The 115343-nt window shown below is 64.1% G+C and carries 90 protein-coding genes, 1 tRNA gene, 1 pseudogene and 1 riboswitch; of the genes and pseudogenes, 44 read left to right on the forward strand and 48 right to left on the reverse strand.

All coding sequences use genetic code 11. The annotated features are described in order from the left end of the window. Nucleotides 1-619, reverse strand: a pseudogene (locus ACH196_RS09505) (hypothetical protein); the annotation flags it as partial. Nucleotides 620-1518: 899 nt separating this feature from the next. Here ACH196_RS09505 and ACH196_RS09510 point away from each other — a divergent pair. Continuing rightward, nucleotides 1519-4059, forward strand: coding sequence for a ligase-associated DNA damage response DEXH box helicase (locus ACH196_RS09510; protein WP_396646647.1), 2541 nt, complete (start codon nucleotides 1519-1521; stop codon nucleotides 4057-4059). Continuing rightward, a complete protein-coding gene (pdeM, locus tag ACH196_RS09515; RefSeq protein WP_396646648.1) occupies nucleotides 4056-4769 on the forward strand; it encodes a ligase-associated DNA damage response endonuclease PdeM in 714 nt (237 codons plus the stop codon). The genes ACH196_RS09510 and pdeM overlap by 4 nt, the downstream gene beginning before the upstream one ends. An 8-nt stretch (nucleotides 4770-4777) precedes the next feature. Here the strand turns inward: pdeM and ACH196_RS09520 are convergent, their stop codons facing one another. The 4 genes from ACH196_RS09520 to ACH196_RS09535 form a co-directional block, all read right to left on the reverse strand. Further along, a complete protein-coding gene (locus tag ACH196_RS09520) occupies nucleotides 4778-5269 on the reverse strand; it encodes a DUF3429 domain-containing protein (RefSeq protein ID WP_396646649.1) in 492 nt (163 codons plus the stop codon). Beyond that, on the reverse strand, nucleotides 5262-6056 hold the full coding sequence (locus ACH196_RS09525) for a TIGR02186 family protein (RefSeq protein ID WP_396646650.1): 795 nt from the start codon (nucleotides 6054-6056) through the stop codon (nucleotides 5262-5264). The genes ACH196_RS09520 and ACH196_RS09525 overlap by 8 nt, the downstream gene beginning before the upstream one ends. Before the next feature lie 2 nt (nucleotides 6057-6058). Beyond that, a complete protein-coding gene (locus ACH196_RS09530; RefSeq protein WP_396646651.1) occupies nucleotides 6059-6979 on the reverse strand; it encodes a sulfite exporter TauE/SafE family protein in 921 nt (306 codons plus the stop codon). Between the two features lie 178 nt (nucleotides 6980-7157). Continuing rightward, nucleotides 7158-10988, reverse strand: a complete 3831-nt coding sequence (locus ACH196_RS09535; RefSeq protein WP_396646652.1) for a peptidoglycan-binding protein — start codon at nucleotides 10986-10988, stop codon at nucleotides 7158-7160. Between the two features lie 462 nt (nucleotides 10989-11450). On the opposite strand from ACH196_RS09535, the gene ACH196_RS09540 reads away from it, so the two are divergent. From ACH196_RS09540 to ACH196_RS09590, 11 genes are all read left to right on the forward strand, one after another. Then, nucleotides 11451-11915, forward strand: a complete 465-nt coding sequence (locus tag ACH196_RS09540; protein ID WP_396646784.1) for a MerR family DNA-binding transcriptional regulator — start codon at nucleotides 11451-11453, stop codon at nucleotides 11913-11915. A gap of 226 nt (nucleotides 11916-12141) precedes the next feature. Further along, nucleotides 12142-13938: an acyl-CoA dehydrogenase C-terminal domain-containing protein gene (locus tag ACH196_RS09545; protein ID WP_396646653.1), complete on the forward strand. Its 1797-nt coding sequence runs from the start codon at nucleotides 12142-12144 to the stop codon at nucleotides 13936-13938. A 148-nt stretch (nucleotides 13939-14086) separates the two neighbouring features. Next, nucleotides 14087-15193, forward strand: a complete 1107-nt coding sequence (locus tag ACH196_RS09550; RefSeq protein ID WP_396646785.1) for an acyl-CoA dehydrogenase family protein — start codon at nucleotides 14087-14089, stop codon at nucleotides 15191-15193. A gap of 11 nt (nucleotides 15194-15204) precedes the next feature. Next, complete coding sequence (locus tag ACH196_RS09555) at nucleotides 15205-15606, forward strand: DUF4259 domain-containing protein (RefSeq protein ID WP_396646654.1); 402 nt, start codon at nucleotides 15205-15207, stop codon at nucleotides 15604-15606. 77 nt (nucleotides 15607-15683) lie between these two features. Next, nucleotides 15684-16892 carry an acetyl-CoA C-acetyltransferase gene (locus ACH196_RS09560; RefSeq protein WP_396646655.1) on the forward strand — a complete coding sequence of 403 codons (1209 nt, stop codon included), beginning with the start codon at nucleotides 15684-15686 and terminating at the stop codon, nucleotides 16890-16892. Beyond that, nucleotides 16892-17320 (forward strand): YbaY family lipoprotein, encoded by a 429-nt coding sequence (locus tag ACH196_RS09565; protein ID WP_396646656.1) that lies wholly within the window; start codon nucleotides 16892-16894, stop codon nucleotides 17318-17320. The genes ACH196_RS09560 and ACH196_RS09565 overlap by 1 nt, the downstream gene beginning before the upstream one ends. Before the next feature lie 11 nt (nucleotides 17321-17331). Next, nucleotides 17332-19554, forward strand: a complete 2223-nt coding sequence (locus tag ACH196_RS09570; protein ID WP_396646657.1) for a 3-hydroxyacyl-CoA dehydrogenase NAD-binding domain-containing protein — start codon at nucleotides 17332-17334, stop codon at nucleotides 19552-19554. A 10-nt stretch (nucleotides 19555-19564) separates the two neighbouring features. After that, nucleotides 19565-20170, forward strand: a complete 606-nt coding sequence (locus tag ACH196_RS09575; protein ID WP_396646658.1) for a thioesterase family protein — start codon at nucleotides 19565-19567, stop codon at nucleotides 20168-20170. A 125-nt stretch (nucleotides 20171-20295) separates the two neighbouring features. Further along, complete coding sequence (locus ACH196_RS09580; protein WP_396646659.1) at nucleotides 20296-21189, forward strand: sterol desaturase family protein; 894 nt, start codon at nucleotides 20296-20298, stop codon at nucleotides 21187-21189. 148 nt (nucleotides 21190-21337) lie between these two features. Next, the gene (locus ACH196_RS09585) at nucleotides 21338-21988 is read left to right on the forward strand and encodes a helix-turn-helix transcriptional regulator (protein ID WP_396646660.1); all 651 of its coding nucleotides are present in this window, start codon (nucleotides 21338-21340) and stop codon (nucleotides 21986-21988) included. Nucleotide 21989: 1 nt separating this feature from the next. Next, entirely contained in the window at nucleotides 21990-22922 is a 933-nt protein-coding gene (locus tag ACH196_RS09590; RefSeq protein WP_396646661.1) for a thermonuclease family protein, read from the forward strand. Here ACH196_RS09590 and ACH196_RS09595 read toward each other — a convergent pair. Then, nucleotides 22885-24537, reverse strand: a complete 1653-nt coding sequence (locus ACH196_RS09595) for a lysine--tRNA ligase (RefSeq protein ID WP_396646662.1) — start codon at nucleotides 24535-24537, stop codon at nucleotides 22885-22887. The two genes, ACH196_RS09590 and ACH196_RS09595, sit on opposite strands and share 38 nt — an antisense overlap. Before the next feature lie 252 nt (nucleotides 24538-24789). Here ACH196_RS09595 and ACH196_RS09600 point away from each other — a divergent pair, with 252 nt between their 5' ends. Beyond that, nucleotides 24790-25485: a hypothetical protein gene (locus tag ACH196_RS09600; RefSeq protein ID WP_396646663.1), complete on the forward strand. Its 696-nt coding sequence runs from the start codon at nucleotides 24790-24792 to the stop codon at nucleotides 25483-25485. Here the strand turns inward: ACH196_RS09600 and ACH196_RS09605 are convergent, their stop codons facing one another. Further along, a complete protein-coding gene (locus ACH196_RS09605; RefSeq protein ID WP_396646664.1) occupies nucleotides 25486-26574 on the reverse strand; it encodes a 2'-deoxycytidine 5'-triphosphate deaminase in 1089 nt (362 codons plus the stop codon). 72 nt (nucleotides 26575-26646) lie between these two features. Beyond that, nucleotides 26647-26724, forward strand: a riboswitch (SAM riboswitch). Between the two features lie 56 nt (nucleotides 26725-26780). Between ACH196_RS09605 and ACH196_RS09610 the strand changes: the two genes are divergently transcribed. The 3 genes from ACH196_RS09610 to apaG all read left to right on the forward strand — a co-directional run bounded on the left by ACH196_RS09610 (nucleotide 26781) and on the right by apaG (nucleotide 29988). Further along, nucleotides 26781-27974, forward strand: a complete 1194-nt coding sequence (locus tag ACH196_RS09610; RefSeq protein WP_396646665.1) for an O-succinylhomoserine sulfhydrylase — start codon at nucleotides 26781-26783, stop codon at nucleotides 27972-27974. Nucleotides 27975-28066: 92 nt separating this feature from the next. Beyond that, complete coding sequence (locus ACH196_RS09615; protein WP_396646666.1) at nucleotides 28067-29536, forward strand: hypothetical protein; 1470 nt, start codon at nucleotides 28067-28069, stop codon at nucleotides 29534-29536. A 59-nt stretch (nucleotides 29537-29595) separates the two neighbouring features. After that, nucleotides 29596-29988, forward strand: a complete 393-nt coding sequence (gene apaG / locus ACH196_RS09620) for a Co2+/Mg2+ efflux protein ApaG (protein ID WP_396646786.1) — start codon at nucleotides 29596-29598, stop codon at nucleotides 29986-29988. Nucleotides 29989-30096: 108 nt separating this feature from the next. On the opposite strand, the gene ACH196_RS09625 is transcribed toward apaG, so the two are convergent. The 3 genes from ACH196_RS09625 to ACH196_RS09635 all read right to left on the reverse strand — a co-directional run bounded on the left by ACH196_RS09625 (nucleotide 30097) and on the right by ACH196_RS09635 (nucleotide 33311). Beyond that, nucleotides 30097-31083: an Hsp33 family molecular chaperone gene (locus tag ACH196_RS09625; RefSeq protein ID WP_396646667.1), complete on the reverse strand. Its 987-nt coding sequence runs from the start codon at nucleotides 31081-31083 to the stop codon at nucleotides 30097-30099. A gap of 107 nt (nucleotides 31084-31190) precedes the next feature. Continuing rightward, entirely contained in the window at nucleotides 31191-32108 is a 918-nt protein-coding gene (gene argF / locus ACH196_RS09630; RefSeq protein WP_396646668.1) for an ornithine carbamoyltransferase, read from the reverse strand. A 12-nt stretch (nucleotides 32109-32120) separates the two neighbouring features. Next, nucleotides 32121-33311 (reverse strand): aspartate aminotransferase family protein, encoded by a 1191-nt coding sequence (locus ACH196_RS09635; protein WP_396646669.1) that lies wholly within the window; start codon nucleotides 33309-33311, stop codon nucleotides 32121-32123. Between the two features lie 400 nt (nucleotides 33312-33711). Here ACH196_RS09635 and ACH196_RS09640 point away from each other — a divergent pair, with 400 nt between their 5' ends. Beyond that, nucleotides 33712-34227: a GcrA family cell cycle regulator gene (locus ACH196_RS09640; RefSeq protein ID WP_396646670.1), complete on the forward strand. Its 516-nt coding sequence runs from the start codon at nucleotides 33712-33714 to the stop codon at nucleotides 34225-34227. Nucleotides 34228-34307: 80 nt separating this feature from the next. Here ACH196_RS09640 and ACH196_RS09645 read toward each other — a convergent pair whose 3' ends face one another. From ACH196_RS09645 to ACH196_RS09655, 3 genes are all read right to left on the reverse strand, one after another. Next, nucleotides 34308-35063 (reverse strand): MBL fold metallo-hydrolase, encoded by a 756-nt coding sequence (locus ACH196_RS09645; RefSeq protein ID WP_396646671.1) that lies wholly within the window; start codon nucleotides 35061-35063, stop codon nucleotides 34308-34310. A 216-nt stretch (nucleotides 35064-35279) separates the two neighbouring features. Further along, nucleotides 35280-36002, reverse strand: coding sequence for a phosphate signaling complex protein PhoU (gene phoU / locus ACH196_RS09650; protein ID WP_396646787.1), 723 nt, complete (start codon nucleotides 36000-36002; stop codon nucleotides 35280-35282). Nucleotides 36003-36092: 90 nt separating this feature from the next. Next, nucleotides 36093-37361 carry an ATP-binding protein gene (locus ACH196_RS09655; RefSeq protein ID WP_396646672.1) on the reverse strand — a complete coding sequence of 423 codons (1269 nt, stop codon included), beginning with the start codon at nucleotides 37359-37361 and terminating at the stop codon, nucleotides 36093-36095. A 57-nt stretch (nucleotides 37362-37418) separates the two neighbouring features. On the opposite strand from ACH196_RS09655, the gene ppk2 reads away from it, so the two are divergent. Then, nucleotides 37419-38363: a polyphosphate kinase 2 gene (gene ppk2 / locus ACH196_RS09660; RefSeq protein WP_396646673.1), complete on the forward strand. Its 945-nt coding sequence runs from the start codon at nucleotides 37419-37421 to the stop codon at nucleotides 38361-38363. 37 nt (nucleotides 38364-38400) lie between these two features. On the opposite strand, the gene ACH196_RS09665 is transcribed toward ppk2, so the two are convergent. Beyond that, nucleotides 38401-40350, reverse strand: a complete 1950-nt coding sequence (locus tag ACH196_RS09665; protein ID WP_396646674.1) for a glycosyltransferase family 2 protein — start codon at nucleotides 40348-40350, stop codon at nucleotides 38401-38403. Nucleotides 40351-40773: 423 nt separating this feature from the next. Here ACH196_RS09665 and ACH196_RS09670 point away from each other — a divergent pair, with 423 nt between their 5' ends. After that, nucleotides 40774-41616 (forward strand): transporter substrate-binding domain-containing protein, encoded by an 843-nt coding sequence (locus ACH196_RS09670; RefSeq protein ID WP_396646788.1) that lies wholly within the window; start codon nucleotides 40774-40776, stop codon nucleotides 41614-41616. Here ACH196_RS09670 and ACH196_RS09675 read toward each other — a convergent pair. The 3 genes from ACH196_RS09675 to ACH196_RS09685 all read right to left on the reverse strand — a co-directional run bounded on the left by ACH196_RS09675 (nucleotide 41603) and on the right by ACH196_RS09685 (nucleotide 43295). Then, on the reverse strand, nucleotides 41603-41923 hold the full coding sequence (locus ACH196_RS09675; RefSeq protein WP_396646675.1) for a hypothetical protein: 321 nt from the start codon (nucleotides 41921-41923) through the stop codon (nucleotides 41603-41605). The two genes, ACH196_RS09670 and ACH196_RS09675, sit on opposite strands and share 14 nt — an antisense overlap. Before the next feature lie 23 nt (nucleotides 41924-41946). Further along, on the reverse strand, nucleotides 41947-42360 hold the full coding sequence (locus ACH196_RS09680) for a tellurite resistance TerB family protein (RefSeq protein WP_396646676.1): 414 nt from the start codon (nucleotides 42358-42360) through the stop codon (nucleotides 41947-41949). Between the two features lie 149 nt (nucleotides 42361-42509). Next, a complete protein-coding gene (locus ACH196_RS09685; RefSeq protein ID WP_396646677.1) occupies nucleotides 42510-43295 on the reverse strand; it encodes an ion transporter in 786 nt (261 codons plus the stop codon). Between the two features lie 279 nt (nucleotides 43296-43574). On the opposite strand from ACH196_RS09685, the gene ACH196_RS09690 reads away from it, so the two are divergent. Beyond that, nucleotides 43575-43880 (forward strand): DUF1236 domain-containing protein, encoded by a 306-nt coding sequence (locus ACH196_RS09690; RefSeq protein WP_396646678.1) that lies wholly within the window; start codon nucleotides 43575-43577, stop codon nucleotides 43878-43880. Nucleotides 43881-44069: 189 nt separating this feature from the next. Here ACH196_RS09690 and ACH196_RS09695 read toward each other — a convergent pair. Beyond that, nucleotides 44070-44143: transfer RNA gene (locus tag ACH196_RS09695), tRNA-Gly, on the reverse strand. A gap of 125 nt (nucleotides 44144-44268) precedes the next feature. Between ACH196_RS09695 and ACH196_RS09700 the strand changes: the two genes are divergently transcribed. Then, nucleotides 44269-44532, forward strand: coding sequence for a DUF6460 domain-containing protein (locus ACH196_RS09700; protein ID WP_396646679.1), 264 nt, complete (start codon nucleotides 44269-44271; stop codon nucleotides 44530-44532). Between the two features lie 24 nt (nucleotides 44533-44556). Here ACH196_RS09700 and ACH196_RS09705 read toward each other — a convergent pair whose 3' ends face one another. From ACH196_RS09705 to ACH196_RS09715, 3 genes are all read right to left on the reverse strand, one after another. Beyond that, nucleotides 44557-45459: a histone deacetylase gene (locus ACH196_RS09705; RefSeq protein WP_396646680.1), complete on the reverse strand. Its 903-nt coding sequence runs from the start codon at nucleotides 45457-45459 to the stop codon at nucleotides 44557-44559. A 129-nt stretch (nucleotides 45460-45588) separates the two neighbouring features. Beyond that, nucleotides 45589-46680: a quinone-dependent dihydroorotate dehydrogenase gene (locus tag ACH196_RS09710; RefSeq protein ID WP_396646681.1), complete on the reverse strand. Its 1092-nt coding sequence runs from the start codon at nucleotides 46678-46680 to the stop codon at nucleotides 45589-45591. Continuing rightward, nucleotides 46677-47021, reverse strand: a complete 345-nt coding sequence (locus tag ACH196_RS09715) for a DUF952 domain-containing protein (protein WP_396646682.1) — start codon at nucleotides 47019-47021, stop codon at nucleotides 46677-46679. Before ACH196_RS09715 ends, ACH196_RS09710 begins: the two co-directional genes overlap by 4 nt. Before the next feature lie 112 nt (nucleotides 47022-47133). On the opposite strand from ACH196_RS09715, the gene ACH196_RS09720 reads away from it, so the two are divergent. Together ACH196_RS09720 and ACH196_RS09725 are read left to right on the forward strand one after the other, a co-directional pair. Continuing rightward, the gene (locus ACH196_RS09720; RefSeq protein WP_396646683.1) at nucleotides 47134-47565 is read left to right on the forward strand and encodes a hypothetical protein; all 432 of its coding nucleotides are present in this window, start codon (nucleotides 47134-47136) and stop codon (nucleotides 47563-47565) included. 152 nt (nucleotides 47566-47717) lie between these two features. Next, entirely contained in the window at nucleotides 47718-48377 is a 660-nt protein-coding gene (locus ACH196_RS09725; protein ID WP_396646684.1) for a response regulator, read from the forward strand. A 41-nt stretch (nucleotides 48378-48418) separates the two neighbouring features. Here ACH196_RS09725 and ACH196_RS09730 read toward each other — a convergent pair whose 3' ends face one another. Further along, on the reverse strand, nucleotides 48419-51913 hold the full coding sequence (locus ACH196_RS09730; RefSeq protein ID WP_396646685.1) for a NahK/ErcS family hybrid sensor histidine kinase/response regulator: 3495 nt from the start codon (nucleotides 51911-51913) through the stop codon (nucleotides 48419-48421). Nucleotides 51914-52119: 206 nt separating this feature from the next. Here ACH196_RS09730 and mscL point away from each other — a divergent pair, with 206 nt between their 5' ends. Next, nucleotides 52120-52539, forward strand: a complete 420-nt coding sequence (gene mscL, locus ACH196_RS09735; protein WP_396646686.1) for a large conductance mechanosensitive channel protein MscL — start codon at nucleotides 52120-52122, stop codon at nucleotides 52537-52539. 72 nt (nucleotides 52540-52611) lie between these two features. Here mscL and ACH196_RS09740 read toward each other — a convergent pair whose 3' ends face one another. The 8 genes from ACH196_RS09740 to ACH196_RS09775 form a co-directional block, all read right to left on the reverse strand. Continuing rightward, nucleotides 52612-53622, reverse strand: coding sequence for an NAD-dependent epimerase (locus ACH196_RS09740; protein ID WP_396646687.1), 1011 nt, complete (start codon nucleotides 53620-53622; stop codon nucleotides 52612-52614). Nucleotides 53623-53703: 81 nt separating this feature from the next. Beyond that, nucleotides 53704-54690 (reverse strand): UDP-glucose 4-epimerase GalE, encoded by a 987-nt coding sequence (galE, locus tag ACH196_RS09745; RefSeq protein ID WP_396646688.1) that lies wholly within the window; start codon nucleotides 54688-54690, stop codon nucleotides 53704-53706. A gap of 98 nt (nucleotides 54691-54788) precedes the next feature. Then, entirely contained in the window at nucleotides 54789-55694 is a 906-nt protein-coding gene (locus ACH196_RS09750) for a phosphotransferase (RefSeq protein ID WP_396646689.1), read from the reverse strand. Further along, nucleotides 55691-58108: an FAD-dependent oxidoreductase gene (locus ACH196_RS09755; protein ID WP_396646690.1), complete on the reverse strand. Its 2418-nt coding sequence runs from the start codon at nucleotides 58106-58108 to the stop codon at nucleotides 55691-55693. Before ACH196_RS09755 ends, ACH196_RS09750 begins: the two co-directional genes overlap by 4 nt. A 42-nt stretch (nucleotides 58109-58150) precedes the next feature. Further along, on the reverse strand, nucleotides 58151-60604 hold the full coding sequence (locus ACH196_RS09760) for an FAD-dependent oxidoreductase (protein ID WP_396646691.1): 2454 nt from the start codon (nucleotides 60602-60604) through the stop codon (nucleotides 58151-58153). Between the two features lie 52 nt (nucleotides 60605-60656). Continuing rightward, nucleotides 60657-62678 carry an ABC transporter permease gene (locus ACH196_RS09765; protein WP_396646692.1) on the reverse strand — a complete coding sequence of 674 codons (2022 nt, stop codon included), beginning with the start codon at nucleotides 62676-62678 and terminating at the stop codon, nucleotides 60657-60659. Nucleotides 62679-62682: 4 nt separating this feature from the next. Next, entirely contained in the window at nucleotides 62683-63699 is a 1017-nt protein-coding gene (locus ACH196_RS09770; RefSeq protein ID WP_396646693.1) for a glycine betaine/L-proline ABC transporter ATP-binding protein, read from the reverse strand. Nucleotides 63700-63736: 37 nt separating this feature from the next. Next, nucleotides 63737-64711 (reverse strand): ABC transporter substrate-binding protein, encoded by a 975-nt coding sequence (locus tag ACH196_RS09775; RefSeq protein ID WP_396646694.1) that lies wholly within the window; start codon nucleotides 64709-64711, stop codon nucleotides 63737-63739. Between the two features lie 1258 nt (nucleotides 64712-65969). Here ACH196_RS09775 and ACH196_RS09780 point away from each other — a divergent pair. Further along, nucleotides 65970-67934 carry a hypothetical protein gene (locus tag ACH196_RS09780; protein ID WP_396646695.1) on the forward strand — a complete coding sequence of 655 codons (1965 nt, stop codon included), beginning with the start codon at nucleotides 65970-65972 and terminating at the stop codon, nucleotides 67932-67934. A gap of 59 nt (nucleotides 67935-67993) precedes the next feature. Next, the gene (locus ACH196_RS09785) at nucleotides 67994-68692 is read left to right on the forward strand and encodes an ABC transporter ATP-binding protein (RefSeq protein WP_396646696.1); all 699 of its coding nucleotides are present in this window, start codon (nucleotides 67994-67996) and stop codon (nucleotides 68690-68692) included. Between the two features lie 21 nt (nucleotides 68693-68713). Here ACH196_RS09785 and ACH196_RS09790 read toward each other — a convergent pair whose 3' ends face one another. Beyond that, on the reverse strand, nucleotides 68714-70843 hold the full coding sequence (locus ACH196_RS09790) for a capsular polysaccharide biosynthesis protein (RefSeq protein ID WP_396646697.1): 2130 nt from the start codon (nucleotides 70841-70843) through the stop codon (nucleotides 68714-68716). A gap of 18 nt (nucleotides 70844-70861) precedes the next feature. Next, a complete protein-coding gene (locus ACH196_RS09795) occupies nucleotides 70862-73957 on the reverse strand; it encodes a hypothetical protein (protein ID WP_396646698.1) in 3096 nt (1031 codons plus the stop codon). 480 nt (nucleotides 73958-74437) lie between these two features. Between ACH196_RS09795 and pseF the strand changes: the two genes are divergently transcribed. From pseF to pseI, 5 genes are all read left to right on the forward strand, one after another. Beyond that, nucleotides 74438-75136, forward strand: coding sequence for a pseudaminic acid cytidylyltransferase (gene pseF / locus ACH196_RS09800; RefSeq protein ID WP_396646699.1), 699 nt, complete (start codon nucleotides 74438-74440; stop codon nucleotides 75134-75136). Next, nucleotides 75133-76185 carry a PseG/SpsG family protein gene (locus ACH196_RS09805; RefSeq protein WP_396646700.1) on the forward strand — a complete coding sequence of 351 codons (1053 nt, stop codon included), beginning with the start codon at nucleotides 75133-75135 and terminating at the stop codon, nucleotides 76183-76185. Before pseF ends, ACH196_RS09805 begins: the two co-directional genes overlap by 4 nt. Then, on the forward strand, nucleotides 76182-77306 hold the full coding sequence (locus ACH196_RS09810; protein ID WP_396646701.1) for an ATP-grasp domain-containing protein: 1125 nt from the start codon (nucleotides 76182-76184) through the stop codon (nucleotides 77304-77306). The genes ACH196_RS09805 and ACH196_RS09810 overlap by 4 nt, the downstream gene beginning before the upstream one ends. Nucleotides 77307-77389: 83 nt before the next feature. Beyond that, on the forward strand, nucleotides 77390-78304 hold the full coding sequence (locus ACH196_RS09815; protein ID WP_396646702.1) for an NAD-dependent epimerase/dehydratase family protein: 915 nt from the start codon (nucleotides 77390-77392) through the stop codon (nucleotides 78302-78304). A gap of 59 nt (nucleotides 78305-78363) precedes the next feature. Continuing rightward, nucleotides 78364-79425: a pseudaminic acid synthase gene (gene pseI, locus ACH196_RS09820; RefSeq protein ID WP_396646703.1), complete on the forward strand. Its 1062-nt coding sequence runs from the start codon at nucleotides 78364-78366 to the stop codon at nucleotides 79423-79425. Between the two features lie 328 nt (nucleotides 79426-79753). Here the strand turns inward: pseI and ACH196_RS09825 are convergent, their stop codons facing one another. After that, entirely contained in the window at nucleotides 79754-80701 is a 948-nt protein-coding gene (locus tag ACH196_RS09825; protein ID WP_396646704.1) for a hypothetical protein, read from the reverse strand. A gap of 861 nt (nucleotides 80702-81562) precedes the next feature. Further along, a complete protein-coding gene (gene pseB / locus ACH196_RS09830) occupies nucleotides 81563-82585 on the reverse strand; it encodes a UDP-N-acetylglucosamine 4,6-dehydratase (inverting) (protein ID WP_396646705.1) in 1023 nt (340 codons plus the stop codon). A gap of 380 nt (nucleotides 82586-82965) precedes the next feature. Here pseB and pseC point away from each other — a divergent pair, with 380 nt between their 5' ends. After that, the gene (gene pseC, locus ACH196_RS09835; RefSeq protein ID WP_396646706.1) at nucleotides 82966-84162 is read left to right on the forward strand and encodes a UDP-4-amino-4,6-dideoxy-N-acetyl-beta-L-altrosamine transaminase; all 1197 of its coding nucleotides are present in this window, start codon (nucleotides 82966-82968) and stop codon (nucleotides 84160-84162) included. Between the two features lie 85 nt (nucleotides 84163-84247). Then, the gene (locus ACH196_RS09840; protein ID WP_396646707.1) at nucleotides 84248-86197 is read left to right on the forward strand and encodes a hypothetical protein; all 1950 of its coding nucleotides are present in this window, start codon (nucleotides 84248-84250) and stop codon (nucleotides 86195-86197) included. Nucleotides 86198-86380: 183 nt separating this feature from the next. On the opposite strand, the gene ACH196_RS09845 is transcribed toward ACH196_RS09840, so the two are convergent. Then, on the reverse strand, nucleotides 86381-87481 hold the full coding sequence (locus tag ACH196_RS09845; protein WP_396646708.1) for a saccharopine dehydrogenase C-terminal domain-containing protein: 1101 nt from the start codon (nucleotides 87479-87481) through the stop codon (nucleotides 86381-86383). Nucleotides 87482-87606: 125 nt separating this feature from the next. Here ACH196_RS09845 and ACH196_RS09850 point away from each other — a divergent pair, with 125 nt between their 5' ends. After that, a complete protein-coding gene (locus ACH196_RS09850; protein ID WP_396646709.1) occupies nucleotides 87607-88038 on the forward strand; it encodes an Lrp/AsnC family transcriptional regulator in 432 nt (143 codons plus the stop codon). 467 nt (nucleotides 88039-88505) lie between these two features. On the opposite strand, the gene ACH196_RS09855 is transcribed toward ACH196_RS09850, so the two are convergent. The 5 genes from ACH196_RS09855 to ACH196_RS09875 form a co-directional block, all read right to left on the reverse strand. Continuing rightward, complete coding sequence (locus ACH196_RS09855) at nucleotides 88506-89597, reverse strand: PAS domain S-box protein (RefSeq protein ID WP_396646710.1); 1092 nt, start codon at nucleotides 89595-89597, stop codon at nucleotides 88506-88508. A 12-nt stretch (nucleotides 89598-89609) separates the two neighbouring features. Continuing rightward, on the reverse strand, nucleotides 89610-89858 hold the full coding sequence (locus ACH196_RS09860) for a hypothetical protein (protein WP_396646711.1): 249 nt from the start codon (nucleotides 89856-89858) through the stop codon (nucleotides 89610-89612). A 167-nt stretch (nucleotides 89859-90025) separates the two neighbouring features. Next, on the reverse strand, nucleotides 90026-91555 hold the full coding sequence (locus ACH196_RS09865; RefSeq protein ID WP_396646712.1) for a hypothetical protein: 1530 nt from the start codon (nucleotides 91553-91555) through the stop codon (nucleotides 90026-90028). A 72-nt stretch (nucleotides 91556-91627) separates the two neighbouring features. Then, nucleotides 91628-91834: a hypothetical protein gene (locus ACH196_RS09870; protein ID WP_396646713.1), complete on the reverse strand. Its 207-nt coding sequence runs from the start codon at nucleotides 91832-91834 to the stop codon at nucleotides 91628-91630. Between the two features lie 184 nt (nucleotides 91835-92018). Next, complete coding sequence (locus ACH196_RS09875) at nucleotides 92019-94451, reverse strand: beta strand repeat-containing protein (RefSeq protein WP_396646714.1); 2433 nt, start codon at nucleotides 94449-94451, stop codon at nucleotides 92019-92021. 220 nt (nucleotides 94452-94671) lie between these two features. On the opposite strand from ACH196_RS09875, the gene ACH196_RS09880 reads away from it, so the two are divergent. Continuing rightward, on the forward strand, nucleotides 94672-95544 hold the full coding sequence (locus ACH196_RS09880) for a LysR family transcriptional regulator (protein WP_396646789.1): 873 nt from the start codon (nucleotides 94672-94674) through the stop codon (nucleotides 95542-95544). 58 nt (nucleotides 95545-95602) lie between these two features. Here ACH196_RS09880 and ACH196_RS09885 read toward each other — a convergent pair whose 3' ends face one another. Genes ACH196_RS09885 through ACH196_RS09895 form a run of 3 tightly spaced genes read right to left on the reverse strand, consistent with a single transcriptional unit; the run spans nucleotide 95603 to nucleotide 97503 of the window. Then, nucleotides 95603-96142 carry a LytR/AlgR family response regulator transcription factor gene (locus ACH196_RS09885; protein ID WP_396646715.1) on the reverse strand — a complete coding sequence of 180 codons (540 nt, stop codon included), beginning with the start codon at nucleotides 96140-96142 and terminating at the stop codon, nucleotides 95603-95605. Nucleotides 96143-96157: 15 nt separating this feature from the next. After that, the gene (locus ACH196_RS09890; protein ID WP_396646716.1) at nucleotides 96158-96364 is read right to left on the reverse strand and encodes a LytR/AlgR family response regulator transcription factor; all 207 of its coding nucleotides are present in this window, start codon (nucleotides 96362-96364) and stop codon (nucleotides 96158-96160) included. After that, nucleotides 96352-97503, reverse strand: coding sequence for a sensor histidine kinase (locus tag ACH196_RS09895; RefSeq protein ID WP_396646717.1), 1152 nt, complete (start codon nucleotides 97501-97503; stop codon nucleotides 96352-96354). Before ACH196_RS09895 ends, ACH196_RS09890 begins: the two co-directional genes overlap by 13 nt. 316 nt (nucleotides 97504-97819) lie before the next feature. On the opposite strand from ACH196_RS09895, the gene ACH196_RS09900 reads away from it, so the two are divergent. The 6 genes from ACH196_RS09900 to ACH196_RS09925 all read left to right on the forward strand — a co-directional run bounded on the left by ACH196_RS09900 (nucleotide 97820) and on the right by ACH196_RS09925 (nucleotide 103986). Continuing rightward, nucleotides 97820-98104 carry a DUF2218 domain-containing protein gene (locus tag ACH196_RS09900; protein WP_396646718.1) on the forward strand — a complete coding sequence of 95 codons (285 nt, stop codon included), beginning with the start codon at nucleotides 97820-97822 and terminating at the stop codon, nucleotides 98102-98104. A gap of 27 nt (nucleotides 98105-98131) precedes the next feature. After that, nucleotides 98132-99031, forward strand: a complete 900-nt coding sequence (locus ACH196_RS09905; protein ID WP_396646719.1) for a siderophore ABC transporter substrate-binding protein — start codon at nucleotides 98132-98134, stop codon at nucleotides 99029-99031. Beyond that, nucleotides 99031-100011, forward strand: a complete 981-nt coding sequence (locus tag ACH196_RS09910; RefSeq protein WP_396646720.1) for an ABC transporter permease — start codon at nucleotides 99031-99033, stop codon at nucleotides 100009-100011. The genes ACH196_RS09905 and ACH196_RS09910 overlap by 1 nt, the downstream gene beginning before the upstream one ends. Then, the gene (locus ACH196_RS09915) at nucleotides 100004-100978 is read left to right on the forward strand and encodes an iron chelate uptake ABC transporter family permease subunit (RefSeq protein WP_396646721.1); all 975 of its coding nucleotides are present in this window, start codon (nucleotides 100004-100006) and stop codon (nucleotides 100976-100978) included. Before ACH196_RS09910 ends, ACH196_RS09915 begins: the two co-directional genes overlap by 8 nt. Next, entirely contained in the window at nucleotides 100975-101733 is a 759-nt protein-coding gene (locus ACH196_RS09920; protein ID WP_396646722.1) for an ABC transporter ATP-binding protein, read from the forward strand. The genes ACH196_RS09915 and ACH196_RS09920 overlap by 4 nt, the downstream gene beginning before the upstream one ends. Nucleotides 101734-101943: 210 nt before the next feature. Next, the gene (locus tag ACH196_RS09925) at nucleotides 101944-103986 is read left to right on the forward strand and encodes a TonB-dependent receptor domain-containing protein (RefSeq protein ID WP_396646723.1); all 2043 of its coding nucleotides are present in this window, start codon (nucleotides 101944-101946) and stop codon (nucleotides 103984-103986) included. A gap of 88 nt (nucleotides 103987-104074) precedes the next feature. Here ACH196_RS09925 and ACH196_RS09930 read toward each other — a convergent pair whose 3' ends face one another. Genes ACH196_RS09930 through ACH196_RS09950 form a run of 5 tightly spaced genes read right to left on the reverse strand, consistent with a single transcriptional unit; the run spans nucleotide 104075 to nucleotide 111006 of the window. After that, the gene (locus ACH196_RS09930; RefSeq protein ID WP_396646724.1) at nucleotides 104075-104920 is read right to left on the reverse strand and encodes a sugar phosphate isomerase/epimerase family protein; all 846 of its coding nucleotides are present in this window, start codon (nucleotides 104918-104920) and stop codon (nucleotides 104075-104077) included. Then, nucleotides 104917-106257: a DUF6005 family protein gene (locus tag ACH196_RS09935; RefSeq protein WP_396646725.1), complete on the reverse strand. Its 1341-nt coding sequence runs from the start codon at nucleotides 106255-106257 to the stop codon at nucleotides 104917-104919. The genes ACH196_RS09930 and ACH196_RS09935 overlap by 4 nt, the downstream gene beginning before the upstream one ends. Beyond that, complete coding sequence (locus ACH196_RS09940) at nucleotides 106257-107528, reverse strand: AMP-binding protein (protein WP_396646726.1); 1272 nt, start codon at nucleotides 107526-107528, stop codon at nucleotides 106257-106259. The genes ACH196_RS09935 and ACH196_RS09940 overlap by 1 nt, the downstream gene beginning before the upstream one ends. A gap of 12 nt (nucleotides 107529-107540) precedes the next feature. Beyond that, complete coding sequence (locus ACH196_RS09945) at nucleotides 107541-109250, reverse strand: IucA/IucC family protein (protein WP_396646727.1); 1710 nt, start codon at nucleotides 109248-109250, stop codon at nucleotides 107541-107543. Beyond that, nucleotides 109234-111006 (reverse strand): IucA/IucC family protein, encoded by a 1773-nt coding sequence (locus tag ACH196_RS09950; RefSeq protein ID WP_396646728.1) that lies wholly within the window; start codon nucleotides 111004-111006, stop codon nucleotides 109234-109236. The genes ACH196_RS09945 and ACH196_RS09950 overlap by 17 nt, the downstream gene beginning before the upstream one ends. A gap of 398 nt (nucleotides 111007-111404) precedes the next feature. Between ACH196_RS09950 and ACH196_RS09955 the strand changes: the two genes are divergently transcribed. Both ACH196_RS09955 and ACH196_RS09960 read left to right on the forward strand, forming a co-directional pair. Beyond that, on the forward strand, nucleotides 111405-112724 hold the full coding sequence (locus tag ACH196_RS09955) for a calcium-binding protein (RefSeq protein WP_396646729.1): 1320 nt from the start codon (nucleotides 111405-111407) through the stop codon (nucleotides 112722-112724). Between the two features lie 246 nt (nucleotides 112725-112970). Continuing rightward, complete coding sequence (locus ACH196_RS09960) at nucleotides 112971-114815, forward strand: ABC transporter ATP-binding protein/permease (protein ID WP_396646730.1); 1845 nt, start codon at nucleotides 112971-112973, stop codon at nucleotides 114813-114815. Nucleotides 114816-115343: the final 528 nt, after the last annotated feature.

Here is a 115343-nt window from a genome sequence, read left to right on the forward strand (position 1 = left end):
GCTTTGCCGCATTGATCGGATCGTTCTGCGACGGCGGCGGCGGCAGGGGGATGCGTGGCGCATCGTCGTCGATCGACCGGATGCGCGGGGCGGCATGCGCCGGCACATAGTTGCGGCGGATGCGGAACGGATATTTCAGCGCATCGAGCAGCGAAAGGTTTTGTCCACGCGGCCTGGCGGCACGCCGTTCGGCGACTTTCCGTTCGGCTTCATAGCGGGCAAAGTCTTCTCTCGACAGGGTGACGGCAAGGCCGAGGCGGCGCATGGCGGCCACCGTGTCGGAAATTTTTGGTTTTGGCTTTCGCGGACGGAACGGCGGCAGCGTCACCACGATGCCTTGCGCTGTCGCGATGATCAGGCGGCGGGCTGCGGATTCGGCCGGACGCAAGAGCAGAAGAATGGCGCGGTAGAGGTGGCGCGGCAGGCAGAGCGCCGCGGACGGCTTGTTCCTCCCCGTCTTCCCCGCCCGTCCTGGCCTTGGGGCGACAGCGGCTTCCCCGAGCACCAGCGACAGCGGCTTGCCAAAACCCATCTCGGCCATGCCGACGAGCATCAGCAGGATGTGCTTCAGCGCTCCCCGGTATCGCTCGATTGTCGTACTCGCGTCTCCAAACTCCAATGCCGCCTCCTCCGGACAAGGCCGGCATTCAATATGGAACATATAGGGAACAAATACAAGTGTCATAAGAAAATAATCCTTGATGATGACGGAAAGCCGAAGCGGCCATCACTCTGTCAGCGCAACACATTGAAAAGATTTGATTTTCGGAGGCAGCAGCCCGCCTCCCGGCCTGGGCGCGAGGCCGTTCGAAAAGAATGTCATGCTTGCAAAACCAAGCAGAAACAGATGGTTAGCTGCAACCCGTTTGGATTTTTGCGGAACAAGCATGACCAAGGAGGCCGACAAGGCCGGCAAAAGCGGTGATTGGGGCGATCCGTGCCGCCGGGCATCGCGCAATAAGCGGCGACTTCCCTTGTGGCCATCATATTCACGCATCCTGGATTTTAGCTGCGGCTCGCCAGTCATACGGCGCAGCAGATTCCGCACCGGCTTTGTAGCTTTGAGTGCGAGGCGTGGATTCCCGACACTCTTCGCTCGCTCACGAGGTCGGGAATGACGACAATCATGGTTTGCCTCGGCTAATCTCCGACGTTGACGCTTCGCTCAAACGGAAGACATCGACGATTAGCTGAAACGGCCCGTGACTGTCGTCATTCCCGACCTCGTGAGCGAGCGAAGCGAGCGGTGAGTGTCGGGAATCCAGGCCTCGGAGGTGGCGACGCCAGAGCCGGCAAAGAATCGGGTGAGTCGGCCGATCAGCGAGTCATAACCAAAATCCGAGATGTATGACTACGATAGGCCCCGGAGGTCCGAAGGACGCCCGAAGGGCAGGAGTGGGGCTTTCGGGTTATCAGGTAGACCAAGTAAAACTGTTCCCGGAATTGCCGGAGCCATCTGATCTCTTTTTGTTCCAGAATTCGCTTGGCGGCCGGCTGCGCCCGCGCTAGGTCTTTCGCGTGACCGACCAGAGCCGCGTCCTGTCCGCGAATGCCGCCGCGCTGCTGCCCGAACCATTCATAAAATGGTTTTCGCAGCGTGGCTGGTCGCCGCGCGCCCATCAGGTCGAGCTTCTGGCAAAGGCGCAGGCCGGCAATTCCGTACTGTTGATCGCGCCGACCGGGGCCGGCAAGACGCTGGCCGGCTTCCTGCCCGCGCTGGTGGATTTGGCCGTCCGGCCGAAGCGCAAGCCGGGAGAGGCGTTTCGCGGCGTGCATACGCTCTATATCTCGCCGTTGAAAGCGCTGGCCGTCGACATCGAGCGCAATCTAACCAAACCCGTTGCCGAGATGGGGCTGCCGATATCGATGGAGACGCGCACCGGCGACACGCCGGCGCACAAGCGCCAGCGCCAGAAGCTGTCGCCGCCCGATATATTGCTGACCACACCCGAGCAGTTGGCGCTGCTGATCGCATCGCCGGACGCCAAACGGTTTTTCGCCGGCCTGCGCTACGTCGTGCTCGACGAGTTGCATTCGCTGGTCACGTCGAAGCGCGGCCATCTCCTGTCGCTGGGTCTCGCCCGCTTGCGGCGCTATGTGCCTGGCGTCCAGGCGATCGGCCTGTCGGCCACGGTCGCCGAGCCGGACGAATTGCGACGCTGGCTGGTGCCGCAGGGGTCATCCTTCCCCCTTGAGGGGAGTGAGGAGGCGCGAATGGCTGATCTCATCACAGTGTCGGGTGGCGCCAAGCCGGATATTTCCATCCTGGATTCCGAGGAGCGCGTGCCGTGGGCAGGGCATTCCTCGCGTTATGCGATACCGGAAATCTACGACGCCATCAGGAAGCACGGCACGACGCTGCTTTTCGTCAACACGCGCAGCCAGGCGGAAATGCTGTTTTCGGAACTGTGGCGGGTCAATGAGGACACGCTGCCGATCGCGCTGCATCATGGGTCACTCGACGTCAGCCAGCGGCGGCGTGTCGAGAAGGCGATGGAGACGGGGAGCCTGCGCGCCATCGTCGCCACCTCGACGCTCGACCTCGGCATCGACTGGGGCGATGTCGACCTCGTCGTGCATGTCGGCGCGCCGAAAGGCGCCAGCCGGCTCGCCCAGCGCATCGGCCGCGCCAATCACCGGCTCGACGAGCCAAGCAAGGCGATCTTGATACCGGCCAACCGCTTCGAGGTGCTGGAGTGCCGGGCGGCGGTCGAGGCGAACTATCTCGGCGCGCAGGATACGCCGCCGCTGGTGGATGGCGCGCTGGACGTGCTGGCGCAGCACATATTGGGCAGCGCCTGTGCGGAATCCTTCGACGCCACGGAACTGTACGAGGAGGTGAGGGGCGCGGCGCCCTACGCCGCGTTGTCGCGCGAGACCTTCGATCGCGCCGTCGATTTCGTCGCGACCGGCGGCTATGCGCTTCGCACCTATGAACGCTACGCAAAAATCCGGCTGACCAAGGAGGGCAAATGGCGCATCTCGCATCCGCGCTTCGCCCAGCAGTACCGGCTGAATGTCGGCACCATCGTCGAGGCGCCTTATCTGACACTGCGTTATGCCCGCTCGGGCAGGGGCGTTGCGTCGCGCGGCGGGCCGGTGCTGGGAAAAATCGAGGAAGGTTTCCTGGAATCGATCTCGCCGGGCGACACGTTCCTGTTCGCGGGAAAAGTTTTGCGGCTGGAAGGCATCCGCGAGACGGAGGCGTTCGTGTCGAATGCCGTCGGCAATGATCCGCGCATCCCGGTCTATGCCGGCGGAAAATTTCCGCTCTCCACCTACCTCGCCGACCAGGTGCGCGGCATGCTGGCCGATCCCGCGCGCTGGAAGGCGCTGCCGGACCAGGTGTCCGACTGGCTTCGCCTCCAGTCCGAAAAATCGGTGCTGCCGAGGCGCGGCGACCTGTTGGTCGAGACGTTTCCGCGCGGCAACCGGCATTACATGGTCTGTTATCCCTTCGAGGGCCGTCTGGCGCACCAGACGCTCGGCATGCTTTTGACGCGGCGGCTGGACCGCGCCGGTGCCCGGCCGCTGGGTTTCGTCGCCACCGACTATTCGCTGGCGGTGTGGGGGCTGGACGACATGGGCGCGCTGTTCAAAAGCGGAAAACTGCCGTTGTCACAGTTGTTCGACGAGGACATGCTGGGCGACGATCTGGAGGACTGGCTGGCCGACAGCTACCTGTTGAAGCGCATGTTCCGCAATTGCGCGCTGATTTCCGGCCTGATCGAGAAACGCCATCCCGGCCAGGAGAAGAGCGGGCGGCAGGTGACGGTTTCAGCCGACCTGATCTATGATGTGCTGAGGGCGCATGAGCCGGACCACATCCTGCTGCAGGCGACGCGGGCGGACGCCGCGACCGGCCTGCTCGATGTCAGGAGACTGGCGGAGATGCTCTCGCGCATTCCGGGCCGAATCGTGCATAAGAATCTGGACCATATCTCGCCGCTGGCGGTGCCCATCATGCTGGAGATCGGCAAGGAGCGGGTGCCCGGCGAGGCCAACGAGACGCTGCTCGAGGAGGCGTCGCTGGTCGAGGAAGCCATGGGCAACGCATGACCGCAGTACAGCTTTTCAGGGGCAGGGAAGGGGACGGCGCCACCGAGTTCGCCGGCGAAAGCGCTGTCTGCGACTGGCGCGGCGCCCTGTTCTTTCCCGATCTCGCGTTGCTGGCCGTCTCCGACCTGCACCTCGAAAAGGGCTCGTCGGTCGCGCGCCGCGGTTCGCTGGTGCCGCCCTATGACACCGCCGCGACGCTTGCCCGGCTGAAATCGGCGATCGACGAGTTCGCGCCGAAAATCGTCGTCAGCCTCGGCGACAGTTTTCACGATGGCGAAGGCTCCGCCCGCATGCCGGACGTTTTTCGCGATGCGCTGGTCTCGCTGATGGCGGGACGCGACTGGTTCTGGGTAAGCGGCAATCACGATCCCGATCCGCCCAAGGGCGTCGGTGGTGAAAGCGTGCGAGAATTGTCGGTAGGCTCGCTGCTGTTCCGTCACGAGCCATCAAAGGATGCCGGCGAAGGCGAGATCGCGGGGCACCTGCATCCTTGCGCCCGCATCGTCCAGCGCGGCCGCTCCGTGCGCCGCCGCTGCTTCGCCGCCGACGGCAGGCGCATGATCATGCCCGCCTTCGGCAGTTATACGGGCTCGCTCAACGTGCTCGACCGCGCCTTCGCCGGCCTGTTCCGCCGCGACGGGCTGATGGCCTATATGCTGGGCGCCGATCGCACCTATGCCATTGCTGGCAGGATGCTGCGGCCGGGCTGATACGCTTTTCAACTCGTCGACGCGAAGGCGAGCAGCAGCATGGCGACCGCGCCGACCGTCAGGATAATCCGCAGGCGCCCATACCATTCCGGAAGCTTGTTCCTGTGGGTGGCCAGTGCATCCCACGCGCCGAGCGCGGCGAAAGCTACCGCCAGGATGGCGAAGGAGAGCGGCACCGGCACGACCACCGCTATCCAGCCGATGAATGCGGGCGGCAGGGCCAGCCACAACTCGCCCGGTCTCTTGTCCGCGCCTTCGGCCGTAAGTCCTGCGCCCCAGCGGACGCCGCCGAGAAACGACAGCACGACCGCGCTGTAGACGAGCAGCAGCAGGATCGTGCCGCTCCGCCAGGGATGGTCGGGTGCGATGCCGTAGAGCCAGAGCGACAGCACAATGAACGGCGTAAGCCCGAGCCAGCCAGCAACACGGCCGGCGGCCTGGAATGGACCGTCGGCCTCGGCCGCCTGATCCTTCATCTCTTCGGCGGCGTGATTAGTCACGGCGGAACACCAGGCGGCCGAGCCAGCCGGTGACGATCGCCAGCCCGACGGCGCAGATGCCGTAGAACAGGCTGTGGTTGTTGGAAAGCCTGAACAGCATCTGCTCGAAGCCGGACTTGACGATCGCCAGTTGCGCCGACGTTTCCTTGATGAAGACGCCATTGCGGAACAGGAAGGCGCGCGCCTTGTGTGTGCCGACGGGCACGTCCGGCGCGAGCCTGACGGTGGCGCGAAACAGGTTCGACGACAGGAACTGCACGCCGCCGACCCGTTCGTTGAAGAGGCCGACTGCCTCCTTGCGATCGCGCAGCGCCGCCCGGAACCTATCCAGCGTCGCCGGCGGCTGGCCCTCCTCGGCGGGCTGGATATGCAGAAAATCCGGACCGAGCGCCAGACGCTTGTAGGCGATCGGATCGGCGATGTCCTGCGGCGGCCGTGTCGTGGCGATCGAGTAGGATTCTGGCACGTTGACGAAAGTCTCGGACTGCGTGTTGACCCAAATGCCGAGCACCCGTTCCTTTCGCCGCACCGTCACCGGCCGCGCCGGTCCTTCCAGCACGACGATGACGTCGTAGCGGCCCTGGCGGGTGATCGTCGGGTCGGGGTTTTCGAGTGAACCGAAGATGGTCAGGTCGGCGCCTGAGAAGTCGGCGGTGATGCGGATGACGTCGGTCGACAGGCCGATCTGGATGCCTTCCGGCAGCCGGTCCGCGGGCTCCTGCGCCGACGCCGATCCGACGGCGCAGAGGAAGGCAAGGGCGAGGAGGGATGCGCGCGGCCGTGGCATCGTCAGATCCCGGGAGCCAGCGAGTAGATGTTGGGAGGCGGCAGGAACAGGTCGAAGGCAAGGCGGATGGCCACCGCCAGCACCAGCAGCGCCAGCAGCGCCCGCAACTGCTCGCCCCGCAGCTTTTGCCCGGCCTTGGCGCCATACTGGGCGCCGGCGACGCCACCGACCATCAGGATGAAGGCGAGCACCACGTCGACGGTCTGGTTGGTCGAGGCGTGGACGATGGTGGTGTAGGCGGCGACGAAGATGATCTGGAACAGCGAGGTTCCCACCACCACGTTGGTCGGAACCTTCAGCAGGTAGATCAGCGCCGGCACCATGATGAAGCCGCCGCCGACGCCCATGATCGAGGAGAGCAGGCCGATACCGGCCCCTAATCCGAGGATCGGGATGACGCTGACGAACAGTTTCGAGGCGCGGAAGCGCATCTTCAGCGGTAGCCGGTGGATCCAGTTGTGCTGGCCGGGACGCTTCAGCGAAGGCGGGACAGCGCCCCCACGCGAGCGCCTGATCGCATTGACGCTTTCGACCAGCATCAAGCCGCCGACCGTGCCCAGGAACACGACGTAGATCAGCGAGATGATGAGGTCGAGCTGGCCAAGGCTTCTGAGCAGCGAGAAGATATAGATGCCGATCGTCGACCCGAAGATGCCGCCGACAAGCAGCACCGTGCCCAGCTTGAAGTCGAGCGTGCCGCGTTTGACATGGGCAAGCGCTCCCGAGAAGGACGAGGCGATGACCTGGTTTGCGCCGGTCGCGACCGCGATTGCCGGCGGGATGTTGTAGAAGATCAGCAGCGGCGTGATCAGGAAACCGCCGCCGACGCCGAACATGCCCGACAGGAAGCCCACCGCTGCGCCCATGGCGAGCAGGACCAGAACGTTGACCGACATTTCTGCGATCGGGAGATAAATGCCCACCCGGAAACTCGACTGCAAATGCGGTACGGCGAAGCGTGCCGAAAACACCTTCGTGACTAGTAAGCACATGCGCCGACATTGCGGCGAAGTCAAACTTCGCCGCAAAGCCGAAACAAAAATTATCTCAACAGGTTAAATTCGCGCGAGGCGGTGAGTTCGGCCCCGCGGATTCGCAACGCTATTTCTTGGCGAGCAGCGTGCGGACGAGCTTTTCGTCGATCTCGCCGGTAGGCGCCATGTCGTTGTCCTTCTGGAAGGCCATGATGGCGTTCTTGGTCTTTTCGCCCATGACGCCGTCGGCGCCGCCGGCATCGTAGCCGTTCTTGTTGAGGATGCGCTGGATGTTGCCGATCGCCTTCTTCATGTCGATGCCGGCGGATTTCATGTCGACGGCGGCCGTGGTGTCGGGGCTTTCCTGCCAAGATTCGGGAATCTCGACCGAGTTGGTCTCTGGGTCGACCGGCTTGGCCTTCCACAGGTCGACCATGCCGCGCGCCTTCTCCAGTTGCTCGGGCCGCAGCGAGTTGGCGATCTCGTCGCGTTTGGTGGCCGCGTCGCGGTCGCCCGCCTTGGCGGCCAGCGCGAACCATTTGTAGGACTCCTCCAGGCTCTGCGGCATGCCGACGCCTTTCGCAGCCAGGATGCCCAGGTTGAACTGGCTGTCCTTGACGCCGAGGTCGGCCGCACTTGCAAACCAGCGCGCGGCGGACTCGTTGTCGGTGGTGCCATCGGCGCCCATCGCGTAGAGCACGGCAAGATTGTGCATGGCGCTGGCGTTGCCCTGTTCGGCGGCAAGCTGGTACCAGGTCTTGGCCTTGCCGACGTCGCGTTCGACGCCGAGCGCCTTTTCGTAGAGGTTGCCGATGCGGTACTGCGCCGGCGCGAAGCCGAGTTCGGCCGACTTCTCGTACCAGGTGGCCGCCTGCTTCATGTCCGCCTTGACGCCGCGTCCGTCAGCATAGCGCGAAGCAATCTCGAACAGCGCCTTGGCGTCTCCGGCCTCCGCGGCCTCGCGCAGGGCGATCGGCCCGGCATCCGCCGGGATTCCGGCGATGTGGGCCGGCGTCGGTTCTCCGGTCGCGGCTGTGGGTGATGCTTGCGCCGGCGTGGGCTCGGTGGCGGGCGTGGCCGCAGCCGGGGGCGCGGCGGCAACCGGGGCATCGGCCGGGCGGACATCCGCGTCAGCGGGCGCATCCATAGCTTCCTGCGGTTCCTCTATCGGCAGCGCCGCTGTCTCGACGCCCGCAGCCGCCTGCTCGCCATTCCCGCCCGCCGTATCCGGCAGCGCCGGGCTGGCCGCAACGTCGGCGGCCGCGGGCTCGGAAGCCGACGGTTCGAGCGTCTTTTCGCTGCTCGCCGTCTGCATCGGCTGCTCGGCGACGAGCGGAATGGAAGCGGCGACGACCGGTTCGTCGCCAGAGAGATAGGCACTGCCGAGCTGCATGCCAGCCAGGACGACCATGATGGCGGTCGCCGCCAGCAGGATCGGCTTGCGCTGCGTCTTCAGGATCTGGCCGATTTGCGAACCGCGCGAGGCGCGCGGCGTGCCGGCGCCACGCTTGTGCACCTCGGCCTCAGCCGCGGCCGCCTGGGCCGCGCGGCGGGCCGCGGCGATGAAATCCGACTTGGCGGCGTCGGTTTCCGAGGACTTGGCTGTCTGGCCTCGTTCCTCGCGCACCCGCTTCATGATGGCGTTAAGGTCTGGCGCGCCCGACCCCGGCTCGAGAGGCCGGTTGGCGATCTTCGGATCGAGGGGCTCGTCCAGCGCCGGTTCGACCGTCTGTTCGGCGGTCATACTCGGTTCGGCCGGCGGTTCCTTCTTTGCTACGGCCACGGTCTGCTTGCGGCCAAGAGCACGGGTCAGCCCGCCGAGCAGGGAGCGCGCGGTCTTTGCGGCGGGCCTCTTTTCATCAACTTCCCCATCGATTGCCGCGATTGCCGCCTCGGCCGCGGCTTCGGCGGGCGTGCGGGTCGTGGCGGGCGTGATCTTGGCCGGCTTGCTTTCGCTCGGCCGCGACGCGGAAAGCCCGCTATCATTGTGATCAGCATGCAGAGGCGGCGTGCTGCCGAGTTCCATCATCCGGGCCGGCGCCGGGGCCGGTACGGGACGCACTGGGGCGGTTGGCGCGACCTCCGCTGCGTCCATGGCCCCAAGCCTGTCGACGATCTTGATCAGCGTATCGTGGATAGCCTCGAACGTCTTGGCGTTGCGGTCGTCCGAACGCCGCGTCAGCGATTCCAGTGCGCGCAGATCCTCGGCAAGCCCGGTCACCGCGACGGTGTGGTTCTGCGAGCCGTCCAACGTCCTGACGGCATTTTCGGCGGCCTGGCGCGCCGCATCGAGGATGGAATCGCGGCTGCCGGCAATCGCGCGCTCCAACTCGTCGAGCCGCGGGCCGATGTCCTCGAATTCCGGCAATGGCGCGGACGGCCGGTTGAGATGATCGGCGAGCGCAGCCACCTGGCTCTCCAGGCTGCGGATGAGCCGGGGATCGATTCCGGCGAATTTGGCGGCGGAGGCATCGATGCGTTCCGAGATGCTCTCCAGCCGGTCCTCGAGCTGACGGATCGCCTCGCCGCTGCTATCCGCCGGCGTGCTGGCGATCTGGTTGGCGAGATCCGAGAAACGCGCATCGATGACATTCATGACACGCGTCGCGTCGAGCGAGTCGGCAGCGCGCACGTCGATGCGGTCGGCAACCTCGTCAAGTCTCCGCTCCAGATCACGGAACATCAGGTTGCCATGCTCGATGGCGTCCCCCTGACGCCGCTCGATCATCGCCGACAGAACGTCGAAACGCTGGTCGATGCTGTTGAGCATCGCGTCGTGATCGGCTGCCGGCGTCTGGTCGATCTTCTCGGCGACGGCGAAGACCTGCCGCGACAGCCGGTCGATGGCTTCCGCGGGCAGCCCGCCTTGCGCAGCGAGATCGTCCACCCGCTGCGACAGCGTGTTCAGCCGGGTGATGACTTCGGCGGTTGGACGGTCTTCCACGACCTCGTCGATCTGCCGGGCGAGCGCGGAAATGCGTGCCTCGATGCGCTGGAATGGTTCCGGATCGAGATGCGGAACCTGTGCCGCCGCAGTGGAAGCCACGATGGCGCGCGAAATCTCGTCAAGACGCTCCTCGATCAGATGAAAGGTTTCGGGCGCCTGGCTGTCCTGCTGGCGCACGAAATGGTCGATGGCTCCGGCCAGCGTCCGGACCTTTTCCTCGAGCGAACGCAGCGACAGCGATTCGGGCAGGTTGTTGACCGCCTCGCTGATCATCTGCAGTCGGTCGGACAGCGCCGCGATTTCCGGGTCGTGTGCGCTCTGCCGAGCGTCGACGCGGCTTTCGAAAGCCGTCCAGCGGCGGTCGAAATCGTCCCAGCGGCGGTCCGATGACCGGACCGTGTCTTCTCGCGCCAGCGTGTCGAGCGCGCCGCGCACCTGCTCGATGTCGTCGCGAAGCGCATTCATGCCCTTGTCGTCGGTGCGTTCGGAAAGTTCCCGCACGCTGCGCGAGATGCGGTCGAGTTCCGCGGCGAATTCTGATCCGATCGCCGCGCCGCCGGTCGAGGCCATCATGCGGCCGATCTCGGCGCGCAGCGTCTCGAATTCGCGCTGCATGTTCGAAGCCATCTGCTGGCGAAAATCCTCGCGCAGGCTCTTCAACTCGCCGGCGATCCGGCTGGCGGAGGCGACGCCTTCCTCCTGGCCGCGCACCCTGTCCAGGTCGCGGGCCAGCGACTGGTAGGGCGCCGGCGTTTCGGCTCGCCGCGCTGGCGCCGGTTGAGGCGCGCGCGGCGTTTCGCGATAGGGACGGCCGCTCTCGTAGACCGGGGCGGTTCGCGATTGCCTTGCGCTGTCGTCGCGGTCCCGGCCGAAGCCGTCGAGCGCTTCGCGCGAGCGGTCAAGCCGGCTTTCGAGATTGTGGAGTGATTGGGTGATCTGGTCGAGCGTGGTGCCCGGCCTGCGCTCCCGGCCTGCGTTCAGGGTATCGAGATACGACCGTCTGTTGTTCATCGAAACGCCCATTCGCCTGTGCCGGCTGGACCGGCCTGCTCCCACTCTCCTCGGGAAACGAAGCGTTCGGCTGCGATGGAACCAGTCTCCAACGACATGCCCGCTTCGAATGTTCGTGAAGAATTCGCTACAGGATAATCACGAGAGCCCGACATGCGCACATTTCGCCCATCGTGGTAAACAAGATGTTAACCAAGCTTAATTTTGCGCGAAGGAACGCGGGAAAGGGCTCCGCGGCGCCTTTTCTGCGCAAGCGCTAATTCAACCTCTGGGCGCTTGCTACGTAGCGTAAGGGTCTCTATATGCGCGCCTTCACTTACGTTAACGTAAAAGGCGGACCTTGCGGCTCGCCGACGTTTGTCTCAACCTTCGCGAAAGTCGTGACCCCCGAACGGCTTTCGTCTGAACATCCGGTCAGGCCGCGATGTCAGCCGGGGATAGCTGGAAGAAATGATGAAACCAATGAGGGTCGGCGAAGACGCCGGCATGGCATCCGGCGTTTTTCCGGAGATCGAGGATGGCGAAGACGCCCTCTTCAAGATCGGTGAAATGGCCAAGATCTACAGCGTGACGCTGCGCACGCTTCGCTTCTACGAAGACAAGGGGCTGCTGCACCCCAAGCGCGAGGGCAGCACCCGCCTCTACACAAGGCGTGACCGGGCGAGGCTGAAACTCATCCTGCTCGGCCGCAAGATTGGCTTCTCGTTGCGCGACGTGAAGCAGATGATCGACCTCTACGACCCGACCGGTTCCAACGCCAAGCAGTTGCGCCTGACGCTCGACAAGTCCGAGAAGCAGCTCGGCCGCCTGCAGAAGCAGCGTGCCGCGCTGGACGAGGCGATCGAGGAGCTGGGCTCGCTGATGTCCGTGGTGCGGCGCATGCTCACCGAGCGTTCGGTGGCGGTCGCCAATAGCAACGTGAACTGACAGGCCGCCTCGAAGCGCGTCGCGCTTTGACTTTTTGGACGGCATACAATCCTGATGGGCGGCGGATCGAACAGTCCGCCGCCCATCGCATTTTTGGCTTCGGAATCGGCTTTCACGCGATTGACGTTTACGCAAACGTCAATTAGTTTTCTCCCACGATCCGTCCAATACGGCCGTGCGCGCGCAATCCGCCCGATGGCCGACGCCATGCGATCAAGGAGGAAGCATGCCGACCTATAAGGCACCGGTTCAGGATACGCTGTTCGTGCTCAACGAGGTGCTCGGCTACGAGCGCTACTCGAACCTGCCAGGTTTCTCCGACGCCACGCCTGACGTGCTGGAAGCCATTCTCGACGAGGCGGCCAAGCTCGCGGAAAACGTCATGCAGCCGCTCAATCGGGTCGGCGACATGCAGGGCTGCGAGCGTCACGATGACGGCTCGGTGACCACGCCGAAAGGTTTCAAGGACGCATTCGACCAGTACCGCGCCGGCGGCTGGATGGGGCTGGGGGTGCCGTCCGAATTCGGCGGCCAGGGCCTGCCTTATTGCGTCCACTCGGCGGTCGGCGAATACATGATCTCCGCCAACATGGCGCTGATGATGTATGCCGGCCTGACGCAGGGCGCCATCGCCGCGATCCTCGTGCATGGTACTGAAGAACAGAAGCAAAAGTATCTGCCGAAGATGGTCGAGGGGTTGTGGACCGGCACCATGAACCTGACCGAGCCGCATTGCGGCACCGATCTCGGCCTGCTGCGCGCCCGCGCCGCGCCGCAGGCCGATGGCAGCTACAAGATCTCCGGCCAGAAGATTTTCATCTCGGCCGGCGAGCACGATCTGTCGGAAAACATCGTGCATCTGGTGCTCGCCCGCATCGAGGGCGCGCCGCAGGGCGTGAAAGGCATATCGCTGTTCATCGTGCCGAAATTCATCCCCAACGAGGCCGGCAATCCCGGAAAACGCAACGGCGTCTCCTGCGGCTCCATCGAGGAGAAGATGGGCATCCACGGCAACTCCACCTGCGTCATGAACTATGACGAGGCGGCGGGCTGGCTGATCGGCGACGAGAATGCCGGGCTGAAGGCCATGTTCACCATGATGAACGAAGCGCGCCTCGGCGTGGGGCTACAAGGACTGGCCGTCGGCGAGGCCGCCTACCAGAACGCGGTTGCCTATGCGAAGGAGCGGCTGCAAGGCCGTTCGCTGTCCGGCCCGAAGGCAGCGGACAAGCCGGCAGATCCGATCATCGTCCACCCCGACGTACGCCGCAATCTGATGACCATGAAGGCGTTCAACGAGGCCGGCCGGGCTTTCGCGCTGTGGACGGCGATCCGCTCCGACGTCGCCCACCGTTCCGGCGACGACAAGGACAAGCAGGACGCCGACGATGCCCTCGGCCTGATGACGCCGATCGTCAAGGGCGTGCTGACCGACAAGGGTTTTGAGCACGCCGTTGCCGCCCAGCAGGTGTTCGGCGGCCACGGTTATATCGAAGAACACGGCATGAGCCAGTTCGTGCGCGATGCCCGCATCGCCATGATCTATGAGGGTGCCAACGGCATTCAGGCGCTCGACCTCGTCGGCCGCAAGCTTGCCATGAATGGCGGCCGCGCCATCCAGAACTTCTTCAAGGAAGTCGGCGAGTTTTGCGAGGCCGGCCGCTCCGACGAGAAGATGGCGCCGTACACCAAGGCGCTGAAGAAGGGGCTGAACGACCTGCAGGCCGCGACCATGTGGCTGATGCAGAACGCCATGGCGAAACCCGACAATGCGGGTGCGGCCTCAACCGATTACATGCATCTCTTCGGTCTTGTGTCGCTTGGCTATATGTGGGGCCAGATGGCCAAGGCGGCGCAAAACAGGCTGGCAAACGGCGCCGGCGACGCTACATCCTTCTACGAGAACAAGCTCGTCACCGGCCGCTACTTCATGGAACGCGTCATGCCCGAGACCGCGGCCCACCTCGCCCGCATCTCGTCGGGCGCCGACACGATGATGGCGCTGCCGGCCGAGGCGTTCTGATCTGGCATATATCTAAACTCTGTTCATGCTTGAACAGAGTGGCTATAAGAAACAACCGGCGAAGACGCGACGGGAGACGCTCTTGGCGACCGATCCGACCGAAATTCTCGACTTGCCGAAGCCCGCCTGGGCGGCGGACGACGTCGCTATGCTCTACGATATGGCGCGCCGCTTCATGGCGGACGAGATCGCGCCGCGCTACGACGAGTTCGAGAAGAACGAAATGGTCGACCGCGCCTCCTGGGAGAAGGCCGGCGCTGCCGGGCTGCTCTGCGCCTCCATGCCGGAAGAATACGGCGGCTCGGGCGGCAGCTATGCGCATGAGAGCGCCATCATCGAGGCGATCGGGCACGCCGGCGTCGACGGTTTCGGCATCGTTCTGCACAACGCCATCGTCGCGCCCTACATCCTCCAGTACGGCTCGGAGGAGCAGAAGAAGACCTGGTTGCCGAAACTCGCCACCGGCGAATTGATCGGCGCCATCGCCATGACCGAGCCGGGCGCTGGCTCCGACCTCCAGGGCGTCAAGACGCGCGCCGAGAAGGACGGCAACCACTACCGCATCAACGGCTCGAAAACCTTCATCACCAATGGCCAGCACGCCAATCTCGTCATCGTCGTCACCAAGACCGACCCGGCGCAGGGCGCCAAGGGCGTCTCGCTGATCGTTGTCGAGACCGACGGCGCGGAAGGGTTCGAGCGCGGCCGCAACCTCGACAAGATCGGCCTCAAGGCCAACGACACCTCCGAACTGTTCTTCAACGATGTGCGCGTGCCGACCGCCAACCTGCTCGGCCATGAGGAAGGGCAGGGGTTTGTGCAATTGATGCAGCAACTGCCGCAGGAGCGGCTGCTGATCGGCGGTCAGGCCATTGCCATGATCGAGCGGGCGCTGGCCGTCACCATCGACTACGTCAAGGAGCGGAAGGCCTTCGGCAAGCCGATCCTCGATTTCCAGAACACCCAGTTCAAGCTGGCCGAGTTGAAGACCGAGGCGACCATCGGCCGCGTCTTCTACAATGACTGCGTCACCCGCCATGTGGCCGGCGGCCTCGACCCGGCGACCGCTTCGATGGCCAAATACTGGCTGACCGATCTTCAGGGAAAAGTGGTCGACGAATGCCTGCAACTGTTCGGCGGCTATGGCTATATGAACGAATATCCGATCGCCCGCATGTTCCGCGACGCCCGCGTGCAGCGCATCTATGGCGGAACCAACGAGATCATGAAACTGCTGATTGCTCGAAGCCTATAAAGGAACGTGTCGTGGGAGCCTGGGGGTTTAAACCCTTCGAAAATGACGATGCCGCCGACTTCGTCGCGGAGTTCGAGCAGGAAGGCGTTGTGGCAATATCACGCGCTCTTGATGCGGGGTGCGGAACGGGTGGCTACGTTGAAGCCCCCGATGGTTCCATGGCCTTGGCCGCCGCGGCAATCGTCGCTGCTGCCGGCGGAGCATCGGGTCTTCTTTCCGAGCCTGCCGAGTCAGCGCTCAAAGGTGTTTCCAATTGGCAGGCTCTGACGGGATTGAAGGGCAAGGCGTTCAAAGCGGTTGACTGCGTCAGCGGCCAGAATTCGGAACTTATGGAACTTTGGAACGAAGCCGAACCCGCCAATGCGGCAGGTTTCAAGGCTGAATTGAAGCGCTTGCGTGAGGCACTACGCTAGACGGAGGCTCACGCCACCGGCAACGGACCGACTGGGTGCTCCTGGGGCACCCGCGAATGAGTAAGAAAGGAATGATCATGGCCGAAGCCTATGTCTATGACGCCGTGCGCACGCCGCGCGGGCGCGGCAAGAAGGACGGATCGCTGCACGAGGTGCCGGCGGTGCGGCTCGGCGCGAAAGTGCTGGAAGCCGTCCGCGACCGCAACGGTCTGGATACGGCTGAAGTCGACGACATCATCTTCGGCTGTGTCGATCCGGTCGGCGAGGCGGGTTCCGTGATCCCGCGCTCGGCCGCCTTCGAGGCGGGTTACGACACGAAGGCTCCCGGCATGCAGATTTCCCGGTTCTGCGCCTCCGGCCTCGACGCGGTGAACCTTGGCGCGGCAAAAATCGCGCAGGGGGCCGACGAGATCGTGATCGCCGGCGGCGTGGAATCGATGTCCCGCGTCGGCATGGGCATGTCCGGCGGCGCCTGGTTCATGGACCCCTCGGTGGGCCTGCCCGGCTGGTTCATGCCGCAGGGCGTGTCGGCCGACCTGATCGCCACGAAGCACGGCTTTTCGCGCGATGACGTCGACGGTTATGCGGTGGAGAGCCAGAAGCGCGCCGCCCATGCCTGGGAAAAGGGGTATTTCAAGAACTCCGTCATCCCGATCAAGGATCAGAACGGCATGACCATCCTGGACCGCGACGAGCACATGCGGCCGGGCACCGACATGCAGGCGCTGGGATCGCTCAATCCTTCCTTCGTCATGCCCGGCGAAATGGGCGGCTTCGACGCGGTCGCGGTGCAGCGCTATCCGGAACTGGAGGAGATCAACCACGTCCACCATGCCGGCAATTCTTCCGGCATCGTCGATGGCGCGGCGGCCGTCCTGCTCGGCTCCAAGAAGGCCGGCAAATCCATGGGCCTGAAGCCTCGCGCCCGCATCAAGGCGTTCGCCAATATCGGCTCCGAGCCGGCAATGATGCTTACCGGCCCGGTTGACGTCACCGAAAAGCTGCTGAAGCGCGCCAAGATGAAGCTCAGGGATATCGACCTGTTCGAGCTCAACGAGGCCTTTGCCGCTGTCGTGCTGCGCTACATCCAGGCCTTCGAGATCGACCCGAAGGAGATCAACGTCAATGGCGGCGCCATCGCCATGGGCCATCCGCTCGGCGCCACCGGCGCGATGATTTTCGGCACGGTGCTGGACGAACTGGAGCGGCGCGACCTCAACACCGCGCTGGTGACGCTCTGCATCGGCGCCGGCATGGGCACCGCGACGATCATCGAGCGGGTGTGATGGCGGTTGCCATCAACCGCAGGCTGGCGCTTGCCGGCATCGGCGCGGCCATCGTCGTCGCGTCGGCCGCCGGGACGGCTCCCGAGGCTTCGGGTTCGGAGAAAACCATGCGCCTTACCGGAACCGTATCCTACGCCGAAAAAGGCCTGCTGCCGGCGGGCGTCCTGAAAATCCGGCTGGAGGAGCAGGGCGTCGCCGACAAGAAGGCAAAACGCATCGCCGAGGTCGAGGTGAAAAGCAGCGGGCAGCACGACAGCATTCCGTTCGAGATGCAGGTGCCGCGCACCGAACTCGAGACGGCGGTGCGCCCCGGCTTCACGGTGCGGCTGGAGCGTGCCGACGGCTGGCTGCTCGCCATCAACCCTCATGCCGCATTCCATACGGGCGACGAAAAAGTCTCCCTGACGATCAACCCTGTTGTCTATTGAGAGGCCCGACGATGGCTGACTACACCAACTTCACCGTCGAGACCGACGCCGATGGCATTGCGCTCGTCACCTGGAACATGCCCGACCGCTCGATGAACGTCTTCACCGAGGAGGTGATGGACGAGTTGGAGAAGGTCATCGACCAGGTCGCCGCCGACGCGACGATCAAGGGCGCGGTGATCACCTCCGGCAAGGACAGTTTTTCCGGCGGCGCGGATCTCAACATGCTGAAGCGCATGCTGGGCATTTTTCATGCCGAGAGGGCCAAGGACCCGGAAAACGCGACAAAGCTGCTGTTCGACGGCGCCGGCCGCATGGGCTGGCTGTGGCGCAAGCTGGAGACGTCGGGAAAACCGTGGGTCGCGGCCATCAACGGCACCTGCATGGGCGGCGCGTTCGAACTGTCGCTGGCCTGCCACGGACGCGTCGCCGCCGACGGCGACAAGGTCAAGATGGCGCTGCCCGAGGTCAAGGTGGGCATCTTTCCGGGCGCCGGTGGCACCCAGCGCGTGCCGAGGCTGGCCCAGACGCAGGATGCCTTGCAGATGCTGACCACCGGCCAGACGCTGACGCCGAAGCGGGCGAAGGCGATGGGGCTGATCCACGAGATTGCAGCACCGGAAAAGCTGATCGAGACCGCCAAGGCGATGATCAAGGGCGGGCTCAAGCCAGTCCAGCCCTGGGACGAGAAGGGTTTCAAGATTCCCGGCGGCCCGGTCTATTCGGCGGCAGGCGCCAATCTCTGGCCGCCGGCCATCGCCATCCTGCGGCGCGAAACCTACGGCAACTACCCCGCGCCGATCGCCATATTGAAATGCGTCTATGAGGGGCTGCTGGTGCCGTTCGAGACCGGCCTGCGCATAGAGCAGCGCTATTTCACCGAGATCATGCAGACGACCGAGGCGGCGATGATGATCCGCTCGCTGTTCGTCTCGCTGCAGGAACTCAACAAGGGCGCGCGCCGGCCGCAGGGCGTCGCCCCGACCAAATTCAAGAAGATCGGCGTGCTCGGCGCCGGCTTCATGGGCGCCGGCATCGCCTATGTCACGGCCAAGGCCGGCATTCCGGTGGTGCTGCTCGACCGCGACGTGCCCTCCGCCGAGAAGGGCAAGGCGCATTCCGAAGGCCTGATCACCGAGGCGGTGGCGAAAGGCCGCGCCAAGCCGGACGAGAAGGAAAAGCTGCTGTCGCTGATCACGCCGACCGACGACTATGCCTTGCTGGATGGCTGCGACCTCGTCATCGAGGCGGTGTTCGAGGATTCGGAAGTCAAGAAGGCTGCGACCGAAAAGGCGGAAGCGGTGCTGAAATCCTCGGCGGTGTTCGCCTCCAACACCTCGACCATTCCGATCACGGGCTTGGCCAAAAACTCGGGCCGGCCGAAGAATTTCATCGGCATCCATTTCTTCTCGCCGGTCGACCGCATGATGCTGGTCGAGATCATTCTGGGCAAGAAGACCGGCGACAAGGCGCTGGCCGTGGCGTTGGACTATGTGCGCGCTATCGGCAAGACGCCGATCGTCGTCAACGACACGCGCGGCTTCTACGTCAACCGCTGCGTGCTGCAATATATGGCCGAATCCTACCGCATGCTGATCGAGGGCGTTCCCGCGCCGATGATCGAGAACGCAGCGAAAATGGCCGGCATGCCGGTCGGCCCGCTGGCGCTCACCGACGAGACGGCGATCGACCTCGCCCAGAAGATCATGCGCCAGACTAGGCGCGACCTTGGCGAGAAAGCGGTCGACCCGGCGCAGATGGCGTTGATAGACACGATGGTCGACACCCATGGCCGGCATGGCCGCAAGAACGGCAAGGGTTTTTACGACTATCCGGCCAAGCCGGCGAAGAAGAAGCTGTGGCCGGGGCTGAAGGATCTCTATCCGCAGCTTGTGCCGGAAAAGGTCGATGTCGAGGAACTGAAGCAGCGTTTCCTGGTCACCATCGCGCTGGAAGCGGCGCGTGTGATGGAGGAAGGCATCGTCACCGATCCGCGTGAGGCCGATGTTGGCTCGATCCTCGCCTTCGGCTTCGCGCCCTATAGCGGCGGTGCGCTGTCCTACATCGACGGCATAGGTGCGGAGAAATTCGTCGCACTGTCGAAGACGCTGCGCAAAAAATTCGGCGACCAATTCAAGGCGCCGAAACTGCTCGCCGACATGGCGGCCAAGGGCGAGACTTTTTACCAGCGCTTCGACCCCTACGCGAAGGGCGAGGAGAAGGCGGCGGCCTGACAGCTGAAGCATGTATGTCTGGGCGCGGTTTGCCCGCGTAGCGGCAACGACGAAACGTCGCGGCCGCTACGAGTTGGGTTCGGCAAGCACGCTGACGTTTCGATGTCTGCCGACCGACATCGACTTCAACCTGCATCTCAACAATGCGCGCTACATGATGCTGGCCGATCTCGGCCGCATCGATATTTTTCTGCGCAGCGGCCTGTGGGCGCTGGCGCGGGAACGGCGCTGGGCGCCGATGCTCGGCGGCCTGCAAACCGTCTTCGCACGCGAGATCCGCCTGTGGCGGCGTTTCGACGTGGTCTCGTCGCTGGAGACCTGGGAAGGCACGGCGATGATCGGCCGCCACCGTTTCGTCCTGGACAACGGTGCGACGGCGGCGATCATCCTGACCACGGCCGGCATTTACGACCGGCGCGAGCGGCGTTTCGTGCCGATCGGTGACCTCGTCCGTCTGCTCGGCTACGATACGTCGCCGCGCCCGCTGACGGAGGCGGAGAGCGCTTTCGTCGCATCGCACCAAGGATTGCGGGCTCTTGCGAAAGCGGTGATTGAGCGTCCGCCGCAAGCGGCCATGACCATATCGCCGGCCGGAATCCCGTTGAAAGTGTCTTAAGCAAGTTTGGCTAGTTTTCCTTCGCTTGGGCAAGCGCGCTGCCGTCGGCCGCCGCGCGGAATCGGGAGAGGCACGTGGAGAGCATCCTCCACTTTCTCAGTGAACGCGTTGACTCGTGGAAGACAATGGCCGCCAGCCCTAAGATGCTGTGGGTCACTGCGTTTTTCGCGCTGCTCCTCGTCATAGATATCGCGCGTCGCGGCTGGCGGCTGTCATGGTCGCGCCGGGCGGTGGAGGGCGTCTTCGCAACCGTCGCGATCTTCCACATCAACTTCATCCTGCTGCCGTTGGTCTGGCTTGCCGCCATAGGCATCGAGGCGGTCTATGCACGGATCGGATTTCCAGCCATTCCGGCCGACTTCTGGTCCGGAGTTCCGCTCTGGCTCCTGGCGTTCATCGCGGTGTTCAGCCACGATTTCGCGAACTACTGGAACCATCGCCTGATGCACACGTACTGGTTCTGGCCTGTGCATGCGATCCATCACTCGGACCCGGACGTGAACGGGCTGACGGCCTACCGCATCCATATCCTCGAAGCGCTGGTGATGTGGAGTTCCTACACGATCCTGCTGACATGGGTTGGCTTGCCGGCCGACGCCATCGGCATCGGCGCCATCCTGATTTCGCTGCACGTCGTCTACGTCCATATCGACGTCGATTGGCACCACGGACCTTTCAGGCTGCTGCTTGCGTCGCCGCGCTTCCATCGCTGGCACCACGCCGACGTGGCGGAGGCTTACGGCAAGAACCTCGCCAACATCTTCCCGGTTTTCGACTGGATGTTCGGAACCTACCGCGTTCCCGGCCCGTGCAACGGGCCGCTCGGCGCGGCCGGCGTGCCGCAAAATGACGTGGCGCGGCTGATGGTATGGCCGATGACCGAGTGGCTGAAGCTCGCCGGCGAGGAGATCGCCGCGGTCCGATCCCGCTTTCTTGCCCGAAGCGGGAAGGCCGGCGCGCCGGAACGGGAGACCCTCGCCGCGACGGATCCGGTCGCCGGGCCGAACGCCGGCATCTAGGGCTTTTCGGTGCGGCCGCGCACCCGCGGCAAGAAAGTTCTGCAAGGCTTGCCGGTCTTCCACCTTCGGCCAACTTCTTTTCTGGACACGGGCCTCGGGCGGCGCTACAACGTCAAGGTATTTTTTCCTTTGCGAGCCGGAGCCCGTGATGTTCTCGCACGACCGTGTCTGGGCGGCAATCGACGCCCTTGCCGAACGCAATTCCCTGTCCACCTCGGGCCTCGCCAGGCGCGCCGGCCTCGATTCCACAGCCTTCAACAAGTCGAAGCGCCGCTCGACGGACGGGCGGCCGCGCTGGCCATCCACCGAATCGCTTGCCAAGATCATCGAGGCGACCAGTTCGTCGATCGAGGAATTCGTCGGCTTGGTCTCGGGGTCCGATACGGTGGCGACCGGTGCCTTGCCCATGCAGAAATCCACCGTCCCGCTGCTCGGCTTCGCCCAGGCTGGCGCGGGCGGCTTCTTCGACGATGCCGGCTTTCCGGCCGGGCAGGGCTGGGAGCTGATCGAACTGCCGGTGCGGGCCGGCGACACCGCCTACGCACTTCAGGTGCAGGGCGATTCCATGCTGCCGGTCTACCGCGATCGCGACGTGCTGATCGTCGAACCCGGGGCCACAGTGCACAAGGGCGACCGCGTGGTGGTGAAGACCACCTCCGGGGAAGTGATGGCGAAGGTGCTGTCGCGCCGCTCGCCGCGCGAGATCGAGCTTTTGTCCATCAATCCGGACCATCCCGTCCGGGAGGTCGCGATGAAAGACGTCGAATGGGTGGCGCGCATCGTCTGGGCGAGCCAGTAGGTTGCGTTCGCCGGCCATCCTGCTCGGCGCCGCGGCGGTCATGCTCGGCGTCGGGTTGCTGGTTGTCGCCGGTGGGAACATCTTGCGGTCGAAGGCCGAGGTCTCGGCGGAGGCCATTGCCACCACCGGTTCGGCCGAAAAAGCGACCGACGACGGCGTGGCGCGAAAGCCCATCACGACGGAGCGGCCCGTCTTCAAATCCGGCGCCGAACGGCAGTCGATATCGCGTCCGGTGACGCCGGACGAGGCCGAGGAATCGCCGGCGGAGACTGGCGGCCTCGAGCGGGTCGGGCCACGCGCGGCGCTGAGCGACATCGGCCAGGCCCTGCCGCCCAAGCCGAAGAGGCCGGACGAATGGAAGGGCATCACCCTGTTCCAGCCGGTCGCCACGGCGGCCGGCCTGATCGAGGCAAAGGGCTACCGCATCGCGGTCGCCGGCATCGAGCCGGTCAGGCCCGAGGAGACTTGCGATTCCGCCGGCAAATCCTGGCCGTGTGGCATGCGTGCCCGCGCCGCCTTTAGGGCCTGGCTGCGCGGCCGGTCGATCACCTGCGAAATCCCGCCCGAGCCCGATCGGGAGATCGTTGTCGCCCCTTGTCAGGTCGGCAAGGAGGACGTCGCAGGCTGGCTGGTCGAAAGCGGCTGGGCGCGCGCGGCCGGAGGCAGCGAATATGTCGCGCTGGGCGAGACGGCGGCACAGGCCCGCAAGGGTATATTCGGTCGTCCGCCCTCGACCAGCGCGCCAGCCCAGTCGGCGGCAGGCAGCGCGCTTCCCGCGCCGCCGGCTTCCGATACCGCGATCCAGTCGGGACCGCTGACCGAGCCCGCGCCGGATGTCGTCGCGCCGGACCCCGGAGTGTCGCCGCCGGTGCTCGACGGTCCGCTCGGCGAATTTCCTACGCCGCCAGCGCCCCCTCCAGCGCCTGCTGAATGAGCGCGCGGGTCTCGGCGATACCGTAGAGCGCCGCGAACGAGCCGAAGCGCGGGCCGCGCTCCTGGCCGATCAGCACCTGGTAGATCATCTGGAAGAAGGCGACCGAAACGCCCGGCCCGCCTTCCGGGCTCTGTTTGGAATGGTCCTGGTAGCGCTCGATCTTTCGCGCCACGTTGAGAGCGGCGTTCTGGATCGCCTCGCCGTCGGCGCTGGCCGGCAGGGCGCTGAGCGCATCCGAAAGCTTTGCCAGCGCCTCGCGTTCCACATCGTCGGGCGCGCGATATTTCTTCGTCGGCTTCACGAAATCGTCGAAGTAGCGGATCGCGTAGCCGGCCAGCCGGTCGAGTTCCGGATGCGTCACGGCCGTCACGCCGGGCGCATGGCGGGAGATGAAACCCCACAGCACCGAGCGGTCATGCGCGTTCGATGCACTGACAAGGTTGAGCAGCAGTGCAAAGCTTACCGGCAGTTCGATCGCAGGCGGGTTGCCGTCATGGATATGCCAGACGGGATTGCCGAGCCGCTCCTTCCATTCCTGGCGCGGATAGGCCGCGAGGAACGAATAATATTCGTCCACCGCCTTTGGGATGACGTCGAAATACAGCTTCTTCGCCTGGCGGGGCCGCTGGAACATGTAGAGCGCCAGGCTCTCGGTCGGCGCATAGCTCAGCCACTCGTCGATGGTGAGCCCGTTGCCCTTCGACTTGGAAATTTTCTGGCCGATGTCGTCCAGGAAAAGCTCGTAGACGAAATGCTCCGGCGCGCGCCCGCCGAGAATCTCGCAGATGCGGTCGTAGACCGCCGCATTGGTCTGGTGGTCCTTGCCGAACATCTCGAAATCGACGCCGAGGGCTGCCCAGCGCATGCCGAAGTCCGGCTTCCACTGCATTTTCACCAGCCCGCCGGTCACCGGCAGCGTCGTCTCGACACCGTCCTCGTCGTCGAAGGTGATGGTGCCGTTCTTCGCATCCACATGTTTCATCGGCACGTAGAGCACGCGGCCGCTCTTCGGCGAGATCGGCAGGAACGGGCTGTAGGTCGCCTGGCGCTCTGGCCCCAGCGTCGGCAGCATCACTTTCATGATGGCGTCGTAGCGCTCGACGGCGCGTAGCAGCATCGCGTCGAAACGGCCGGACTTGTAATATTCGGTGGCGCTGGCGAATTCGTAGTCGAAGCCGAACGTGTCGAGGAAACGCCGCAGCATCGCGTTGTTGTGGTGGCCAAAACTTTCATAGTCGCCGCCGAACGGGTTCGGCACGACCGTCAGCGGCTTCTGCAGATGCGGCTCCAGGAACGAGCGGTCCGGAACATTGTCCGGTATCTTGCGCATGCCGTCCATGTCGTCGGAGAAGCACAGCAGCTTGGTCTTGACCTTGTCCTCGGTCAGCACGCGGAAGGCGTGGCGCACCATTGTGGTGCGCGCCACCTCGCCGAACGTGCCGATATGCGGCAGGCCGGACGGGCCGTAGCCGGTCTCGAACAGCACCGTTTCCGGAAAGCCCGTTTTCTCGTAGCGCTTGACGATCTTTTTCGCTTCCTCGAACGGCCAAGCCTTGCTCTCGGCCGCCGCCGTAAGCACTTCGGGATTGAGATCAATGATGTTGGATCTCGACATCGTGTCGTTCCTAGATCGTCCGTTGAAACCGGCGCCGGGCCGGAGAAGCCGCATTCCCTATTCGGCGAGAGCGGGAGCGTCAACGTTTCGCGGCCGAATTCGCGCACCAGGGCTTCGCCATGTTCAGCGGCGGTCGCTCGCCGCCCTGCCAATGGTGTCGGCCATGACGGCGCCGCGTTCACCGATCTCAAGGCGTTGCGCGCTGAAGTGAGAGAGCTTAGCAACAGCCGGGTTTGAAATGAGGAGGCGGAAGTGACATCGAGGAATGGAAGAAGCCAAAAACCGAGCACAGTTCCTGTCCTGCTTATGTTTGCCGCGGTTATTCTCGTTTGGGCAGTCACTCCGTTCGTGATGAAGTTTTTCTTCATTGGGATGGCGGAACGCGGCCAGGCAGGAGATCTTTACGGGAGCATAAATGCACTATTCTCCGGGCTTGCTTTTGCCGGAGTTATCGTTGCGATCCTGCTCCAACGGGAAGAATTGTCGCTCCAACGCCAAGAGTTGATCGACAATCGTGCCGAGTTGATCAGATCAGCCAATGCTCAGGAAGAATCACAAAAGGCACTCAACAAGACAATTTATGCACAGACGTTCAAGGTCGCATTGGACATCATCGAATCGCAAGACGCGCTAAGCGCAAGAGGCTATATAGCTCATTTCCGAAAAGATTTCGATCTTCCCGTTTCGTTTTGGAGCAAAGCCCAATTGACCGCCGCTGAGGCTGCGGCGCGGAAATTTGAATCTGTGGGGACGATGGTCAGGCAAGGTCTTCTTCCGGCAGCATATATAATCGACACCTGGAGCGTGCCAATTCACCGCAACTGGCACATCTTGGCTCCGTACATTCAGAAGCTGCGCGCGGATAGGTCTGATCCCTACGCCGGAAGGGACTTTGAAATGCTGGCTCATCTGTCCGCGCAGTTCTTGAGCGACAACAAGACGACCTGACTAGCGAAAATGCTTCGACAGCTTCAGCCCCTGCGCCTGGTAGTTGGAGCCGAGGTCGGTGCCGTAGAGCGCCCGCGGCGCGGCCAGCATGTGCTCGTAGACGAGGCGGCCGACGACCTGGCCGTGTTCGAGGATGAACGGCACCTCGTGGCTGCGTACTTCCAGCACGGCGCGGCTGCCCGTGCCGCCGGCGGCGGAGTGGCCGAAGCCGGGATCGAAGAAACCTGCATAGTGCACGCGGAACTCGCCGACCAATGGATCAAAGGGCGTCATCTCGGCGGCGTAGAGCGGCGGCACGTGCACCGCCTCGCGGCTGACGAGGATGTAGAACTCGTCGGGATCGAGCACCAGTTCGCCGGGCTCACCGCGCCGGTAGAGCGGCTCCCAGAAATCGAATACGTCATGCGCGGCGCGCTTGTCGACGTCGACGATGCCGGTGTGGTGTTTCCCGCGATAGCCGACCAGCCCGTTGGCGTCGCCCATCAGGTCGATCGACAGCGCGATGCCGCTGCCGGAAATGTTGGGCTCCTCCGAGGCGACCAGGGTCTCCGTGTCGTGCAGCGCCTGCAGCGCAAACTCGCCGATCACCCCATTGCCGGTGCGAAAGCGGATTTGGGAAAGCCGCGAGCCGGTGCGCACCACCACCGGGAACGTGCGCGGGCTGACCTCGAGATAAAGCGGTCCTTCGTAGCCGCCAGGGATCTTGTCGAACTCCTGGCCGCGGTCGGTCATGACGCGGGTAAAAATATCCAGCCGGCCGGTCGAACTCTTGGGATTGGCGGACGCCGCGACCTCGGCTGGCAGCTTCAGGCTTTCGAGAAGCGGGACGATGTAGACGCAGCCCGTCTCCAGCACCGCGCCGTTGGCAAGGTCGATCTCGTGCAGCTTCAGCCGGTCGAGCTTTTCGGCGACCGTATGCCTGCCGCCGGGCAGGAAGCTGGCGCGCACGCGGAACGCCTTGTCGCCGAGGCGCAGGTCGAGGCTGGCCGGCTGGATCTGGTCGCCGTCGAGCGGGCGCGCGGCTGCAAGCGCACCTGACTGGAACAGGTCTGCGATCCGATGATCCGGAAGGATGCCTTCTCCGCGCACGTCGTGCTCCAATTCGATGCCTTGCTTTAGCCAACCACATGATTGACGCAAGCGCACGACAGGTCTAAGGGAAACTTATCCCGTGGTGATTTGGCCGGTCGGCTTGCAGCCACGTTAAACAAGTCGCTAAAGGACCGTCGGGCCGCAAGGCCATATGGACCGGTTGCGACTTTCGCGGCCGGTTTTTTTGTTTTTGGGGGTTACCCATGGCGCATGACCATCAACGCAACTGGAAGCCGGCGACCAGCCTGGTGCACGGAGGCACGCTGCGCTCGGATCACGGCGAGACGTCGGAAGCGATCTTCCTCACCCAGGGCTACGTCTACGAGACCGCCGAAGCCGCCGAGGCCCGCTTCAAGGGCGAGAACCCCGGCTTCATCTATTCGCGCTACGCCAACCCCACCGTCGACATGTTCGAAAAGCGCATGTGCGCGCTGGAGGGTGCGGAGGATGCGCGGGCGACATCCTCCGGCATGGCGGCGGTGACCTCGGCGATCCTGTGCGGCCTGCGCGCCGGCGACCATATCGTCGCGGCCCGCGCCCTGTTCGGCTCCTGCCGCTGGGTGGTCGAAACGCTGGCGCCGCGCTACGGCATCGAGGCGACACTGGTCGACGGCACCGACATCGCCAACTGGGAAAAGGCGGTGCGGCCGAACACAAAACTGTTCTTCCTGGAAAGCCCGACCAACCCGACGCTGGAAGTGGTCGACATCGCTGCGGTCGCAGCGCTCGCCAATTCGATCGGCGCGCGGCTGGTGGTGGACAATGTTTTTGCTACGCCGCTGCAGCAGAAGCCGCTGCAGCTTGGCGCGCATGTCGTCGTCTATTCGGCCACCAAGCATATCGACGGCCAGGGCCGCTGCCTGGGCGGCGTCATCCTCTCCGACAAGAAGTGGATCGACGAGAACCTTCACGACTATTTCCGCCATACCGGCCCCAGCCTGTCGCCGTTCAACGCCTGGACGCTGCTGAAGGGGCTGGAGACGCTGCCGATCCGTGTGCGCCAGCAGACCGAGAGCGCCGGAAAAATCGCGGACTTTTTGGCCGAACGGCCTGAGGTCGCCCGGGTGATCTATCCCGGCCGCGCCGATCATCCGCAGGCCGATGTCGTGGCCAAGCAGATGACCGGCGGCTCGACGCTGATCTGCATCGACCTGAAGGGCGGCAAGCAGGCGGCCTTCGCCTTCTCGAACGCGCTGGAAATCATCCTGATCTCCAACAATCTGGGCGATTCAAAGAGCCTGATCACTCATCCGGCCACGACCACGCACAAGAACCTGACCGACGAGGCGCGCGCCGAACTGGGCATCGGGCCGGGCACGGTGCGGCTGTCCGTCGGGCTGGAGGATGCGGGCGACCTGATCGAAGACATCGAGCGGGCGCTGAAGGCGGCTGCCTGACGCCGGTTCGACCAGGCACAACACGCGCAGTTGGCATCGGTGGCGCGAGCGGCTAGGCTCTGCCGAGCCTGCCCTTCCGATGGAGCGTCGTCTTGCGTGTCCTTCTTCCGATCCTGATCGTCGCCTTCGCCGCTCCCGCCGCCGCCCAGACCGTGGATGGTCCGGGCGCGACGCAACTCTCCGACACGCTGTCGCGTTATGTCGGCAAGACCGCCTTCGAAAAAGGCATCGTAAAGGTCGCGGCCGATGGCGACGCCTACCGGATCGACTTCGATTTCAACCGCATTGCCTCCCTGTTTCCGCCCCAGGACATGGTCAAGTATGAGGTGTCGTCTTACGGGCTGCGGGTAAAGCCGCTGGCCGACGGAACCTGGCAAGTCGACGGCGCGCTGTCCCCTGACGGCTGGGTCGAGATCAGCCAGCCGCCCATGAAGCAGCGTTTCCAGTGGACGGTCAGCGACGGCAAGATGAGCGGCGTCTTCGATCCCACGCTTGGCGCGTTCTCCAGCGCCACCGGTTCGCATTCCGGCATCAAGCTGGTGACCGAGGCTCCAACGGGCCGAGGCGAAACCAGCTACGGCGCGGGCACGGTCTCGATAAGCGGGACGAAGTCGGCAAATGGCGGCATCGACTTCACCTCGAAGCAGGTCATGGCGGACTTTGTCCAGAGCCAGAACGTCGTCGACCCCGAGAACAACACCAACTTCCCGATGGAAATGAAGGCCGCGTCGCTGTCGCTGGATGCAAATGGCACAGGGTATAAGTGGGGAAGCCTGCTCGATATGCTCGCCTTCGCGGTAACCAACAATGACGAGGCGAAGGTCAAAGCCAATCAGGCCGAATTGAAATCGCTGCTCTCCGCGGCGTTGCCGCTGTGGGAGCATGTTGATGGCACCTATGGATTTTCCGATCTGTCGGTGACGACGCCGGTCGGCATATTCCGGACCGGCAAGGCTGGCGTTTCGGTGGCCATGGACGGCATCCGGCAGAATGGCAGCCTGGGTTACGCCATCAAGCTGTCGGAGTTGGAAGTCGCCTCGTTCTTCCTGCCCGCCTGGGCGCCGGCGCTGATACCGACCGAGGTGGACCTGAATTTCAGCGGCACCAACCTCAATCTGGAGGAGCCGGCGCGCAAGATGATCGAGAGTTTTGATCTTAACCAGGATCCACCCGTGCCGGTCGCGGTGACAGACGCCATCGAGGCGGAATTCATTGCCAATCCGCCGAAGATCGTGCTGGCAAAAAGCGCGATCCGCAATGCCGATACCGAATTCGTCGTCGAGGGCGAGATGGTGTTTCCGGACGGCAAGCCGGTCATGGATGCGACGATCGAGGCCGCGGGCTTCGACAAGGCCGTGGCCACGCTGCAGGCGGCTGCGCCTAACGATCAGCAGGTCGCGGAGGTGCTGCCGGCGCTGGCGATGGTCAAGGGTTTCGGCAGGGCGCTGCCGGACGGGCGCCTGTTATGGGCGGTCAATGTCAGAGCCGACGGCTCGGTCTTCGTCAATGGCACGATGATCAAGCCGGCCGATCCGGTGCCGATGCCCGAGCCGCCGCAATGAAGTCGCCTTCAATGCCTGGCGGCAGGCCGTCCGCCAGGACCGTCAAGACGGGAGCCGGCATGTACAAAGCCGTCACGCACCACATCGAGGTCAGCGTCGAACCGTTTTACCTCGCGGAGCGCTCCGACCCGGCCGAAAACCGCTATGTCTGGGGTTATCGCGTCACCATCGACAACCAGTCGGACGAGCATGTGAAGCTCTTGTCGCGCTACTGGCACATCACCGACGGCGCCGGCCGCGTCGAGGAGGTGCAGGGGCCGGGCGTGGTCGGCGAGCAGCCCGACCTCGATCCCGGCGACAGCTACCAGTATATGTCCGGGTGCCCGCTGCCGACGCCATCGGGCATCATGGTCGGCCGCTACACGATGCAGAACGCCAGGGGCGACATGTTCGACGTCGATATACCGGCGTTTTCGCTGGATTTGCCGGACGGCAAGCGCACGGTGAATTGAGGCGTAAGTGCAGAGCCGCAGGGGACAGTTTACTTTTTCGGCAGAAGAGCGCATCGGTTCAGAAGTCGCACTGGCCGAAAAAAGTAAACTGTCCCTGGCACTTAACCTTCATGCCTGCGCCGAGAACTCCGAGGGCTCGAATAGGTAGGCCTTCGAGCAGAACTCGCAGTTTACCCGGATAACGCCTTCCTCGGTCGAGTCTGTGATCTCCTCCGCGGTAAATCCTTCGAGGATGCCGCGGATGCGGTCTTCAGAGCAGGAGCAGCGATCCTCGACCGGCGTGCCCTCGAAGACGCGCACGCCATGCTCGTTGAACAGCCGGTAGAGCAACCGCTCCGAGCCTACCTTCGGGTCCAGCAGTTCCTCGTGCTCGACGGTCGCGACCAGCGCCAGAAGTTCCTGCCAGGCGGCGTCGGCGATCTCCTGAGGCGCTGCGAACGGATCGTCGCCGCCCGGCAGGTCGGGCACGCGGGTGCGCTCCGCCGCCTTGGGCAGGAACTGCGCCAAGAGCCCGCCGGCGCGCCAGTGCTCGTGGCTGCCGCCATTGCCGGGCAGCACGATCTTGCCGACCGACAGCCTTACGTCGGTAGGAATCTGCTCCGACTGGCGGAAATAGGTTTTTGCTGCTTCCTGCAAATCGGTGCCGTCGAGCGGGACGACGCCCTGATAGCGCTGCGTGTGCTCGCCCTGGTCGATGGTCAGCGCCAGCACGCCGTTGCCGAGCAGTTTGCCGGGCGTAGCCTCGCCGGCGGCGACGGCAGCCACAAGTTTCTCCGCATCGAAACGCGCATAGGCGCGCAGCGACGTCGGCGTCGCGAAATCGGCGACGACCATGTCGACCGGCCCGTCGGTGCGGGTCTGCAGGATGAATTTCCCCTCGAATTTCAGCGAGGTGCCGAGCAGCACGGTGACCAGGCAGGCTTCCGCCACCAGTCGGGCCACCGGCTCCGGATAGTCGTGGCGGCTGAGAATCTGGTCGAGCATCGGGCCGAGCTGGACGACGCGTCCACGCACATCCAGCGCGGCAACCTCGAAGGGCACCACGTCGTCGTCTCCGGCAAAGCCGATATCGCCAAGCTTGCGTTGCTCGCTCATCGCACCAATCCTTCCGGCTCCGCGGGCGGATCAACGCCGCCACGGACACCGCTTACAATCAAGTCTTCAGGGTGTTGGCGCAGAAATAGGGGCGCTGCCCCGGCGGTTCAAGCGCGCAGGCACCAGGCGAGCACGGCCTTCTGGGCGTGCAGCCGGTTCTCGGCCTCGTCGAACACCACCGAATGCGGCCCGTCGATCACCTCGTTAGTGACTTCCTCGCCGCGATGCGCCGGCAGGCAGTGCATGAATAGGGCGTCGGGATTGGCACGCGCCATCAGCCGCTCATTGACCTGGTAGGGCAGGAAGACGTTGTGGCCGCGGGCGCGATGCTCCTGGCCCATGGACACCCAGCAGTCGGTGACGATGCAGTCGGCGCCCTCGACGGCCTCCTCGGCATTCCTTGTGAAGCTGATGCTGCCGCCATTGGCCTTTGCCCAGTCGACATATTTCCGCTGCGGCTCGCTTCCTTCGGGCACCGCGACATTGACCTGGAAGGAAAACCGCGCGGAAGCCTCGAGCAGCGAATGCAGCACATTGTTGCCGTCCCCCACCCAGGCGAAGGTCTTGCCGGCGACCGGGCCGCGGTGCTCCTCGAAGGTCATGATGTCAGCCATGAGCTGGCACGGATGGGTGTCGTCGGTCAGGCCGTTGATCACCGGGACCGTGGCGCTCTCGGTGAGTTCGATCAGCCGGTCATGCGCCGTGGTGCGGATCATGATGGCGTCGACGTATCGCGACAGGACTTTTGCCGTGTCGGCGATGGTCTCGCTGCGGCCGAGCTGCATTTCCGTGCCGGTCAGCATAATCGTTTCGCCGCCGAGCTGGCGCATGCCGACGTCGAAGGAGACACGGGTGCGCGTCGACGGCTTGTCGAAGATCATCGCAAGCACCTTGCCGTCGAGCGGTCGCGAGCGCTTGCCGGCCTTGATGTCGGCCTTGCGGATGCCGGCGTCAGTCAGCATGGCGCGCAGTTCGACGGCCGGGACCGTGGACAGGTCGGTGAAATGCCTTATGCCGTTCTGCATTACGCGGGGGTCCTATTCCGCCGCGGCGGGTGTCGAGAGCCGGGATGCGGCGTCGCGGATGCGGCCGAGCGCGTCGCGGATTTCCTCGTCGCTGACGGTGAGCGGCGGCAACAGGCGCACGACATTGTCGCCGGCGGTGACCGACAGCATTTTCTCGTCGCGCAGCCCCGCCTGCATTTTCGTATTCTGGACCCGGCATTTCACGCCGAGCAGCAGGCCGGTGCCGCGAGCTTCCTCGATCACGTCGGGGAACTCGTCGGCGACACCGGCCAGCCCCTGCTTCAGGAGCAGCGCCTTGCGCTTGACCTCGTCGAGGAAGCCGTCCGCCAGCACCACGTCGAGCACCGCGTTGCCGACCGCCATCGCCAGCGGGTTGCCGCCGAAGGTGGTGCCATGCACGCCGGGGGTCATCCCCTTGGCCGCCTCGTCCGTCGCAAGGCAGGCGCCGACCGGAAAGCCGCCACCGATACCCTTGGCGATTGCCATCAGGTCGGGCGCGACGCCGGACCATTCATAGGCGAAGAGTTTTCCGGTACGCCCGACGCCGCACTGGACCTCGTCGAAGATCAACAGCAGGCCATTCTCGTCGCAAAGCTCGCGCAACCGCCGCAGCGTCTGCGCCGGCACCTCGCGGATACCGCCTTCGCCCTGCACCGGCTCGATCAGGATCGCCGCGGTCTCCGGCGTGATCGCCTTCTCGACAGCCTCGATGTCGCCGAACGGCACCTGGTCGAAACCCTCGACCTTGGGCCCAAAACCTTCAAGATATTTCGCCTGCCCGCCGGCGGCGATGGTGGCAAGGGTGCGGCCGTGGAAGGCGCCCTCGAAGGTGATGGTGCGGAAACGCTCGGGATGACCGGAAACGTACTGATAGCGGCGCGCCGTCTTGATGGCGCATTCCAGCGCCTCGGCGCCGGAATTGGTGAAGAACACCTTGTCGGCGAAAGAGTTGGCGACGAGCCGCTCGGCCAGCCGGCTTTGTCCCGGAATCTCATAAAGATTGGAGACGTGCCAGAGCTTTCCGGCCTGTTCGGTCAGCGCGGAGACCAGCGCGGGATGGCTGTGGCCGAGAGAATTGACGGCGATGCCGGCTGCGAAGTCGAGATATCGCTCGCCCTTGCCGTCGATCAGCCAGCATCCCTCGCCGCGCTCGAACGCCAGTGGCGCGCGGGAAAAGGTCTCGTAAAGCGCCGATCCGCTCATTACATGCGTCTCCGGAACCCAGGAAATCAAAAAGCCGCCGAAGCGGCGGCTCTTTCAGGGGCATATTGAGTTTTTCGGCCGCGAAGTCAACGAAAACGTCGTTGGGCCAGCGGCAGATCAGCCAGTCCTCGGCCTTCGGTACTGCAATCGGCCATTAACCTGCTTGGCCGGCTTGCTTCCAGAGCGGAGGCAAGTTGGGGAAAACCCATTTTTCCGATTCGTGTTGCAAACGGGACTCTTGTCACGGAGTCAGCCGATACGTTACGAAGGGATCACGAGATAGCTAGATATCGTGCGGCGGCACTCATTTCACCTGTATATGTGGTGTCAGCCCGGTTTTGTGCAACCGGGAGGGTGAAAGGATTCATACGTCCCGCACGCGGCGTCAGGAGACCGACCCATGCTGTGGACAGACGAACGCGTTGAAACCTTGCGCAAGCTTTGGTCGGAGGGGCTGAGCGCCAGCCAGATTGCCGCCCAGTTGGGCGGGGTCAGCCGCAACGCCGTGATCGGCAAGGTGCATCGACTGAAACTTTCCGGCCGCGGCCGCGCCAATCCGGCGCCCGCACGGCAGAAGAAGCCGGCGCAGCCGGTCGCCGCCAAGCCGGCGCCGCGCCCGGCTCCGGCCGGACGCACGGTCGCGCCCTCAATCGGCGCGACGGCGTTGCAGACGCAGTTCGATGCAGAGCCGCTGGTGCGCCACGTCGACCGTTCCGCCGAGGATGTCGTGGTGCCGATCTCGCGCAACCTGCAGCTCATCCAGCTCAATGAGCGGACCTGCAAATGGCCGATCGGCGACCCTCTGGCCGAGGGTTTTCATTTCTGCGGCAACGACTGCGCGGAAAGCGGCCCCTACTGCCGCTATCACGCGCGGATCGCCTTCCAGCCGGCGTCGGAGCGGCGGCGCGTCAGGTAAGTTTGCGGCCGGGCCGCCGCGCGCCTAAAATCTGTATTCTGGCTGACCGACCAAGGCTGCGCGAGCAGCCTGGCGGGTGGCTATCGCTTCAGGAAAGACAGCGTTTCGCCATCCGCGGGGATGAGTAGCCGCGAGGCTGGAATGCCTTCTTCGTCGGCTGCCCGGCGGAGTTCCTGCCGCGATATGGTGGCATGGTCGAGCGCCTCCATGTGCGTCGCCACGATGATCGACGCCGGAGCGGCCTCGCAGACGGTGACGGTTTGCGCCGCGTCCATGACGATCAGGTCGCCATCCCAGCGCGCGCCGCAGGAATGCGTGACGATGATGTCCGGCCGCGTCGCGGCGATCGTTTCGGCGACCGGTGCGTAGAGCACCGTATCGCCTGCCCAATAGACGCTCGGCTCGCCCTCCGCCTCCAGGCTAAGACCCATCACGGAGCCCATCTTGTCGACCACCGGCCCGAGGCCGTGGCTGCCTTCGCGCCGCGTCAACAAAATGCCGTGCCAGTTGATGATGTCCGTCAAAGGCGTCACGGAGGTAAATCCGAGGTCGCGAATGGTTGTCTCGTCGCCGGGCTGGCAGATCAGCGGAAGCGTCTTCGGCACGCTTTGCCTCGCGATCGTGTCGAAATGATCCTGGTGCAGATGCGAGACGATGACCAATTCAACACCTTGCAGGATAGTGTCGATGCTTTCCGGAAGCTCGACCATCGGGTTCCGCGAGCGGCTGGTGAAGGAGACCCGGCTGTGTCTCGGCCCAAAATCCGGATCGATGAGTATGGTCCTTCCGGCGTAGGTCAGCGTGAGGGTCGCGTTGCGCAGGAGTTGAAGGTGCATCCGCCGCTCCATCGGGAATCGGCTCCAGCAGTCCGGAGCGTTGGGCGACGCAATAGCCAAGCGCGACCTGTCATGCGAGCCTGGCTTCGTTCATATCCTGGGCATTTGCGAGCACGGAATGCGCCCGTCATCCGCAGATGTGAAATTTCCGACTGTCGACGGTCGCGCGGTAGTTTTTCAATAAGGAGGAACGGAAAGAACCCGCTGGGCGGATGCCTACGCCGGGACGCTCGCAGCCAGCGTCACATTGTGGCTTTTGTCTTCCTTTGGCCGGTTGGGCGGCATCTGCTCGCCGGTGACGATGTAGTAGATCGCCTCGGCGATGTTGGTCGCATGATCCCCGATGCGCTCGATGTTCTTGGCGCAGAACAGGAGATGCGTGCAGGGCGTGATGTTGCGCGGATCCTCCATCATGTAGGTGAGCAGCTCGCGGAACAGCGACGTGTACATCGCGTCGATCTGGTCGTCGCGGTCGCGCATGGCGGCGAGCCGCTCGACGGAGCGCGTGGCGTAGACGTCGAGCACGTCCTTGAGCTGGGTCAGCGCCAGATCGACCAGCGCCTGCAGGCCGCGGAAAGGGCTCGCGGGGTCAAGCCCGTCGCCGACCGCGACGGCCCGCTTGGCGACGTTCTTTCCGAGGTCGCCGACGCGCTCCAGATCGGCGGAGATGCGGATCGCCCCGACGATCTCGCGCAGATCGCCGGCGAGCGGCTGGCGCCGGGCGATCATGGAAATCGTGCGCTCGTCGATCTCGCGCTGCGCCTCGTCGAGCATCAGGTCGTCGTCGATCACTTTTCGCGCCAGCGTCAGATCGGCATGGACGAGCGCCGACACCGCCTGGTCGACCATGCGCTCGGCGTGACCACCCATCGCCGCGATCTTCCGGGTCAGGTATTTCAGCTCGTCGTCATAAGAGCTGACGATATGATGCGAGGGCATTGCGGTCATGATCTTGCGACTTTTCGGACGCGTCAAACTAATCTGGCGCGAATCAATAGACCAGTCATGTTACAGATTGAAGAAATCCTGCTACCTAACGGGTAGATGCACGGTAAAGGCCGCCCCTTCGCCCATTTTCGAGGTGATCGACAACCTTCCCTTGTGCCTGGTCACGATATGTTTAACGATCGACAGGCCGAGGCCCGTGCCTTTATTCGAGCGGCTGTTCTCGACGTCGGCCCGGTAGAACCGCTCGGTAATGCGCGGGATGTGTTCCTCCGGAATGCCGGGGCCGAAATCGCGCACCTCGACGGCAATCTCGCCCTGATCTGGACGGGCTGCCGACACCACCACGCGGCCGCCGGACTGGCCATATTTGCAGGCATTCTCGACCAAATTCTCGAAAACCTGAAAAAGCTCGTCGCGATCGCCCGGCACTTCGATCCGGTCTTCGCCCATGCGGTTTTCGATGACGACGCCGCTTTCGGCTGCGAGGGGCCGGAGTGAATCCACGACGCTCTCGATGACCCGGCCGAGATCGACCTTGGCGCCGCCGACGGTCATTGCCTTCATCTCCAGCCGCGACAGCGACAACAGATCGTCGATCAGCCGCGCCATGCGGGAGGTCTGGTTCTGCATGATCTGCAAAAACTGTTCGCGCGCGGCGGCATCGTTCTTCGCCGGGCCGCGCAGCGTCTCGACGAAACCGGCGATCGAGGCCAGCGGGGTGCGCAATTCGTGGCTGGCATTGGCGATGAAGTCGGCGCGCATGCGGTCGATGCGGCGCGACTCGCTCTGGTCCTTGAAGACCATGACGAACAGGCCGGTGCCGCGGCCGACCGCTGTCGCGGTGACCCGCAGCACGCGCTCGATGGGAACGCGCTCGGTGTATTCGACGGTCTTGGAGGGAAAACGCCCCGACAGCATGCTTTCCAGAAGGTCCTGCATTTCCGGCGCCCGGAATTTCAACGGCATCGATATGCCGGCCTGGATGTCGCCGAACGCCGATGCTGCCGCGCTGTTGGAAAGCGTGACGACGCCTCTCGCGTCGAAGACGATCAGCGGGTCGGCGACGGCGGCGGCAAGGCTTTCGGCCGAGAGGTCCTCGGAGACAGGAGACCGGCTCTGTGCTGGGAGGCTCGCCGGGCGTTCCGGCAGTATCCTGCGGGGCGACAGTGCGGCCACGGCCAACAGTGCCAGGACGATCGCCAACACGGCGAGCGTCGAGCCACCGGCCGTGGCATGCAGGACGAGTGCGGCGGCGACGGCGGCCACGAACAGCCAGCGCGCCTGCCACAGGCGGCCCCAGGCGAGCCGCGCCAGACGGCGGCCATTGGTTGCTTGGGCGGTGTCCGTCATCGATCCGGCCCACCGGACCTGCACGACTCCCTCACGGATTGCTTCTGGACCAGCGTCATGTCACCCAATAGCATGAATCGAAACGCGAAAGTGTCCGGCATGAAAACCCAGAAGAGTAAAGCTGAGATGACGGAAGGCGGGATCAAGATCGACGTCGGCGGCACGGAACGGATTTTCGACATCGACGACCCCGTGCTGCCGGACTGGGTGGAGAACAAGAAACTCACCTCCGGTGGCTTTCCTTACGACAAGAAACTCGACGAGGACGAATATGAACCGACGCTGGAGCGCCTCCAGATCGAACTGGTGAAGCTGGTCGTCTGGATGCAAGCTAGCGGCGAACGCGTGCTTGTGCTGTTCGAGGGCAGGGACGCCGCCGGCAAGGGTGGAACCATCAACGTCCTGCATCAGTTCATGAACCCGCGGACGGCCCGCAACGTCGCACTAGCCAAGCCGACGGAGACGGAGCGCGGCCAGTGGTATTATCAGCGCTACATCTCTCATTTCCCCACGGCTGGCGAATTCGTTTCCTTCGACCGCTCCTGGTACAACCGCGCCGGCGTCGAACCTGTAATGGGCTTCTGCACGCCCGAGCAGCATGTACGCTTCCTGGCGGAAACGCCGCAATTCGAGCTGGCGATCGTTCGGGATGGAATCCGTTTCTTCAAGTTCTGGCTCGAAATCGGTCAGGAGACGCAACTCGAACGCTTCCACGACCGTCGCCACAGTCCGCTCAAGAGCTGGAAGTTCACCGACATGGACAGGGCCGGAATGACCAAATGGGCCGAATACGCCGCCGCCCGCAAGAAGATGATCGAGAAAACTCATTCGGCTCATGCGCCATGGACGATCGTGCTCTCGAACGACAAGCGCCGCGACCGCATCGAGGTTATCCGCCATATCCTCAAATCGATCCCCTACGAAAAACGGGACGAGGCGGCCATCGGCAAGCCAGACAAGAAGATCATCGGGATAGGACCGGGGTTTATCCAGGAGAATTGAGGTTTTGTGTCTAGGCGCGGACCGGGACCGTCAGACGTCACGCGAGACCGTCCGAAAATGCGGCGTCTTCTCCCAGTGATGCGGGCGGCGCCACAAATGCAGAAGCGAGCGCCAGGCGGCGAGCGACATCATCATCCAGTAGACCGGCGTGAACATCACCACGCGCCAAAAATCCTTCCGGTCGGGTTTGCGCAGGCTGTACCAGCCGAGCAGGAAGAAGGAGAGATAGCCGCATACGATGTTCAGGACATCGATGACCAGCAGCGTGACCTTCCAGCCAAGCGTCGGCTGGCCGAGCGCGATCTGCGCGCCGAGATAGAGGGCGAAGGCGACGAGAAGCGGGGTGGATGAGCGCCGAAACGACCAGGCCGGCATAGAGGATCTGGGCAAGAACGAACGACCGGACTCCGACCTCGTTGAACAGTGCAACGGGATCGCGCATGTGTACCAGCCAGGTCTGGCACCAGCCCTTGAACCAGCGGGTCCGCTGCGGCAGCCAGATCGACAGCGTTTCCGGCGCGTCTTCCAGCGTCGGCAGGCTGATCGTCTCGGTACGATAGCCGAAGCGGACAAGGCGCAGGCCGAGATCCGCGTCCTCGGTGACGTTGTAGGGATCCCAGCCGCCGACCTCGTCGAGGGCAGAGACGCGCAGGTGATTGGATGTGCCGCCGAGCGGCAGGACTACGCGCCGGCCCGACAGCCAGGGCAGCAGGCCGCGGAACAGCGCTGAATATTCGAAAGCGAAGAGCAGCGGTATCAACCCTTTCTCGGCATTGGATATTTCGAGCGGCGCCTGGACACAGGCGAGCGCCTCGCCGCCGCGCTCGAAACGATGCCAAGCTTCCAGCAGTTGCAGCGGATGCGGTCGGTCTTCGGCGTCATAGAGCACGACATAGTCGCCCTTGATTAGCGGCACCGCATAGCTCAGCGCCTTGGGCTTGGTGCGCGGCAGGCTGGGCGGCACCTCGACCACCTCCATCTGATACGGCAGCCCATGCGCGGCGATCGCGTCGAGGGTCAGGCGGTCGTCGGCCTCGCAGACCAGCTTGATCTCGATCTTGCTTTTCGGCCAGACCAGACGGTCGAGCGCGGCGAGAAGCTGCGGGATCACATCGACCTCATGGTGGAGCGCGACCAGCACCGAATAGAAGGGCAACTGGCCCGACGGCGTTTCCGCAAGGCCAATCGGCGCCGCCGGCGCGGACGTGCGGGTGGCGGCGAACCGCAGGCCGATGCAGGCGAGGAAGAACAGCGAGAAGAAGATGTGCAATGCCAGAAAGGCAGCCGACGTGGCCAGCGTGAACGCCAGCACGAGGAGAACGATGATGACACCGAGGACCACGCCTTGCCGCGCATTGGCAACGATCCTGGCCGAATAGTCGGGCATCCGCTCGTAGAGACCATTGCGCGCATCGACAGCCAGCGATTTGCGGGATTTTTCGAGGATGGCGCGGCGCAACGCCTGCGGCGTGGTGATGCGAAGCATCGGCATCAGGTTCTTCTGCCGGTGCAACAAGGCCTTCAGCGTGCTGAGGCTCATTCCCGATGGGGCGATGAGCGGATGCGCCCGGCCGTCGCGTTCGACGATCTTCACATGCAGATGCTTGCTGCGCGTACGCAGGAACATCGCGCAATCCTCCGGCCGCATCACCAGGCCGTCTGGATCGACCTCTTCGATGAAACCCACTCCGAATTCGTGGGCGATCGCCGAGAAAAGCTCGGATTCAGTCATGAGGTTCGATGCGAGCAGTTCCGACTGGAAGTCGGTTCGGTTGTCTGCGGCGCGCGCGGCAAGCTTGATCACCACGTCCGACGATATGCGCAGCCTGGCGAGGATCGGACGCCAGACCTCGAACTCCGAGAAAAAGAACGCTACCAGGCCGCCTGGGGAAGGAAGGTCGACGGATGAGCGTCGGCCCCGCACGAGACCGCTTGCGAGCGTTGACGGCTGGTATTGCGGCTCGAATCCGGTGTCGAGAAGCGCCATTTACGCCGCCCCGTTTGTGACGGGAGGCGTGTCCGGCAGGCGCGACATGGGAGTTGGACCGTGCACAACGGTGCAATACCGTCTTGCCCCCGGAAGCATCGTGCCGGATATGAGATGAATCCCGAAGCGCGCGGCTTGCGCCGACGCAAGCCCGCCGCACGCAGGCACTCGTACCGATACTCGCATGATAACGTCCCCGACCGGCAGCTTACTCATACAAATACTGGTCGCGCAATATGTGTTTTTCGAACAGATGTCAGGATTTATTCGATGCATGGGGTAAAACTGATCGACGCCGGCACCGCTTACTCACCGGGATGTATTGCTCCCTATCTGTTCAATTCAATTTGCGGCTGGTATTTCAAGGGCATGGCCGCCATCCGCATCCTGCCACGGATTAGGCGCGTCGCCGCCAAGTATCGGATGCTGCCTGCCGGAGCGATGCTTGCGGCAATCCTGATTTTCGTGGCCGGAGCGCTGCCGGCGCGTGCGGATGGCGTGCGGCTGCCCGTCCTGTGGGACAGTAAGGAGCGGTTGGTCAAACCCGATCTTTCGGGTCTTACGCGCCTCCGCTTCCTGACGACCACCGATTTTCCGCCATTCAACTATCTGGATAGCGAGGGGAGGCTATCCGGCCTGCATGTCGACCTCGCCCGTGCAATCTGCGCTCAACTGGCGATTGCCGACAAATGCCAGATACAGGCACTGCCCTGGGGTGAACTCGAAACCGCGCTCGCGAAGGGCGACGGGGAGGCGATCATCGCCGGCCTCGCCGTGACGGCGGAGAACAGGGCGAAATTCGCGTTTTCACGGCCGTATCTGAGGTTTCCGGCGCGTTTCATCATGGCGAAGGCCAATGCATCGGCCGAACCGCTTACCACGACGCTGGCCGGTAGGCGCGTCGGCGTCGTCGCCGGATCAGCGCACGAACAGTTGCTGCGCGACAATTTCAGCGGCGTCCAAGCGGTCGCCTTTGAGCGGCAGGAACAGTTGCTGTCGGACCTCAAGGCGGGCAAGATCGACGCGGCCTTCGGCGACGGCATGCGCTTCGGCTTCTGGCTGGCTAGCCGGGACGCCGCCGATTGCTGCCGCTTCGCGGGCGGACCCTATCTCGCTCCGGAATATCTGGGGTCCGGGCTATCGATCGCGGTGACGCCCGAAAACGAAAAGCTGGCCACTGCTTTCGACGCCGCACTTCAGCAGATTTCGGCGAATGGCGCCTTTACCGAACTCTATCTGCGCTATTTTCCGGTCAGCTTTTATTAGAAAATCTGCGAGCGACGATCGCGTACGCGTCAACCCGGACTGGGTCCTCATCGATCGATGCGATACCCTGCGAATTGATGACTTCCGCATCTTCCCTCGTGGCAGCAGTGAAATTCCGTGTAAAGTTGGTCTCCGTGACCGGTTGATGCGTTCCGTCGTCGTGGATGATGAACCCTTCCAGCCCCACCAACTGATATCCGCCGACGGCCAGTAGTTTGCAAACCTCACGCGCTGTCTCGCGCTGGTATAAGTGCTTCGAGGACGCGCCATCTCGAAGGTAACCCTCGGGATCCTTGTAGACAGTCATGGATTAGTCCTGCCTTTCCATACCTACGTCAACGTCCGATGCCGGGCCTTCGTCGCCCGCTCGATCGCGGCGACCGTCGCATCGTCGACACTGAGATGGCGTCTCAGAAGCTGCAGCACCCGCCGCTCCTCCATGCGCATTTCGAGGTCGGCGGTCGCCACTTCAAAGGCGGCCGAATAGGCGGTGTCGTGGAGATGGACCGGGATGGCCGCCCGCGCCGCGGCGAGCACGCCTTCGAGGCCTTCCTTGCCGGCGACCAGTTTCTGGCACGCCTGGGCGACCGTGATCAGTCGGTTCTCGTCGAAATCCTCGAAAATCGGCCAGGAACGGATGACCGCGCCGATGCGCGCCAGTTCGACATCGGTCATGTCGCGGTCGGAGGCCGAGGTGACCACCATCAGGTAGATCAGGGCTTCGTGGGTGGTCGGCCTGCTCATCATCTCTCTCCGCTCATGCGGGGCGGAAAGTAGGCATCGCGGCAGGCCATCACAAGCGAAATCGCCGGCGAAACGTCGATGCGGCCTCTTCGCCGTCGGGCATCGGGCGAGCTTGTTTGCTTCCCGTGGAAAGGCGCTGCGTGCAAAACCTATGCGCGCTGCCTTGCCAGTTCCCGAACTTCCTCGCGAAGCGCCCTGATCTCCGCCAGCATGTTCACCTGGTCGTCCTGCAGGGCCTTGCGCTCGGCGGTGGCTTCCGCCTCGTGCTCTTCCTCCATTGCCGAGACGATGACGCCGATGAACAGGTTGAGCACGGTGAACGAGGTGGCGACGATGAACGGGATGAAGAACAGCCAGGCGGTCGGATAGATCTCCATCACCGGACGTACGACGCCGTCGGACCAGCCCTCCAGCGTCATCACCTGGAACAGCGTGAACAGCGACTCGCCGATATCGCCGAAAAGCTCCGGGAATTGAGCACCATAAAGTTTGGTCGCCATCACCGCGAAGACGTAGAAGACCAGTCCGAGCAGCAGTACGATCGAGCCCATGCCGGGCAGCGCGCTGATGAAGCCGGTGACCACGCGCTTCAGCGACGGCACGATGCTGATCAGCCTGAGCACCCTGAGAATGCGCAGCGCCCGCAGCACCGAGAGACTTCCCGTCGCCGGCAGCAGCGCGATGCCGACCACGACCAGGTCGAAGATGCGCCATGGATCGCGGAAGAATCCGCCGCGATAGACGATCACCCGCGCCGCCAGTTCGAGCACGAAGACGGCGAGGATCGCCCGGTCGACGACAAGCAGCACCCCGCCATAGGCGGCCATGATCGTCGGCGACGTCTCCAGCCCCAGCGTGACGGCATTGAGCAGAATGAGCACGGTGATGGCGAGTTCGAAACGTCGAGATTCAATCAGGTCTTTCAGTATGTCCACCGGTGTCCTCGCTGTATTAAAACGTATGCACATGTGGCGGGCTGGGCCAGCCGCGTCAAGCAAGCGGGCGAGGGCGAAGGGACGCGGGCCGGGCGTCGGCCGGCCGCTGTCGAGAGCCATTCCGCAGTCACGAAGCGTCAATGCCTGTCACTTGTGTTGAACTTGCCTGGCCGAAGCCGCGTCGCTTTTCCGGAACAAAGCCGGAGTCTCGCCGTTGGCCACCATGACGCCAAGGCGTCTGTGCCCGAAGGCACGACAAACAAAGCCAAGGAGGCAATCATGAGAATGCACCTATCAAGTGCCACGGCCGGACTTATCCTGCTTGCCGGTATCGGCGGAGCCGCCGCGCAGGACGTGATCATCCAGCCGCAGCAGGAAACGGTGATCCGCGAATATGTCCAGAAGCAACCGCTGGCCTCGGTCCAACTGCCGGGCGTCGAGCTGAACATCGGATCGACGGTCCCCGACACGGTCGAGCTCCACCGTATGGAAGTTCCTGACATGAGCTATGAATATGTGGTGGTCGACGGTCAGACCGTTCTGGTCGATCCCGGAACCCGGCGGATCGTCCACGTCATCCGCTAGCAGCTCGCCCTTCCGCGAGCTGTCGCCATCGAGGAACCTGCATCGCAAGGTGCAGGTTCTTCTCGTTCGGGAGGCCGTCAGGCTGAGCTCGTCACGAATTGTGTTGCGTGGCGCCGCACAAATCGGTGCGTGAATTCAGATGCCGCTGAAGGTTTCGTAAAAATGCATAGTACGACGGATGTCGATTTTTGGAGCGGGTAGCGGGAATCGAACCCGCACGATCAGCTTGGGAAGCTGACAAGCTACCATTACATCATACCCGCGTAACGGCTTCGATACCACGGCTGGCAGCGCTTCGGCAATCGCCTTTGGCGGCGCCTTTGCGGATGTTTGGCCTTGATGCCGGCGGCGCGAGCGCCTATGCGGCGAGGATGCAAGGAGACGAATCGTGTCCGGTCTGACAAGATTTCTCGGCGACTCGCCGTTGCGGGTGTTCCTGAAACTGCTCGTCGTCTCGTTCCTGGTCGGCGTGGTCATGAGCGCTTTCGGCTGGTCGCCTTTCGACGTGCTGCAGTGGATCGAGGACACGCTGCTGCGCATCTGGAACATGGGGTTTGCGACCGTCGACCGCTTCGTCGGCTATCTCGCCCTGGGCGCGGCGATCGTCATCCCGGCCTTCATCATCCTGCGCCTGCTGAGCTATCGGCGTTAGGCGGCAAGGGAAGCGCTCAGATCCTCACGCGAATTCCGACGCCACCTCGAACAGGATGGCGTGGCGGGCGGCAAGGGTAGCTATGTCGCGCGAATAGCCGCCGCCGATGACGCCGCAGACCGGCACGCCCTGCGTGCGGAAATGGCGGATCACCATGCGGTCGCGGGCGCGCAGCCCGTCGTCGGAAAGCGCCAGCCGGCCAAGCCGGTCCTCGGCGTGCGGATCGACGCCGGCATTGTAGAAGACGATGTCCCATCGCACTCTTTCGGACAGCAGCGGCAGGGCGCTCGACAGGTGCTGGAGGTATTGGACGTCGCCGGTGCCGTCGGGCAGCGCGATGTCGAGGTCGGACGGCACCTTGCGCACCGGATAGTTCTTCTCCGCATGCATCGAGAAGGTGAAGGCCTGCGATTCCCTGCCGAGGATGTCGGCGGTGCCGTCGCCCTGATGCACGTCGAGGTCGACGACGAGGATGCGCGCCTCGGGGCGCTCGGCAAGCAGGTCAAGCGCTGCGACAGCAACATCGTTCAGGGTGCAGAATCCGGCGCCATGTGCATGGCGCGCGTGATGGCTGCCGCCGGCTGCGTTGCAGGCGATGCCATGGGCAAGCGCCAGCCGGGCCGCGAGCAGGGTGCCGCCGGCCGCACGGCGGGCGCGGCGCGACACAAGCTCGCTGATGGGAAAGCCGATCTCCCGCTCGATCTTCTCTGGCATGCGGCACTCGATGACCTTGTCGACATAGGTGGCATCGTGAGCCCGTTTCAGCGCGATTTCAGAAGCGAAATCCGGCTGGACATGCACTGAGCGCGTCAGCAGCCCGATGGCGCCGAGCCGTTCGACCAGCGCCCGGTATTTGCCCATCGGAAAACGATGGTCAGCGGGGAAATTGGCGTCGTAGTCGGGATGGCTGACGATGTGCAGGCTCATGTCAGGGAAATCTATCGTGCCGCTGCCAATTCGCAAACCGGCTGCCAGCCGCATCGGGAAGACGCCTCGGGCGAGAAACCGGCGCCTTCCATGCCGAGGTCGGAACTTGCGATGGCGCCGTGATGGTTGTCAGAGAGGCCGGGCTGCCCAGTGTTCGGTCCGCGTGTCGCGCAACACCGCGATGTTTGTTACCCCTTCCCGCTGACGCAGTTCAAACATGTCGCGCAGGATGCGGCCGGGCAGGGCGGGGCCGCCGTAGATCAGTCCCGTATAGAGCTGAACGAGGTCGGCGCCGGCCCTGATCTTCTCCAGCGCGGTTTCGGCGGAATCCACACCGCCGACGCCGATGATCGCGGTTTTCGGCCCGAGCAGCCGGCGCATTTTCGCAAGCACGATGGTGGAGCGCTCGAACAGCGGTTTTCCGGAAAGACCGCCGGTCTGCTTCGCCTGGACGGCGTCGGAAAGCCCTTCGCGGGAAAGCGTGGTGTTCGAGACGATCACGCCGTCGATCGGATGCGCCAGGATTTCCGCCGCGATGTCCTCCATCTCGGCGTCCACCAAATCGGGTGCGATCTTCAAGAAGATCGGCCTTGCCCGATGATCTGGATTGGCAAGCCCTTGCCGCGCCGCCACCACGCGGCCGAGCAGTTCGGCAAGTTCCCTGCGGGCCTGCATGTTGCGCAGCCCGGGCGTATTGGGAGACGAGATGTTGACCGTCAGGTAGGAGCAGAGCGCCGCGAAACGCCTGATGCCCGCCTCGTAGTCGGCGACGCGATCCAGACTGTCCTTGTTGGCGCCGATGTTGACGCCGACGATCCCCGTCTTGCCGCGGCGCGCCGTCAGCCGCGCCGCGCAGGCGTCGTGGCCTTCATTGTTGAAGCCGAGCCGGTTGATGACGGCGCTGTCGCGCACCAGCCGGAAGATGCGGGGTTTTGGATTGCCGGGCTGCGGCAGCGGGGTGACGGTGCCGACCTCGGCGAAGCCGAAGCCCAGCGACAGAATGCCGTCGGGAACCTCGCCGTTCTTGTCGTAGCCGGCCGCCATGCCGAGCGGGTTGGGAAAATCCAGTCCGGCGAGCCGGACCGCGAGGCGCGCATCACGCGGCGCGGGTCGAACAGGCGGCAGGCCGCATTTCAGGGCCTTGATCGACAGGCCATGCGCGGTCTCCGGGTCGAGGCCGAACAGAAGCTGCCGGCCGGCGCGCTCGAACAATCCCGTCACGCCTCGAAATCCGGGAACACATGGCCGTCCGCGCCGAGCGGCAGCGGCTTGACCCATTGCACGGCGCCGAGATCGAGCGGCGCATAAAGATGCGGAAAGAGGTCGCCGCCGCGCGACACCTCGAACTTCAGCGCGTCGCCGAGTTTGCCGGCATCGACCGCGACGAGGAGAAGGTCGTCCTGCCCGGCGAAATGCCGCCGGGCGGTCTCGGGCGCCTGGGCGGCGGTCGAGAAATGGATGAAGCCGTCGGCAATATCCACCGGCGCGCCGGTGAACACGCCCTGGCGTTCGGCCTCCCGCCACAGCGTCTGCGGACAGATCTTGTAGATGGTCTTGTGCATCACCGCGCTATAGGCCGAACCGGCGTTTCCGAAAAGCGAAGATGCAGGCGCTTCGCAATTCCGGCATAAAGTCGTGGCAGGTTTTCCACGACCGAATCCGATGGAGGACGCCATGCGTCTGCTTCCCCTCACGACCATATCGCTTGCAGCGGTCCTCTCGTCCACGGCCTTCGCGCAAGAAGACCGCTACGTGCTGGAAAAGTCCGGCGATGGCTTCGTCCGCATGGACCGCAGGACCGGCGAGATGTCGACCTGCACGCAGGACGGCGCGTCGCTGGTCTGCAAGCTGGCGGCCGACGAACGCACCGCCTACCAGGACGAGATCGACCGGCTGCAGCAGGACATGAAGGCGCTCGACGAGCGGGTCGCCAGACTGGAGAATTCGCTGACCTCGAGACTGGAATCCAGCTTGCCTAGCGAGGAGGAGTTCCAGAAGGGTCTTGGCTACATGGAGCGGTTCCTGCGCACCTTCAGGGACACGGTGCAGGGTCTTGACAAGCAGCCGTTGGATCAGGGCGGCTCGGCGGGCCCGGACAAGACCTGACGAACCTGACATTCGCTGCTTCGCGACGGGCAACCGGCCATAAGCAGTGCATCCGGGCCCTTTACCGCTTGAAATGGCGGACCGCAGCCGCATAATTGCAGCACGCATTCCGCTCCAATCAGAAAAAGCGCAGGCGGGGTCGGGAGGGAGATTTGCCGGCTGGCTACAGGTTCGTGATCGCGGACGACCATCCGCTGTTCCGCGGGGCGCTGAAGCAGGCGCTTGCGGGGCTGGACGGCGTTGCCGAAATTCTCGAAGCCGGTGATTTCGAGACGACGAAATCGCTGATGAGCCGCAACGGCGATCTCGACCTGCTGCTGCTCGATCTTTCCATGCCCGGTGCATCCGGCCTGTCGGGCCTGATCTCGCTGCGCGGCATCCATGCGTCGGTGCCGGTGGTCGTCGTTTCGGCTCATGACGATGCCGAGACGATCCGCCGGTCGCTCGAACTCGGCGCGTCGGGGTTCATCTCCAAATCGGCGAGCATGGAGGATATCCGCGCCGCCGTGACGGCCGTGCTGGCCGGCGACATCGCCGCACCGGTCGGCGTCGATCTAGGCACCGAACAGGATCCCGAAATTTCGGAGCTGATCAGGAAGCTGCAGTCGCTGACGCCGCAGCAGACGCGGGTGCTGGGCATGCTCGCCGACGGGCTGCTCAACAAGCAGATCGCCTACGAACTCGGCGTCTCCGAAGCCACCATCAAGGCGCATGTCTCGGCGGTGCTGCAAAAACTCGGCGTCGACAACCGCACGCAGGCGGTGATCATGCTGTCGCGCATCGGGTCCGACCCGCTGCCGTCGATCAGTTGAGCATTTGCACCAGCAGACGTAGGTGTTGAGCGCGCACGCTCCTATTCCGCCGCCGGCGCCATGCGCCGGACGCGGGTCATCAGCGAGCGCAGGGCGGCGGGTTTCACCGGCTTGTTGATCACCGGAACTTCGAGCGCGTCGGCGGCGGCGCGGACCTCGTTCGAGCGGTCGGCGGTCACCAGGATCGCCGGTGTCCTTTCGCCCCAGCGGTCGCGCAGTTTTCGGATGAGGTCGAGGCCGGTCTCGCCGTCGAGGTGATAGTCGGCGAGGATGAGATCGATCTGACTCGGCCGCCATTGCGTGCGCAGGATGCTTTCCGAGCCGGTCGCCGTCTCGACCCGGCAGCCCCAGCCTTCGAGCAGCAGCCGCATGCCTTCCAGGATGCGGGCGTCGTTGTCGATGCACAGCACCGACAATCCGCCGAGAGCGCCGGAGGCGGCCGGACGCGGCTTCGCCTCGCGGATGGGCACCGGCTCGGACGCAGCCGACACCGGCAGGAGCACGGAAAAACGCGTGCCCTTGCCGCGCCCCGAATCGATCTGGATTTCCAGCCTCAGCACCCGCGCGATGCGGTCGACGATCGACAGGCCGAGGCCGAGGCCCTGTGCCTCGCGCGCCCCCGCGTCCAGCCGGGTGAATTCGCCGAAGACGCTGCTCAGCTTGTCGACGGGAATGCCGATGCCGGTGTCGAAGATCTGGATCTCCGCCAGTTCGCCGCGCCGCCTGACGCCGACCAGCACGCGCCCGGTGCGGGTGTATTTGATGGCGTTCGACACCAGATTCTGGATGAGCCGGCGCAGCAGGTTGCGGTCGGTCGCGACGGAGAGCGACGACGGCACGATGACCAGTTCGAGGCGCTTTTCGCGGGCCATCGGCTGGAAGTCGGTGGCGATCTGACGCAGCAGCCCATCCAGCCGGAACACGGTCTCCACCGGCTTCATGGCGCCCGCGTCCAGCCGCGAAATGTCGAGCACGGCGCCCAGAATTGTCTCGACCGATTCAAGCGACGACTCGATGTTGCGCGCGGCCTCGGCGGCTGCACCCTTGCCGGCCCGCTCGATCAGCGAGGCGCAGTAGAGCCGGGCGGCGTTGAGCGGTTGGAGGATGTCGTGGCCGGCGCCGGCCAGGAAGCGGGTCTTGCCGAGATTGGCCTCTTCCGCCAGCATCTGCGCCTGCGCCAGTTCCTCGTTGACCCGCGTCAGCTCGACGGTGCGCAGGCGTACGCGCTGTTCCAGCGATTCATTGGCCCGTTTCAGCGCATCGTCCGCCGCGACGCGCGCGGTGATGTCCGCATAGGTCGCGACGATGCCGCCGTCTGGCATCGGGTTGGACCTGAGTTCGATGATGCGGCCGCTGCGCTTCAATTCGAGCTGCCAGGGGCTGCCGAAGCTGGTGAAGCGGTTGAGGATGGCGACCGTCGCGTCGGCTGCGATCTCGCCGCGCGCGGCCAGCAGGCGCAGCACCTCGTCCAGCGAGACGCCGACGCGGCCCATCTCGTCGGGCAGGGAAAACAGGCTTCGATACTGCCGGTTCCAGCAGGTCAGCCGGAAATCCTGGTCGAAGACGGTGATGCCCTGCTCCATCTGGTCGAGGGCGATCTGCAGCAGGTCGCGATTGTGCTGCAGCGCCTCGGTGGCGTCGTCGAGCAGGCGGAAGGCGTCGCGCGACGACTTGTCCTGGCGCTGGAACAGCAGCGACAGGATGAGCCGCGCCGAGGACGAGCCGACCGCCGTGGCCAGCAATTGCTCGGAGAAGCGCACGACGGCCATGCTCGCCTGTTCGTTGCCGTCGAGCGGCGTGCCGCCGGTGGCCTCGAAGCTCTGGAACGACCGCTCGGTACGCTCGACGCCCAGATATTTGGCGATGGTGTCCTTCAAATCGTTGACGGTGATCGCCGTGCGGAAACGGCGGAGGCTGGGCATGGGGCTCGTGTCTCGCGGCACGAAGATGGCGGCCTGGATGCGTTCAAGTGGCACCGAGGCGCGCGACAGCGAGCCGAGCACGTAGAACAGCAGGTTGATCGACAGGCTCCAGAGCACGCCATGGTTCAATGGCTCGGCGACCGTGCCGAACAGGGCGTGCGGCCGCAGCGCCTCGATGCCGAGCGGGCCTTCGGTCAGGATCGCCAGGCCGGGCGATGCGAGTGACGGGAAGAGCAGCGTATAGCACCACACCGCGAGGCCGGCCGTCATGCCAAGCGCTGCGCCACGCGCATTGGCCCGCCGCCACACCAGCCCGCCGATGAAGGCCGGCGCGAACTGGGCGATGGCCGCGAACGACATCAGGCCGATCGAGGCCAGCCGGGCGTTGCCGGTGCTTTCGCGATAATAGAGAAAGGCGACGAACAGGATGATGAAGATCGCGCCGCGCCTGATATTGAGGATGAGGGCAGACCAGTCGCCCGTCTCGCTGGCCTCCGTCTTGAGCAGTCGCCGGACAAACAGCGGAATGATCAGGTCGTTTGAGATCATGATCGATAGCGCCACGGTCTCGACGATGACCATCGCGGTGGCGGCGGAAAGCCCGCCGATGAAGGCGATCATGGCGAGTGTGTCATGTCCGGTCAGCAGCGGCAGAGACAGCACGTAGAGGTCGCTGCTGGTTGCCGTGCCGACATTGGTCAGGCCGACAAAGGCGATGGGCAGAACGAAAAGATTGATCAGGATGAGGTAGAGTGGGAAGATCCAGGTGGCGCGCCGCAACTCGCCGCCGCCGCGGTTCTCGACGATCATCACATAGAACTGGCGGGGCAGCATGACGATGGCGAAGCCGCTGATGACGGTCATCACCAGCCAGGTGCCGAGCGACGTGCGGTAGCCCATCGCCGCGCCGACGGCCTGGTTCTCCGAGAGCTTGCCGATGAGGTCGCCGGGGCCGTCGAACAGCACGAAGACGACAAGCAGGCCGATGGCCAGGAACGCGGCGAGCTTGACCACGGATTCGACCGCGACGGCGAGGATCAGTCCGTCCTGGTGCTCGGTGGCGTCGGCATGCCGCGTGCCGAACAGCACCGCGAACAGCGCCAGCAGCAGCGCCACCACCAGCGATATGTCGCTGAGGAACGGATCGAAGGACGGCGGCGCGCCGGTATAGTGCTCGATCATCAGGCTGACCGAGCCCGAAATCGCCTTGAGCTGTAGTGCGATATAGGGCACCGCGCCGACCGTGGCGATGAGTGTCGCGATGGAGGCCACCGAAAAACTCTTGCCGTAGCGGGCGCCGAGGAAGTCGGCGATCGAGGTGATTTTTTCGGCCTTCGCAAGTCGCACGATGCGGCTGAGCAGCGGATAGCCGAACAGGAAGACCAGCACCGGCCCGACATAGATTGCCAGAAATTCCAGCCCGCGCTCGGTGGCCAGCCCGACCGACCCAAAGAACGTCCAGGACGTGCAGTAGATGGCCAGGCTCAGCGCGTAGATATAGGGGCGCAGCCGGCTCAAGCCGACGGTGCGGGACCAGCGGTCGCCAAGGCTGGCGATCGCGAAAAGCAGCGTCACATAAGCGATCGCGATGATGACGACGAACCAGCCCTGCACGCGGACCTCCCGCCGTCTATGGGATCATCATTCCAGGAAGAATTGCAATCGCGGCTTTCGGCGCAGGCGAAGACCGTTGTCGATGGAGGTCTCTTTGTGGCGCGAGCGCGCCCGACCGCATTGCGGGTTTTGCAATCGCGCTTTTTCGTTATTGTGGGTTGCACCGGCAGGATTCGGGACGGCCGGCCACTCACATGGAGGGTGCTATGCTGAAGGAATTCCAGGAATTCATCTCCAAGGGCAATGTCATGGACCTTGCGGTCGGTGTCATAATCGGCGGCGCGTTCGGCCTGATCGTCAACTCGCTGGTGGGCGACATCATCATGCCGATCGTCGGCATGGCCGGAAGCGCGGACTTCTCCAACTATTTCTACCCCCTGTCCGATGCGGTGACCGCCACATCGCTGGAAGAGGCAAAGAAGCAGGGCCCGGTCTTCGCCTACGGCAACTTCTTCACCGTGGTGATCAATTTCCTTCTCCTCGCCTGGATCGTCTTCCTCATGGTGAAGGGCGTGAACACCATGCGCCGCAAGCTTGAAAAGCAGAAGGCCGCGGCCCCGGCCGCTCCGCCGCCCGCCGATGTGCAGCTTCTGATCGAAATCCGCGACCTGCTCGCGAAGAAATAGATTTCAGCCGCAATGGCGTTGCCAGCCCCGGTGTTGATTGGGGCTGCCGGCGGCTTTTTACGCCGATGCAAATCAGTCGATCTTGTAGAACTTCCTGTACCACTCGACGAAGCGCCCGATGCCGACGTCGATCGGCGTGCGCGGGCGAAAACCCGTTGCTTCCGCCAGTGCCTCGACATCGGCAAACGTGCGCGGCACGTCGCCGGGCTGCATCGGCAGCATGTTCATGACGGCCTTGCGGCCGGTCGCCTGCTCGATGCAGCGGATGAAATCCATCAGCTCGACCGGATCGTTGTTGCCGATGTTGTAGATGCGGTAGGGCGCCGCCGACGTGCTCGGGTCGGGCTCGGCCCCGCTCCAGTCGGGATTCGGCCTGGCGATTGTATCCAGCGTGCGCACGACACCCTCGACGATGTCGTCGATGTAAGTGAAGTCGCGGGCGTGCCGGCCGAAATTGTAGACGTCGATCGGCTCGCCGTTGATGATCTTTTTCGTGAACATGAACGGCGCCATGTCGGGACGCCCCCATGGCCCGTAGACGGTGAAGAAGCGCAACCCGGTGACCGGCAGCCGGTAGAGATGCGCATAGGAATGCGCCATCAGCTCGTTCGCCTTCTTGCTGGCGGCATAGAGGCTGAGCGGATGGTCGACATTGTCCTCGACGCGGTAGGGCAGGCTGGTGTTGGCGCCGTAGACCGAGCTCGACGAGGCGAAGACCAGGTGCTCGACGCCGCCATGCCGGCAGCCTTCCAATATGTTCAGGAAGCCGACGATGTTGGAATCGACATAGGCGTGCGGGTTGGTCAGCCCGTAGCGGACGCCGGCCTGCGCCGCGAGATGGACGACGCGCTGCGGCTTGCGTTCCGAGAACACCGCCTCGATGGCCGTGCGGTCGGCGAGGTCGGCCTTGACGAAGGTAAAGCCGTTACGTCCTTCCAACCGCGCAAGCCGGGCGTGTTTCAGCGCAACATCGTAATAGCTATTGATGTTGTCGAGGCCGATGACCTCGTCGCCGCGGTCGAGCAAGGCCTCGGCGGTCGCCGCGCCGATGAAGCCGGCGGCGCCGGTCACGAGAATTTTCACGCGGCCGTTCTCCTGTCAGCGTCGCGCCGCAAAGCAGCGCGGTGATGAATTGGGCCGACGCAATAACCGAAAGCGACGCTTTCAGCTATTGCGTCTTTTCAGCGCCTCTTCCCAGCGCAGCGCATGGGTGACGATCGTATCGATGTCGTCGAGCCGCGGCCGCCAGCCGAATTCGCTGCGTGCCCTTTCGGCATTGGCGACGATGGAGACGGCGTCGCCGGCGCGGCGGCCGCTGACCCGCACGTCGAAATCGTGGCCGACGACGCGGCGCACCGCGTCGATCACTTGCAGCACGGAATAGCCTGTGCCGTAGCCGCAATTGGCGATCAGGCTGCCGCCGCCGGCGCGCAGGCGCCTAAGCGCCAGCAGATGCGCCTCCACCAGGTCCCAGACATGGATGTAGTCGCGCACGCAGGTGCCGTCCGGCGTCGGATAATCGGTGCCGAAGACCTCCATGAACGGCCGCTTGGCCGTCGCGGTCTCGCAGGCCACCTTGATGAGATGCGTCGCGCCGCGCGTCGACTGGCCGGTGCGACCCTTGGGGTCGGCGCCGCAGACGTTGAAGTAGCGAAGCGCGGTGTAGGCGAAGGGATGCGCGGCGGCGGCGTCGCGCAGCATCAGCTCGGTCATCAGCTTTGAGGTGCCGTAGGGCGATTCGGGCAGCGTCGGCGCTTCCTCGACGACGGGCGTGCCGTCATTGCCGCCATAGACGGCGGCGGTGGAGGAGAAGATGAAATGCGGCACGCCGGCGCGTACCGCGCTCTCGATCAGCGCGCGCGACTTCACCGTGTTGTTGAGGTAATAGCCGAGCGGGTCGGCCACCGATTCCGGCACGACGATCGATCCCGCGAAATGGATCACGGCGTCGACATTGCGACGTTTCATGGTCGCTTCGACGAGCTCCTGGTCGGCGATGTCGCCCACCACCAGTTCCGCCTCCGCCGGGATCGCCCAGTCGAAACCGGTCGACAGCCGGTCGACCACGACGACGTCCTCGCCTTCGTCGAGAAGCTTCCAGACCATGTGGCTGCCAATATAGCCGGCGCCGCCCGTCACCAGAACCGTCATGGAAAATTTCCTGTTGGCCGCTAGCGTACCCTAACTGCGGTGCATTGATGCTTGCTTACGAGCACGGGCTTTGCTCCGGGCAGGCCGGAATATGGTTTTCAACCTCTTACGGCAGCAACATGGCGGCCAAAATCCGCCGTGCCCATCAGCGCCTTGCAGCGGGCGAAGCGGCCATCGGCATAGGCGCGGAAATCGTCGGCGGGATTTTGGTTGGCAAGCTGGATCAGGCCCCACAGCGTCCACAACAGGTCGCACATGGCCTTGTAGATGACGATGCGGCCGCGCTCGGCGGGGGAGGGGGTGCCGCCGAAATAGGCAAGAATCATCTCCTCGTCCTGTGCCGCGTCGAAGCCGCCTTCGACCGAGAGGTCGCCGAGATCCCACATCGGATCGTTCATGCCGGAATATTCCCAGTCGACGATCCACATGCGTGAGCCCGTGTCGAGGAAGTTCTCGCAGAGCGGGTCGCAATGGCAGGCCGTGAGCGGCAGCGGGCGGGCGGCGAGCGCGGCGCGCACCGTCTCCGCCTCGCGCACCACGTCGTGGTAGCCGTCCGGTAGCACGACATCCTTGGTCGACAGGATTTTCAGATAGTCGTCGATCATCGCAAACAGTTCGAATCGGAACGCGAACACCGCACCGGACACGTGCAGCTTGCGGAACGCCTCGCCTGCGCGCGCCGGAGAACCCGCGCGCGACTTGAACTTTTCCGGCGACATGGTGACGGCGCCGTCGATAAAACGCGTCGCCATCACGCCGGTCTTCTCGTCGGAGTGGATGACCTCCGGGCTGACGCCGGCACGCGCTGCCTCGCGCGCCGCGACCGCCTCGTTGGCCCGGTTGATGTATTCCTCCGTGCCCTTGCCGGGAATGCGCAGGCAAAAATCGCCGGCGCGGAAGACGAGATTGGTGAGGCCGCCCAGCCGCACGATCTCGCCGCGATAGCCGGCAAGCGTCGGAATGCTCCGGAGTGCCTCGCGCGCGAGCGAAAGGTCGTCGCTCATGCCTTCAGCCTCTCCATTTTCGGATCGTAGAGCACGCGCGGCCCGCGCGTCGCGGCATAGGGTTTTCCGAAGGCTTCTATCGTGAAGGCGCTTTCGCCGGAAAACTCCGCCGGCAGGTAGCCGAAGGCGATGGTCTTGCCGAGCGTGTAGCCGTAACCGGTGGACGAGGTCGAGCCGACCACCTTGCCGCCGAGCAGGATCGACTCGCCGCCATGCAGCGGCGCGAACCCGTCGATGGTGAAGGAGCAGAGTTTTCGCCTGACGCCCTCGGCCTTGATCTTCGTCAGCGCGGCGCGGCCGATGAAGTCGCCCTTGTCGAGCGCCACAGCAAAACCCAGCCCCGCCTCGAAGGGGTTGTAGTCCGGCGTGATGTCGCCCGACCAGTAGAGATAGCCCTTTTCCATGCGGGCTGCGTCGATTGCACGATATCCGACATTCGACACCTCGAACGGCTCGCTGGCGCCGAGCAGCGTCTCATAGACATGGCAGGCGAATTCCTGCGGCACGTAGAGTTCGTAGCCGAGTTCGCCGACATAACCGATGCGCACCGCCAACGCGCGGGCGTTGCCGACCTCGATCCAGCGCGCCGCAAGGAACGGATGCGCCTCGTTGGAAAGGTCGTCGTCGCTGACCGATTGGAGGATTTTCCGCGACAGGGGTCCGCAGAGGTTGATGGTCGCGTACTGATTGGTGACGTCGCGAAAGCCGATGCCTTCCGGCAGGTGCCTGCGGACCCAATGACCGTCGCGGATGCCGAAACCCGAGCCGGTGACGAGATAGAGCAGGTCGTCGCTGATATGGATGATGGTGACGTCGGCCTCGATGCCCCCGCGCTCGTTGCAGAGCTGGGTATAGACGGCCTTGCCCGGCGCGCCGCCTAGGTCGTTGGCGGCGATGCGCTGCATGGCCTCCAGCGCGCCCTTGCCAAAGATCTCGAACTTCGAGAACGAGGTCTGGTCGATGAGGGCCGCCTGCCCGCGGATGGCGCGCACCTCCGCGCCGACTGCGTCGAACCAGCCGGGCTTGCCCTCGAAACTGCCGAGTTCCACCGCCTCACTGCCCGGCAGCGCGAACCAGTTCGGCCGCTCCCAACCGAATTTCGAACCGAACACCGCGCCGCCCTGGCGCAGCGTCTCGTGCAGCGGCGAGCGGCGCAGGCCGCGTCCGGCATGCGCCTCCTCGGCCGGCCAATGGATCTTGTAGTAGGCGCCATAGGCCTCGATGGCGCGTTCCTCGAGATAGCGGCCTTGTGCCTGAACGGCGCCGAAGCGCCTGACGTCGAAGGGCCAGAGGTCCATGCCGGCGTCGCCGTGCAGGATCATGTTGGAGAGCGCGAGCCCCGCGCCGCCCGAGGCGGCGATGCCGGCAGTGAAGCCGCAGGCGACGTAGAAATTGTCAAGCTCGGGCGCCAGCCCCATGATCGGCTCGCCGTCATAGGAGACCGGGATCGGCCCGTTGATGACCGTCTGGATGCCGATCTCGTTGAGCACCGGCAGGCGCTCGGCGGCGGGTAGCGCGAACAGTTCCAGCCGCTCCATGTTGGGCGCGAACAATTCGCGGCCGAAATCCAGCGGCGGCATGCCACGATGGAAGCCGACCGAGCCGTCCTCCCAGCCGCCGATAGCGAAGCTGCCGGTGTCCGGCTTGAGATAAAAATTGTGGTCGGGGTCGCGCAGCGTGGTCAGGCCGGGATCGAGCGTCAGTTTTTTCTCGGTCAGGAAATACTGATGCTCGACGATGCCGGCCGCCAGCGGCACGCCGGCCATTTTTCCCACCCGCTTCGCCCATAGGCCGGCGCAGTTGACGAGGATGTCGCAAGAGATCGTGCCGCCATTCGTCGACACGCCGACCGCACGGCGGCCTTCGACGACGATCTCCTCGACGCAGACGCCTTCCTCGATCCGCACGCCGTTCTGCCGGGCGCCCTTGGCATAGGCCATGGTCAGCGAATAGGGATCGATATAGCCATCGCCGGGGATGAGGGCGGCACCCTCGATGCCGTCCTTCACGATGAAGGGGAAATGTTTCTCCGCCTCGTCGGCGGTCAGCGAGTGGCATTCGACGCCAAAACTTTTCGCCTGGCCCATCGAGCGGCGGATTTCGCTCCAGCGCGCCGGGCTGCCGGCGAGCCGGAGCGACCCGACCTTCTTCCAGGCGATATGCTGGCCGGTCTCGGCCTCCAGCCGGTCGAACACCGCGACCGAATTCTGCATCAGCCGCGTAAGATTGCGCTTGCCGCGCAACTGGCCGACGAGGCCGGCGGCGTGCCATGTGCAGCCATGGGTGAGCTGAGCCTTCTCGACCAGCAGCACGTCCTGGGCGCCGTCACGGCCGAGATGGTAAGCGAGCGAGGTGCCGATGGCCCCGCCGCCGATGATAAGGATTTTTACGTGGCGGTCAGCGCGGAAGGGCATGGAAATGTCCGGAATGCATGAGACGTTCGGGCGAAAGCAGTGTCATCCCTTCACCTTGTCGCCCTTGGGATCGTAGAGCGGCTCGAGGTGGATACGCGCCGGCGTCTTTTCCATCGCCACGACGAGTTCGTAGTCGCCGGAGCCCAGGAAATCGTCGTCGACGCCGTCGGCGTTGCGCACATAGCCGTAGCCGATGTTCTTGCCGACCGTGTAGCCGTAGCCGCCGGATGACAGATAGCCGACCGGCTCGCCATTGCGCAGGATCGTCTCGCGCCCGACCAGCACGATGTCGGGATCGTCGACGGTGAAGCCGGCGAAGCATTTTTTCAGCGGCGCGCCGTTGATCTTCTCCAGCGCGCGGCGGCCGACGAAGTCGGTGTTCTTGCGCAATTTCACCGCCCAGCCGAGCCCGGCCTCGAACGGCGTATCGTTGGGCGTGATGTCGGAGCCCCAGGCGCGGTAGCCTTTTTCGAGGCGCAGCGATTCCAGCGCACGATAGCCGACCGGGCGGATGCCGTGCGGCGCGCCCGCCGCCATCAGCGCGTCGAACACCTTTCCCGTCGCCTCGATCGGGATGTGCAGTTCCCAGCCGAGTTCGCCGACATAGGTCACGCGCAGCGCCCGCACGGTGGCGCCGGCGATGCCGATCTCGCGGACATGGCCGAACGGGAAGGCTGCGTTGGAGACGTCCGTCTCGGTGACGACGACCAGCACTTTTCGGGCGTTCGGCCCCATCAGCGACAGCGTGCCATATTTCTCGGTGATGTCCTCGATCGATACATCGAAATTATCGGGAACGTGGTCAGCGATCCAGGCGCGGTCGTGGGTACGGAAACCGGTTCCAGTTACGACATAAAAAAGATCGTCCGAAAGCCGCGCCACCGTGAGATCAGCCTCGATGCCACCGCGGGTGTTGAGCAACTGCGTGTAGGTCAGCCGCCCGGCAGGTTTCGACACGTCGTTGGCGCAAATCCAGTCCAGCGCGCGTGCGGCGTCCGAGCCGCTCACCTCATATTTTGCAAAGGAAGACTGGTCGAAGATGCCGACATGCTCGCGCACGTGCCGGTGCTCGTCGCCGACCGGCACGAACCAGTTCTGCCGGCCCATGGAATAGATGTCCTTCGGCTCGGTATCCGCGGGCGCGAACCAGTTCGGGCGCTCCCACCCGAGTTTCGAGCCGAACACCGCGCCATGCGCCTTGAGCCTCTCGTAGAGCGGCGAGACGATGGCCGGGCGGCCGGACAGATATTCCTCGTGCGGGAAGCCGATCGTGTAGTGTTTTCCGTAGGCTTCCAGCGTGCGGTCGCGCACCCATTGCCGGTCGCGGTGAAGGCCGGAAAAGCGTCTGATATCGACGACCCAGAGGTCGAGCGGCGCCTCGCCGTCGACCGCCCATTGCGCCAGCACCCAGCCGGCACCGCCGCCGGACGCGATGCCGAAGGCGTTGAAGCCGGCGCCGACAAACATGTTGGCGCACTCCGGCGCGGAGCCGAGGATAAAGTTGCCATCCGGCGTAAAGCTTTCCGGCCCGTTGATCATCTGCTTGACGCCGACGCGTTCCAGGGCCGGGACGCGGGCGATGGCCTGCGTCATATGCTGCTCGAAATGGTCGAAATCGTCGTCGAACAGCCGGAATTCCCAATCGTCCGGCACGTCGCCGCCGGTCAGCCCGGTCTCCCATGCAATCGGGTTCGGCTCATAGCCGCCCATGACGAGGCCGCCGACCTCCTCCTTGAAGTAGGTGCGGCGGTCGGGGTCGCGGATCGTCGGCGCGTCGGTCGACAGCCCGTCGATCTTCTCGGTGACGATGTACTGGTGTTTTACGGCTTGCAGCGGTACGTCAATGCCGGCCATGGCGCCGACCTGGCGTGCCCACTGACCGGCGCAGTTCACCACCTTGTCGCAGGCGATGTCGCCCTTCGTGGTCTTGACCGTGGTGATGCGGCCGTCGGTCATGTCGAAGCCGGTGACGCGCACCTCCTCGAACAGTTTCGCGCCGTGCATGCGCGCGCCCTTGGCCAGCGACTGCGTGATGTCCGAGGGGCTCGCCTGGCCATCGGTCGGCAGCCATGAGGCGCCGACGAGGTCGGAGGTTTCCATCAGCGGCCACATCTTCTTGACCTCGGCCGGATCGAGCAGATGCATGTCCATGCCGAAACTTTTCGCCGTCGTTGCCAGCCGGCGGAATTCCGTCCAGCGGTCCTGGTTGGTAGCGAGGCGCAGGCAGCCGGTCATCTTCCAGCCAGTCTCGAGGCCGGTCTCGTCGTTGAGGGTCTTGTAGAGGTCGACCGAATATTTGAGCACCCGCGTGATCGAGGCCGAAGAGCGCAACTGGCCGACAAGCCCCGCAGCATGCCAGGTCGAACCGGAGGTCAGCTTGCCCTGCTCCAGCAGCACGACGTCGGCCTTGTGGTCACGGGCGAGGTGATAGGCCGTCGAGCAGCCGATGATGCCCCCGCCGATGACGACGATCTGGGCGTGTGTTGGGAAAGTCATAGGCGTATCATCCCGTTCGGATTCTTTTTGTTGTCGGTCATGGTTCCATGTCTCAGCCGAGCCCCAGTCGCGCGCGCGTCCGCGCGGCGCCCGCGGCGATCAGCCGGTCCGCTATGATGGCGATGAAGGCGACGGCCAGTCCGGCGACGAGGCCGCGTCCGGTATCCGCCTTGGTGAGTGCGATATAGACTTCCTGGCCGAGGTCGCGCGTGCCGACCAGCGCGGTGATCACCAGCATCGACAGCGCGAACATGATCGTCTGGTTGAGGCCGAGCATGATTTCCGGCAGGGCCAGCTTCAGCCGTATCTTGGTGAGAAGCTGCCACGGCGTGCAGCCCATGGCGCGGCCGGCCTCGATGACGCGCGGATCGACCTTCTGCAGGCCGAGCACGGTGTAGCGGATGGCGGGCGCGACGGCGTAGGCGACGATCGCGATCATCGCCGTGAAGTCGCCGACACGGAAGAGCATCACCGCCGGCATCAGATACACGAAGGATGGCAGCGTCTGCAGCGTGTCGATGATCGCCTGCACCCACCGCCACAGTCTTTCGCGATCGGCGACGAGGATGGCGATGGGGATGCCGATCAGCGAGGCGATGACCACGGAGATGCCGCAGAGATAGACGGTGACCGTCGCCTTTTCCCATTGCCCGGTGGCGGCGATCAGGAAGGAGAGCGCGCCCGTGAGCGCGGCAAGACGCGGTCCGCCGAGACGCCAGCCGGCAAAGGCCAGCAACGCAACCAATCCCAGCCAGGGCAGGCCGGCCAGCAGCCGCTTGAACGGCACCAAGACGTTCAAGAGCACGGCGTTCTTCAGGGCCTCGAAGGCATCGAAGAAGTTGACGTTGATCCATTCGACCACACGCGAGAAGAAGGTGCCGGTCGATATCTGGAGGGCTTCCGGATAGGTCTGCACGGCAGGCAGGGCCAGCCCGACGGCGAAGGTGGCGGCGACGAGCGCCAGCGCGCCGACCGTGCAGGGTGCGCGCGCCACGATGCCCGCCGGACGCTCGGCACGGGCGGCCGCCCCGGCCTTGGCGGCAAAGGTCTGGCTCAGCCGGTCGAGCGCCACCGCCAGCGCGACGATCGCCAGCCCCGCTTCCAGGCCCGCGCCGATGTCGAGGCGGCGAAGTGCTGCCAGCACGTCGAAGCCGAGCCCGCCGGCGCCGATCATCGAGGCGATGATGACCATGTTGAGCGACAGCATGATCACCTGGTTGACGCCGACCATCAGGCTGTCCTTGGCCGAGGGCACCAGAACGCGCCAGGTCATCTGCCGGCGCGTGCAGCCGATCATGCGGCCGAGGTCGTGGACTTCGGACGGCACCGAACGCAACGCCAGGATGGTGATGCGGGTCATCGGCGGCATGGCGTAGATCAGCGTGGCGACGATCGCCGCCGTCGGCCCGAAGCCGAACAGGAACAGGATCGGCACGAGATAGGCGAAGACCGGGATCGTCTGCATCAGGTCGAGCAGAGGTGTCAGCGCCGTCTCGAAGCGCGGCCATCGATAGGCGGCCAATCCGAGAGCGAGCCCGCCGGCGACGCCGATCGGCACGGCGACGAGGATGGAAGCCAGCGTCACCATGGCGCTGGTCCATTGCCCGAACACGGCGAGGAACAAGAAACAGCCGCCGGCGAGCAGCGCCAGCCTTCGCCCGCCGGCATAAAGGCCCATCATGGCGACGATGCCGATGACGGCGATCCACGACAGCGGCGGCACGATCTGCACGGCGCTGGAGCCTTGTCCTGAAAGGAAACCGGTCGCGAGCAGGCTGAGCACCGCGCGATAGGGCACGTCGATGATCGCCGCGATGAAACGCGTCAGCTCGGTGAAGGTGAAAAGGCCGAAGCTGGCGTCGTTGAGCAGCCATTTCATGGCGTCGCCGATCCAGCGCTGCGCCGGGATCTGCCAGGCTTTTGGGTAGTCGAAAGCCCATTTCGCCAGCGGATCGCCGAATTGCCACAGCACGACGAAGGCCGCCAGCGCGATGAGCCAGGCCGTTGCTGAAGGGGCAAAGGCAATTGAACCTTGGCGAGGCGAGGCGAGCGAAGCGTGGGCGGGAGCGCTCATCCCCTCACCCCCGCATCATGATGTCGATGACGTCGGCGCGGTGCAGCGCGCCGGCGGTGCGGCCCTCGCCGTCCTCGACGCGCAGCAGGTCGATGCCCGCACCGAAACGCGACGCAGCCTCCGCAACCGTGGCGCGGGCGGGCACGGCGGCGCCATTCAGTCCCGCCGGCGCCGGCTTCATCACCGAGCCAACCTTGACGACCTTGGCGCGCGGCACGTTGCGGGTGAACTCGGCGACATAGGGCGTCGCCGGATTGAGCACGAGGTCCTCGGGCGTGCCGGCCTGCACGATCGCGCCGTCCTTCATGATGGCGATGCGATCGGCCAGCCGGATCGCCTCGTCGAAATCATGGGTGATGAAGACGATTGTCTTCTTCAGCACCGACTGCAGGCGCATGAACTCGTCCTGCATCTCGCGGCGAATCAACGGGTCGAGGGCGGAAAACGGCTCGTCGAGGAACCATAGCTCGGGCTCGACGGCGAGCGAGCGGGCGATGCCGACACGCTGCTGCTGGCCGCCGGAGAGTTCGCGCGGGAAAAACGTCTCCTTGCCGGAAAGCCCGACCAGTTCGACCATTTTTTTCGCCCGCGCCTCGCGCGCGGCCCGCTCCATGCCCTGGACTTCAAGCGGGAAGGCGACATTGGCGAGCACGGTGAGGTGCGGCAGCAGGGCGAAATTCTGGAACACCATGCCCATTTGATGCCGGCGGATTTCGACCATGCGCTTGTCACTGGCGGCGAGCAGGTTCTCGCCGTTGAACAGGATTTCTCCCGCCGTCGGCTCGATCAGGCGCGACAGGCAGCGCACCAGCGTCGATTTTCCCGAGCCGGACAGGCCCATGATGACGAAGATTTCGCCTTCATTGACATCGAGGTCGACGGCGCGCACCGCCGCGAACAGCCGGGCGGCCGCTACCTCCTCCGGCGACGCGTTCTTGCGGCCACCAGCGAAAAACTCCACCGCGCCGGAGCCGAACAGCTTCCAGACGTTGCGGCAGACGAGTTTCGGTTGCGGCGTCATCGACGCATATGCAGGCTTGTTTGACGTTTGCAAACGCCTACTTCTTGATCCACTCCGACCAGCGGGGCTCGTTCTGGCCCATCCACTCGGTCACGACCTCGCTAACCTTCTTGCCGTTGAGGTCGACCTCCGTGATCATCGCGCCCATTTCGTCGTTGTTCAGCGAAAACGCCTTGATCGCCTTGTGGGCGCCCGGCCACTTGTCCTTCACGCCGGCCCAGCCGACCTTCCAGATCTCGCCATGCGGCTTGCCGCAATCATAGGCCGTGTCCGGGTTGGAGCCCCATTTCGGGTCGCCGTAGCATTCCTTGGTGTATTCCGGGAAAACTACCCATTCGCCCTTGTATTTGGCCGGCGCCCAGTGCGGCGCGTAGATCCACAGCAGGATCGGCGCCTTGCGCTGGTAAGCAGATTCCAGTTCGGCGAAGAGAGCCGCGTCAGTACCGGCATGCACCACCTCGAAGGGCAGGCCAAGCGCCTCGACGCGCTCGTCGTCGAAGCCGCCCCAGGTCACCGGGCCGCCGAGATAGCGACCCTTCGGCGCGGTCTCGGCCGTCGAGAACGCCTCGGCGCATTTTTCGTCCTTAAGCGCCTCCCAGTTGGGCAGGCCGGGGCACTTTTCCTTCATGTACTCCGGAAACCACCACTCCTCCTTGGCCTGCATGCCGGTCGGCCCGAACACCTCGGTCTTGCCGGTGGCGGTCGAAGCGTCCATGGCGTCGCGGCCGGTCGTCTCCCACATCTCCATGGCGACGTGCAGGTCGCCCGTCTCCAGCCCGGCGAACTGCGCGAGATAGTCGGCCTGCACATATTCGACGCTATAGCCGGCCTTCTTCAGGACTTCGCCCATGATTTCGGTGGTGATCAATTGACCTGTCCAGTCATGCAGCGTCAGCTTGATTGGGTCGCTCGATTCCTGGGCATTAGTAGCGCCGGCAAAAGAAAGGAAGAGTGCGGCGGAAAGCGTCAGCGCCCCCGCTATGGATCTGGTCAAACGCCTTTCATGAAACATGTCGAGTCTCCTGTTCACCCTCTATTGTTTTCTTGAACCGCGAGCCCCGAGCCAGATCGTTCGATGGCAAGAAGGAACCGCCGCCGGTCGCCGTACTTTCCGTCAGCCGGCGGCGGATTGTCAATCAAGCGCTGTGGCTTTTTCTGCTATTTTGACCGAAGGATTTTGAAGTTGCCGGAAGAATGTCACGAGAATCCGGCGGATACGGGCAGTCTAGTTGCGCTCTTTTGGGGCGTCCCCCCAGGAGTTTTGGAATACAAGCCATGCCGGCCGCGCATGGGACGTGCGGGGGTGTGACCATGCCATGGGATGATTCCGTTAGCGTTTCGGCGTATATGTCGATCGCGCGATTTGCTGTGCTGCACCGCCGAAGTGGCGGAAGGCGCGGTTATGTGCTTTAACTGCCGGGATTTTGACAAACTCGGCAGTCATTTGCCGCTGTTCAAACGGCATTGTCTCTGAAGTCCAACAAGCGGGTGGACGCGTGAACGAGAACGACACCATCAACGCGATAGTCGAAGCGCTGCGGCTGGACCCGGATTTTGGGGAGGCGTTCGCGCAGCCCCAGGCACCGGCGACTGATGCGAGACCGCGCCTTGAAGCGGCTGCTCAGGCCGGTTCGGGCCCGGTCTCTCCCACGCCTCAACCCGTCGCATCGAAGCCGTCACTGGAACTGATTGCCGGGCTGTCTTCGGTTGCGCCGCCCCCGACAAGACGAGTCGAGCCGCCTTCATTGCAGGCTTCGCCCTTGCCACGGCCGACGTGGCCGCTCAGGACGCCGACGTCAACACAAGCGCCACCCGTTGCCGAACGTCCGCGAGCGCCGCAAGGTGTCCCTGCGCCGTCGCAAGGCGTCCCGGCGCAAAGGCCGGCGCTCGGTCTCGTGCCGCCGAAGCCGGCGACGCCAATGGTTGCTCGCAATCCAATGCCCACGCCGGCGAACAATTCGGCGGAACCGCGCCTCACAACTTCCCCTGGTGCTTCCCGGCCGGTGGAGACCGGGCCAAGGGCGGGCGAGTTGTTCCGCCCATCGGCGGACAGGCCGGCGTCCATGCGGCCGGTGTCCGACCACGCGGCCACGAAATCGCCATTTCCCGGCGACAGGGTATTCCCAGTGCCCACGGCGTCGCCCGTGCGGCCGCAATCCCAGCCAGCCGCCGGGATTACCCAATCGGGGAATGTCGCGGCACCGCCTGCACGTCCGACAGCGGTCGAAAGGCCGACTTTGGTGCCGGTAAAGCCGATCGTGGAGAATAGCATGGACGAAGCCAAAGCACTCGAAAGGCGTGAGGCGCCGTCAAGGCCGTCCGCGACCGTTCCGCCTGCCGTGGCCGACACGTCAAGGACTGCCGCCAGCGTTTCGCGGCTTGCGAGCATAGCGGCGGAGGTTGCCGCAGCAAGAGCGGCGGTCAGAACGTCGGCGGCGCTTGGAGCCGCTGATGCGCGACCAGCAACCCCCGAAAGGGCATTGGATGCCATTCCGCGCCCGGTCGCCAAGCTTGAAGTTGTCGCACCGAATAGCGGAACGGGTGGTGTATCTGCGACGCCGCCAAAGCTGGGCAGCGCATTCGACCCTTTGGCTGAGGCAAAAGCTGAGGCCGATGTGAAAAATGCCGAGATGGTGCTGAAGAAGGCGCAGGAAGAGGCCAAGCATATTAAGGCCACAAGCGAGCAGTTTGACCCAAGATCGGTCAAACGCGCCGAAATAGCCGTTAGGAAAGCTGATGTGGCCTGGAAGCGGGCCAAGATCGCTTTGAAGGAAATTGTCAAGGCAAAACCTCCCGCCGCTGCTTCCGGCACTGTCGCCAGGCCGTCACTAGTCGCAGACAACAATCCATCCCCTCAGAGTCAGCCACCTGTCAGGGCTTCTTCGACAGCAATGTCATCGGTGTCGGCTGTCGTTAAAGCGCCAACGCCGCCTACCAATGTTGTACCCCTTTCTGCGAAGACAGCTACGGCAGAACCCGTCGCTGCCAAGGCTGTTCCGGCGCCTGCCGTTGCCAGGGCTCCCGCACCCGCCGTTACCAAGGCGCCAGTGGCGCCGGTCGTGCTGCCGATGCTGGAACCGGCTGTAGAAGACGCAGTTCCTGCCGGGCTGGTTGGGCGCGTTCGCAAGAAGGTCAGTTGGGCGCAGCTTTCCTTCATTGCCGCCGTGCTCGTGCCGGTCCTCCTGATCGGGCTTTATTATCTTTTCGTCTCGTCGGACCAGTACCGTTCCGAGATGCGTTTTGCCGTGCGTGGCACCGAACGCTCCACGCTGGAGAACCTTGGTCTCAGTGCGATCCCAGGAGCGACCGAGCAGGCGGGCGACGCCTATATCGTGATCGACTATATCCACTCGAAGCAGGTCATTCTCGATATCCAGCAGAAACTCGGCATCGATCTTCGCCAGTTCTTTTCTGGACCGGATATCGATTTCGCCTATCGTATCGATCCGAATATGCCGATTGATGAATTCATCAGCTATTGGCGCTGGATGGTCGATGCGAGCTACAACTCGACGACCTCGATCACCACCTTCGAGGTGACGGCCTTCAACGGCCCGGACGCGGCGGCGATTGCCAATGCGGTGCTGAAAGTGTCCACCGAACTCGTCAACGACCTGTCGACGACGGCGCGGCTTCAGCTGATTTCGAATGCGCAGAATGAGGTGAGCCGGACCGAAGATCGGCTGGTTACCGCCCGACAGGCTGTGGCATTGTTCCGTGACACCACGCAGATCACCGACCCCACGGCTCAGGCGGGTCTCGAACTCACGCTGATCCAGGGCTTGGAGCAGCAGATTATCGAAGCCAAGTCGCGCCGGGCAGCCTTGCTGTCCACCGGCGCTGCCGACTCGCCGTCGGTCCGGGTTCTGGATCGTCAGATCGAAGCGCTTACCACCCAATTGGAGGCAAAGCGTCAGGTGATTGGGTCCGGCGGTGCAGCCAGGAGCGGCGGCGACCGCACTTTGACCACCAAGCTGACCGAGTACAATGCACTCGCCCTTGAGCAGGAATTTGCGGAAAAGGCCTATACTACCGCGCTGGCGTCCCTGGAGACCTCGCAGGCCGAGGCGCGCAGGCAGGACCGCTATTTCGCGATCGCCGTCGAGCCGAACGTCCCCGAGATAGCGCTTCACCCGCTGCGCATGATCAACACGCTCGTTGCCTTCTTCGCGCTCTGTGTCATCTGGCTGATCGGATACCTCGTCGCACAGGCAATCCGCGATCACACGGTGTGATCGCGGTTGCCTCGGGCGATGTCTTTGGTTCGACCTGATCGAACAGGAGCGGTGAAGTCATGATCCGACTGAACAACGTCGTGAAATCCTATCCCTCGTGGAGGGGGCGCAAGACCGTGATCAAGGGCATCACGGTCGACTTCCTGCCTGGCAAAAACACTGCCATCATGGGCAGCAACGGTGCGGGCAAGTCGACGCTGATGCGTCTGCTGTCAGGCGCCGAGATGCCGGATTCCGGCACCGTCGAGCGCTCGTCGCGCGTCTCCTGGCCGTTGGGCTTCAACGGCGGCCTGCACGGGTCGTTGACCGCCCGTGAGAATCTTGCCTTTGTCTCCCGCATCTACGGCCGGAATTACTCGGAACTGCTGGATTTCGTCGAGGACTTCGCCGAGATCGGTGATGCCATGAAGCAGCCGGTCAAGACCTATTCCAGCGGCATGAGGGCGCGTGTGGCCTTCGGCATCTCGATGGCCATCCAGTTCGACTATTATCTGATCGACGAGGTGATCGCGGTTGGAGATCCGTCGTTCAAGCGCAAGAGCAAGGCCGTGCTGACGGAAAGGCTGAAGAACGCGACCGTCCTGCTGATTTCCCACAGCGCCTCGATCATGAAGGATTACTGCCAGCACGGCATCGTGCTGGAAAACGGCAGGCTGCTTGAATTCTCCAGCCTCAACAAGGCGATCAAATATTACGAATCCTCCGGCGCTCCCAAGGTTGGCGCGACGTCCGGGGTTCCGGAACTGATGGCGGATTGACGCTGTTCGCGTAGCCGGTCGTTACTTGAGTCGCGACAGGACGGGCTTCAGAAGCGTCTCGATCCGGCCTGCAAGCTGCCACGCTCTGCCGCTCGGCCCTTCCTTCGCGTTACCGTCGGCCCTCCACGTGACAAGATCGTCTATGGCCTGCTCCGGCGTGATGAAGCGGCCGGTGGACCGGCTGACATAGGTTGGATAGAGGATCAGGCTGCCCGCCACCAATTCGTCGACCGTCAGACGGCGCTCGCGCCGTTCGATCGGCTGGAGATCGGTGGTGAAGCCCCAGCCCGCGTAGAAGGGTTGCCCGTAGCAGGTGACGTCCTTGCCGCGGATCAGCGCCTCGAACCCGGTCAGCGACGTCAACAGATGAACCTCGTCGACATCGGACAGCATCTGCACGATCGAAGCGTTGGTGACCACCTCGTCGCAGCTTTCGGCAGCACGCGCCTCGTCGGTGCCCGGATCGCGAAGTCCCGCCACCACGTCGGGATGCGGCTTGTAGACGAGATAGGCATCGGGCAGGCGTTCACGGACGGCGCGCAGGAGATCGATGTTGCGCCGGATGCCGGGCGCGCCGAAGCGGATTGAGGCGTCGTTCTCGACCTGTCCGGGCACCAGAACGACCCGGCGCGACGTGTCCGGCCTGTTCCAGGGATCGGCGCGCAGATTGTATTTGCTGAGTTGCTCGGCCACCAGGCGCTGACGCAATGCAGCGGCCCTTCCGAGCAGGGCCGCATCGAAATGCGCCGATGAAAGGATGTTTTCAAGTGTCGAGGGCACACCTGAATCGTAATAGATTCCGATGGGATCGAGCGCCAGCGACAGCGGCCGCCGCAACTCGGCACCGAGGCCGATCGAGCGCAGGAAGCCGTCCTCGACGCGGATGAGCGGATTGCCCTTTGGCAATTCCTCATCGGCAACGTTCCCCCAGATGGCGACAGTCGCACCGGGCGGGATCGACGCCGCGCGGCTGGAAAAATGAAGCTGCGATCCGGCCATGAAATCGCGCAGCGCCGGTCTCTTCCAATACGAGAAATCAAAGGCATGCACGGTCGGCGGAAATCGCGACCGCATCCGGCGCTGTAATGCGATATGGTCGAGAACGGTCTCGACTTCGCAGCGCCTGCCGGTTTCCGGGTCGATGTAGCGAGGATAGGCGACCAGCGCGGCATGGACGAGTTGTTCGAGGCTTGCGGGCCGCCGCCGTCCTGCGGGCAGGGAAATTGTATCGCCCGTGAGCCCCCATCCCGCATAGAACGGCATGCCGAAACAACGCACGGTCTTGCCCCAGATCAGCGCTTCGAATCCCATCTGGGAGGTGACGGTATAGACCGCCTCAGCCTTTTCGAGGATCGACGCGGCGTGGCAGTTGGCGGACAGCACCTCGACGCGCGGCAGCCGCGCAATCTCCTTGAGATTGAAATGACCTTTCTTGCGGCGTGTGAGGGCGTCGGGGTGAGTCTTGACCACGATCGTGCTGTCGGGATTCTCGCGGATCGCAGCATCGAGCATCCGCTGGAAGCTTGAGACGTCGGCCAGCCCATAGCGGATGGAGTCGTCCTTGAATGTCTGGTCGACCACCAGCACGAAACGCTCCGGCAGCGTGCCGGAATAGTCGCGTGCCTTGTTGTATTTGGAGACGCGCCCTTCCCGCCAGGCGGCCATCAGCCGTCGCGTCCGTTCCGCCTGGTCCTCGGACAATGGTGTTGCGATCAGCCGCTCCAGGGCCGAAGGGCCGGTCGCATCGAAGTAGATGCCGGTGTCGTCGACGACGATGGACAGGGGAGGCTCTCTATGCCCTGAGCCGACGGAACGCAGGAACCCGTCTTCCAGGCAGTGGAACGGCAGGCCGGCCGCGGCCGCGGCCCGGCGCGCCCTGATGGAAGTCGGCTTTCTGCCCCATCCGGCGATCCGGTCGCACTTGTCGACGTTCCTGCGCCAGAGCGGCGTGCTGAAACGCTTGAGATGAATGGTATCAGCGCCAAGGAACTCCGATATCCGGGAAAGCCGTGTCAGGCGGCGCGAGGCGAGCCCGATCGTAACATCCGATGGTTCGGTCGGCTTTGCGGATGGGCCGCTCCCGGGGTGAGGCTGCCCGGGATGAGTTCCGTCCTTGGCCGGATCGGGCGACGTGACGATCCTGGATTCCAAGCCTGAATTCAAGTTCCGTTACTCTGCGGCTTTCAGGTCCGGATTGCCGCTGCCTGTAGCCACAATCTCCTCGACCAGCAATTCCACGTTGGGGTCGCCCTGCTGTTCATAACGTTCGACGTCTTCCGGGAACCACCATGGCGGATAGACGATTTTATTGGTGATGGGCCTGGCGTGATACCGATAGTCGCGCGAGGCGCCGCCGCTGCTCATCTGTGTAAGCCACGCGGCCGCGCGTTCCCGCAAATCCGGCGCGACCAGCGCCCGTTCGTCGAAGCGCAGCAAATCCCGGAAATGCGCCCGGCTCGTCGGCACCGCATGGCCGATCGGATAATCGATCGGCGCAAAATGGTTGGCGAGCACACAGGGGATGCCCAGCACACCCAGTTCGGCCGCGCTGGTGCCGTTGTAGATCACGCCGAGATCGATCAGTCCGTCCAGGTCATGCAGGTCGAACCAACGATGGCCGAGAAGGACGACATTGTCCGGCAGATCTTCTTCAATGAGATCGAAGAACCATTCCGTCAGGAATACGCCGATCTCGTTGCGCATCTCATGAGGGTGAGGCTTGATCAACAGCAGCGTGTCGCTTCCGCGCACCGATTCGATTGCATGGTTCAACCAGTCCTTCATGCTCGAATGAGCAGGCCCGCCGTCGAAGGGAACGAGGGAGTCGCAAACGACTTTGCCGAACAGGCAGGCAACCTTGCCGCCGCGCTTTCGCCATGCAACGATCCGCTCCATGCAGGCTTGCGCCTCCGGCAGGCGTTCCGCCTGTCCCCCCGTCGAGCGCCGCATTCGGGTGATGTCCTGCACGGAACGCAGCATCTCGGGCGCGCGCGTCCGATTTTCCCGGTAGAATGCTTCGAATTCGGCCGGGACAGGGAAACTTGCGGTACGCATCTCGGGGTAACGCGTCAGGTTGCGCAGCGCGGTCCTGGTCGAAACGGCAGACTTGAAATTTACGAAATAATTCTCGTAGCCGTTCGACGAGTGCACGCAGAAGAAATTGTCGGGATCGCCAATTTCCTGGAGACGGAACCTGACGACGGCGTCGGGCAGCCGCGACTGTTGAAGGACCAGGAAACCGCAGCGCGTCCCGTTTCCGACCATCGTATCCTTGGCGGCCTCCAGAACCGAGCAATAGGTCCTGGTCCAGCGGGTGAGGCGTTCAAGGACGCCGCGCAACGAGGGGCAGGTGTAGTCGACGTTGTAGCGGCGCCGGTTTATTGCCGCATCCTCCCAGAGAACATGGTCGAGGTTGAGATCGTTCCAGCGCAGTCGTCCATGGACGATGTCAGCGTCGAAACCCGAGACTTCCGGAAAGTGCCGGGCGACCTTGCGATCGAGCTGTCCCTCCAGGGTCATGCATCCCAGGAAACGATCGATCTCGGCGATCCCGGTCGGCTCGAGCGGAAGAACGCCTTTTGTCAGCGGTATGACCGCCCAGCCCTTCTTCTTCATCTCCATCAGCACGACCAGCGGATACAATCGCATCTGCACGAGGCCGCGCGGCGCAAGGAATATCACACCCCGTGGTGACGCGGGCTGGGGAATGCTGCTGTAGCGCCGCGCGGTTTCGTCCGCGAATTCGAGTTCGCCCGCGCGGCGGATTTGTGACCAGCTGTAGTTGGCATCGAGCCAATAGGGGTGCCGCAACAGGTTGGCGTTCACCGTCCGTATCAACGCAGCGGCGCGCGCGAATTGTCCTTCCTGCTGAAGAATCGCTGCATATTGCGGGACGCCTATCGAGGCCTTCCACCATGACGGCAGCCGATCGTAGATGGCATGCGCCAGATCGAAGCGCTGAACCCGGCGCGCCCAGATGAAGAATTCGCGGATATCCGCATCGCCTTCCGGGTGGCGTCGCGACTTGGATATGAGCGCTATCGTTTCCTCGACATAGCTTTCGGCTGCGTCCCCGACGAGTGCATGGCAGGCCGTCCATATGGCGGTCGCGGCGGCCGGCTTGCCCGCAAGATAGAGCAGGGACCGTTCCAGCAGGGCGACATCGTCGCTCCTGCGCAATTGCCGGGCGAGCTGGAGCGCTTCGGCGAGCAGCTTCGCCGTAGCCCGCATCGCGGTCCAGCTTTTCCGGCCATCTATGTAGGAGGGCTCCGCCAACCTCTTCCATTGAGGTGCGATCTCCCCAAAACAGGCCGATGCCAGATTGTAGGGCGCGTGATAGTCGGCGATCCGCCTAAGCCCTTCACGCAGCATGTCCCGCAAGGCGCCGAACTTCTCGTGCAGCCGCTTCGCATTGTCGAATTTGCGCTTACAGATGTCCAGGTAACGGTCGTATTGGCGGCTTTGGAGGAGCTGCTCCGAGAACCCGAGTTCTTCGTCGGCACGATCCGCCGACCCGATGTTGGATCTTTGCGTGTCCGCGGAGGAACCGTCGGATCTGGCCCAGGGTGGCGTATCGCCGCCGCTGCCGTCCGACCAGGTGGCAGCGTCTCGCGAGATGGTATCGATGACCCGCCACACTTTGTTCAACTGCTTGTAACGCCGCCTGTTTCGTTCCGTCAGCAGGCCGGACGCGGCATCCTCCTGGCAGCGCCGGATTGCCGCCATGACGAAATCATGAGCTTCGCGGATATTGCCGTTCTTCGCCAGGGAGGCGCTTCGCACGTAGATCAGAAAGGGACTGTCGGGATGCCTCGGCAATATCTGCCCGGACGCCTGGATCAGGTCCTGGCGACCTTCCTCCGACGAAAGCAACTCGAGGATCCGGCTTCCGGCCGAAAACGGCGCGGCGCGGGCGATGGTCTCGAACTCGACCATCGCCGTCAGCAATTCCGGCAGGGCGTCGGGGTTGGCGGCATCCAGGGCGCGAATCGCTGCCAGGCTAGCCTTGTAGAGCTTGCGCGTGCGCGCGAACGGAAGCAGACCAAGCGAGAGGCGGATGGTGGACTGGATGCCGGGGCGCGAATGCGCGCGTTTGGCAAGCCCCTGGACGACACGCTCATGCATCGAGCGCCAGCCGTCGTAGATCGTCAGCGCGTGGTTTTCGATGCCGAGTTCGATCAGCATCCGATTCCTGGCCGCTATGAACTGGGCGTGCCAGTCGCGTCTGAGCCTGCGGGGCTTGACCTTGCCGTCAATGGCTACCATCGGGTTCTCCGCCTGGCGCGTGCAACTGCCGCAAAGCCGCGTTCATGCGCCTCGCGTTTGCCCGATATCCCTCTTTCCATCGGGCAGGATTGTCCTCAGTCTCTACGCTCCCAGGTCTCACGACTCCATATTCGGTTCCGGCTGCCCGCTTGTGACAACGGGCCTTCTGGGTACGACCCGGTCGGCTGCCAGCCATCATATCGATCCCGTGTCCCGACCGCGAGTGCTTAGTCATATCTTACGGAATGTCAAACGAAGCGGTTGTCGCGTTTTATTCCTGATGAGCCGTTCCATGGCCGCGTCGAAACTTGGCCCCGGGCGCTTGACCTTGCGATCGATCCGGAACTTGACGGCTTGATTATGCCCGGACTATGACTGCGCCGCCGTCGCGACCGGCGCTTCCCGGCGCTTGGCAAACAGTCAGCGGCGGCTTTCCGCGCCCCGTCCGGCAGGGCATCCAGCAGGCAGGAGATTTGGCCTTTGAGAGTTGCTGTCATTCCGGCGCGCGGCGGCAGCAAGCGGGTGCCGCGCAAGAATGTCAGGGTTTTTGCCGGCAAGCCGATGATCGCATGGGCGATCAAGGCGGCGGCCGATTCCGGGGTATTCGACCACATCCTCGTGTCGACCGACGATGTCGAGATTCGCGACGTTGCCGTGGCCGCCGGCGCCGAGGCGCCATTCCTGCGCCCGGCCGAACTGTCCGACGACCACACCGGCACTCGCAAGGTCATCCAGCACGCGATCCACGAGGCCGAGCGCGCCTTCGGTCCGGTCGATGCGGCCTGCTGCATCTACGCGACGGCCGCGTTTGTCGAGCCGGATGATCTTCGCCACGGGCTTGAGCGCCTGACCGCCGACGGCCGCCAGTTCGCCTTCTCGGCGACGGCCTATGCCTATCCCATCCAGCGGGCGCTCAGGCGCGCCGCAAACGGCGGCGTCGAGATGTGCCAGCCGGAACATCGCCTCACCCGCACGCAGGACCTGGAAGAAGTATTTCACGACGCCGGCCAGTTCTATTGGGGCAAGCGCGACGCCTTCCTCAGCGACGAGCCCATGTTCGGCCTGCAGGCGGCGCCGGTCATGATCCCCAACTGGCGGGTTCACGACATCGACAACGAGGACGACTGGAAACGCGCCGAGATGATGTTTTCCGCGCTCGGCAAGGGAGCGGCGGGGTGACGGACCGGCCCTCGGTCATATTTCGCTGCGACGTAAGTCCGGCGATCGGCATCGGCCATCTGATGCGCTCGCGCACTTTTGCCGGAGCGCTGCGCGACGCTGGCCAGAGATGCATCATGGTCGGTCCCACCCTCGATTATCGCAGCGAAAGCGACAAGGCGCTGTTCGACGACTGGATCGCGGTGCCCGAATGGGAATCCGGCGCGGGCGACGCGCGAAATTTCGTGGAGATCGCGCGCTCGCATGGCGCACGCCGTGCGGTGCTCGACGACTACCGGACCGACGAGCGTTTTCAGGAAGTGCTCAGGGACGAAGGGCTGATCTGGATGCAGCACTTCGATGCGAGCAAGCCGAACCGCTTCTGGGCCGACATGATCGTCCACGGCAGCCCGTCCGAGACCGACGAGCGCTGGCGGCCCCATCTGCTCAATCCCCATACCGAAATGCTCTTCGGCCCGAGCTATTCTGTCCTGCGGCCGGAATTCCCGCCGCCCGAACTCCAGCCGGATGAGCGCGAGGTCAGGACGATCCTTGTCTCGTTCGGCGGCGGCGACGACCAGGGCGCCGTTCTGCTCACTCTCAAGGCGCTGTTCGACCGGACGGCGCAAAATATCCGCTTCGCCGTCATGTCGGGGTCACGCAACCCCAATATCCCGGCCATCCGGGCTTGGATCGACGAACATGCCGGGGATCGCGTCGCGTTGCATGTCGAGCCGAAGGACATTGCCGGACTGTTCGCCAGTTGCGACCTGGCGATCCTCGGCGGCGGCATCAGCATCTATGAGGCGGCGGCCTGCGGGCTGCCGATGGTTGTGACCGCGCTTGCCGACAACCAGCTTCGCCAGTGCGACGCCTGGGAAAAGCTCGGCGCTGCGATCTTCCTCGGGCGTGTCTTCGATCTCACCCCGGAACTGCTCGACGACCGCGTCGTCCCGCTGATTGCGGACAGGCCGCGCCGTGCCCAAATGACTCGGGTCGGCAGGAATGCCGTCGATGGCCAGGGCGCCAGGCGGCTTGCAGACCATTTGCTGAAGGACCGAAACAAATGACCAATGGCACAGCCATCGTGCTCGGCGCCAATGCCGGCCAGGCCGATCTGATCCGCTATCTGAAGGAACGGGACTGGCACGTCACCGCCGTGTCGGGCAGGCAGGTCGGCGACCCCGGCGAGACGCTGGCGCATGAATTCGTCAAGCTCGACATCCGCGATATCGACGCGGTTTCCGAGCTGGCGCGCGAGAAAAAGGCGGAGATCGTCTATTCGATCTCCTCCGATGTCGCCATCACCGCCGCTACCGAGGTGTCGGAAAAGCTCGGCCTGCCGCATTTCTTCGACAGCGGGCTGGTCGACGTCTTCAACAAGAAGCCGCTGCTGCGCGAATTTTTGAACAGCCGCAATCTCAGCCCCGTCGCCTTCGCGGAAGTGACCTCGGCGGACCAGGCCAGCGACTGGTCAGTCTTCCCCTGCGTGGTCAAGCCGACCGACGCGCAGGGCCAGCGCGGCGTCCAGAAAGTGTTCGACAAGGCGCATCTGGCCGAAGCAATCGAGATCGCGATCGATGCCTGCAAGGAGCCGAAGAGCGCCATCATCGAGGCCTTCCTCGAAGGCGTCGAGATCTCCTGCAACGTGCTGGTCAGCGACGGCGAATTGGTCGTCTCCGAACTTTCGGAACGCCTCGTCCACACAGGCGCCAATTTCGGCATCCCGACCGGCCACCTCATCCCGATCGTCCATGTACCCGAGCATTTCGTCAGGGAAGCCGGCAAGCTGGTCGAGGACGTCACGCGCGCGCTGGGCATCAAGGACGGCACGCTTTATTACCAGATGATCGTCACGCCGGATGGGCCGCGTATCGTCGAGATCGCGCCGCGCCTCGACGGATGCCATGTGTGGCGGCTGATCAAGGCGGCGCGCGACATCGATTTTCTCGACGGCGCGGTGCGTCGGCTGACCGGCGAATCGGTGGCCAGACAGAAAGGCCGCAACGACCCCGGTGCCGTCTACGAACTGATGTTCCAGCAGATGCCGCCCGGAAAACCCTTCGACAAGGGCCAGTTTCCTGTTCCGGAGGACGCGCTCTATCACGAATACCGTTACCAGCAGGGCCAGCCGGTCGTGCCGGTGAACGGACGACTGGAAGTGGTCGGCTACTACGTCAGGAAACGATAAGGCGGTCGAAAAATCGCCTTTCTTCGGCGGTTGTTGCACCTGCCCGGGCGGATTTCCGTCCAGGCAAATGATCGGAGGCGGCAATGAAGATTGCGGTGACGGGCGCGTCAGGCTTCATCGGCCGCTATCTGGTCGAGACGCTGATCGGCGACGGCCACCAGGTGGTCGCGCTCGGCCGCGCCGGTTCGGGCAAGCCTGCCCAGGCGGGCGGCGGGATGGTCGCGCAGGAAACGGATTACTCTGAGGAAAGCCTGACGGCGATCTTCGCGGGCACGGATGCGGTCGTGCATCTGGCCGGCCGCCGCATGACCCACGAGGATGAGCCGAACAGGCTGGCGCCGTTCGTCGAGCCCAATTTGCTGGCCACCGAGAACCTGATGCGCGCCGCCAAGGCGGCCGGCGTTGGCAAGGTGGTCATCGCCTCGACCATCGCCGTCTATTCGGCGAAAAACGAGGCGCCGTATCGCGAGACCGAGGTGCCGCAGCCGCTCAACGCCTATGGTCTGTCGAAACTGATGGCCGAGCAATACGCCAGCCTCTATGCGCGTGACGCGAAGATCGCGCTGACCAATCTGCGCTTCGCCGCCGTCTATGGCCATGGCGAGAAGGGCACGCCGGCGCTGATGCGGTTCATCAACGAGGCGAGCGCCAAACGCACGCTGACGCTGCAGGGCAACCGGCTGATCAGCATCGACCAGCTTTACGTGCGAGACGCCGTAGGTGCGATCGTCACCGCGCTGGACGACAAGAATTCCGGCGGCACATTCAACATCGGCTGCGGCGACGCCTATACGGTCGTGCAGATGGCCGAGACGGTGAACGAAATCTTCGGCAATGCCGGAAACCTCGTCACCGAAAATTCGCACGAGGCGCTGGTGCGCAAGAACCGCATGGATATCGGCCATGCCGCATCCGCGCTCGGCTGGCGGCCGCGCTATGGCCTGGCCGAGGGCCTTGCCGACTTTCTTGCGACGCGGGAAAAAGCCTGCGATAGGTGACGCCGACAAAACGGGCGGTCTCCCTCCGCCCCAAAACCCCCCGATTAGAGACAGAGATCATGGCCCGTCTGAAAGAACTTCTGTTTGCCGGTACCGAAAGAGCGAACGACCAGTCGCCCTTCATCATCGCCGAGATGTCCGGCAACCATAACGCGTCGCTGGACAAGGCGCTGGCGATCGTCGACGCGGCCGCCGCGTCGGGCGCCGATGCGCTGAAGCTGCAGACCTACACGCCTGACACCATGACGCTGGACGTCAAGGAGGGCGAGTTCGTCATCAACAATCCTTCCTCGCTGTGGGCGGGCCGCGACCTCTACAACCTCTACAAGGAAGCCCACACCCCCTGGGAATGGCACAAGCCGATCTTCGACCGCGCCAAGAGCCACGGCATGCTGGCCTTCAGCTCGGCCTTCGACGACACGTCGGTGGATTTCCTCGAGACGCTGGACGTGCCCTGCTACAAGGTGGCGTCGTTCGAATGCGTCGACATCCCGCTGATCAGGAAGGTCGCGTCGACCGGCAAGCCGATGATCATCTCGACAGGCATGGCCACCATCGCCGAGATCGACGACGCGGTAACGGCGGCGCGCAGCGCCGGCTGCAAGCATCTTGTGCTGTTGAAGTGCACCAGCTCCTATCCGGCCTCGCCTGAAAACTCCAACCTGCGCACCATCCCGCATCTGGCAAAACTGTTCGACTGCGAGGCCGGCCTTTCCGACCATACGCTGGGCATCGGCGCGGCAGTGGCTGCGACGGCGCTGGGGGCAGGGGTGATCGAAAAGCACTTCATCATGTCGCGCGCCGAAGGCGGCGTCGATTCCGCCTTCTCGCTGGAGCCGGACGAGTTCAAGGCGCTGGTCGACGGCGTGAAGGTCGCGCAGGCGGCGCTTGGCTCGATCTTCTACGGGGCGACGGAATCGGAGCAGAAGGGCCGCACCCGCCGCCGTTCGCTCTATGTGACCAGGGACATCGAGGCGGGCGGCGAGATCACCGCCGACAATATCCGCAGCATCCGGCCGGGCCTCGGGTTGGCGCCGAAATTCTACGACACCCTGCTCGGCCGCCGCGTCTCCAAGCCGGTCAAGAAGGGTACGCCGGTGAGCTGGGATCTTCTGGGCTAAAGGCGCAAACGCCGGGGACAGTTACCTTAATTCCGCCTGTGCCAGCCTTGAAGCGGCTGCGCCCTTCCGTGGAATTAAGCAATGCCGGTTCCCCTGACAACCCAACCCGGTTCGCAGGAAGCTGGCGGCCGGGCCGGCTTAAACGCCGGGGACAGTTTACTTTTTTCCGCCCGCGCCAGCCTTGAAGCGCCGCGCCCTTCTGCGGAAAAAGTAAACTGTCCCCTGTAGGCAGCCGTCTTCGCCGCCACACCCGGATACTTTTTCCGATTGACGTTAAGCCGTTGAGATAATTTGCTTTTTGAGGATCGCCGAGCCGACAGGGCCTGCGTCATGACGAGTTGCGCCTCGGCGGCTCCAGCGCGTAGTGCGCCATCGCATTGGCATGCGCCAGGATCTCGTCGACCTCGCGGATGTTCTTGCGTTTCGAAGCGTCCGGATCGAAGCGCGGCAATCTTCCACCGGGCGGACGGCCGCGCCGGAGCGGCGAAAAACGCCGGAACCGGACTTGGCGCTGCTTGCCGCCTGCCCCCGCCGCGTCGCGGGCCGCTTTGTCGCGGGCGAGGGTGGCGTCGTTGCGCGCCTTCCAGCAGGCGAAACGTTGCGCCTGGCCCGGAAGATCGTCCAGCGCCTGACCCAGCGCGTCCAGCCTGAGCGTCAGTTTCGCCGCATTCATCGGATCGTCGCGTGACGGCGGCGGCGGCAACGGCGTGTAGCGCGCATCGTCGTCGAGCGACCGGATGCGTGGCACGGCATGCGCGGGCACATACTTGCGGCGGATGCGGAAGGGATATTTCAGCGCATCGAGCAGCGAAAGGTTTACTGTACGCGGCCTGGCGGCGCGGCGTTCGGCGGCTTTCCGCTCGGCTTCATAGCGGGCAAAGTCTGCCTTTGACAAATTAACGGCGAGGCCGAGGCGGCGCATGGCGGCCACCGTGTCGGAAATTTTTGGTTTCGGCTTGCGCGGACGAAACGATGGCAGCGTCACCACGATGCCTTGCGCCGCCGCGATGACGAGGCGACGCGCGGCGGATTCGGCCGGGCGCAGCAGCAGAAGAATGGCGCGGTAGAGGTGGCGCGGCAGGCAGAGCGCCGCTGACGGTTTTTTGCTCCCCGTCCGCCCCGCTCGTCCCGGCCTTGGCGCGACAGCGGCTTCGCCGAGCACCAGGGACAGCGGCCTGCCGAACCCCATCTCGGCCATGCCGACGAGCATGGCAAGGATGTGCTTCAGCGCTTGCCGATATCGCTCGATTGTCTCACTCGCGTCTCCCAACTCCACCACCATCTCCTTTCGTTCCGCGCGGGAACCGGCGGCAAGTATGAGGCAGGATTTGGGGAGGGGGATGAGAATCTTGTTCGGCGGTGTTTTGTGTGTCGGGCGGGCGAAAGCGGGCAAAGCAAAAACAATGGCTTGGCGGTGTCTGTCGGCGTTCGTCCAAGAATATTTTCTGTCTGGCGGTGATTTCTCATCCCCGTTTTCGGGGTGCCGTGCAGCGCTTTTTCGGGACCGCCGGAGCATTTCGCCACCGGCACGGCATGGGTCCTAGGGTCGCGCAGTTCGCTTCGCTCCTGCTTGCCCTAGGATGACGAACGCGTTGATGTCTTTGGCCAATCGCCACCGTTGGCGATCGGCGGAAACACCCGACGCTTCGTCATCCTAGGGCAAGCAGGAGCGAAGCGAGTGCGCAGACCCTGGGACCCATGCCGTACCGGTGGCGAAGCACTCCGGTGAGGTAGAACAATGTAGAGCAGGACGTCCCCCAAAATGAAATGAAAATCGCCGCCCGCGAAGAATGTCATGCCTGTAAAGCCAAGCGGAAACAGAGAGTTGCTCGCAACCCGCGTGGATTATTGCGGAACAAGCATGACCAACGGGCGGACGCCCGCCCTAGCTGCTCCAGCGCACCGACATTCGCCACCGCTTCGTCTTCAACATAACGGGAAGTGGCATGAAAGGAGCGGGCACCGATCGACCGCCCCACTCCGTCCAACACGGGTGTCTCGTTGGTGCAAGACGTGAGGAAGGCCGGGTTTTCGTGTCGCGCCTCGACACCACGAAGCATTGCGCCAAAACAGCGCACCCAAGCAAAAAGGCCGCCCGGAACCGGACGGCCTTCGAAAAATCGATGCTGCGTGCGAATCAGTAGCCGGCTTCGGCCAGCAGCTTGCGCAGGCCGTTGTCGTCCAGCACGTCGGGGTTGGTGTCGCTGGAATAGGTGAAACGATCCGGCACCGTGGTCGCGCCCATCGTCTCCTTCAGAGACTTGCGGGCGAAATCGTCGAAGGCCGGCTCGATCGCGTAGCGGCTGCCGAGGTCGACGGTGATGTAGGCGTCGTCGACGGAAATCATCACCTCGTGCAGCTTCTCGCCGGGCCGGATGCCGACCGTGTGGGTCTTGCAGTTCGGCGCGATCACGTTGGCGAGCTGCATGATGTTGACGCTCGGGATCTTCGGCACGAAGATTTCGCCGCCCTGCATGATCGGGAAGCTGGAGAGCACGAAATCGACGCCCTGCTCGAGCGTGATCCAGAAGCGGGTCATGCGCTCGTCGGTGATCGGGATGTCGGCGTTCTGCTTGGCGAGCGCGGCGAAGAACGGCACCACCGATCCGCGCGAGCCGATGACGTTGCCGTAGCGCACGACGGCGAAGCGGGTCCGGCGGTTGCGGCCGACCAGGTTGTTGGCGGCCACGAAGGACTTGTCCGAGGCGAGCTTGGTGGCGCCGTAGAGGTTGATCGGGTTGCAGGCCTTGTCGGTGGACAGCGCGACGACCTTTTCGACGTCATTGTCGAGGGCGGCGGCGATCACGTTCTCGGCGCCCATAATGTTGGTCTTGATGCATTCCATCGGGTTGTATTCGGCGGCCGGCACCTGCTTCAGCGCGGCGGCGTGGACGACGTAGTCCATATTGCGGGTCGCCATGCGCAGACGGTCCTGGTCGCGGACGTCGCCGATGAAGAAGCGCAGCGAATGCAGCTTGTCGGCGGGGAACTTCTGGCGCAACTGCTGCTGCATTTCGTACTGCTTGAGCTCGTCGCGCGAATAGACGACGATCCGGTCCGGGGTGCTGGTCGAAAGCACGCGGTTGATGAAGGCCTTGCCGAAAGAGCCGGTGCCTCCGGTCACGAGGATGTTCCGGCTGTTGAGGTCTACAAGTTGCATTCTCTATCTCGCTGGTTCGGCAAAAGGCGGTGTGTTCACCGTCCGTTTGCTCGGATTTTTGACGTTGATGTAGGGTGCCCCAAAACCCGGAAGATGGATGGCGCCGTTCAACAGTGCGCGGCCGCCAAAGTCAATATGTTGCGTTGCAGAAGATGAAAGTTGGAAACCCCGGCGTACGATCTCTGCCGGATCGGCTTCTGTTGTGTGGTCCACGGGAGCTTGACGCGCGCCGATAGTGTGGCAATAGTCCGCCCGCTTTCGGGGGCGTGCCACAATTCCGGCCAAACGCTCATCTCCTTGTCGGATCGATCGAGACGAATCTGCTCGACATTTGCGAAGCCAACAAAACAGTTTGCCCCACCATGGCGGAGTTTCTTTAGATGTTTTTACCTTATGGCCGGCAGTCGATCAGCGAGGACGATATTCGGGCGGTCGTTGACGTGCTTCGCGGCGATTATCTCACGACAGGCCCGGCGGTCGGGGTTTTCGAGGACGCGCTCGCCAAATCCGTTGGCGCAAAGCACGCGATCGCTTGTGCCAACGGCACGGCGGCGCTGCACCTGGCCAGCCTTGCATTGGGCCTGAAGCCCGGCGACCAGGTCATCGTTCCCTCGATCTCGTTCATGGCGACCGCCAACGGTCCGCGCTATGTCGGCGCCGAAATCATCTTCGCCGATGTCGATCCGGATACGGCGCTGATCACGCCGGCAGCACTTGAGGAGGCGATATCGCGCGCCGATCCGAAGCGGCTGAAGGCCGTCTTCGTCGTCCACATGGGCGGCAACCCGGTGCCGATGGCGGCGATTTCGAAGATAGCGCGGGCGCATGGGCTGAAGATCGTCGAGGACGCCTGCCACGCGCTTGGCACCGAATCGAATGACGGGCAGGCCTGGCAGGTCGGCGACTGCACCTATTGCGATCTGGCGGTCTTCTCCTTCCATCCGGTCAAGACCATCACCACCGGCGAGGGCGGCGCGATCACCACCAATGACGACAGGATGGCCCGCCAGATGCGCCTGGAGCGCAGCCACGGCATAGAGCGCGAAAGCGCGGGCTTCAGCAATACCGGGCTCGGCTTCGACACCGACGGCGAGGCCAATCCCTGGTACCACGAGCTGCAGACCCTGGGCCTCAACTACCGCCTGACCGACTTCCAGGCTGCGCTTGGCTCGTCGCAGCTCGGCCGCCTGCCCGAATTCCTCGAACGCCGGCGCGCGCTCACCGCCCGCTACCGCGAGGCCTTCGCCAAGCTGAACAGCGACACGCTGCGGCTGGTGGAGGCGCCGGCGGGCAGCAATTCGGCGCTGCATCTGATGGTCGCGCTGGTCGATTTCGACGGCATCGGCATCAGCCGCGCCAAATTCATGAACAGGCTGAAGGAGAAGGGCGTGGGCACGCAGGTCCACTACATCCCGATCCACCGCCAGCCTTATTATGTCGAGGCTTCCGCTTCGCCGGAACTGCCGGGCGCCGACCGCTATTACGCGCGCTGCCTGTCGCTGCCGCTCTATCCCGACATGAAGGATTCGGACGTGGATACGGTGGTCGAGGCGCTGCAGGCCGTCGCCGCTGGCTGACAGAGGTCCGCATCGGTCGGGGAAAGGCAAGCCGCGCGGATGGAGGTCCGTCGCGGCTTCGCTGCATAGGGGAGGAGATTTGACCATGGCCGACCGGAACATACTGCTCTACGGAACCACCGAACCTCTGCCGGAGACATTTGAACTCAAGGCCGGCCCTGTCACCGCGACCTTCGACGCCGGACAGTTGCGGTGGATCAGACTCGGCGGTGTCGAGGTGATTCGCGCAATCTCGTTCCTGATCCGCGATCGCAACTGGAGCACCGCAATCCCGCGGATCGGCAATCTGAAACTCGACCAGGACGAAAACGGCTTCTTGCTTGAATTCGACGCGCGCTGCCCGACCATCGACGGCGACTTCGTCTGGCACGGCTCCTATCGCGGCGAGGCCGACGGCACGCTGACCCTGGCCGGCAAGGGCCGACCCGAAAGGGATTTTGTCACTTGCCGCACCGGTTTTGTCATCCTGCATCCGCTGCGTGGCGTCGTCGGCGAGCCGATGACCGTCGAGCACACCGACGGTTCGGTCGAGGAGGCCGTGGTGTCGGCGGAGATCGTTCCGGACCAACCCTATCTGCTCGTCCGGGCGATGACCCATTCGCCGCTGCCGGGCGTCAGGGCGACGATCCGCATGGAGGGCGATAGCTGGGAGACGGAAGACCACCGCAACTGGACCGACGCGTCGCTGAAAACTTATAGCCGGCCGCTGTCGCTGCCCTGGCCCTATGAGATCGCGGCGGGCGAGGAGGTTTCGCAGTCGGTCACCTTGCGCTTCTCCGGCACGCTTCCGGTCAAGCCGGCGGAAGTGGGCGCGGTGACGGTGAGCCTTGGTGGCGAGGCCGGAAAAATGCCGGAGATCGGGCTCAGCGTCCTGCCGGAGGATGCCGAGCTTGCGGCGGGCTCGGCGACGCTGGTGCAGCAGGCATCGGTTTCGCATCTAAACTGCCGGCTCGACCTGCGCTCGGACGCATGGCAGGCGCCGCTGGCGCATTACCGGCATCTGGCTGACTCCAACGGTGCGAAGCTGGTGCTTGAGATCATCATTCGGGGAGATCAGGAGCCGGCCGCCGAACTGGCACCCGTGGCGAAGGCTGTTCGCGACGCCGGCCTGTCGCCGGCTGCGGTCGTCGTCACGCCGGCGGCGGATCTTGTGTCCTATCCGCCGGGGCGCCCGTTTCCGGAGGGCGTTCCGAGCTTCGAGGCGGTTGCTGCCGCTGCCCGCGCGGCCTTTCCCGGCGCGCGCATCGGTGGCGGCATGCTTTCCAATTTCACCGAACTCAACCGCAAGCGCCCGCCGCGCGGCGTGTTCGATTTCATCACCCATGCCACGTCAGGCGTGGTGCATGCCGCGGACGACCGCTCGGTGATGGAGACGCTGGAATCGGTCGGCCATATTATTCATTCGACCAAAAACATCACCGGCGGCGAGCCGTACCGGATCGGCCCGTCGCATATCGGCAACAGTTTTAACCCCTACGGCTCGCGGGTGACGCCCAATCCGGACAATGGCCGCGTCACCATGGCGCGCGTCGAGCCGCGGCACCGCGGCCTGTTCGGCGCGGCGTGGCATCTGGGCTACCTGTCGCAGGCCGCCAATGGCGGCGTCGAGGCGGCGACCGTAGCGTCCCCGGCCGGCGAGTTCGGCATTGTCTATCGCAAGCTGCCGCACGCCCAGCCCTGGTTCGACGAGGCATCGTCCGCTCAGGTCTATCCGCTATACCATGTGATCGCCGGCATCGCCGCCGGCGCCGGAAAGCCGCGCGTCGACGTCTTGTCGGCGGACGCCGACCGCGTCCGGGCCATGGCGTGGAAAGATGGCGGCGTCACGCATCTCTGGCTTGCCAACACCTCGGCGGATTCCGTCGACGTGTCCGTGGAAGGCGCCCGGGGCAAGGCGACGCTGGCCGTGCTGGACGAGGGGAGTTTCGAGAAGGCCGCCAGCGATCCGGGCTTCATGTCGAAAGCTGCGCCCTTTGCGGGCGGGACGATCCGCCTCGGCTCATATGCGGTCGCGCATCTGACTTTCGGAGCCTGATGCACCGCGAGGCGCCGATCGTCTGATCTGCCTGCTTGCCGGATATGCCGGAACTGTTGATCGCTGGCTTCGGCGCGAGGCCCAAAGCAAGGGGGCGGGGCTATGGTCGCCTGGAAAGCGGCGACGGAGCGCTCTCGGACGCGCTCACCCCTTCCCCCTTGCTGCTGGGCGCTCCCCAGATCTTCAGCCAGCCGCCTTGAGGCGCGGCTGGACCGCGTAATATCGGCCGAACCGGTTGGCGAGGAAGCTGTCCAGCGAAATCTCCTCCTGGCGGACGAAACCGCGGTCGCGCAGCTTTCCGTCGGCGAGCATGTCGAGCACCGCGCAGATGCTGGCCGCCGTGGTGATCTGGATGGCGCTGTACAGTCTGCCGGAGATCACCTCGCTGTAGACCTTGTTGGCGTAGGTCTCCTGCACGAGGCGGCCGTCCTTGTGACCTGTGACGGTGACGAAGATGACCACCACGTCCTGGTTGGTCGAGGGCAGGGCCTTTTCCAGAATGTCCTTCAGTACGTCACGGCGGTGGCGCAGGTCGAGATCGTTGAGCAGCGCCTTCATGATCGTCGCGTGGCCGGGATAGCGGATGGTGCGGTAGTTCAGCGTGCGCACCTTGCCGTCCAGCGTCTCGCACAGCGTGCCGAGGCCGCCCGACGTGTTGAAGGCTTCGTAGGTGACGCCGTCCAGCGCAAATTCCTCCAGTTCCTCCATCGCCGGCACCTTGGTCAGCCGGCCCTCGACGATCGCCTCGCAAGGTTCGATATATTCGTTGATGACGCCGTCGGTGCTCCAGGTGAGGTTGTAGTTGAGCGCGTTGGATGGATATTGCGGCAGCGCGCCGACGCGCATGCGCACCGTGTCCAGCGTGTCGAACCGGTCGACGAGATCTTTTGCGACGATCGAGATGAAGCCGGGGGCGAGGCCGCATTGCGGAATGAACACGGTCTTCGCGCCGGTGGCGATTTCTTTCACGCGCCGGGTGGATTCGACGTCCTCGGTGAGGTCGAGATAGTGAGTGCCCGCGGCTGCAGCCGCCTCGGCGATCGTCGTCGTCAGATGGTAGGGAGCGGCGCTGAGCACGGCGAACTTGCCTTGCATGAGGGCCTCCAGCGCCCCCTTGTCGGCGATGTCGATCGCCACGGTCGAGATCGCCTTGTGCGGCTCGATGCGGTCGAGCTGGTCCTGCTGACGGTCGGCCAGGATGACATGATAGTCGCCCGAGCCGGCGAGCAACCTTGCGATGGTCGAGCCGATCTTGCCGGCGCCGATCACGATCACGTCTTTCACAATTGCCTCCGCGAGCCGCTTGTCCTGGGAAATATGAATATCCTGCGGAGCCATGTCGGATAAAAGCGCTGAGATGATCGGATTGCAGTGTCTTTTTTAGCAATCCGCCGTTAAGATTGAGCGGAATGACGACAACCGACAAAGATCGCCAGCTACTGGCGCTGCTCGGCGAGAATGCGCGCGCCTCGACCTCGGACCTGGCGCGTCGCCTCGGCCTGTCGCGCACGACAGTACAGGCGCGTATCGAGCGCCTGGAGCGCGAAGGCGTCATCACCGGCTACGGCGTACGGCTGTCGGAAGAGTTCGAGCGCAACATCGTCAAGGCGCATGTGCTGATCACCGCCGGCCCGAAAGCGCTGGCGCGGGTCACCGCCGAGCTTGCTGCGATTCCCGAAGTGCGCACCCTTCATTCGGTAAGCGGCAGCTTCGACCTCATCGCCATCGTCGCCGCCCAATCGATCGCCGAGCTGGACCATCTGATCGACCGCATCGGCGAGTTGGAGGGCGTGGAGCGCACGCTGTCGTCGATTATCCTGTCGACGCGAATCAACAGGTAGGCGGCGCACCGGTTTTCACGAACGACGTATACCCGGTCTACCTTGCAACCCGAGAAACAGTTGGATGGTCTTTAGCACCCCAACCCTTCGGGCCGCCTCTCCCGCTGCCCGGACTATCGGATTTACACATCTTTGCATTGGGCTTCCCCTTAGCTTGGTTGTGCGGGATTTCCTGCACCGACTTTGACTTCATCGCTGTTGAGGCATGGATTCCCGACACTCTCCGCTCGCTTCGCTCGCTCACGAGATCGGGAATCCATGCCTCGGAGGTGGTGACACCAAAGCTGATGAAGAACCGGCTGTTTCTGGCGAATAGCCAACCAGCAACCAACATCCGAGATGTGTGAACACGATAGCCCTGCCCGGGAGAGAGGGCCAGTAGAGCCGGAGTGGGGGTGCTTTTCGGGTAGTCAGGTAGACCGGGTATTAACTCACGGGCTGCGGTTCCTTCAGGCGACGCCCGCTGCTCAGCCGCCGCTCTCGGCGTCAATGTCGTCGTCAGCCAGTTCCGACACCGGAGACACGATGACCGATTCGTAAGGTGCGGCCAGCGACCAGCGCACATGGCCCGGCGACCGCTCCAATGTGGCAACGCCGTCCACGGCCTGCGGTGCGACACGCCGCAATACCACCGTGCCGAAGCCCGTTCGCGAGGCATCGTTCCGCCTGTCGACCTTGCGAGGAATGGCGGTCTCCTCCCAGTTCAGCAGGAACTCGCGCTTGCCGGCAAGGTTTGTCGTCACCTGCCAGTTGATCGCGATGCGCCCCACCTCGCTCGACAGCGCCCCATATTTGGACGAGTTGGTGCCCAGTTCATGGAACGCCATGCCGATATGCTGGACGGCGTTGGGCAGAAGCGTCAGCAGGGGCCCGGAAAGCGAGATCTGGTCCTCGTGGCCGAAGGGTTTCAGATGTTCCTGGATGACGTCGAAGAGACTGGCGCCGGACCATTCCGACGTGACCAGCAGGTCGTGCGAGCGCGACAGTGCCATGATCCTGTCGCGTACGCGGCGTTCGAAATCCTCCGGCGTGGCCGAGTGCTTGTTGGTCTCGCGGATGATCGAAAGGATGACGGCAAACTGGTTTTTGACGCGATGATTCACCTCCCGCATCAACATCCGGATGCGGCGCTCGTTTTCCTTCGCCGGCGTGATGTCGCGGGCGATCTTCGAGGCCCCGACGATCTCGCCGTCGCGGTTCCTGATCGGCGAAACGGTCAGCGACACCGAGATCAGCGTGCCGTCCTTGCGGCGCCGCACCGTCTCGTAGCTCGCGACCCGCTCGCCCTTCTTTATGCGGGCGATGATGTCGGCTTCCTCCCCGCGCAGCCGGTCGGGTATCAGCATCAGGATCGACTGTCCGACCGCCTCCTCGGCGCTGTAGCCGAAAAGCCGTTCCGCCGCGTGATTCCAGCTCTTGATGATGCTGTCGAGGTCCTTGCTGATGATCGCGTCGTATGACGAATCGACGATCGCCGCGAGGCGGGAGTCGATGTCTGCGTCGGGGCGAGGAACTATGCTGAGGATCTCGGCCATAGTCGAACGTATCAGTCCGATCATGCGCCGACAATTTCATTTGACATGTCTCCGGTCCTGGCCGCCGGCTGGCCCTTGCGTCCGGAACAGCACCGTCGGACTGCCATATGTTCCCGTAGCGTCGGCTTGCCGCGACCAGGCGACGACGTCGGAATATCTGGCCGACAGGGCGACCGCCGTGCGGATTGCGCTTTCTTGGCTCTGAGGTTCGGTCGGCGACAAGATCGGCTGAAGATTGCCATGTTCGTCGGGGTCGAAGGCAACGACCATGATCAGTTTGGACATGACGGTCGGATCGCGTTGTTCTGTCTATCGACGGCCTGTCCAGGGTCCTCCGGCGATGCCGGCCGGCGGTAACGGGCCGGGAGCCGCGAAAGAGTGCAAGGCAGGAAGCGGCGTGGAAGGCGGAACGGGAATCCGCATTCCACGCCCTGGCGGGCCGTGGACACCCGTCAGATCACCGTGAAGTCCAGATGCGAGACATCCGGCGCGCCGGCCAGCGTCGCGAACTTGATGTTGGAGAAGGCAGTTCCCGAACCGTCTGCGTCGTAATAGAGCGCGCCGGTCGCGGAATTGTAGATGATGCGGTCGTTGAAATCCTTGGGCGCGGCCGCGACGTCCTTGAAGGCGTCGACATGCAGCGCGCCGATCGGCAGGACGCCGAACACCGACGAATCGAGATAGATCGTGTCGTCGGCGATGCTGAAATCGCCGATCGTGCCGATGTTGCCGGCGCCAAGCGGCGCTATGAACGCGAAGAAATCGGCGCCGCCGAGACCATACAGCGTGTCCAGCCCGCCCCGGCCGGCAATGATGTTGGAGCCCGCATTGCCGACGATCTGCTGGCTGAACCCATTGCCGGCAAGGTCGATCCCCAGCGTGCCCGACGCGCCGTTGGTGGTCAGGATCTCGACATGCACGCCGGAGCCGAGAGCATAGTCGACGCCCGCCATGACCCGATCGGCGGTTCCGCCGTCCGCGCCTTCGACGACCGTCGTGCCGGATGCATAGACCTGGTAGGTGTCGTTGCCTGCCAGGCCGCGCAGCGTGTCGACCGCGCCGCCCCCGTCCCGAAGCACATTGTTGCCGGCATTGCCGACAATGTCCTGGTGCAGCGCGTTGCCAGCGAGATCGATGTCGGCCGTACCGTCCGGATCGGAGGCGATCAAAATCTCGATGCCGACGCCGGAAGCCAGCGCATAGCTGACGCTCGTCATCACAGTGTCGGCGTTGCCTTGCCCGGCGAGTTCGCGGATTGTCGTGGCCGTGCTGTCGACCCGGTAGGTGTCGTTGCCGCCCAGTCCGATCAGCACGTCGCCCGCGCCTCCGCCGTCGGCCAAGATGTTGCTCCCGGCGTTTCCATGGATTGTCTGCGACAACGCATTGCCGGTCAGGTTGATCGCCGCGGTGCCCGTCGAGCCGTTGGTCGTCAGCCGCTCGACCTCGACGCCGGCGGCAAGCACATAGGATACACCAGCCGCGATGCGGTCGTCTGTGCCGCCGCGCATGGCCTCTATCACCTTCGTATCGGCGCTGTAGATGCGGTAGAGGTCGCTGCCGGCGCCGCCCTCGAATATGTCGCCAGCGCCTTCGGACCGGAATTCATCTGCGAACGCCGAACCGAAGACAAGGTCGACTGCCGAGGTGCCGACGAAACTGGCTGCCGCGTCGAACAGTGCCACATTGAACTGATATTCGATGGCAGCGCCGCCGATATTGTCGTTGAAGAAATAGCTGGCGGCGGTGTTGGCGCCCGGCGTCAGCGCTGCAACGAACTGCAAGTCCATCGGCCGGTCCGCGGTCTGCCGGAAGTAGCCGCTGTCGGTGCCGATCTCGGCTCCGATCTCGCCGTCCCAATGAAAGATGCCGTCCTCGTCCTCGAAACCGGCCAGATCGTAGTGGAAGGTGGCGGCAAGCTGATCGCCGTTGCGGACGAGCGAGAATTCGGCAGAGACGCCGGAAACGAACTGGCTGACGATCAAGGCACTCTCCGTTGTTTCGTGCGTTCCATACCTGGCCCGGGCGGGTCTTGTGCTCGAAGCGGCGGGCGCCGGTTAGTCCCGTCCCTTCCAGCCATACAGGAAGTCGAGTGCTTCCAGCCCGTCCGACCGGACTCCTGAACCATCATCCCGCGCCCGCTCCGCTTCGGGCAGGACGCTGCGGCGGGACTCGCGCATCGATGAAAGTGCGTTCCAGAGCGTCAGGGGCTTGCGCGACGCGTGGGCGGTCAGGGTGGCTGTCATGACGATTGCCGTGCGCATCGAAATTCTCCCGGATGACATGATGGATGGGGTCTTCGCCCGAGGCGCCTGTGCTTGGCCGAGACAGGACCGGACGAGATCGCCGTGCGGACAATATTGAGCCGGCAAATCACCCGATTGGAAAGTTTGGCGTGGAAGGCGGGACGGGATACCGCCTTCCACGCCTTGACGGGTTGCGCTCCCGTCAGATCACCACGAAATCGGCATGGGTGAGGTTGGGATTGCCGATCAGCGTGGCGAACCGGATATTGCCGTAGACCGAGCCGGAGCCGTCCGCGTCGTAGTAGAGTGCGCCGGTCTCGGAATTGTAGATGATGCGGTCATTCGCATCCTTCGGCCCGTTGGCGATGTCCTTGAAGGCCGAGGCGGCAAGCGTGCCCGTCGCCAGCGCCGTGAAGAACAGGTCGTCCAGATGCATCGTGTCTGCGGCGACGTTGAAGTCGGTGATGGTGTCGACATTGGTGTCGCCGTTCAGCGCCGAGTTGAACACAAAGACGTCCTGGCCGGTGCCGCCGGTCAGCCGGTCGTTGCCCGCATAACCCTTCAAGATGTCGTTGCCTGCGCCGCCATTGATTCCATTATTGGCGCTGTTCCCGTTCAGCCCATCGTTGAAGTTCGACCCGACGAGATTTTCGATCGAGACGAAACTGTCGCCGGCCGCGTCGCCGCTGTTGATCGACGGATTGGACAGACTGACGACGACACGGGCCGCCGCGCCGGAATAGGATGCGGTATCGACGCCGGTTCCTCCGTCGAGCCGGTCCGCGCCGGTGCCGCCCTGCAACGTATCGCTGCCGGCGCCGCCGCTCAGATTGTCGTTGCCGGCGTCGCCGCGGATGCTGTCGTTGTTCGCTCCGCCATCGGCCGTGTCGTTGCCGGCCCCGCCGGAGATGGTGTCGTCGCCGGCATCGCCACCCAGGAAGATATCGTTGCCGTCGCCGCCATCGAGACGGTCGTCGCCGGCGCCGCCGTAAAGTGTGTCGGCACTGTCGCTGCCACGTAACGTGTCGTTGCCGCCCAGGCCGGAGAAGCTGACGCTTTCCGTTCCGCCGGTCATGCTGTCCGCCGCCTTGTCCGAGCCCAGGAAGGATTCGATGCGATAAAACGAGTCTCCCGCTGCGGAGCCGCCCATGACGAGTGTCCGCAGATTGATGATGGCGCCTTCGAGCCTGCGGAAATCCATGATGTCGAAGCCGAGGTAGCCATCGAAAATATCCTGGCCCGAGCCGTCGGCGATGAGGCGGTCGCTGCCTTCGCCGCCCATGATGTAGTTGCTCAGCGCGTTGCCGCTGCCGATGAAATTGCCCTTTCCGATATAGACGAGCTTTTCGACATTCGCCGCGAGCATGAGGTCGTCGAGCGTCGTCATGACCGTGTCGTAGCCTTCGCCGGCCAGTTCGGTGACGATGTCGCCGTAGCTGTCGGTGAAATAGGTGTCGTTGCCGACGCCACCCGTCAGTTGGTCGTTGCCTATGCCTCCCTCGAGCAGATCGTCTCCGGTCTGGCCGTAGATCACGTCGTCTCCGGCCTCGCCATAGAGGCGGTCGTTTCCACCGGTGCAATTCTCGCCGGGATCGACCGAATATTCGCCGGTGATCGAATCGTTTCCGTCACCGCCGAAAATCAGGTCGTCGCCGCCGATCAGCCTGTTCGTCGAATTGTTGAGGACATCGCCGCTGATCGAGTCGTTGCCGCCGCCGCCGGAGAGAATGTCGTTGCCGCCGATGACAGTACCGCCGGCGTTCTGGACGTCGCCGATGATCAGGTCGCCCTGGTCGTTTCCATAGATTTCGTCGTTGCCGCCGCGCAGGAAGGCATATGAATTCATGGTCCCGGCGTCGCCGACGATCTGGGCCACCGAGCCTGCGCCCTGGTCGATCCGGTCGTTGCCGCCCGTCACCTCGGCCCGGTCGCCCTCCAGGCCGATGATGCTGATGACGTCTCCCCACACGCCGGATTGGATGGAGGTCGTGTTGACGACGATCGTGTCGTTGCCGCCGAAAAGCCCTCCGGAGGCCAGCACCTTTTCCACGTCGCCGACGAGGTGCTGTCCGTACGCCGAGGCCTTGGCGGTGATGACGTCCGCGCCGCCGGTGAACACGCTGGCCGGAGCGCCAGCCACGGCGCGGCCGACGGTGATCAAGTCGCCATAGGCCGTGACCTTCGCGTTGCCCAGGTCGAAGACGTCGTCGCCGCCCTTGCTTTCGCCGGCGCGCGCCGTGATCCCGTCGCCGAACAGCACAAAATTCGTGCCGGCCGGCGCGAAGGCGCTGGTGGCGCCGAGGATGACGTCGTTGCCCGAGAGCAGGCCCCAGAAACTGTCGGCGCCGTCGTCCAGCAGGGGAGCGGACACTGCCGCGCCCTTGATCACGATGTCGGGCACAGCGGCATTGTCGTTGCCGACGTCGATGGCGATCTCGGTGACGAGGCCGCCCGTGGCGCGGCCATTGCCGTCGAAGGTCATGCCGGCGCCGGTCAGGTCGAGATCGTGGTTGTCCGGCGTCAGCCAGCTCCAGGCCGTCGCGGTCGGGCCGCCGTCGGCCATTCCATAGGCGACGAGGCCGGGATCGGTCATGTCGACCGAAGCTTGCGCCTTGGAGAGATCGAGTGTTGCCATTCGTGGTCAGTTCCTATCGAAAATACTAATCCCCCGGCGCGAGCACGCGCCGCTGAAGGGATCGCAGTGGAATGTTGGTCTTCAACCCAGGGTGACGGCCGTGAATGTCACGGTCGAAGCATCCCCTCAGGCGTGTGTTCCGTCGGCAAGGCCTGGCTTTTGCGCGATTGACGTTGGGAATTCCAACGAATAAGTGGAATGTACAACATTAGTAGTGCTTATGGACATCGACCTCTACAAGTCTTTCCTTGCAATCTACGACACGGGGAGCTTCACGCGCGCCGCCCGCGAGGTCGGGCGCACCCAGTCGGCGATCAGCCAGCAGATCCGGCGGCTGGAGGAGACGCTGGGGCGTCCTCTCTTCACCCGCACGGCCGGCAACGTCGAACTGACCGAATACGGCAAGTCGCTGCTGGGCTTTGCCCGCGACATCGTCGAGACCCATGCGGAAGCGCTTGCCACCTTCAGCCGGGGATCTTTCCAGGGACTCGTCGTGCTCGGTATTCCCGATGGCTATGTGAAGCGGGTCATGCGGGACGTGCTGCTGGAATTCACCGCGCTCTATCCCGAGGCGACCATCAACATCGTCATCGACGATTCGCCGGGGCTGGCGCGCCGCATCGCTGATGGTTCCGTCGACCTGACGTTCCTGACGGAAGGCAACTGGCCGACGCGCGGCGACATCGTCTTCAAGGACCGCCTCGTCATTGCCGGTCCGGCGACGGGCGATCTGTTCAAGGCCGACCCCTTGCCGCTGGCCGTGTGGGACGAGCGGGCTTTCGACCACCGCCTGATGATCGAGGCGCTCGAAGGCATGGGCCGCCGCTACCGCATCGCCTGCATCTGCCGCAGTGTCTATGGCAAGCACGTCGCAATCACCGCCGGGCTGTGCGCCTCGGTGATGGTCGAGAGCAGCCTGATCGAGGGCGAACGGGCCTATCTTCCCGAGGACGGCTTTCCCATACTGGCCGACGCCTTCGTCCGGCTCGAGCGCTCGCACTTGAAGAAGTCGCAGATCGTCGACCGGCTGGAACGCCATCTGCTCGAGCATTTTTCAGGAAAGACGGTTGCCAGGGAGATTCGCGCCGCCTGACCGAAACCGGCCCGGCTTTGGGTGGAAGCTGGAGGATGCCGCCCGCTGGCGGAGCGTTTCACGCCGAAACCATCCCGATCTCGTCGATGCAGCGCCTGAGCCGCTGCGCCGCGTCGCGGCCGAGCGATATCGGTTCGATGCCTTCGTCCACCGAAAAGCTGCAGCGCCCGGATCCCAGCCAGCGGACGTTCTCCAGCCGTGCCAGATTGACGATGAGCGACCGGCTGACGCGGAAGAAGGGCGGCGTCGGCAATTGCGCTTCGAAGTGCCGCAACAGCCGGCACACCAGGTGATCGCGTTCGCCGGCGACGAAGATGCGGGTGAAATCCTCTTCCGCCTTCAGCAGCGTGATCTTGTTGAGCGCCACGATGGTCGACTGGCCGCCGACGCGCAGATGCAGGCGCTGTTCGGAAAGGTGCGCGGTGTCCGCACTGGTCCGCTGCTGCTGGATGGGCGCAACCGCCGCACTCTTGTGTCGGCGAAGCCGGTCTATCGTCACCGCGAGCCGGTCCGGGTCGACCGGCTTCAGCAGGAAATCCAGCGCGGCGACGTCGAACGCCTTCAGCGCGTAGAGGTCATGCGCGGTGACGAAAACCACGGCCGGCGGCGGCGATCATTGTTCGAGCACGTCGAAGCCCAGGCCGTCGGCCAGTTCGATGTCGAGGAACAGCGCGTCGGGGCGCAACGCGAGCGCCATTTCGCGTGCCTGCTGCACGCTGCCGGCTTCGCCGACGATCTCCGCGTCGGCATGCGCCTGCATCAGGTGGCGCAGCCCGCGCCGCGCCGGCGGCTCGTCGTCCACCAGCATCACACGGAGCATGCAGCCCCCCTCAGCACCAGCCGGGCGATCACCGTTTCGCCCTCCTGCGTCAGCGATAATTCATGGCGCTGCGGGTAGTGCAGTTCCAGCCGCCGCCGCGTATTGAGCAGCCCCACGGTCGGACCCGCGCCCGCCTGCGCCGACAGCAGGCCGGGATTGGTCACCTCGACGACCGTCGTGTCGTCGCCGGGCCGGCGGACCGAGACGCCGATCCGCAGCGTCTCGGCGGGCGAGCGCAGCCCGTGCTTGATGGCGTTCTCCACCAGCCCCTGGACGATCAGATGCGGCACCGCGATCGACCGGGCCGCCGGATCGACCTCGATCGTGCACTGCAGCCGATCCTCGAACCGCAACTCCTGGATGCGGACATAGGCACGCACCGCGTCTATCTCGTCGGCCAGTGGGCAGAGCTGCCGGTCATGCTTGTCGAGCGAATAGCGCAGATAGGCGGCGATGCGCCGGGTCATTTCGAGCGCCGCGTGCGGGCGCTCGGGTATTTCCGCCGCCACGGTATTCAGCGCGTTGAACAGGAAATGCGGATCGAGCTGCAACCTGAGATGCTGCAATTCGGCGCGCATCGCCGCGGCCTGGGCTTCGCTGCGCTGCGCGCGCTCGGTGCGCGTCGCGATCTCCGCGCGCACCCAGAAATAGGCGAGCGACCAGGCGAGAAACACCGTCGTATAGTAGATCACGGGGATGGACGGATCCTCGATTACCCCCGGCGTGGAAACCGCGAGCAGATGGCTCTTGACCCAGCCCGCCAGCAGCATCTGCAAAAGCCCGCCGAGCACCGAATACACCAGCACCAGCGCCGCCTTGGCCGCCGGGCGAAATCCGGGACTTTTGAGGAACGTCGCGTGCGCCAGCGCCGTCAGGACGAAGCCGACCGGGTCGAGTACGGCCGTCAGCCCCAGGGCCAGGCCGACGTTGTCGAACGCCGCCAAGCGCGACGCGAAGCCGAAGGCGGCGATGAATAGCCAGGCGACCGTGTGCGCGACCCAGAACGAGTCGGCGCCCACAGGCCAGGAGAACAGCGCCCGCCCTTGCGGTCGCGTTTCCCGCCGTTCGTCAGAAGGTGCGGCATAGCTGGCCGACATGTTCATCTTGACGCGTCCCGCTGTGGCAATGTCGTCAAACATCCCGCCTCGTCGCCTGACGATTTGCCGTCACCCGTTTCATCGCCGATTCGGCGGTTTCATCGAGCCCTCGTGCATTCCGCAGCGTTATGCACCGTAATAACATGCCAGGCAGCACTTGTACGCTCAGATTACGGGCGGACATGGCTAGCGGATCGGCCCGTCCGAAGCTTTTTCGCACCGGCGGAACGATCTTTGCATTTGTCTGCTCACCGTCGGAGGCTGGCTCCGATCCAGGCCGCCAGTCCTCGATGCGAGCTTGCCTGGCAGGGCGGCATGCGATAACTAGAGTAATTCAGTCATGTAAAAAGAGGTGGTCATGCTCACTGCGACCGCGCGCTGCCAAACCCCGCACGCCGACAAGTACATCCAGCAGCTTTGCAAACATTTTGGCCACAAGATCGACGCCAGCTATGCAGACGGGCATGGCGAATGCCGTTTTTCCTGCGGCACGGCCAAGATGGATGCTGGCGCCGAAAACCTTGCCATCGAGGTGGAGGCAGCCGACGCCGAGGGGCTGAAGGATACCAAGCACGTCATCGAATCGCATCTGATCCGCTTCGCTTTCCGCGAGAATCTTCAGCCGCTGGCCTGGCAAGGCTGAAGTCCTCCTCCGGTTCGGAGTTTGCTCATGAGATGGCTCGCATCGGCCTTGGCGTTGCCGGCACTGGCGCTTTTCCTTGTCCATGCGTCGGCGATGGAAATCGAGACCGCGCTGGGGAAGGTCGATATCGACGGGGCCCCGAAAACCCTCGCGGTCTTCGACATCGCGGCGATCGACACGCTCGACAGCCTTGGCGTGAAGATCGCCGGCCTGCCCGACAGGCTCTATGTGCCCGGACTGGCGGGTGTGAAGGATGGCGCGGAAGTGGTGGGAACCATTTTCGAACCCGATCTCGAAGCGCTGAGCGCCGTGGCGCCGGACCTCATCATTGTCGGCGGCCGTTCCTCGCCGCAACTGGCGGCGGTGAGCCGTGTCGCGCCGAGCATCGACATGACGATGGACGGCGACGACCTTTTTGCGCAGGCAAAACAGCGCCTCGCGGCCTACGGAGCGCTGACGGGAAAAGAGTCGGAGGCCGACAGACGCGCCGCCGAACTCGACGCCGCGCTTGCCGCGGCGCGTGCCGCCGTCGAGGACAAGGGCAAGGCGCTGATCCTGATGACCAGCGGTCCGAAAGTGACGGCTTACGGCGAGGGCTCCCGCTTCGGCTGGGTGCATTCGGCACTGGGGCTCCCGCCCGCGGTGGAGGACGTCGAGGCCGCTACCCATGGCGAGGCTGTCTCCTTCGAATTCGTCCGCGAGGCCAATCCCGACTGGCTGATCGTCGTCGACCGCGCCGCCGCGATCGGCTCCGGCGAGCAGAACGCCAGGGCGACGCTCGACAATGAGCTGGTGGCCGAGACCACGGCCTGGAAGAGGGGGCAGGTGGTCTATCTGCCGGCCGCCGATTTCTACATCGCGGCCGGCGGCGTCAGGTCGATGACACGGGTGCTCAACACCATCCGGACGGCTTTCTCAAAACCGTGATGCCGGTTGCATCCGTTCGCCGCCCTGATCTCGCGCTTCAGGCGGCGGGCCTCGCGCTTCTGCTGGCACTGATAACAGCCAGCCTGTTCGTCGGCGTCGGCGCGCTTTCGATGCGGACCCTTCTCTCCGATCCGGAAGCCCTGCGGCTGGTCGTCGTCAGCCGGCTGCCGCGCACTTGTGCCGCGCTTTTGGCCGGCAGCGCGCTGGCGATTGCTGGCTTGGTGATGCAGACGCTGGCCCGCAACCGTTTTGTCGAGCCGTCCACAGCCGGCACGGCCCAGTCCGCGGCGTTGGGTATACTGGCCGTGACGCTGCTCTGGCCGGACGCGCCGCTCGGATGGAAGGCGCTGGGTGCGGCCGCTACCGCGCTTGCCGGAACCGCGATCTTCCTGGCGCTCGTCCATCGCTTGCCGCCGACGCAGCCGTTTCTGGTGCCGCTGTTCGGCCTGGTCTATGGCGGCGTCGTGGGTGCTGCGGCGACCTTTGCCGCCTGGCGCCTCGACCTCCTGCAATATCTCGAAATATGGACGACCGGCGAGTTCTCCGGAATCCTGCGCGGCCGCTATGAACTCCTGTGGATCGCCGGCGCGCTGGTCGCGCTGGCATGGTGGACCGCGGACCGGCTAACGATCCTGTCGATGGGCAGGGACGTCAGCGTCGGGCTCGGCCTGAACTATGCGGCAGTGCTGCGGCTGGGGCTGGTCATCGTCTCGGCGATCACCGCGCTGACCGTTGTCGTCGTCGGAACCATCCCCTTTGTCGGCCTCGTCGCGCCGAACCTGATTTCGCGGTTTGCTGGCGAGAATTTGCGCGGCACCTTGCCGTGGGTGGCGGGCAGCGGCGCGGCGCTGGTGCTTGCCTGCGACATCATCGGCAGGCTGATCCGTTTTCCCTACGAGATACCGGTCGGCACGGTTCTTGGCGTCGTTGGCGCGGCGCTTTTCCTCGGTCTGCTGTTTGCCCGGCGTGGCGATGACTGACGTCATCATCCCCATAGGTTTGGACCGGCCCGAACGCCGGCTTGCCATCATGGCCGGCGCGGCACTGCTGGTCTGCGCGACTTTCATGACGATCGGCCTGCGCGGCGACCTCGCGCTGGCGCTGGAACTGCGGGCGATCCGGCTGGTCGCGATGGTCGCCGTCGGCGTGGCGGTGGCGGTTTCGACCGTTGTGTTCCAGACGGTCTGCGCCAACCGCATCGTCACGCCGTCGATCATGGGGCTGGATGCGCTCTACGTCTTCTGCCAGACGGCGCTGGTCTTTTCGCTGAGCGGCCTTGGTTTTGCCGGCATCGATCCGCGCCTGCATTTCCTCGGCAATTTTGTCGCCATGACCGGACTGGCGCTGGCGCTGTTCCTGCCGATGCTGAGCCGGCGGTTCGACCTGGCGCTGCTGCTCCTGACCGGCGTGGTGCTCGGCGTGCTGTTCCGCTCGCTGTCCGTCTTGCTGGCGCGGCTGATCGACCCCAACGATTTCGCGGTGCTGCAAGGCGCGATGTTCGCCAGCTTCAACGCTGTCGAACCCGAACTCCTGCTGCCCGCTGCGCTGATGACCGTAGCCGGAGTCGCCATCGCCTGGCGGTCCCGGCATGTGCTCGACGTTATCGCGCTGGGCTCCGACACCGCGGTCGGCCTGGGCGTCGCATGGCGGGCCGTCGCCGCCAGCCTGCTGGTGCTCGTCGCCGCCCTTGTGTCCGTGTCCACGGCGCTGGTCGGCCCTATGGCGTTCCTCGGCCTGCTGGTGGTGGCGCTCGCCGAGCGCGTCGTCGGCACGGGCTGCCACGCCGTGCTGTTGCCCGCGGCCGCGTTGGTCGCGGTGATCGTGCTGGTCGGCGGTGAGACGTTGCTCCGCCATGCCCTCGGCGGCGAGGGCACGCTGGGTATCGTCGTCGAATTCGTCGGCGGCCTGGTCTTCTTAGCCCTGCTGTTTGCGCGAGGCAGGCTATGATCGAGGTGTCGGATGTTTCGCTGACGCTTGGCGGCAGCCTGATCCTCGATCGGGTCAGCTTGACCTTGCCGAAGGGCGGGGTGACGGCGCTGGTCGGCCCGAACGGCGCCGGCAAATCCAGCCTGCTGTCGCTGATCGCCCGGCTGCGGCCGTTGCAGACAGGGCGCATCGCGGTCGACGGCCTGCCGGTCGACACGACGCCGACGCGGCAACTGGCGAAAGTGATGGCGATCCTGCGCCAGGACCCGGGCGTGGCGAGCCGCCTGCGCGTCGCGGAACTGGTCGGTTTCGGCCGTTTTCCGCACAGCGGCGGCCGGCTGACCACCGAGGATCGCGCTATCGTCGCGAAAACATTGGAACAGTTCGGCCTGACCGGGCTGGCCGCGCGCTTCCTCGACACATTGTCGGGCGGGCAGCGGCAGCGGGCGCTTGTCGCCATGACCTTTTGCCAGGGCACGGACTACATACTGCTCGACGAGCCGCTGAACAATCTCGACATGTTCCATCAGCGCGAACTGATGCGGACGCTGCGAACGATGGCCGACGCGCATGGCAAGACCGTGCTGGTGGTGCTGCACGACATCAACCACGCGGCGGCCCATGCCGACCGCATCGTGGCGATGAAAGATGGCCGGATCGCAGCATCCGGCGCGACCCGCGAGATCATCCGCCCCGACGTCCTGGAGGCGGTTTTCGGCTTCCCGATGCGGGTCGAAACCATGGCCGGCAGGCTCACGGTCCTGCATCACGCCTGACCAGCAACCGTCGCTGCCGCGCTCAAGAGTGCAGCAGTTCCAATGGGTTGTATAAACTGGATTTTTCTTATCAAGTTTATTGCCGCAGCGCAACCGATGCGTTATGGCAAATGTAGTCGAGTGTTTGACACCGGCGCGGGGACATTGTCAGCAAGGGGAATTCAGTTGAGGTCATCCGAAATTTTGCGGGCGCTAACCGTCGGCACCGCGATGTCTGTTTTGATGGGTCCGGAGGCTTTCGCGCAGTCCGCTCCGGTGCGGGAAACCGAAGCCCGGACGACAAGCACCGAGGAAAAGGAAGAGGGCCAGACCACCCCGGATGGCGCGACGCGGCTCGACACCATCGTCATCGATGTCGGCGCCGGGGCGCCCGCGTCGGCCGGCGCCGACCTGATCACCATCAGCCCCGAGGACATCGAGCGCAAGATGCCGCGCGACCTGCGGGAACTGTTCATGGGCGAACCGCAGATCGCGGTCGGCGGGGCGATCCCCAGCACCCAGAAGATCTATGTCAACGGTGTCGACGAGAACAACCTGGCGGTCACCGTCGACGGCTCGCGGCAGAACAACAAGGTGTTCCACCACAACGGCACCTACCTGATCGACCCCGCGCTCTTGAAGGCTGTCTCGGTGCAGGCAGGCGTGGCGCCGGCCGATGCCGGCCCCGGCGCGCTGGGCGGCTCGCTCGGTTTCGAGACCAAGGACGCCGCCGACCTGCTGCAGCCCGGCCGCAATTTCGGCGGCTTCGTCACCGGCATCTGGGACACCAACAGCGAGACCTACACCACCGGCCTCGCCGGCTTCGGGCAGAAGGACGGTTTCGAATTTCTCGGCTACATCAACTACAGCAACGGCGGCGACTTCACGGCGGGTGACGGCCAGGAGATGCCGGGCACCAGCACCAACCTGCTCGCCGGGCTCGCCAAGATCGCTTATGAGAGCCTCGAAGGCCACCGCTTCGAACTCAGCCACGAGCAGGTGCGCGACGACGCACCGCGCCCCTACCGCGCGAACTTCTATTTCAATCGACCGACTGAAAGGGAACTGCGCAACTACGATCTTCGCCGGCAGAACACCGTCTTCACCTACACGGATACGTCGCCGGAAGGCTGGTGGGACCCCAAGGTCGTGCTCGCCTACAGCCAGACACAGATTGCGGCGCCCGAATATTTTGGCGAAGTGGTTTCACCTACGGAAGGAACGACCGGCAGCGTCAACGGCAAGGTTGAAAACAGGTTCGCGCTCGATATCGGCAACGTCATTGCCGGTTTCGATTTCTACAACGACAAGGCCGATCTGGACTACAAGAACCCAACGGAACCGTTCTCGACGGAGGAGCGAGCGACCAACATTGGCGCCTATGCGCAAGCGCGCCTGGAGCCCTTGGACCGAACTCGGCTCTCCTTCGGCGGACGTGTCGACCAGCAGTGGTTCACCGGCGTCGACGATTCCGACTGGAGCAATGCCGGCGTCAGCGGCAACATTTCCGGCGAATATGACCTGCTGCCCGAATTCCTGACCGTGAAGGCCGCCACCTCGCATGTCTGGGGCGGCGTTCCGCTGGCGGAAAACTATCTCCAGAACCCGCTCTGGACCTATGGCGACGGGCCGGAGCCAGTTACGTCGAACAACTATACGACCGGCCTCGAGGCGCGCTACAACGGGTTCACCTTCGAGGCAAACGTATTCCGCACCGACATCAACAATGCGCGTTTGCCGGTGTTCGGGCGCGGTGCGCCGGTCCCCGAACTGACATCCATCCGCTCGCTTGATCTCGTCTCCCAGGGGTGGGAGATCGGCGGCCGCTACGATTGGGACGCCGCCTTCGTCAGTGTGAAATATGCCGACATCGAGGCCGACGTGGATGGCGTGACGGCGGATTCCGAGGTGGGACGATATCTGACGACGCCGCTGGGCCAGATCATCATGATCGAGGCGGGCTACACTTTCGACGAGTGGGGCTTGCGCGTCGGCGGCGATATCGAGATTGCGCTCGCCTATGACGGGACGATGGTACGGCATCCGACCGATCCGGACAGCCCTAAGAGAGAACTGCCCGGCTACGAGGTGGTGAACGCCTATGTCGAATGGACACCGCCTTCCAGGCCGGATTTCACGCTGCGTCTCGACGCCCTCAACATTTTTGACGAGAACTACACCGACCGCGCTGCCTATGGGCAGGATTTCGATGGCGTTGATCCACATTACGATCCGGGCCGCTCGTTCCGCCTAACCGCCACGGCGCGCTTCTGAGATAGCGCCAAGGCGCGGGTTCACCACGAAAAAGGCTGGCGCGGGTCATCCGTGCCGGCCTTTTTGTTTTGTTGTCGAAAGCGGCTGGTTACGCCGCCCCCGCCCGTATCGGCGCTTCACGGTCGGCCCTGAGCAGGCGCAAATTGCGCGCGTCGTTGGCGAGGACGTTGAAGCAGTCGCCGCCGAACCATTCGAGCGAGGCGTCGACCTCATCGCGCTCGAACAGTTTGTCCAGGAAGGTGAGATAGTCCACCGCGCCGTCGAAGAGCGCCGTCATGCCCGTCCGCTTGCCGGCTGCGGCATAGACGTTCGAAGGCTCGAACACGCCGAGATCGGCGCGGGAGCGGACGTTCTTCAGGTGATAGTGCCGGATGTGCGGCAACAGCGCGTGATGCGCGGCGAGCGGATCGTCGCCGCCTTCCCACACATGCAGCGTGTCGAAATTGATGGCGAGTGCCGGATGGTCGACCTCCTCGATCAGGCGCTGTGTCGACGCGAGCGTATCGGCAAGTGTTCCCGGATGGGTCTCGACCAGCACCTGGCAGCCCTGGTCCTGCGCGATCATGCAGGCGTCTTTCAACCGCGCCGACAGCCGCCAGCGCGCTTCCGGAGACGTGTCACTGCTCGCCGATTTGCCGGCGAATGTCCGCACCTTGCCGGCACCCCAGCGGCGGGCCAGCCGGCAAAGGTTCGACGTGGCGTGGCGCAGCGACGCCAGATCCTCGTCGAGCGGCAGGTAGTCGCTGAGCATGGGCACGGAGAGCCCGAACGATGCCATCCAGGCGGCGTCGCGGTCGATGAGATGCTGCATGTTGCGCGCATGCGCGGCCCAAAGCTCGACGCCCTGGAAACCGTTGGCTGCCGCCCAGCGCGCGATGTCTTCCAGCGACAGCAGGTGGTGGCGGAACGTGATCGTACAGAGCGAGAGCCTCATGCGACGTCCTCCAGATTGTGGCGTGGCGTGTGCGGCAGGCCGCGCGTGTCGCACCAGACGCGATAGGTCTGGGCGAGACGGCCCTTGAGCGAGCGTTCCATCACGTCCAGCGCATCGAGTTTTTCGAAGACGGGCGCCGCCAGCGCCTCGTCGCCGGTCTGGCTGAGCTTCATGACGGTGTAATGAAGCGCCTTGAACTCCTGGATCAGCGCCTCGATGTCGTCGCAGATCGTGTCGAATTCGGCATTGGAAAGCTGCAGCGACCGCCAGAAGAACGCAAAACCATGCTCCAGCGCATATTTGCGGATCGAGATCACCGGCAGTTCGCGCAGCGCCGTTGACAGGTCGCGGAGCGCCACGCCGTCGCGGCCTTCGACATGCGCCTGCACGATGTCGCGCGTCGCCCGCGTCAGGAGATTGTCGTCCTCGTGGAAGCAGGCGAGGAAATAGTCGCGCAGGCCGAGCGCCGAAGGTTTTCTGATATCGGCCGCGTCGAAGATGAAGCCGCCCGCGACCGTCGGCTGCATGATGGCGTTGATCACCTTCTGCCTGTCGATGTGGCCCTCCCAGCGGAAATCCGGGTCGAGCACCATCCAGACGTCGGGATCTTCCGTCTCCTCCAGCATCAGATAGTGCGGGAACGGGTTCTGGTTGAACTTGTTCTCGCGCTCCGGCAGGTGGAAGAGGTCGAGCATCACCATCAAATATTCGCTGGGCTTTTTGCGCTCCAGAAGCTCCAGCATCGTCGCCAGATTGTCTTCCTTCGTCGCCTCCGGCCGGTACCATTGCCGGACCTTCGGTCCGTAAAGCCGCTCGAACCAGTCGCGGAAGAAGTCATGATTGATCTCCGGCGTATGGTAGGCCAGCCGCCAGCGTTCATCGACGGCGAAGCCCGCATCCCAAACGCCGAAGAAGAACGGCCGGTGGTCGAGGCCTTTCTGCTTCACCGCGTGGCAGACATTGCTGACGAAGCAATGCACCTTGATGTCGACATAGCCCTCGCCATGCACGCCAACCCGCTCCGCGGCCTCGCTTTCGGCGCGGATAAAGGCTAGCTCCACCGCCGGTTTCGCCTGAATTTCGCTTGCTTGCGGCGCCTCGACGAACAGCCGCGCCAGGTCTTCGACCGTGTCGAGGTCCTGGCGGCTGATGGCCTCGTCGGGCAATGCCACGCCATGTTCGAGTTCGAGCGCCAGCATGATTTCGAGGATGAGCACGGAATCGAGATAGAGGTCCTCGTTCAGCCGTGCTTGCGGGGCGAACGCCTCCATGTGCTTGTGGTTCAGCTTATGGCGCAAAATCGTCTCGATCGCGCTGAGCACCTGATCGTAGGTCACTATGCCGCCTCCGTCCGCACCGCCTCGAATTCGCCGGCGGCGTAGCGGGCGGCCACGTCGCGCCGGCTGATCTTGCCGTTCGCCTGGCGCGGGATGCGCTCGGTCTGAAGGATTTCCGTCGGCATCTGGTGTGTCGCCAGCCGCTCGGCGCACCATTGCCGAAGCTGCCTCTGGTCGACCGCCTGCTCGGCGCTGAACAGCAGCGCGACCCGCTCGCCGGCAAATGCGTCCTGCTTGCGGAACACCACGGCGTCGCCGATGCCGGGCATGCTCATCACCACGTCCTCGACCTCCTTCGGATAGACGTTGAGGCCGGAAGCGTTGATCAGGTCGTCGAGGCGCGACAGGAACACCAGCATGCCGTCGTCGCGGCGGAAGCCGAGGTCGCGGGTCTCCACCGCCACGCCTGCGCGCTCGACGACGATCTCCTTCGGCTCGCCGGCCGTACCGGGATCGCACAGCGAGAAGCGCGGCAGCACGCGGCCGACTTCGTTGGCAGCCTGCACGTCGGCATTGATGGCGATGCAGCCGGCTTCCGAGCAGCCATATTGCTGGAACATGTTTTTGGACTTGGCCCGGATCGTCTTGAACCACGGTTCGGGCAGCAAGGTGCCGGAGGTCATCGTCGCATGCATCTGCTCGCCGGCCGGCAGCAGCCGGGCCAGCGTATGCAGTATGGCCGGCGACGAGATCAGATAGGGCCGCTCCGCCTCGCGCAGCTTGCGCAGCAGGAATTTGGGGTTGCCGGTGTCGAGTATGGCCGGAGTCTGGCCGCGCTTCAGCGCCACCAGTATGCCGCAGATCAGGCCGTAGGAATGGGTGGTCGGGCAGGCGACCAGCGGCGTCATGTCCTGCGGTTCGGTGAAGAACGAGACATAGGTCTCGACCTCGTCGTCGATGTCGCTCCAGGCGCGGGCGATGCATTTCGGCTCGCCGGTGGTGCCAGAACTCATCTGCAGGAGTTGTCCCGGCTCGCCGGCGCGCTCCTCGACGATCGGCTCGCCTTCCAGCCGGTTGTAGAACAGCCAATTGCACCCGGCCGTCTCGGCCTGCCGCCGCGCCGCCGCATAGGGCGTCGAGGGATGGAGCGGCAATATGCTGACGCCGGCGGCGCGCGCCGCGAAAAAGAACGCCAACCAGTCCTGAACCTCGGTGAAGCAGACCGCGAAGCGGTCGCCGGCGCGTTCGTCGAACCGGGCGGCAGCCGCAATGCGGTCGCCCGCGTCGCTGAAATAGGCTTGATCGAAGACCGTGTCGTTGATGCTGATCATGTCTGCGTCTCCTTAGGCGCTTGCCAGGCTGTTGGGGATTTCGTGGGCGTGCGCCGTGCCTGGTGGGGAAAGCTTTCGCCTGAGCAGCGATTCCGTGCGGACGAGGGGCTCGAACAGCCCGAGCGCCGCCTGCCGGTGGGTCAGTCCGAACGCAAGGGAATGGGCTTGCATCCGCCTGCCGACATCCAGCCAGAAGCCGGCCTCGTCGAGCCCGTAGCTCGACCGCAGCAGGTGCGAGATCTCGGCGAGGTTGTAGACGAACAGGCAGTCGAGGAAGAGCTCGCCCAGCAGTTCCGGGCTCTCCATCCAGTAGTATTCGTTGGGCGCGGCGTCGCTGTACGCCGGGTTCAGCGCAATGAAATCTGGCGCCTTTTCAGGGTCGCGCAGAAAACCCGACACATATTCGACGCTGTCGTGGAAGTCGCGCATCGCCAGCCGCACCGGCCAGCCGTCGCGGTGGATGAGAATCAGGTTCTGGCCATGCGCTTCGGTGGCGATGCCATGGCCGGCAAGCAGGTGCCACAGCGGCAAAACCACCGTGTCAATGAGTTTACTGACCCAGGCGTCGAGCCCGTAGAGATCGATCCAGTCGGCAACGAACGGCCGGCCGTCCTCCTCCAGCATCATCAGCGCGTTGAGCGGCACGGCGGCTTCGCCCGGCTCCAGGAAAGCCGTCACGTCCTCGCGCCAGATCGCCGCGACCTGGCCGGCGAGCGGTCCGTCGCGGTCGGCGATGGTCCCGGCATACTCGCCGAGCACCGTGAGCGGATAGCGCTCCGAAAAGAGCGGATCGCCGGCGACGATGTCCTTGAGCCAGCGGCTGATCGCCGGCGCGCTGCCCACCGAATAGGGCTCGATGATCCGTCTCGCCGACGAGTTTATGAGGTTCATCGGCAGCTTGAGATTGGCGCGCTGCGGATGGTCGCGGTTGAACAGTGTGCGCACCGACTGGCTGGCGGTATAGAAATCGCCGGCCTCGCCGAGGAAGCCGGCCGACCCCTCCGCCAGCCAGCCCAACAGTTCCGTCTGCTGCAAGGCTTTCCACTGCCAGGGATGCAGCGGCATCAGGCCGAACCGCTTCGCATGGTCGCCGAGCCGGGCGCGCCGCCCGTCCAGCACCGCATAGGTTTCCGCGCCAAGCTCCTGCGTCCAGAAAGCCTGCTGATCGGCGGGAAACGCCGAATGCAGCCGCTCCGGCGCGACCGCCAGCCAGACCAGTCGGAAGGCATTGCCGGCTTCCGGGCCATACGCGGCATGATCGGCGTGATCGAAGCCGGTGCGCGCCTTGAAGCACGGATGGTAGGGATGGCCCTCGTCCATCGCGCTGTCGAGTTGCGCATAGGGCAGGCCGCGGCGCGGCCGGGACGGCAGATTGCCAGCGTCCCAGGCGCAGAAATCCAGCGTCCGATCCAGTTCGAGGCCGAGCTGTGCCCGTTTCTCAGGACAGGCTTTCGTGCTGGCCAGCACGTCGCCCAGCGTCGCTGCCCGCCACCGCCCGGCAAAGCCGTGCTCCAGCGTTTCGGCGTCGACCCTCACCCGGCCGAAGGCGCCCAAAAAACCCTCGCAGCGGATGCCGGCACCCTCATGCCGCCATTCGAAGCGGCATTTCCCGCCGTGCCACGACACCGAGCAATCGACCAGGCCCTCATAGACCAGGGCCTCCGCCAGTTGGCGCATGACGCGCCGCTCCGGCGTGCCGTGGAGATCATGAGGCAATGGCATGCGCGGTCTCGGCGGCCATGAACAGCCCGGCGCGGCTCAGCGGATTGGGGAAATGCGTGTAGATCGTGCTGCCGGCGTCCGCGAGTTCGTCGACATCCTGCAGGCGTATCGCAAGGTTTGCCTTGGCGGTGATGTTCGGCCGGTCCAGCAGGCTGGCGGCAAACTCCCCGCCGAGGCCCGTCAGTTCTCCCGCCAGCGCCTTCAGCCGCGCCCGCAGCATGCCGAGCAGTTCCGCCTCGCTGGCCATCCCGTCATGCCCGGCGCGCGCCACGACGGAAAAAATCTGGTTGACGATGAGGTAGTAGGCGAAGCGCTCGCGGATCTCGCGGTCATCGAAGAACAGACTGCGGATCTGTATGACCTCGGGCACGACGCCGTACCAGCGCGCCTTGAAGGCGTTCGAGAGATAGAATCCCTGGCTGTCGCGGTAGAGGTATCGGCTGGGCAGCCCGTTTTGCGAGAGATCGAGCAGGCTGTTCTGCTGATGCGCCTCCAGCGCCACGCCGAACCTGTCGTAGAGCCGCACCAGGGGATCGAGCGTGCAATCGAGATAGGCTGCGAACCAGCGGCGGCACGCCATCCGCATGGATACGTCCTGGTCGCGCGCCACCCCCCTTACCACGTTCTCCAGCATCGATCGGTCGCCAGGAAGCGGCTCGGCCGTTAGCGCCGAAACGGTTATCACCGGATCGTGCGGGCGGCCCTGGAACGGGTTTTCGCGGAATATGACCTCGAAGCCGCTTTCGACCTGCCCGGGGAAATCCAGCGTCACATAGGCGCTGTCGTGGAGGAAACCTAGGCGCGGGTCGAAGCCGTCGATCCTGGCGCCCTGGAACAGCCGCGCCACCGCCACGCCGGCTTCCAGCTCATGCCGTCTGTTCACGCGCTTGGAGTTGGTGATGCGCACCGGCAGCGAGAATTTCGGCATCCAGGCGGTGTCCTCGCTGTAGACCGTGCGCACCGAGGAGGTTGCGGTGAACGACGGACCTGCCGGGCCGAGATGCCTTATCTGTCCCGAGGCGATCAGCGCCCGCACCGCCGGCTCGAGCATCAACGCCTCCGCCTGGAGCGGATGCATGGGGATCAGCATTTCACCTTCGCCGGCGACGAGTTTGCCAGCGTCATTCCCCAGCAACGATCCCACGATCGAAGCCATCGGCATGCGGGCGCTGTCGCCGCGGACAAGCTGCGCCGCGGCGGCAAAATAGGTCAGTTGAAAACCGCCGTGCAATTCGGGGGCGTAGATCGCCTGCTGCCAGTCGGTCATGCCTTGCAGGCTCTTCGGCGTCGGATGCAGCGGATGGCCGAAATACAGGGATTGTTCCGCGCTGATGAAGCCGATTGGCGACGGCGGCATTGCCTCCGCGGCGTCGAGATAACGTTTCGTCGCCTGGCAGCTCTGCAGAATCCGTTCGAAAAGCTCGACATCGGCCTGCCGGTGCGTGGCCGGTCCGGCCTCCCGCGCACCCAGCACGAGCAGGTGGATGGCGAGGATCGGCTCGATCTCGTGCCAGTGCGGCCCGGCGCCCTGGCGCATCCAGATCCGTCCGAACAGGTGCATGCCGCAAAGCGAGCGGGACTTGACCTCGACACGCAGCGCGGTGTGCCGCGACGGCAGCGAAATCTCCAAGCAATCGAAATTCCGGTCGCCGATGCGATGGAATACCGAGGTGCCGGGGTTCAATTCGCGCAGATAGCTGTTTGCGAAGCTTCGGAAAATTGCCTGCTCAGCTGCAATCTGATTCTTGTCGATCATTCTTTGCGGACGCCATATCACACGAAGAGCCGAGGGCGCTCTGTTCGGAGTTTCAAAGGGTTTGATGGCGCCGCGCGTGAGGGCAAGGCCCTGCTGCGTCCGCGGCTAAAAGTTAACTACGAATGTCATGTTATCGTAGACGAGTGTCCGGATCAACCTCTTGACTGCGGTAATCCAGCGGCGGGTGCGGAAACGGCGTTGCAGCCCGCAATCTCGGCCCTGTTTTGGTCAGTCTCGATTTTATTGGTTCCTGCGCAAGTCCAGCCATCGATTAGCGTACGCAGGACGGGACGGAGGCCAACCGCGCCAGGCCGATTGACAGTAGGGCCATGGAAAAATGCGCTCCGTGCCCCGCACGATGATAAGGTTTTCGCCTTCAAACACACAGGAGAAGCATCATGGCATGGCAATTCCCGCAGTCTGCAACACTGAATGACACGGTCGTCTTGCTGGACGAGGAAGAAGAAAGCGTCTTCGTCGCGCGCGAGGTCTTTATCGCCGTACAGGGCAACGGAGCTCCCACCATCTACGCCTCCGCCAACAAACACCAGATCGTCGTCGCCGGCACGGTCGCCAACGCCACCAATTCTGCCATCTCGATCGGAACGGATCCGGCAGTCTCGCACGGCTCCGTCGTCACGGTGGAGCAGACCGGCCAGGTGCGGGGCTTCGGAGATGTTGGCGCGTTCAGGATCAATGCCTACGACACAACGGTCGTCAATCATGGCCTTATCGCCAGCGACGGTTCCGCCATGGTCTTCAATGGGCAGGCTGCGACAGGCGAATCGTCACTGGTTAACACCGGGACGATCGACGGAACCAAGGCCGGCATTTCGCATGGCGGGTCCGGCACGACGACGGAGACATTGACCGTCCTCAATTCCGGCACGATCAGCGGTGGTTCGGCGTCATACGATTCCCTGGCCATCTGGATCGCCAAGGACGAAATCACCAATAACGGCAAGATGATCGGCGACGCCTATCTCGGCGGCGGCGACGACCTCTATGACGGACGGCTGGGCACGATCGACGGCGACGTGTTGGGCGACGTCGGCAAGGACCGGCTCTATGCCGGCGCCGGCAACGACCGGCTGTTCGGCCAGAACGACAACGATACATTGATGGGTGGCGCCGGCGCCGACACTCTCAGCGGCGGCAGCGGCAGCGACCGGGCTTCCTATGCCTCGGCCAGCAAGGCCGTCATCGTCAGCCTCGCCAACCCGGCGATAAACAGCGGCGACGCCAAGGGCGACACGTTCAGTTCGATCGAGCATCTCACCGGCTCGAATTTCAACGACGCCTTGAATGGCAACAGCGGGAACAATGCGATCAATGGCGCCGCCGGTAATGACATCATCAAGGGTTATGCCGGCAACGACACGCTGACCGGCTATAGCGGCGCCGATATTTTCGTCTTCAACACGGCGCTCAACGCCTCGACCAATGTCGATACCATCACCGACTACAGTTTCTCCGCCGACACGGTCCAGCTCGACGACGCCGTCTTCACGGCGCTGGCGACGGGCGTGCTCGCCTCGGGCGCCTTCCGCTCCAACACCACCGGCCTGGCGCAGGACGCCGACGACCGCATCATCTACGAGAACGATACCGGCGAACTCTACTACGACGCCAACGGCAATGGCTCGGGCGGTGGCATCCTGTTCGCGAAAGTTGGGATCGGGCTCGGCCTTACCAATGCCGATTTCGTGGTGATCTGACGGCTGGGCTGGGTAGGACAAGCCGGTCAAGATACTGCCCTGGTGCATCTCGCCGTTCCAGCGCGAGTCATCGGGAGCGACTCGCGAGCCTCGGCAATGGCCTTGAAACCGGCGCTGGACCGCCTGTCACGATCGATTGCCGACATGCACTTTGGGCTAGCCTTGTTTATGAAAGACGAAACGCCACCTCTCCGCCGATGATGCGGCCATAGGGTGGCGTCGCTGCAGTTTGCCGAGGTGTTTCGGATGGACGACAAGACGGACGGGCAATCGGCGATCACGGTCGGTGACGAGAGTTTCCGCGACCAGCTCCTCATGATGTGGCGGGCGTTCATGGCCTCGCCGGTGCGCAACACCATTCTCTGGCTGATGTCCGGCATCTTCGCCGTCATCGTGGCGACCGCGCTCGGACAGGTGTTGCTCAACAGTTGGAACAGGCCCTTCTACGACGCCATCGAGCGCCGCGACCTGCAGGCGTTCTTCCACCAACTGGTGGTCTTTGCCGAGATCGCCGGCGTGCTGCTGATCTTCAACATCTCCCAGACCTGGCTGAACCAGATGCTGCGCATAAAACTGCGCGAGGGGCTGACACGCGACCTGATCGGCGAATGGATGCTGCCACGACGGGCCTTCAGGCTGGCCAAGGCGGGCGCCATCGGCGTCAATCCCGACCAGCGGATGCATGAGGACGCGCATCACCTCACCGATCTTTCCACCGATCTCGGCGTCGGCCTGCTTCAGGCGAGCATCCTGCTCGTCAGTTTCGTCGGCGTTTTGTGGTCGCTTTCGGAAGGTTTTGTCTTCCATTGGTCCGGGCGGTCATTTGAAATACCTGGCTACATGGTCTGGGCGGCGGTGCTCTATGCCGGCATCGCTTCGTTGCTGAGCTGGCTGGCCGGGCGGCCGCTGATCCATCTCAACAGCGAACGCTATGCCCGCGAAGCCGAACTGCGGTTTTCGCTGATGCGGGTCAACGAACACGTCGACGCGATCTCGCTGGCCGCGGGCGAAAGCGAGGAGCGGCGGCGGCTGGAACTCGACCTAGCCGTGGTGCTGGCGGCGACGAAACGCATCGCGCTTGCCACCGTGCGCCTCACCTGGGTGACGGCGGGCTATGGCTGGATCACCGTGGTCGCGCCGATCGTGATTGCCTCGCCCGTGTATTTCGCGGGCGACCTGAGCTTCGGTGGGCTGATGATGGCGGCGGCGGCATTCTCGCAGGTGCATGCCTCGCTACGCTGGTTCATCGACAATATTGGCGGCATCGCCGACTGGCGCGCGACTTTGCTGCGCGTCGCCTCCTTCCGCTCGGCCATGTTGAAGATCGAAGACATCCACGACGCGGAGAAACGGATCGCCTTCTCCGAGGCCGACGGCGACCGCATGATTTTCGATAAGCTCGAGGTCGCGTCGCCGGATGGTTGCGCGCGGCTGTCGGAGACGCATGTCGAGATCGCGGCCGGCGAACGCGTGCTGATCACCGGCAAGCCGGGAGCCGGAAAGACGCTGTTCTTCCGCGCGCTGGCGGGACTTTGGCCATGGGGCGGCGGGCGGGTCGAGCTGCCTGCCGGCCAAGCCGTGACCTTCATTCCACGCACGCCGTATTTTTCGCCGGGATCGCTGCGCGACGTGCTCTCCTATCCGGGCGACGGGTCGAAGAAATTCACCGACGCGGAACTCGTGTCGGCCCTGACGAAAACCGGCCTCGGCCGGCTCGCGGCGCATCTCGACCGCGACACACGGTGGGAGCGAGAATTGACTGACGAAGAGCTGCGGCTTCTTGCTTTCACCCGGCTCGCGCTGCACAGGCCGCGCTGGGTGGTCATCGACGAAGCGCTGGACACGCTGGACGCCGACACGCGGGCGCGCGTCTTCGCGGTTCTGGAAGAGGGTGATCCGGACGCCACGGTGATCAATATCGGCCGTGCCGACATCGGCGGCGGTTTTTTCTCGCGCACGCTGCACCTCGCCATCGATCCGAAGGGCCACGCGCTGAAGCCCGTGAAGGTCGGCGGCGGGCTGAAGGACAAGCCGGCGATCAAGGAGCGCCGCGCCGCCAGGGCGGCGGCCATCAAGGCGAAACACCCTTAGAAAACCAACCTCCCATCGAGCTTCGGACGGACAACCTTCGTGTCGACAACCCGGAAAGCGCTCTTCTCCGGAAGCTGCGATGCAGATAACATGCAGATCGCCGGAGTGGGAAGTGATGCGGCAGCCCCGCGTGAAGCGGCCTCAACAGATTGCCGATGGACCCGGGACTCGACGGCAAGATGATTCTCGCTATTTTCAACCAAACTCAAGAGCCTGTGCGGCAAAGCCATTCATGCCGATGAAACTCAAGTCTTTGATTCCGCAGCTTCGTTACGCATTTTCCCTTCTGGGGCACAGATCCCCTATTTTCCCGAAATTCAGCCGAAACGCGAATAATTATTACTGTCATTAAGAGAACAACTGAGTAATTCCAGCGGGCCTATGAGCACAATATCAACGTCCTTCGATGAAAATAATGATATTGAGGATTCTGGAGGAGAAAATCTCTCAGTAAGCGGCTGGGGCATCAAGACACAGGATGCCGGGTTTCGAGCCACTTTGTCCAGTTCACGGCGAGGGCTGGAGATT

This window comes from Mesorhizobium sp. IMUNJ 23232 (genome assembly GCF_044326205.1).
Classification (GTDB): Bacteria; Pseudomonadota; Alphaproteobacteria; order Rhizobiales; family Rhizobiaceae; genus Kumtagia.

Bases quoted from the DNA above. Each gene is read 5' to 3' on its own strand.
- pdeM (WP_396646648.1), top strand. From the start codon at position 4,056: ATGACCGCAGTACAGCTTTTCAGGGGCAGGGAAGGGGACGGCGCCACC.
- ACH196_RS09525 (WP_396646650.1), bottom strand. From the start codon at position 6,056: ATGCCACGGCCGCGCGCATCCCTCCTCGCCCTTGCCTTCCTCTGCGCC.
- ACH196_RS09535 (WP_396646652.1), bottom strand. From the start codon at position 10,988: ATGAACAACAGACGGTCGTATCTCGATACCCTGAACGCAGGCCGGGAG.
- ACH196_RS09540 (WP_396646784.1), top strand. From the start codon at position 11,451: ATGAGGGTCGGCGAAGACGCCGGCATGGCATCCGGCGTTTTTCCGGAG.
- ACH196_RS09545 (WP_396646653.1), top strand. From the start codon at position 12,142: ATGCCGACCTATAAGGCACCGGTTCAGGATACGCTGTTCGTGCTCAAC.
- ACH196_RS09550 (WP_396646785.1), top strand. From the start codon at position 14,087: ATGCTCTACGATATGGCGCGCCGCTTCATGGCGGACGAGATCGCGCCG.
- ACH196_RS09560 (WP_396646655.1), top strand. From the start codon at position 15,684: ATGGCCGAAGCCTATGTCTATGACGCCGTGCGCACGCCGCGCGGGCGC.
- ACH196_RS09565 (WP_396646656.1), top strand. From the start codon at position 16,892: ATGGCGGTTGCCATCAACCGCAGGCTGGCGCTTGCCGGCATCGGCGCG.
- ACH196_RS09570 (WP_396646657.1), top strand. From the start codon at position 17,332: ATGGCTGACTACACCAACTTCACCGTCGAGACCGACGCCGATGGCATT.
- ACH196_RS09575 (WP_396646658.1), top strand. From the start codon at position 19,565: ATGTATGTCTGGGCGCGGTTTGCCCGCGTAGCGGCAACGACGAAACGT.
- ACH196_RS09580 (WP_396646659.1), top strand. From the start codon at position 20,296: ATGGCCGCCAGCCCTAAGATGCTGTGGGTCACTGCGTTTTTCGCGCTG.
- ACH196_RS09585 (WP_396646660.1), top strand. From the start codon at position 21,338: ATGTTCTCGCACGACCGTGTCTGGGCGGCAATCGACGCCCTTGCCGAA.
- ACH196_RS09595 (WP_396646662.1), bottom strand. From the start codon at position 24,537: ATGTCGAGATCCAACATCATTGATCTCAATCCCGAAGTGCTTACGGCG.
- ACH196_RS09610 (WP_396646665.1), top strand. From the start codon at position 26,781: ATGGCGCATGACCATCAACGCAACTGGAAGCCGGCGACCAGCCTGGTG.
- apaG (WP_396646786.1), top strand. From the start codon at position 29,596: ATGTACAAAGCCGTCACGCACCACATCGAGGTCAGCGTCGAACCGTTT.
- ACH196_RS09625 (WP_396646667.1), bottom strand. From the start codon at position 31,083: ATGAGCGAGCAACGCAAGCTTGGCGATATCGGCTTTGCCGGAGACGAC.
- argF (WP_396646668.1), bottom strand. From the start codon at position 32,108: ATGCAGAACGGCATAAGGCATTTCACCGACCTGTCCACGGTCCCGGCC.
- ACH196_RS09635 (WP_396646669.1), bottom strand. From the start codon at position 33,311: ATGAGCGGATCGGCGCTTTACGAGACCTTTTCCCGCGCGCCACTGGCG.
- ACH196_RS09640 (WP_396646670.1), top strand. From the start codon at position 33,712: ATGCTGTGGACAGACGAACGCGTTGAAACCTTGCGCAAGCTTTGGTCG.
- ACH196_RS09645 (WP_396646671.1), bottom strand. From the start codon at position 35,063: ATGCACCTTCAACTCCTGCGCAACGCGACCCTCACGCTGACCTACGCC.
- phoU (WP_396646787.1), bottom strand. From the start codon at position 36,002: ATGCCCTCGCATCATATCGTCAGCTCTTATGACGACGAGCTGAAATAC.
- ACH196_RS09655 (WP_396646672.1), bottom strand. From the start codon at position 37,361: ATGACGGACACCGCCCAAGCAACCAATGGCCGCCGTCTGGCGCGGCTC.
- ppk2 (WP_396646673.1), top strand. From the start codon at position 37,419: ATGTCACCCAATAGCATGAATCGAAACGCGAAAGTGTCCGGCATGAAA.
- ACH196_RS09665 (WP_396646674.1), bottom strand. From the start codon at position 40,350: ATGGCGCTTCTCGACACCGGATTCGAGCCGCAATACCAGCCGTCAACG.
- ACH196_RS09670 (WP_396646788.1), top strand. From the start codon at position 40,774: ATGCTGCCTGCCGGAGCGATGCTTGCGGCAATCCTGATTTTCGTGGCC.
- ACH196_RS09675 (WP_396646675.1), bottom strand. From the start codon at position 41,923: ATGACTGTCTACAAGGATCCCGAGGGTTACCTTCGAGATGGCGCGTCC.
- ACH196_RS09680 (WP_396646676.1), bottom strand. From the start codon at position 42,360: ATGAGCAGGCCGACCACCCACGAAGCCCTGATCTACCTGATGGTGGTC.
- ACH196_RS09690 (WP_396646678.1), top strand. From the start codon at position 43,575: ATGAGAATGCACCTATCAAGTGCCACGGCCGGACTTATCCTGCTTGCC.
- ACH196_RS09705 (WP_396646680.1), bottom strand. From the start codon at position 45,459: ATGAGCCTGCACATCGTCAGCCATCCCGACTACGACGCCAATTTCCCC.
- ACH196_RS09715 (WP_396646682.1), bottom strand. From the start codon at position 47,021: ATGCACAAGACCATCTACAAGATCTGTCCGCAGACGCTGTGGCGGGAG.
- ACH196_RS09720 (WP_396646683.1), top strand. From the start codon at position 47,134: ATGCGTCTGCTTCCCCTCACGACCATATCGCTTGCAGCGGTCCTCTCG.
- mscL (WP_396646686.1), top strand. From the start codon at position 52,120: ATGCTGAAGGAATTCCAGGAATTCATCTCCAAGGGCAATGTCATGGAC.
- galE (WP_396646688.1), bottom strand. From the start codon at position 54,690: ATGACGGTTCTGGTGACGGGCGGCGCCGGCTATATTGGCAGCCACATG.
- ACH196_RS09750 (WP_396646689.1), bottom strand. From the start codon at position 55,694: ATGAGCGACGACCTTTCGCTCGCGCGCGAGGCACTCCGGAGCATTCCG.
- ACH196_RS09755 (WP_396646690.1), bottom strand. From the start codon at position 58,108: ATGCCCTTCCGCGCTGACCGCCACGTAAAAATCCTTATCATCGGCGGC.
- ACH196_RS09760 (WP_396646691.1), bottom strand. From the start codon at position 60,604: ATGACTTTCCCAACACACGCCCAGATCGTCGTCATCGGCGGGGGCATC.
- ACH196_RS09765 (WP_396646692.1), bottom strand. From the start codon at position 62,678: ATGAGCGCTCCCGCCCACGCTTCGCTCGCCTCGCCTCGCCAAGGTTCA.
- ACH196_RS09770 (WP_396646693.1), bottom strand. From the start codon at position 63,699: ATGACGCCGCAACCGAAACTCGTCTGCCGCAACGTCTGGAAGCTGTTC.
- ACH196_RS09775 (WP_396646694.1), bottom strand. From the start codon at position 64,711: ATGTTTCATGAAAGGCGTTTGACCAGATCCATAGCGGGGGCGCTGACG.
- ACH196_RS09780 (WP_396646695.1), top strand. From the start codon at position 65,970: ATGGACGAAGCCAAAGCACTCGAAAGGCGTGAGGCGCCGTCAAGGCCG.
- ACH196_RS09785 (WP_396646696.1), top strand. From the start codon at position 67,994: ATGATCCGACTGAACAACGTCGTGAAATCCTATCCCTCGTGGAGGGGG.
- ACH196_RS09795 (WP_396646698.1), bottom strand. From the start codon at position 73,957: ATGGTAGCCATTGACGGCAAGGTCAAGCCCCGCAGGCTCAGACGCGAC.
- ACH196_RS09810 (WP_396646701.1), top strand. From the start codon at position 76,182: ATGACCAATGGCACAGCCATCGTGCTCGGCGCCAATGCCGGCCAGGCC.
- ACH196_RS09815 (WP_396646702.1), top strand. From the start codon at position 77,390: ATGAAGATTGCGGTGACGGGCGCGTCAGGCTTCATCGGCCGCTATCTG.
- pseI (WP_396646703.1), top strand. From the start codon at position 78,364: ATGGCCCGTCTGAAAGAACTTCTGTTTGCCGGTACCGAAAGAGCGAAC.
- pseB (WP_396646705.1), bottom strand. From the start codon at position 82,585: ATGCAACTTGTAGACCTCAACAGCCGGAACATCCTCGTGACCGGAGGC.
- pseC (WP_396646706.1), top strand. From the start codon at position 82,966: ATGTTTTTACCTTATGGCCGGCAGTCGATCAGCGAGGACGATATTCGG.
- ACH196_RS09840 (WP_396646707.1), top strand. From the start codon at position 84,248: ATGGCCGACCGGAACATACTGCTCTACGGAACCACCGAACCTCTGCCG.
- ACH196_RS09850 (WP_396646709.1), top strand. From the start codon at position 87,607: ATGACGACAACCGACAAAGATCGCCAGCTACTGGCGCTGCTCGGCGAG.
- ACH196_RS09855 (WP_396646710.1), bottom strand. From the start codon at position 89,597: ATGATCGGACTGATACGTTCGACTATGGCCGAGATCCTCAGCATAGTT.
- ACH196_RS09860 (WP_396646711.1), bottom strand. From the start codon at position 89,858: ATGTCCAAACTGATCATGGTCGTTGCCTTCGACCCCGACGAACATGGC.
- ACH196_RS09870 (WP_396646713.1), bottom strand. From the start codon at position 91,834: ATGCGCACGGCAATCGTCATGACAGCCACCCTGACCGCCCACGCGTCG.
- ACH196_RS09875 (WP_396646714.1), bottom strand. From the start codon at position 94,451: ATGGCAACACTCGATCTCTCCAAGGCGCAAGCTTCGGTCGACATGACC.
- ACH196_RS09880 (WP_396646789.1), top strand. From the start codon at position 94,672: ATGGACATCGACCTCTACAAGTCTTTCCTTGCAATCTACGACACGGGG.
- ACH196_RS09890 (WP_396646716.1), bottom strand. From the start codon at position 96,364: ATGCTCCGTGTGATGCTGGTGGACGACGAGCCGCCGGCGCGGCGCGGG.
- ACH196_RS09895 (WP_396646717.1), bottom strand. From the start codon at position 97,503: ATGTTTGACGACATTGCCACAGCGGGACGCGTCAAGATGAACATGTCG.
- ACH196_RS09900 (WP_396646718.1), top strand. From the start codon at position 97,820: ATGCTCACTGCGACCGCGCGCTGCCAAACCCCGCACGCCGACAAGTAC.
- ACH196_RS09905 (WP_396646719.1), top strand. From the start codon at position 98,132: ATGAGATGGCTCGCATCGGCCTTGGCGTTGCCGGCACTGGCGCTTTTC.
- ACH196_RS09910 (WP_396646720.1), top strand. From the start codon at position 99,031: ATGCCGGTTGCATCCGTTCGCCGCCCTGATCTCGCGCTTCAGGCGGCG.
- ACH196_RS09915 (WP_396646721.1), top strand. From the start codon at position 100,004: ATGACTGACGTCATCATCCCCATAGGTTTGGACCGGCCCGAACGCCGG.
- ACH196_RS09920 (WP_396646722.1), top strand. From the start codon at position 100,975: ATGATCGAGGTGTCGGATGTTTCGCTGACGCTTGGCGGCAGCCTGATC.
- ACH196_RS09925 (WP_396646723.1), top strand. From the start codon at position 101,944: ATGTCTGTTTTGATGGGTCCGGAGGCTTTCGCGCAGTCCGCTCCGGTG.
- ACH196_RS09930 (WP_396646724.1), bottom strand. From the start codon at position 104,920: ATGAGGCTCTCGCTCTGTACGATCACGTTCCGCCACCACCTGCTGTCG.
- ACH196_RS09940 (WP_396646726.1), bottom strand. From the start codon at position 107,528: ATGATCAGCATCAACGACACGGTCTTCGATCAAGCCTATTTCAGCGAC.
- ACH196_RS09945 (WP_396646727.1), bottom strand. From the start codon at position 109,250: ATGCCATTGCCTCATGATCTCCACGGCACGCCGGAGCGGCGCGTCATG.
- ACH196_RS09950 (WP_396646728.1), bottom strand. From the start codon at position 111,006: ATGATCGACAAGAATCAGATTGCAGCTGAGCAGGCAATTTTCCGAAGC.
- ACH196_RS09955 (WP_396646729.1), top strand. From the start codon at position 111,405: ATGGCATGGCAATTCCCGCAGTCTGCAACACTGAATGACACGGTCGTC.
- ACH196_RS09960 (WP_396646730.1), top strand. From the start codon at position 112,971: ATGGACGACAAGACGGACGGGCAATCGGCGATCACGGTCGGTGACGAG.